The sequence below is a fragment of the Sinorhizobium saheli genome (assembly GCF_001651875.1).
Classification (GTDB): Bacteria; Pseudomonadota; Alphaproteobacteria; order Rhizobiales; family Rhizobiaceae; genus Sinorhizobium; species Sinorhizobium saheli.
Genome location: NZ_LNQB01000065.1, coordinates 1 through 110,858, shown reverse-complemented (window position 1 = coordinate 110,858; position 110,858 = coordinate 1). Strand labels below are relative to the sequence as shown.

The window sequence follows — 110,858 nt, the reverse complement described above, 5'->3', positions numbered from 1 at the left end:
TTGCAAACGCAGTAATCAGGAATAGGATGATGTCGCATTTCTAAGTTGACTACTTTGTCTCATCTTTAAATAGCTGTGACAGAGCGTGTAGCGGGGTGGGTTCAAGGATGAAGTGCGACTTGCGATAGATACCAATGGGTTATCACTCGCAAGGAATGGCTGATGAGACGCACCTACTCCCAGATTGATATGGATGAACGTCGCAGGATCGCTCGCTGGCGAGCAGCCGGCCTCAGCGCCACCGTCAGCGTCACACGCGCAAGTCGCAGTTCGGCATGAACTCACACGGGGTACATTCTATTTCCAAGTTGATGAAGCCCCCTGCGTCGGGCTCGGGTGGATGTTATCGATAACATAGAAAATATCCTGTTGCCGGCAAGCGCAAAAAAGAAACCTCCAATCGAGCGTTGACAGAATTGTTATCGATAACATAAGCTCCTCCTCAATCTACGCTTTTGGGAGGAGCGCATGGATGGTCAGAAGCTCTTGGAATTCCGTTCGATCACCAAGGAGTTCGGCGGCACCCGGGCCCTGTCGCAGGTCTCGCTCGACCTCGAGGCCGGGGAAATCCTGGCACTTCTCGGAGAGAATGGCGCCGGCAAATCGACGCTGATCAAGACGCTTGCGGGCATCTACCGGCCGGATGGCGGCGAGATCCGGTTCCGCGGCGAGCCCTATGTCAACCAGCCGCCGAAGCCGAACAAGCGCCAGCCGGTCGCCTTCATCCACCAGGATCTCGGCCTCATCGAATGGATGACGGTTGCCGAGAATGTCGGCCTGGCGCAGGGCTTCTCGATGCGAAGCCGGCTGATCGACTGGCGGCGCACGGAGGAGCGGGCGCGCGCGGCCCTGCGTCTCGTCGGCTGCGATTTCGATCCCTCGACCCGCGTCCAGGCGCTGACCCGCACGGAAAAGTCGCTGGTGGCGATCGCCCGCGCCCTGGCCGTCGAGGCCGATGTGCTGGTGCTCGACGAGCCGACGGCAAGCCTGCCGGCAGACGAGGTGGAGCGGCTCTTCAATGCCATACGGCCGCTGAAGGAGCGCGGCGTCGCCATGATCTACGTCTCGCATCGGCTCGATGAGATCTTCCGGATCGCCGACCGGGTCGCGGTGCTGCGCGACGGCCGGCTCGTCGGTCAGAAGCCGGTCGCCCGGACGACGCCGGACGAGCTCATCGAAATGATCGTCGGGCGCAAGGCCGACCAGCTCTTCGTCAAGGCGGAGAGCAAGCCCGGCGAAGCGATCGTCAGCGTCCGGCAACTCGCCTGCCAGGGCGTCGGGCCCGTCTCCTTCGACGTGCTCGAGGGCGAGCTCATCGGCCTCGTCGGCCTGCGCGGCGCCGGCCAGGAACTGGTCGGGCGCGCCCTCTTCGGCTGCCAGCCGTTTTCCGGAACGGTGACGATCGGCGGTGAGCAACCGGACCTGTCGAGCCCCGAGGCGGCGATGCGCTCCGGCGTCGGCCTGATCGCCCGCGACCGCACGGAAGAATCGGTCGCCATGTCGCTGTCGCTGCGCGAGAACACCTTCCTCAATCCACAAGCCTCGGGCCGTGGCCTGTTTTCGGTCCTTGCACCCTCGAAGGAGGCGGCGCTCGCGGAGGCGATCGGCGAAAGCGTCGGCCTGAGGCCGAACGACCAGAGTCTGCCGATCGAGGCGCTTTCCGGCGGCAACCAGCAGAAGGTCGTGGTCGGCCGCTGGCTCGCGACCGGCCGCAGGCTCCTCGTCGCCGAGGATCCGACCGCCGGCGTCGACGTCGGCGCCAAGGCCGACATTTACCGGCTGATCGCCCGCGCGCTCGAGGCGGGTCTCGCCGTCATCGTCGTCTCGACCGATTTCGAGGAAATCGCCCATATCTGCCATCGCGCCCTGGTCTTTTCGCGCGGACGCATCGTCCGCGAGCTCAAGGGCGAAGAACTGACGACCTCGGCGGTGATCGCCGCCGCCTCGGCCTCCGAAGCGGCTTAAGTTCCGGGAGAAGAAAATGCAGTCGATCGAATCCACCGCGCTTGAACCGACCCGCGGCGAGCTTGCCGGCCTCAATCCGGCGCAGAAGCTCATCCGCTTCCTGCCGGTTTACGGCCTCGTCATCCTGACGCTCTTGCTGATTGTCCTGTTCTCGCTGCTCCTGCCGCAGACCTTTCCGACGGTCCTCAACGTCCGCTCGATCATCTCCGACAAGGCGATCATCGCCATCCTGTCGCTGGCGGCGATGATCCCGATGGCCGCGGGACGCATCGACCTGACGGTCGGCTACGGCATCGTGCTCTGGCACATCCTGGCGATCAGCCTGCAGACGATGTTCGGCGTGCCCTGGCCGCTCGCCGTGCTGATCGTGCTCGTGCTCGGCGCCCTCACCGGCTTCCTGAACGGGCTGCTCGTCGAGGTGGCGCGGATCGACTCCTTCATCGCCACGCTCGGCACTGGAACCATCCTCTATGCGCTGGCGCTCTGGCACACCGGCGGCCGGCAGGTGGTCGGCGTCCTGCCGGATGGTTTCTATGCGTTGAACGGCACCATGGTGCTCGGCCTGCCGATCACCGGCTTCTATGTCCTGGTGCTGGCATTGGCGATGTGGCTCGTCCTCGAATATCTGCCGATCGGCCGCTATGTCTACGCGATCGGTGCCAACCCCAAGGCGGCGGCCCTGAACGGTATTCCGGTGCGCCGCTTCGTCATCGGTGCCTTCGTCTCCTCGGGCACGCTGGCGGCGCTTGCCGGCGTGCTGCTCGCCTCGAAGCTCCGGATCGGCCAGGCGAGTGTCGGCCTCGAATATCTGCTTCCCGCCCTCGTCGGCGCCTTCCTCGGCTCGACCACAATCAAGCCAGGTCGCGTCAATGTCTGGGGCACGATGATCGGCGTGATCATCCTGGCGGTCGGCATCTCCGGCATCCAGCAATTCGGCGGGTCGTTCTTCGTGGAACCGCTGTTCAACGGCGTCACGCTGCTCGTCGCGATCGGCATTGCCGGCTACGCACAGCGGAGGAAAGGCACGGTCACGCGCAAAGCAGCCCCCGCGCTGCAGCCGGCCGGAACGAAGTGAATTCCAGGAATCTGCATCCATAACGAACCCAAGGGAGGAAGGGTATATGAAGCGCAGGACTTTCATGACAGGCACGGCGGCGGCAATCGCGCTGATGAGCGCCAATGTTGCGCTTGCCGATCCGATGGCCGATGCCGAGGCGATCGTCACGAAATACGCCAACAAGGTTAGCACCTGGGACGGCCCGACATCGGGCCCGAAGGCCCAGGAGGGCAAGACCATCGTGGTGCTCGCCGGCGACCTGAAGAACGGCGGCATCCTCGGCGTCACCACCGGCGTCGAAGAGGCCGCCGCGGCGATCGGCTGGGAGGTGAAGGTGATCGACGGCGCCGGCTCGATCGGCGGCCGCACGGCGGCCTTCGGACAGGCGATGGCGCTGAAGCCGGCCGGCATCATCATCAACGGCTTCGACGCCGTCGAACAGGCGCCGGCGCTGGAACAGGCCAGGGCGGCCGGCATCCCGCTCGTTGCCTGGCATGCCGGGCCGGTGATCGGCCCGGACGAGAAGACCGGGCTCTTCGCCAATGTCAGCACCGACGCGATGGAAGTGTCGAAGGCGGCCGCAAACTGGGCCTTCGTCGACGCCAAGGGCAAGCCGGGCGTGGTGATCTTCACCGACTCGACCTATGCGATCGCGATCGCCAAGGCCGACAAGATGAAGGCGGAGATCGAGGCGCTCGGCGGCAAGGTGCTCGAATATGTCGACACGCCGATCGCCGAGACGTCGCAGCGCATGCCGCAGCTGACGACATCGCTGCTGCAGAAATACGGCGACCAGTGGACCCATTCGCTGGCGATCAACGACCTCTATTTCGACTTCATGGGACCGTCGCTCGCCGCCGCCGGCAAGGGCGGCACCGATGCACCGATCAACGTCGCGGCCGGCGACGGTTCGGAATCGGCCTATCAGCGCATCCGCGCCGGCCAGTTCCAGAAGGTGACGGTCGCCGAGCCCTTGAACCTGCAGGGCTGGCAGCTGGTCGACGAGCTGAACCGCGCCTTCGCCGGCGAAAAGTGGTCGGGCTACCTGTCGCCGCTGCACGTTGTGACCGCTGACAATGTCGAGTTCGACGGCGGCCCCAAGAACACATTCGATCCCGATAACGGCTATCGCGATCAGTACAGGAAGCTCTGGGGCAAGATGTAATCTCCCGGGACTGGGGCACCGCGAATGGTGCCCCATTTTTTGTGAGCCCCGCCGACCCGCCATCCTTCTGCAGGCAATTTCGGTGCCCATCACGCAGGATTTTTGGGCGATTGCTTGCCCCCTTCGACCGGCCGGCCCTGCAAATCGACAAGTTCGACCACTGGAACCTCGGCACCTACAATTCGGCGCTACAGGCGGGGATCGCGCCCGCCATCGCATTCCACAAACTGATCGGCGCGGAGAAGATGCACGCGCGGTTGCGCGAACTGACCCGCTACTGGATATCGCTCGCGCGTGACATTCCGGGTTTCAGGCTGCACACGGCCACCGATACCGATAGTCTCGGCGCAATCGCCCTGTTCGCGATCGACGGTCGGGACATGGAGAAGCTCGAGCGCGATCTTCGCGAGAAGCACCAGGTCCATGTGAAGTACCGCAAGGTCGAGCACATGGAGGGCCTGCGGGTGTCGCCGCATGTCTACATGCGGAAGGGTGAGCTCGACGGTTTCGTCGGAGCGCTGCGAAATGCCTTGAGTGATTGACGGAGGTCAGGCGCCTTGCGGGCGGCCCAGCGCTATCGTCGTATTGCCTTGCACCAGCTTCAACCTCGCCTGCCAGGCGTCGGGCACCCCCTCCCCTCCAATCATCCGCAACAGCGCCTGTGCGGCCTTCTCGCCAATCTCCGCCCGCGGTACGTCGATAGTGGTGAGCCGCGTCCGGACCGCGTTGGCGAGCGACGTGCCGTTGAAGCCGACGACGGAGATGCGTTCGGGGACCGGAAAACCGGCTTCGTGCAGATGGGAGAGACCGCCGAGCGCCATGGCGTCGTTGAGAAAGTGCACGGCTTCGATCCCGGGATGGTCCCGCAGCAGCTGCTCCGTCAGGTAACGCCCGGTGACCGCCTGTCGCGGCCTCTCTTCGCAGGTCACGGTGATGAGATCGATGCCCGCGGCGGCCAGCGACGACTTCAGCGCCAGATAACGGCGGCGGGCGCAGAGGTCCTTGTCTAGCTCGGCGCCGACATAGGCGATGCGCCGCATCCCGCGCTCGAGGAAGTGGTTGGCAACCAGCCGACCGGCTTCCTCGTGCGATGGACCGGCGCTGAAATCCAGCGCGCGCCTGTCGCAATCCCAGAGCTGGATCGCCGGGCAGTTCCGCCGGGCCAACAGCTTCGCCGCGTCGGCGCTGCGGGCGATGCCGCCGTTCAGCAGGATCCCGGCCGGCCGGAACGACAGCATGGCGCGGATCAGTTCGGTTTCGGTCGCCGGGTCGAAGAGCGATTCGCCGATGAAGGTCTGCAATCCCTGCGGCCGCAGCGTTGAATTGATGCCGCTCAGCACTTCGGAAAACACGATGTCGCTGATCGATGGAATGATCACCGCGACCATCCGGCTCTTGCGGGAACTCAGCGACCCGGCAAGATTGTTCGGCAGATAGCCGAGTTCCTCGGCGGCTTGCTTCACCCTCCGGCGGGTTTCCTCCGAAATCGTCCCCGCGCCGCGCAGGACCTTGGAAACGGTCATCGTGCTCACACCGGCCCTGATTGCCACATCTCGCAGCGTCGTCACCTTTCCGCGCAGACTCACCCTGCTCTCCTTTACCGTCACCGTTCGTTTACGGATTGACGAGCTTCGCTGTTATCGATAACATCCCTTTAAGTTAACGATAACCTTCGGCGTCTTTCAAGAGAAATAGCCGGCTGATCGAGATGATTTGGTTTGCGGGCCCGGCGCGCGGCGCATGCCCGCGAGAACGCGCATCTGCGCTCGGCGAACGAGAGGCGGCAAGGGCAAGGTTCGGTCAAAAACCCGCGAGGAGCGGGCGGAGGCCGGAAATGACGATCTATCAGGTGGAGGAGAAAACATGACGATTTCAAGCTTTGTGCGCTACATGGTGGCAGCCATCGCTATCGCGGCGGCCAGTCTCACTTCGGCGGTCGGAGCCCAGGCGGCCACGCTGAACGACATCATCTCACGCGGTACCGTCCGCATCGGCGTTCTCACCGGCGCGCCGCCGATGGGGATGGTCGACGAGCAGGGCAATCCGACCGGCTACGACGTCGACGTCGCCAACCTGATCGCCGGCTATCTGTCGTTGCCGGTCGAGCTGGTGCCGCTGACGCCACCGGCGCGCATCCCCGCGCTTCAGACCGGCAAGGTCGATTTCCTCGTCGCCACCCTGGCGCCGACCGGCGAGCGGGCCAAGACGGTGATGTTCACCCAGCCCTACAGCGCCTTCAACATGGACATCATCTCCGGGCCTGACCAGAAATTCGCGAAGCTCACCGATCTCGAAGGCAAGCGTGTCGCCGTCAATCGCGGCTCGTCGCAGGAGACGGCGCTCCGCAAGGCAGCGGTACCGGGCCTCGAAATCGTCGTCTACGAGGATGATTCCACGAGCGCTCAGGCGCTGATCGCCGGACAGGTGGATGCGGTCGCCCTGCCCTCCACGGTCGGCGAGGCGATCATCAAGCAGCGGCCGGATGCCGGCCTGCAGGTCGGCTTCACCTTCTTCCAGCAGGGCAATTCGATGGCGACGCGGATGGAGGACTACGAGATCCGTCAGTGGCTCAACACCGCCATCTACCTGATGAAGATCTCCGGCGATCTCGACAAGATCGCGATGAAGTGGACCGGCCGTCCGATGCCGGCGCTCCCGACGTTCTGATTGCGTTGAACAGGGGCACGCCGGCAATCTTCTGCCGGCGGCCCGCGCAACCGCGACGGAGTTCCCATGACCTACACGTTTCAATTCGGCGTGCTGGCCCAGTACCAGGACCAGATCCTGCACGGCATCTGGCTGACGATCAGGATTTCGGTGCTGTCGATCATCCTCGGCTGCGCCGCTGGCATCCTGCTTGCCTCGGTTCGCTCCATCTGGGGCGGTGCGGTCCGCCTTCTCGTCGATGCCTATGTCGAGATCATCCGCAACACGCCCTTCCTCGTCCAGTTGTTCATCGTCTATTTCGGCCTGCCGGGCCTCGGCATGCGCGTCGGCGCCGATACGGCCGCGCTGATCGGCATGACGATCAACCTCGCCGCCTATTCGACGGAGATCATCCGGGCGGGCATCGAAGCGGTGCACAAGTCGCAGATCGAGGCTGGCGAAGCACTCGGCTTCACCCGCTTCCAGATCTATCGCCACGTCATCATCGTGCCGGCGATCGCCAAGGTCTATCCTGCGCTCTGCAGCCAGTTCGTGCTAATGATGCTGGCCTCCAGCATCTGCTCGGCGATCTCCACCCAGGAACTCGCCGCCTCGGCCGCCTTCATCGAATCGCAGACCTACCGGTCCTTCGAGATCTACATTGCGGTGACGCTGATTTATCTCGCATTGGCGCTGGCGCTGCGGGCAGCCCTTGCGCTCGTCGGCATGTGGCTCTTCGGCCGCCGCGTCGCCCGCCGAACGATGGCGGCCTTGCCGGAGGTGCAGGCATGACCCTCAAGACCTTCGGCCTCGATCAATTCGGCTTTCTCGTTTTCTCGCTGCAATGGACGATCCTGCTGACGGTGATCGCGCTGGTCGGCGGCGGCCTCCTCGGCTTCGCCGTTGCGCTCGCGCGCACCGCGCATCTGAAGCCGGTGCGGATTGCCGCCGCCACCTATATCCAGGTCATCCAGGGCATCCCGGTGCTGATGATCCTGTTTCTCTCCTATTACGGCCTGAGCCTTGCCGGCTTCGAGCTGCCGCCGCTCTGTGCCGCCGGGGCCTCGATGACGATCTACGCGTCCGGCTATCTTGCGGAAATCTGGCGCGGCTGCATCCAGGCGGTGCCGAAGCAGCAATGGGAGGCGTCGGAATCGCTCGCCATGACCCGTCTGCAGCAATACCGCTACGTGATCCTGCCGCAGGCGATGCGCATTTCGCTGCCGCCGACCGTCGGCTTTGCCGTCCAGGTGGTGAAGAACACCTCGATCACCTCGATCATCGGCTTCGTCGAACTCGCCCGGGCCGGGCAGCTCATCAACAACGCGACGTTTCAGCCCTTCCGCGTCTTCCTCGCCGTCGCCGTCCTTTATTTCGTCGTCTGTTACCCGCTGTCCCAGCTATCTCGCCTGCTGGAAAGGAGGCTCCATGCCGGAAGTAGTCGTTGAAAACGTCCACAAGAGCTTCGGCGCTCTCGAAGTCCTCAAGGGCGTGTCGCTTTCGGTCGGGCGCGGCGAGGTCTTCGCGCTGATCGGCCGGTCGGGCTCGGGAAAGAGCACGCTGCTGCGTTGCATGAACGGGCTCGAAAAGATCAATGCGGGCAGGATCGAGATCGCCGGCCACGCGCTCGGCGGCGACGCCAGGGCGCTGCGCAAGCTGCGCACCGATGTCGGCATTGTCTTCCAGAGCTACAATCTCTTTCCGCACCTGACGGTCGGCGAGAACATCATGCTGGCGCCGCGGATCGTCAAGGACGTGGCGAAGGCGAAGGCGCGGGACGTTGCCCGCGAGGTGCTGCAACTCGTCGGGCTGTCGGAAAAGTTCGATTCCTATCCGGACCAGCTTTCCGGCGGCCAGCAGCAGCGCGTCGCGATCGCCCGCTCGCTTGCCATGCGGCCGAAGGTCATGCTCTTCGACGAGGTGACCTCCGCGCTCGACCCGGAACTCACCGAGGAAGTGCTGACGGTCATGGAGAACCTCGCCCGCGACGGCATGACGATGATCCTGGTGACGCACGAAATGGGCTTTGCCCGCCGCGTCGCCACCCAGACGATCTTCATGCACAAGGGTAAGATCTGGGAACAGGGCCCGTCCGCGGCGCTCTTCGCCGATCCTCAGACGCCGGAACTGCGCCAGTTCGTGAAATCCGACGTCAAGTGACGGCCGAGGCTCACTTGAAGGTGCTGAAATGACTGGATGAGGAAGCTGGCGCCGAGGCCAGCCTCCTTTGCTCCGCTCACGATGAACTCTGAGAGCCGGATGCGCTCAAATGCGTTCGCGTCACCGCTCTATCTTTTCGCTTTTGCCATTTCTGCAACGACTAGGCACCATCCCAGGTGACCTGAACGATGCCCGGCGCGTCCGAGTTGAATTGAACATAGTGCCAGGCAGGTTCCGACCTGAAGAGCTTCAATTTATAGGTGTCTCCCGTCTGGTCGGTGAAATACAGATAAAAATACCAGGATCCCGCGCCCGAAGGTCCCTGGCCATATACATTAACTTGGTATTGGTAGAAAGAAAATCGGGGCATATTGACGAGATATATTGAGGAAACGTTTGCGCCATCTTTTCCGACGATGCAGCTGGATAAATCCGTATTGCCGTTAATCGCAAGCAGACCTTGACCAGCCATCAGGGGTGGCCCCGATGCCGTACCTTGATACGAGCCGCAGTCCGGGGACGTGAAATTCGTTGCAGCGTTCTGCGGGATTTCCCCTTCCGGAACGTAGTTGTCGGACGAAACGTATTTTCGAGCTTGCTGCATAGCTGCCTTCCTTCAGTTTCGCGGTTGAAGTGATCTACCCCCGGTTGCGAACATTACACCGAATTTCCCGGGCTTCCATACTAAGAACTAATGGTGAAATCTGCCCATGGGACGGGGGCCGCAAGGACCGGCAACCGACGACGCAGGTGCCAAGCCGGGCACGCCCTCGGAACTGGTGCTCCCGATTGCGTATTCCTGCGTATTTCTGCAGCGTCTCGCTACCGGCTGGTTTGCCGCAGGATCAGGTCGGGGCGGATCGTCACGCGCCCCGGCTGGTCGAGCTTGCCGTTGAGCACGTCGAGGATCAGTTCCGCCGTTTTCGCGCCGATCTCGCTGGCAAAGGCGTTGATCGTCGTGAGGCTCGGCACGCAGATCGCGCCGATCTCGTAATCGCCGAAGCCGGCGATCGCGATTCTGTCGGGCACGGCGATGCCGCGCCGCTGGCATTCGGTGAGCGCCCCGAAGGCGGAAAGGTCGGAGACGCAGATGACCGCCTCCGTGTCGGGGAAGCGCTCGAGCAACTGCCTCATCGCATCGGCCCCCTCGCGCATGGAGATCGGCGGCGGCCCGGCGGCGATCAGGCGTGAAGTATCCAAACCATGGTGGACAAGGGCGGCGATGAAGCCCGCCCGGCGATCGGTACCGCGCGTATCGCGATCGGCGTCACCGCCGATGAAGGCGATCTTGCGATAGCCGACGCTGACGAAGTGATCCACCATCTCGCGCACCGCCAGCGCGTTCGAGAAGCCGACGACATGGCCGATCGGCTCCTCCGGCAGGTCCCAGGTCTCGATGACCGGAATGCCGGCATTCGACAAGAGCTTTCGGGCCCGCGGCGTGTGCTTGCCGCCCGTCACCACGATCGCTTCGGGCTTGCGCCGCAGAAGCTGCTCGATCAGCCGTTCCTCTTCCGCGACATCGTAGTTGGTGTAGCCGAGCAGGATCTGCAGGCCCCGTTCCGAGACTCCGTCCGAAAGCGCCCGCACCGTATCGGCGAAGTTGGCATTGTTGATCGACGGGATCGTCACCGCGATGAAATCGGTGCGCTGGGAGCGGAGATTGGAGGCAGTGCTGTCGAAGACATAGCCGAGCTCCTCGGCAGCCCGCAGCACTGCCTCGCGGGTCTCCTGGCTGACGGAACTGTCACGCTTGAAGGCGCGCGAAACGGTCATCGGCGAAACGCCGGTTCGCCGCGCCACGTCGGCCATCGTCGGGGGCTTGCGGATCGTATCCATTTGCATCCATGTTATCGATATCAATCCAAGTACACCCGGATTGTCGTCGGAATGCAAGCCTCACGCTGCCTCGGCGAGGAAATTCTCCGGCGGAGGGTGCGGCACCCGGACGCGTGCCGCACCGGATCACAACTCAAAGGCGGAATTCGTTCGCCTGGGTGACGTGATGATGGATGCGGCCTTCGAAGAAGCGCGCCAGCACCGCTTCGGTTGCCGCTTTCGCCGCCGCCCGCGCCGGGCTCGCCAGCGCCTTTTCGACCGTGTCGAGATCCGGGTAGTTGATCGCCAGGATCATCGGGATCTCCGGCGCTCCGTCGTCGCGGAAATCCGCGAAGGTGACGCGCACGTCGAGCGCACCGGGAAAGGCCTTCCACTTCGGCAGGATGTCCTCGAGGACCGCGGCCCGGAAGGCCTCGGTCTCGCCATCCTTTACCTTTCCCTCGAACAGCGCGTAGCGGGTAATCATTCGGCAATCTCCTTGTTGGGTCCCTTGAAAAATTCCATCAGCGCCGCCTGGTCCTCGCCGCCGAGGCCGGCGGCCGTCAGCATGCGGTGTATTTCCGCGCAGGTCGCGGTCAGCGGCATGGCGGTGTTGGTGCGGCGGGCAAGGTCCTGCGCGCCGTTCAGGTCCTTGACCATGTTGTCGATCCGGCCGGTGCGGCGATAATCCCTGGCGACGAAGCGCGGCATGTATTCCTGCAGGATGGCGCTATCGGCGCGGCCGCCCTTCAAGGCCTGCGGGACCTTCGCCGCGTCGACGCCGGCGTCGAGCGCCAGCTGCGTCGCCTCGGCGACGGCGAGGAAATTCAGGCCGCAGAGAACCTGGTTGATCAGCTTGGTCGTCTGCCCGGCGCCGGACGGCCCCATATGCGTATAGTTCGAGGCGACGTGCTTCAGCACCTCATAGGCGTCGGCGACGTCCTCCTCCTTGCCGCCGGCCATCAGCGTCAACTCACCGATGAGCGCCTTCGGCGCGCCGCCCGAAAGCGGACTGTCGACCCAGCGCAGCCCGGTTTCCTCGGCCTCCTTCGCCAGCGCCCTGGTGGCTTCCGGATCGATCGACGACATGTCGATGATGAGGGTTCCGGGTTTGGCGCCCTTGGCGACGCCGGTCTCGCCGAAGACGGCGATATGCACGATTCTTGCCGAGTTGAGGCTGAGGATGACGGTGTCGGATGCCGCCGCCGCTTCCGCTGCACTCGCCGCCGCCTTTGCTCCCTTGTCGACCAGCTCCTGCACCTTGGCCCGGTCGAGGTCGAAGACCGTCAGCAGATTGCCGGTTTCGACGAGCCTCGTCCCGATGGCGCCGCCCATGGCGCCGGCACCGATCAACGCGACCTTGTTCGTCATTTATGCAGTCCTCCCAGTTGGGCAGCGATCGCCTCGACGACCGCCTCGAGCGGCTGGTCGATGTCGACGCTGATGGCGTTTTCGTCCGGTCCCGGCGGCTCGAGCGCCGCGAACTGGCTGTCCAGCAGCGCAGGCGGCATGAAATGCCCCTGCCGCTCCTCCATGCGCTTCTCGATGACGGCTCTGGTGCCTGCCAGATGGATGAAGGTGACAGGCTCGCCTGCCGTGCGGACAATATGCGTGCGGTAGGCGCGCTTCAGCGCCGAGCAGCCGATGATCGTCGGTCCGGTGCCGGCCGCAAGCGCCTCGCCGACGCGGGTCAGCCAAGGCCAGCGGTCGGCGTCGTCAAGCGGGATGCCCTTGCTCATCTTGGCGATGTTTTCCGCCGGATGCAGGTCGTCGCCGTCGAAATAGACGGCGCCGATGCGCGTGGCCAGCGCCGCGCCGACCGAGGACTTGCCGCAGCCGGCAACGCCCATCAGCACCATGCGCGGCGGGATTTCAGAGAGAAGCTGTGATGCCGCCGTCGACATAGAGCACGTGTCCGTTCACGAAAGAGGAAGCATTGGAGGCGAGGAAGATGCAGGCGCCGACAAGCTCCTCCACCCTGCCCCAGCGGCCGGCCGGGGTGCGCTTTTCGAGCCAGGCCGAAAAGTCCGGATCGGCAACGAGGGCGGCGTTGAGCGGCGTGTCGAAGTAACCCGGCGCGATGGCGTTGCATTGCAACCCGTATTTCGCCCAGTCGGTCGCCATGCCCTTGGTGAGATTGCCGACCGCGCCCTTGGTGGCGGTGTAGGGGGCGATGCCCGGACGGGCGAGCGCCGTCTGGACGCTGGCGATGTTGATGATCTTGCCGGCACGGCGCTTGATCATGTGCCGGGCTACCGCCTGGCCGACGTTGAAGACCGTCGAGATGTTGGTCCTCAGCAGCTTCTCGAAGGCGTCGGCGGGGAAGTCCTCGAGCGGCGTGCGGTGCTGCATGCCGGCATTGTTGACGAGGATGTCGATCGGCCCGACTTCCGCCTCGAAGCCGTCGACGGCGCCGCGCACCGCCTCATGGTCGGTCGCGTCGAAGGCGAGCTTTTTCGCGCCGGGGACGCGTCCGGCCGCTTCGGCGAGCTTTGCCTGATCGCGCCCGTTGAGGACGACTTCCGCCCCGGCATCGGCGAGGCCACGGGCGAGCGCAAGGCCGATGCCCTGCGACGAGCCGGTGACGAGCGCCCGCCGGCCTTTGAGATCGAACAGTTCGAGGGTCATCTTTCCTCCCGCATTTCATCTCGACATCCGGATTTGATCTGTTTATGTTATCGATAACATTCAATGTCAAGGGACGGAGTTTCTGAATTGACCAAGCCGCATATTCTCCAGGTCGGGCCCTATCCGGAGTGGGACGAGGTGCCGTTGAACGAAGCCTTTACGGTGCACCGCTACTTCGATGCCGCCGACAAGGCGGGGTTCCTCGCCGAGGTCGGGCCAAGCGTCAGAGGGATCGCCACGCGCGGCGAACTCGGCGCAACCCGCGCGATGATCGAGGCGTGCCCGGGGCTCGAAGTCATCTCCGTCTATGGCGTCGGCTTCGACGCGGTCGATCTTGCCGCCTGCCGTGAACGCGGCGTGCGCGTCACCAACACGCCGGACGTTCTGACCAACGACGTCGCCGATCTCGGCGTGGCGATGATGCTCTGCCTGTCGCGCGGCATGATCGGCGCGGAAAGCTGGGTGAAGGACGGCAGTTGGGCGACACGAGGCCTCTATCCGCTGAAGCGCCGCGTCTGGGGCCGGCGTGCCGGCGTGCTCGGCCTCGGCCGTATCGGCTACGAGGTCGCCAAGCGCCTCAACGGCTTCGACATGGACATCGCCTATTCCGACGTCGAGGCGAAGCCCTATGCATCCGAATGGGAATTCGTCGCCGATCCGGTGGCGCTTGCCGAACGGTCGGACTTCCTGTTCGTCACGCTCGCGGCTTCCGCCGCGACGCGCCATATCGTCGGCCGCGAAGTGATCGCGGCACTCGGGCCGGAAGGCATGCTGGTCAACATTTCCCGCGCCTCCAACATCGACGAGGAGGCGCTGCTCGAGGCGCTGGAAAACAGGACGCTCGGCTCCGCGGCGCTCGACGTCTTCGAGGGCGAGCCGGCCCTCAACCCGCGCTTCCTGGCGCTCGACAACGTGCTGCTCCAGCCGCACCATGCCTCGGGCACGATCGAGACGCGCAAGGCCATGGGCCAGTTGGTGCGCGACAATCTCGCCGCGCATTTTGCCGGCAAGCCGCTGCTGACGCCTGTTTTGTAAGGAGGCCCCGATGAAAGCCATTGTCGTTCACGGCGCAAAGGATCTGCGCATCGAGGAGCGGGCGGTCGAGGAACCGGGCCCAGGCGGAGTTCGCCTGCGCCTCGCCGTCGGCGGCGTCTGCGGCAGCGACCTGCATTACTACAATCACGGCGGCTTCGGCACGGTGCGGCTGCGCGAGCCGATGATCCTCGGCCACGAGGTCTCGGCCTACGTGGAAGCGCTGGGATCGGGTGTCGAGGGGCTGAAGATAGGCCAGCTCGTTGCGGTTTCACCGTCCCGCCCCTGCCGGACCTGCCGCTATTGCCAGGAAGGGCTGCACAACCAGTGCCTCAACATGCGCTTCTACGGCAGCGCCATGCCTTTTCCGCATATCCAAGGCGCCTTCCGCGAGGTGCTTGTCGCCGATGCCATCCAATGCGTGCCGGCCGATGGCCTCGCGCCCGGCGAGGCGGCGCTCGGCGAACCGCTGGCGGTGACGCTGCATGCGACCCGCCGGGCGGGTGATATGCTCGGCAAGCGGGTTCTCGTCACCGGCTGCGGGCCGATCGGGGTCCTTTCGATTCTCGCGGCGCGCCGCGCCGGCGCGGCCGAGATCGTTGCGGTCGATCTTTCCGATTTCACCCTGGCACTCGCCAAAAAAGCCGGCGCCGATCGGGTCATCAACACGAAGAGCGAACCGGATGCGCTCGCCCCCTTTGGCGCCGACAAGGGCAGCTTCGACGTTCTCTACGAGTGCTCGGGCGCAGCCCCTGCTCTTGCCGCCGGCATCGCCGCGCTGCGCCCGCGCGGCATCATCATCCAGCTTGGGCTCGGCGGCGACATGAGCCTGCCGATGATGGCGATCACCGCCAAGGAACTCGAACTGCGCGGCTCCTTCCGCTTCCACGAGGAATTCGCCACCGGCGTCGGGCTGATGCAGAAGGGGCTGATCGACGTCAAGCCGCTAATCACCCACACGTTGCCGCTCGCCGAAGCGGTCACCGCCTTCGAACTGGCAAGCGACCGCAGCCAGGCGATGAAGGCGCAGATCGCCTTTTCCTGATCGTCGGCAATGGCCTTGCAGCCATAAAGAACAGGCGGCGCGGCCAAGGTCCGCGCCGCCGCTGTTGTTGAGCGTTAGAGCGGATGCACTCACATGCGTGCGACGTCAGGTGATTCCACCTGACTGCAAAATGCTCTCCCGCGATCTTGTCAGGCCATGTCGGCGCCAATCGCACTCAGTGCGGCCCGGGCGACCGTGACATCCTGTTCGCCGGTGCCGGAACCAACGCCTATGCCGCCGACGAGCACGCCGGCGATCCTGATCGGGAGTCCGCCGGCAAGGCCGGTCACGGCCCCCCCTGTCGCTGCGGCGATGAGAAGCCGTACCTCTTCGGGAATCGTTTTGGTTTCGGCGCCGATCGAGGCTGCGGTCCGCGCCTTCGCTTCGGCGCTGGCAAGCGACAAGAATCGCGCACCACGCATGCGCAACTGGGCAAGCGTGACACCGCTGGCATCGACGATGACAATGCATTGCGGCTGGTGCAATTGTTGCGCCCGGTCCCGGGCCGCCGACAGCATTTTCAACACCGCGTCATCGGTCAGGACTTGCGTGCTCTCGGTGGCAACCATCGTAATTCGCTCTCGTCTCAAGGAATTCGGTGTGGTATCGATAACATCTTCTAATGCAAGGGGAAAGCAATGTCGTTCTTTGAAGTCATCGATCCTGAATTTGGCACCTTTGTTCTCGGCAACGCGCCGGTGAAGCAGATCGCGACGGGCTTCGATTGGGTGGAGGGCCCGGTCTGGTTCGGTGACGCTGGATGCCTTCTGTTTTCAGACATTCCCAACAATCGCATCCACCGGTGGACTCCGGGTGCCGGGGTCTCGGTCTTCAGAGAGCCGTCGAACTTTGCCAATGGTAACACACGGGATCGACAGGGGAGACTAGTGACCTGTGAACATGGCACGAGGCGGGTCACCCGGACGGAGTTCGACGGGTCGATCACCGTCATTGCCGACAGCTTCCGGGGCAAGCGGTTGAACTCGCCCAACGACGTGGTCGTCAGTTCCGATGGCTCGATCTGGTTCTCCGATCCGCACTATGGGATCATGACCGACTACGAGGGTTATCGCTCGGAGCAGGAACTGCCTTGCTGCGTCTATCGCGTCGACCCCGCAGGCCGCATCGAGGCGGTCGTGACCGATATGCACTGCCCGAACGGACTGGCCTTCAGCCCTGACGAGAAGCGGCTTTATGTGGCCGATACCGGGCGGATGTTCCACTCTGACCCGCAGCATATCCGCGTCTTCGACGTCGGGTCGAACGGCCGGTTGTCGGACGGAGAGGTCTTCCACGCCATCAATCCTGGCTGCGCCGACGGCTTTCGCATCGACAGCGACGGGAACCTATGGTCCTCGGCGGCCGACGGCGTCCATTGCATCGCCCCCGATGGTCACCTGATGGGCAAGATCCTCGTCCCCGAACTTGTCTCCAATCTCTGCTTCGGAGGACGGGCAAAGCATCAGCTCTTCATCACCGCGACAACGAGCATCTACACGATCTCGCTCAATCGTCGGGGCGTGCAGCACCCCTGACAAAGGTGCCTGCCCGTCTTCGCGGCCGGACCGCACGTCAATCCTCGACGACGAGGCCCTTTGCCTTCAGCACGGCTTCCAGCTTGCTGACCTCGACGACCGATTTGCCCGCCTTGTAGGCGGCGATGTATTCGGCCTCGGCGTCCTCCCTCGCCTGCGCCAGCTTCGCCACGTCGCGTGCCTCGGTCCGCCGCACGACGACCAAGCCGTCCGCGTCGCCGACGATGATATCGCCGGGATGCACGATCTCGTCGCCGATGAGTATCGGCGCGTTGGTGGCGCCGAGCGTCTCCTTGACCGTGCCCTTGATGCAGACGCTCAAGGAGAAGACGGGGAAGCCGAGTTCGCGCAACTGCAAGGTGTCCCTGACGCCGGTATCGGTGACGAGACCGCCGATGCCCTTCGCGAGACAGGCATTGGCGAGGACGTCGCCGAAGGACCCGGCCTCCTCGTACTCGCCGGCGGAAACGACGATGATGTCGCCGGGCTCAGCGTAGTTGATCGCGACCTGCAGCATGATGTTGTCGCGGGGCGCGCATTTGACCGTGAAGGCCGGGCCGCAGAGTTTCATGCGGTAGTCGATCGGCTTCAACCGCGAAGACAGCGCGCCTCTGCGGCCCTGTGCCTCGTGGAGGGTCGCCGGCGAGAACCGGGCGATGGCCTCGATCTCGTCCTTGCTCGGGCGTTCAAACCGTTGTTTGAGCTTGATCATTTGACGTCTCCTGGGCCGTGGACGGCTGCCGGAATTGTGTTGATCCTGGCGTGCAGCTCCCGCGTCCGGGCGCACGGCTGCTCGAATGCGACCCGGGGCCGGGCCGCATCCTGGGAAAGCGATGTTTCATCGCCGTTCGGTGACTACGGAATCGGCTCGAACTTCAGCTCGGTGATCGGAACGACCTTGTCCGTGCGGGTCATGTTGTACTCGGTGTTCGGTCCGAGCCATTTGTCCCAGATCTTGTTGATCTCGCCGGACGTGTCGAGCGCGACCAGGATTTCGTTGATCTTCGCCGTCAATGCCGGCTCGTCCTTCTTCATGCCGATGCCGATCGGCTGGTAGAGCATGGGCTCTTCGATCATGCGCATCTCGGCACCCTTGGTCTTCGACTCGTGAACGATCTTGGTCGTCGTCATCGTATTGGCGACGAGCCCACGGGCCTTGCCCTGCTGAACGGCGAGATAGGCGGAACCCGTATCCTGGAACGTCAGCGGCTTCGATTCGTTCTTGCGGATGGCGAGCTCCGAGGTCGAGCCCTTCGTCGAGGCAAGCCGGACACCGGCGAAATCGGCCTTCTTCTGGCCGGGGTCATCGGCCTTCACGATCAGCATTTCCTTGGCGAGATAATAGGGATGGCTGAACTCGATCTGTTCGGCGCGGCTCAGCGTATAGGCAAGGTTGGCCACCGCGATGTCGACGTGCCCAAGCTTCACCTCGGGAACGCGCGCCTCGACCGACAACGGCTTGATCTCGGCCTTGACGCCGAGCTCGCGGGCGATCGCGTTGCAGAGATCGACGTCGAAACCCGCCATCTCGCGCGTTTTCGGATCGGGGGCCGCGAAGGGCGGCACGTCGGCAAAGGTTCCGCAGCGGATCACCTTGGCCGAAATGATATCGGCAAGCTTGTCCGCCTTTGCCGGACCGGCAACCGCGGTCACCACGAGCGCGACGCCCAGGGTCCATGATTTCACTTTCATTGCGTGTTCTCCTCTGGAGTTTGGTTTTGGTTAGTGCCGCAGATCGCTCAGGAAGCGCTGCGCTCGCGTCGTTTGGGGGCGAGAGAAGAATTCGTCGGGCGGGGCGGACTCGATGATCTGCCCCTGGTCGATGAACCAGACGCGATCCGCGACATCACGGGCAAAGCCCATCTCGTGCGTGACGCACATCATCGTCATGCCGTCGGCCGCGAGCCCTTTCATAACGGCGAGAACCTCGCCGACCATTTCCGGGTCGAGTGCGCTCGTCGGCTCGTCGAAGAGCATCACCGGGGGTTCCATCGCCAGCGCCCGTGCTATGGCGACTCGCTGCTGCTGGCCGCCCGACAGTTGACCGGGATAGGCATGGGCCTTGTCGGCGAGGCCCACGCGTTCCAGGAGCTGCGTGGCCTTGGCGTAGGCCGCCTCGCGCGGGACGCCCTTCACCCGGATCGGCGATATCGCGATGTTGTCGATGGCCGACAGGTGAGGAAACAGGTTGAAGCTCTGGAAGACGAAGCCGATGCGGCTGCGCAACAGGTTGAGTTCCCTGGCAGGCATCGGCTGATGGATGTTGTTGCCGTCGCAGACGATCGAGCCGCTCCCGATTTCCTCCAGCCGGTTGACGGTCCGGATCAATGTCGACTTGCCCGAGCCGGACGGGCCGCAGATCACCACGACCTCGCCGCGAGCCACTTCGGCATCGATCCCCTTGAGCACCTCATAGAGGCCGTAGCTCTTGCGGACGCCTTTCAGCTGAATCATGGGCGAATTGTTCGAGGGCACGGTCGTGTTCATGATGGCTGATCCGTGAGAGCTGCGAGTTTGAGGGATTTCGCGGTTGGCTGCGGCGCGGTGCCGGCCCGCCTGCGGGTGATCCGGCGCTCCGTGAGCACGGCCACCCGGCTCAACGACCAGCAGATCACGTAGTAGACGGCCGCGAGGATGAAGAAGACCTGGAACGGCTGGGTGAGCAGCTGGTTGTTGATCTGGCTGGCGGCGAAGGTCAGGTCGGGCACGTTGATCACGTAGCCGAGGGTCGTGTCCTTGATCGTCGCGACGAAGACCGAAATGATGCTCGGAATCACATTGTAGAGTGCCTGCGGCAGGATGACGTAGCGCATCGCGCCGAGATAGCTGTGGCCGAGCGCCCGGGCTGCCTCCATCTGGCCGTGTCCGAGTGCGACGATCCCGCCGCGCACCACCTCGCTCAGGAACGCACCCTGGTAGACGACGAGCGTTACCAGCATCGTGAGGAAGGCCGGGACATTGGCTCCTGTGACGAGCGGCACGAGGAAATATCCCCACAGGATCAACATCAGCAGCGGCACGCCGCGCGTGAAGTAGACGAGCGCGGTCACCGGCCAGTTCAGGAACGGCGACTTCGAAAGCCGGGCAAGCGCGAGCGCAATGCTCACCGGAAAGGCAAAGGCGATCGCCAGGACCGAGAGCATCAGCGTCGCCGCAAGTCCCCCGAGCGGACCGTTCGGATACTGCCCGATGAGCAGCAGCAGCCAGTAATCGCGGATGATGGCAACGATATCGCTGATCATGCCCGCCCGCTCCTCATCGGGTCCGCCTTCCGGGCGATGTAGGCGCCACCCGCCATGATCATCAGCGAGAAGACGAGGTAGAGCACGGTGACCAGCAGATAGCTCTCGAACGTGCGGAAGCTCAGGTTTTCGATCTCCTTCACCGCATAGGTGAGTTCGGCGACGCCGATCGCGACCGCGAGGCTGCTGTTCTTGAACAGGGAGACGCTGTGATTGATGAGCGCGGGCAGCGCGTTCCTCACCCCTTGCGGCAGCATGACGTAGCGCATCGCCGAGACATATCCGTGGCCGAGCGCGCGGGCTGCCTCCATCTGGCCGGGGCTCACCGCCCGCATGCCGGAGCGCAGGTCCTCGCTGAAATAGGCCGCCTGGCAGAGCCCCAGTCCGATCACCGCGAAAGTGGCCTCGGCATTATGGTCGTTCAACCAGAACGTGAGCCCCTCCGGCATCAGCGTGAAGATGCCGAAGTACCACAGCATGAGCTGCACCAGGGTCGGGACGTTGCGGTGATAGGAAACGTAGGCCGTTACGAAGGCATTGCCGGCCGGGCCGGGTGCGTAGCGCAGGCCGAGCAGAAGCAATGCCAGCGTCATTGCGAGAAGCCAGGAACCGATCGCCACGATGAACGTCATCTCGATGCCGAGGACGAGCATCGACACGTATTCCGGATTACCCAGGATCTCAGAGAGGTCGAAGCTCGTCACGGCTTACCCCTCGTTCCTTGGAGACTGAGGCTTTGCCGTCTGCAGGCCACCCATGACCTGCAGCGTCGGCGTAATCTCCATGTGTCCTATGTTGACGGCAACGGGGGCGGCGATCGCAAAGGCGATGGCATCGGCGATGTCCCTGGCTTCCGGCAGTTCGTAGCCGTCGATGAAGCGTTCGCGGATTTCCGGGCTGTCACCATGAACATGCGCGAAGATGTCGGTCGCCACCCGCCCCGGGCAGATTTCCGTGACGCGCACGCGCTTGCCGAAGGCGTCGATGCGCAGCTGGTTCGACAGCATGCGAACGCCCGCCTTGGTCGCGTGATAGGTGGAATTTCCACCGAAATTATAGGCACCCGCGATGGAAGAGATGTTGACGACATGGCCGCGATCGCGCGCAACCATTCCGGGGACGACCATGCGGCAAAGGTGAAGAACCGCGCGAAGATTGACATCGATGAGGAGATCGATGTCGCCCTCCTCCGCTTCCAGGAATTTCTTGGGGCGGTCGACGCCGGCATTGTTGACGAGGATATCGAACTCGACGCTGCTCGTGAGCTCCGCGAGGGCTGCGCGGTCGGTGACATCGATCGCGTGTGCCACGCAGCCGGTGCGCTCCGCGAGCTTGCGCAGCGGCTCGGCACTGCGCGCGATCGCGTGCACTTCAAGCCCTTCGGCGCAAATGCGCTCGACGATTGCCGCTCCGATCCCGGAGGAGGCGCCGGTGACAAGGGCGGTTCTGTAGTCCGAAAACGGCATGAGCGATCCCCTTTGTTTCAAGAACTTTAGCGGACCTGTCGAGCGCGCGATAATTCCGATTATCTTTGGAGGGATAAGCCTAGCTTATGAAGGCGCCGATCACCATCTAACCGCTTGATATCGCGCGACTAACATGTATGGCCGCCGCTCGGCGCGCCTGCCCCCCGCGGCCCCGGCCTCCCGTATATCGCCCAAGTTTGGCTTGGGAAAGAAGGCGTTACAAGCTAACAGCCAGGCTGTACTATTCGGATCGGATGCAGCAACAGCGGGCGCGAATTCATCGATGGATACCAGGCGTTTCAAATCGTTCGTCGTGATTGTCGATACGGGCAGCATCACGAGAGCCGCGGATATCCTCCACATCGCCCAGCCTGCGCTCAGCCAGCAGCTTGCCGCGCTCGAGGAGCACTTCGGGACGAAGCTGCTCACAAGAAGCCAGCAGGGCGTCGTCATGACCGACGCGGGCGCGGAGGTCTATCGCCACGCCCAGATCATCCTGCGACAGATGGATCAGGCGCGTGCCGACGTCGCCGCCGCGGGGAAACACCTTGCCGGCCGCGTTTCCGTCGGGCTGACGCCATTCAGCAGCGCGGCAACCCTGTCGTTCGAACTGCTTGCGGAAACAAGGCGGCGGCACCCCGGCATCGTGCTACACCTCACCGAGAGCGTAGGGCAGACCTATAGCCAGATGCTGATGAACAATCGGCTGGAAATCGCGCTCATACACGGTGCAGGTCCGATGAAGGGGCTGCGCTTCGAAACCCTTCTCAGGGAGGATTTCTACCTCGTCGCGCATGAGAAATTCGGCATCGAGCCGGGCGATGCACCGGTCCCGGTATCGACGCTGGAGCCGCTGCCCTTCCTGATGCCGCCCGCCTATAATTTCGTGCGGCGCGCGGTCGAATCCGTCTTCGCGAGGAGCCGGGCGAATTTGACCGTGATCGGGGAAGTCGAGGTTATCCGGACATTGACGCGCGCCGTCAGCAGCGGTCTCGGAGCAACGATCATGCCGAAGGCCGTGGCAGACCGCATCGTTTCGGAAGGGGCAGGTCCCACAATTTGCCGGAGCATCTCTCCGAAGATCGAGGAAACGCTCTCGCTCTGCGTGTCCGAATACGCTCCGCTGTCGGAGCCCGCCATAGCCGTGCAGACGCTGCTGCGCGAACTGACCGAGCGGCTGAAGCAGTAAAGCGGGGGATGCGGCACCGCTGTCGTTTCGGGAGAGAAAGCCGAGCCTGATCGGCAGGGTTGCGAGCAGCGCGTCGCTTGCGCTCGGCCAATCTGCACGGCGGGCTTTCCTGGAGCGGGATGCACTGACATGCGTTCGCGCCACCGCTCGCATCCGCTTGGAAATTAAGGTGCTAACCGGCCATTTCCGCGCTATATTCGTCGCGCAACGGTCAGAGGGAAAGGTGAAGCCAATGAAGAGGCTAGCAATGGTTGCCCTCTCGCTGGCGACGGCGCTAACCAGCGTTTCGCCGGCCATGGCGTTTCCGATATTTGCCGTGCCGAAGGTCGAGGCAGCGCAGGTGCAACCGGTTCAGTACAGGCGCCACTATGGCGGCTATCGCGGCGGATACCGCCGGCATCACCACAACGGTGGCGACGATTTGGCCTGGGCGCTCGGCGGGTTCGCCACTGGCGCGATCATCGGCGGGCTGCTGGCGCAACCGAGGTATTACGGCCCGGGCTACTATGGTGGCGGCTATTACGGCCAGGCCTACTACGGCCCGACCTATTACCGCCCGCGCTACTATGCGCCCCGCTACTACGCGCCACGCTATTATCGCCAAACCTATTATGGCGGTAATGCGCATGCGCGCTGGTGCTACGCGCGATACAGGTCCTACAGGGCTTACGACAATACGTTCCAGCCCTATGTCGGTCCGCGGCAGCCGTGCATTTCGCCTTACTCGTGATGGCGCGGCGCCTGAGCCCTGGTCCCTGAACAGAGCGCGGCGATCGCCTCGAGCGGGATAAATCTGTGCGTTTCCGCGCGCATCCCGCTCGCCGGTCGTTTCGACCCGTGATCTGACTTGCGCCTACTTCAAATCGCTGCAGAACTCAGCGATCCGGTCGCAGCCGTCTGCGAGCTTCTCCATGCTGGTGGCGTAGGAGATGCGGAAGAACGGGCTCATGCCGTAAGCCGCGCCCTGCACGGTCGCCACGTGCTGCTCGTCGAGCAATGCCATGACGAAGTCCGTGTCCGTTTCGATCCGGCGCCCCGACTTGCTCACCTTGCCGATCAGACCCGCAATGCCCGGAAACAAATAGAAGGCGCCTTCCGGCCTGTGGCAGGTCAGGCCGTCTATGCCGGCGAGCCTGTCGAGCACGAAGTCGCGCCGCCTGCGATAGATCGCGGCGCGCTCCTTCAAGAGGTCCTGCGGCCCGTCGAGCACCGCCACCGCCGCCGCCTGGGTGATCGTCGAGGTGCCGCCGCTGTTCTGGCCGTTAACATTGCTGATGGCGGCGATGAGGTTCTTCGGCCCGCCGCAGAAGCCCAGTCGCCAGCCGGTCATCGCATAGGCCTTGGAGGCGCCGTTGACGGTCAGGACGCGGTCGTAGAGCCGCGGCTCCACCTCGGCGATCGTGCAGAACTCGAAGTCGTCATAGACGAGATGCTCGTACATGTCGTCGGTCATGATCCAGACATCGGGATGGCGCAGCATGACCTCGGCGATCGCCGCCATCTCCCTGCGCGAGCAGGCAGCACCGGTCGGATTGTTGGGGAAATTGAGGAACAGCCATTTCGTCCGCGGGGTGATCGCCGCCGCCAGATCTCCCGCACTGAGCTTGAAGCCGTTTTCCTGGCTGCAGGCTACCGGAACCGGCACTCCGCCGGCGAAGCGAACGATGTCGGCGTAGCTGATCCATGCCGGGGACGGGATGACGACCTCGTCTCCCGGATTGCAAGTTGCAAGCACCGCATTGAAGATCACCTGCTTGCCGCCGCCGGAGACGAGGATCTGGCCGGGCTCGTAATCGAGATTGTTGTCCCGCTTGAATTTGCGCGCGATGGCCGCCTTGAGCGCGGGCGTGCCGTCGAGCGGCGGATATTTGGTGTCTCCCGCGAGCGCCGCGGCATGGCCAGCTTCGATTGCATGCGGCGGCGTCGGGAAATCCGGCTCCCCGGAGGAGAGGGAAACGACATCGATGTCCCGCGACGCGAGGTCACGGGCACGTTGCGTCATCGCGGCAGACGCGGATACGGAAACATTCTTGAGACGGTCGGCGAGGGTCGGCATGGGATTTCTCGTCTTTCACTTTCGTTGACGCTAACGGATGTCCTCACGCCGAACGCCGGCGTGCGGATTTGCGGCGAGGACTTCGCGGGCGGGCGCGATCGTTGCCCCCGTCGCCTCGATCTCGCTGCGGACGATGCGGGCAAGTTCGAGCGAACCGGGTGTGTCGCTGTGGACGAGGATCGAACGGGCGCGAACCGCAATCACCTGGTTGTCGATCGTCGTCACCGTCCCGCTTTCGAGGAATTGCCGAACCCGGGCACGCACCGCCGCCTCGTCCTTGAGGACCGCGTTCGGCAATTTGCGCGAAACAAGCTGACCGCTTGCATCATAGGCCCGGTCGGCGAGGAAGAGCGTGAGACTTTTCAGGCCGGCACGGATGGCGGCCCGTTCTATTTCCGTATCGGGCATCGCGAAAACGATGAGCTCCGGGTCCACCGATCTGATCGCCTGCATGGTCATGTCGGCGAGCGCGGGGTCGCGGTTGATCATGCTGCCCATCGCGGCGTGAAAGCCGATATGGGCGACCGGGACGCCTTCCGCCCTCGCGATCGCGGTCAACGCCCCCAGCTGGTAAAGGACCTGCTGGCGCAGCTCATCCGCCTCCACAGGCATTTCCCGGCGCCCGAAGCCGAGACGGTCGGGGAAGCCCGGATGAGCTCCGACGCCGACGCCGCGGGCCTTTGCGAGCCTCACCATCCGCGCCATAGTGTCCGGATCGCCGGCGTGAAAGCCGCAGGCGATGTTCGCCGACGACACCACTTCCATGAGCGCCGCGTCGTCGCAGAGCCGATAGGGTCCGAAGCCCTCCCCCATGTCCGAATTGAGATCGATCTTCATCCTTGCCTCCTCTGTCTTGCAACGGCCGGCACGAACTATCGGCGTGACATGGCCGCCAGCGCCTGGGCGAGCATGGGCACCGTGCAACGGACGTCGTCGAGATAGGCCCGCACCGCACGCTCTGCCTCGCGCGCCTCGGCGATGCTCGATCGGACAAACCGGATGCGGCTGCCGATGCGCGCCTGACCCAGCCGCCACAGGTCGACGTCGATCACACCCGCCATCTTGGGATAGCCGCCGGCGGTGTTGGCATCGCTCATCTGGATGATCGGCTCGCCGGACGGCGGCATCTGCACGACGCCGGGGACGACGCCATGCGAGCGCAGTTCAACGGGAGACGCAAGCCGGATCGGCTCGCCCGAGAGCCGGTAGCCGGTGCGGTCGCTATGGGAGGAGATCTTCCAGGTCTGCGTCCAGAAGCGCTCGGCCTCGGCACCGAAGAGAGCGTATTCCCCGGCGGGCACGGCCCGGACGAGGAGCGTGCCATCCTCCGGAGCCGGAAAATGCGCGGCAAGCGCGGTTTCCGGCGGCATGACGCCGAAGCCGCCCTGCGGCACCGCAGGTCCAGCCGCGCCGGCGACGGGCAACCGATCGTTCGCCGCCAGGAAACGGCCCTCGAGCCCGCCGAACCCGCCTCGAAGCGACGTGCTGCGCGATCCCATCACCGGCTCGACCTCGATCCCGCCGGCAAGGCAAAGATAGGCGCGGGCGGCACGGCGGGGCGTGTCGAGCTCCAGTACCTGCCCGCTCAAAACCGGCATCGCCCACCAGGGCGGAAGCCGCCGCCCGTCCAGGCGCGCCTCGCAATCCGCGCCGGTGACCGCGACTGCCATGTCTCGTTCGAACCGAAGCCGAAAGGGAAAGGTCTGAATTTCGAGAGCGGCCTCCCCTTCGGCGTTGCCGACAAGCAGGTTGCCCACCATCAGGGCGAGCCGGTCCATCGCGCCGCTCGAGGTCACGCCTGCGTTGCGGAAACCGAAACGGCCGAGGTCCTGCACCGTGTTCAGCGGACCGGTCTGGAGAACTTCGATCACAGTTCGATCCTCTCGGGACGGAAGCGGACCCGATCACCGGGAGCGAGCAGCGCCGGCGGCGTCTTCGTAGGCTCGAACATCTGCATTTCGGCGAAACCGATCGAATTCCAGCCGTTTGGTCCCGTCAGGACCGACACCCCCGTCTGCATGCCGCCGATCGTCACGGTGCCCTTGAGCATACGGAGGGACGGCACGGTCTTGCGCGGCATATAGATGCGCGGATCGAGCCCGTGCAGGTATCCGAAGCCGGGCGCGCTGCCGAGTGCGACAACCGTGTAGTCGCCCTGCCAGTGCAGACGCACGACCTCGCGATCGCTCAGTCCCGAATAGTCGCAAATGGCCGCGAGGTCGGTTGCATTATCGCCGCCGTAGGTGACCGGGATTTCGACCGTCTTTCCGCTCAGGTCGATACTGCGCGCGCAATCCCATTCGTGGCCCAGGCGAAGGTGCAATTGCTCCGGCTCCTCAGGCGTCTGCTTGAGGATCACGAGGAGGTTCGTGACGCCGGGAACGACTTCGCGAACCTCGGGCCAGTCCTCGACCGCATGGGCCAGGGCCCAGATGCGCCGCTGTGTCGGCAGGTCGAACGCGCCCGGCGCCTCGATGAGATAGGCGCCCGTGCCGATCATGGAGATTTTCGGCTCGTCGGCGGTTGCCGTCGCGACGATTGCCGGTGTCGAGAGAACGTTGCCTTGCATGACGCTCATTGTGCTGGCTCGATCAGAAAAACGGTGTCGCCATATCCGACGAGGTCGCCCGGTCCGACCGTGCAGGCGCGGAGCGTCCCCGCCTCTTCGGCGCGGATTGGCATGATGAGCGGCCCGATACCGACGAAGCCGACGATCTGCTCTGGAAAGACGGAGGCGCCTATGGCCGCTTCTGCGGCATCGCGTGCCGGATGCACGGGAAGGAAGTGCCCTGCGATCTGTGATTTCGCGGGCCTCACACTATGAGGCTCCACCGGAGCCGCCGCGACCGGATCCACGCCGGCGTCCCGCAAGGCGGCATCCTCACCGGTGACGATCCGGACGAGCCGGCCGTCTTCCGTCTCGATCTCGATCGAAGCGACCCCGGCCCCTTCGAGCCAGAGCGCAATCTGCTCGAGCGTTGCCGGATCCAGCATCTGCGCGGTGAGCGATCCGCTCTTTCGCTTACGTCCCTTCATCATTTCTTGCGCTCGCCCAACCACGTCTCGAGGTAATGGATGTCCGTCTGGCCGGCGCAGAACGCAGGCTCCGCGAAAAGCTCCCGATGAAGCGGAAGATTGGTCGCAATCCCGTCGATCGCCGTGTCCGCCAATGCGACCCGCATGCGGCGAATGGCCTCTTCTCGCGTCGGCGCGTGGACGATTAGCTTGGCGATCAGCGAGTCGTAGTGCGGCGACACCCTGTAACCCGTCGTCACATGGGTATCGACGCGGACACCGGGGCCTCCCGGGAACTGCGCTGCGGTGATCGTGCCGGGCGACGCGGCGAAGGTGAATGGATCTTCCGCATTGATCCGGCATTCGAAGGAATGGCCATAAGTTCGCACATCGGCCTGGGAAATCGTCAATGGCAGCCCCTGCGCGACGCGAAGCTGCTCGCGCACGATATCAATCCCTGAGGTCATCTCCGTGACCGGGTGCTCGACCTGAAGGCGCGTGTTCATTTCGATGAAGTAGAACGCGCCGTCCTCATAGAGAAACTCGAAGGTCCCAGCTCCCCGATAGCCGATCTTCCGGCACGCGTTGGCGCAGCGTTCCCCCACCGCGGCGACGATATCAGCCGGAATGGCGGGCGCCGGCGCCTCCTCGACCACTTTCTGGTGGCGTCGCTGCATCGAGCAGTCCCTATGGCCGAGCCAAACGGCATTGTCGTGCTCGTCGCAAAGCACCTGAAATTCGATGTGGCGGGGATGCGCGAGGAATTTCTCGATGTAGAGGTCCGGCCTGCCGAAAGCCCTTCGAGCCTCCTCGCGGGTGACCGACACCGCATCGCCGAGCGCCGAGGGATCGTGCACGACGCGCATGCCCCTGCCGCCACCGCCGCCCGCCGCCTTGATGATCACCGGATAGCCGATGCCCTCGGCAATGGCCGCGATCGACGCCAAGTCTTCGGGAAGCGCCGCATCGGGCCCGGGCACGCAGGGAACGCCCGCCTCGATCATCGCGCGTTTGGCGGCGATCTTGTCGCCCATCGTGCGGATCGCCGAAGCAGGCGGCCCTATGAAGATGAGCCCAGCGCGCTCGACGGCTTCCGCGAAAGCCGCGTTCTCCGACAGAAAACCGTAGCCCGGGTGAATGGCGCCGGCGCCGGTCGCCCGCGCGGCAAGCAGGACCGCGGCCTGGTTGAGGTAACTCTGGCGCGGGGATGCCGGCCCGATGCAGACAAATTCATCGCCCGCCTGTCGGTAAGGCGCATCCCGGTCGGCCTCGGAGCAGATCATGACGGTCCGCAGGCCCATCTCACGGGTTGCCCGTTGCACACGCAATGCGATCTCGCCACGGTTGGCTATCAACACCTTCTCGAACCGGGGCGCGCTCTCCGACGGCACGGGCGACATCATCCGATCTCCATCAGCGGCTCACCCGCTTCCACGTCCTCACCATCCTTCGCGAGGATGCGGGTAATCGGCCCCGCCTTGTGCGCAGTTACGGTGTTGAAGACCTTCATGGCCTCGACGATGCAGAGGCTTTGACCTGCCTCTACGAAATCCCCCACCTCGACGAAGGGGCGAGCGCCGGGTTTGGGGGAGCGATGCAGCACGCCAAACACCGGCGCCACCACAACGCGGCCGTCGGCGGCCTGGCTCCTATCGTCCTGGACAGCAGCGGTCGCCGCTTCCGGGCGGCTAGCCTTTGGGACTGGATTTGATGCGTGCCGTTCGAACGAAGCATTCGATACCCGAATGGTGACACCGTCGTCGCTCACCATCAGTTCGGAAACGCGCGAACGGCCGACAAACTCAATAAGCGTTCTGATCGTTTCGAGATCCATCGCGTTTCCACCCACTCGTCGCTTTCGGGCCATCTTGCGATGACCGGATGATCGGCCGCCGACAGGGCCGAGTGATCAAACGAAGCGATTGGGATAGTTACACGACGGCTCCATTGATGGGGGCACACAAAGTTTCTATGGCCGGTCGGACGACGCCGGTCAGACGGACCCGCTTCACGTAAGCTTAGATGCTGAGGCAGAGATATTTGATCTCCACATAGTCATCGATGCCTTGGAACCCTCGCGCCCCTGCGGTGTTTCCGAAATCGGCATTCACAGGCCTCATCGCGCGATTGGACCACGGGTTCGTTGCCCCGCGACCAAGTTCGGCATCTGCCCGGCACGCCTCGGCCGGGGCGGTTCCGTTCACTGGCTGAAGACGTGCGCCGATCCGGCATCGAATCGAAGCCAGACGGCATCGCCGCGGTTCAGCCCCGAAATCGCTTCGTGGCCGAATGGAAGGCGGACGGACAGGCCGTTGCCCTTGCTGGTCCTGGTGACCACGTGGACGTTGTTGCCGAGGAAGGTGATGTCGCTGACCGTGACGGGCAGCCCGCTTTCCGTCCGCGTCTTCGACAGGAGCAGGCGTTCGGGCCGCAGCATCAGTGCCGCCTTGCTGCCGGAGGATGCTGTCCCGTGAAGGGGGACATCGGCCACGGTCATGCTGTCGCCGATCGCGATCTCGGCCCGGCCGTTGGCCGCGGAGACAACGTTGCACGGCAGGAAGTCGCTGTCGCCGATGAATTCGGCGACGAAGCGGGTTGCCGGGTTGGCGTAGAGCTCCGGTCCCGTGCCGATCTGGTCGATCACGCCTTTCGAGAAGACGGCAATGCGGTCGGAAAGGCGAAGCGCCTCCTCCTGGTCATGGGTGACGTAGAGGATGGTCACTTCCGTCTGCTGGTGGATCCGGCGGATTTCGTACTGGATCTCCTCGCGCAGCTTCTTGTCGAGGGCGGAGAGCGGCTCGTCCATCAAGAGCACCGGCGGATCATAGGCGAGCGCGCGGGCCAGGGCGACGCGCTGCTGCTGGCCGCCGGACATCTGTGCAGGCTTGCGGTCCTCGAAGCCTTCGAGCCGGACGAGTTTCAGCATCTCGCGCACCTTGGCATCGATCTCCGCCTTCGGCCGCCGGCGGACCGTCAGCGGAAAGGCGATGTTCTCACCGACGGAAAGGTGCGGGAAGAGCGTGTAGCGCTGGAACACCATGCCGATGTTGCGCTTGTGCGATGGCGTCGCCAGCAGCGTCTCACCGTTGAGCAGGATGTCGCCGCGCGTCGGGTTTTCAAAGCCGGCGAGAATGTAGAGCGTCGTGCTCTTTCCCGACCCCGACGGCCCGAGGAAGGTCAGGAACTCCCCCTGCGCCACGTCGAGATTGACGTCCTGGACGGCCGTCACCGGTCCGTATTCCTTGCGGATGCCCCGGATTTGCAGGAAGGGTTTGCTCATGATTTCAATCCTTTGCGAACGACGGCGACGAGCACCATCAAGAGCACGGTCAAGAGGATGAGAAGGGTGGAGGCGGCGGCGACAACCGGCGTCAGATCCTGCCGCAGCGTCGCCCAGATCTTGACCGGAAGCGTCTGGAGCGTCGGGCTCGACATGAAGATTGCGACGACCACCTCATCCCAGGAGGTGAGGAAGGAGAAGACCGCCGCGGAGAAGATGCCGTGGCTGATCGCCGGCAAAGTCACCCGGAGCCTCGCTTCGAGCGGCGAGGCGCCGCAAAGCACGGCCGCATCCTCGATCGACTTGTCGAATCCTTCGAGGGCATTGGTGATCGACAGGATCGAGAAGGGAAGCGCCAGCACCAGATGCGAGATGACGAAGCCGGTCAACGTCCCGCTGAGGCCGATCTGCAGGAAGAATGCGTAGAGCGCGACCGCGAGCACCACGACCGGCAGGATCATCGGCGTCAGGAACAGCGCCTTCAAGGCTTCGCGGAACATGAAACGCCCGCGGGTCAGGCCGAAGGATGTCACGAGACCCAGCAGCACCGAGAGCACGGTGACGATGATCGCGATCTGGAAACTCGTCCAGGTGGACTCCAGCCAGCGCGGGTCGGCGAGAAGCTCCTGGTACCATTTGAGCGTCCAGCCGGGCGGCGGAAAGATCAGCCATTGCGACGAGCCGAAGGAAAGCGCCGCGATGAAAAGAACCGGCAGCAGCAGGAATGCCGCCGTCGTGAGCGTGATGCCGATGAGAGCGAGCCTCCACCAGCCGAGGCGATCGAAGTTCAAGAGCATCTCAGCGCCCTCCCATCCGGTCGGTGCCGAAGAAGCGGAGCTGGACGGCATAGAGCGCCAGCGTGACGACCAGCAGCACCAGGGCCGCGGCCCCGCCCATGCCCCAGTTCACGAGCGACTGGACGAATTGCGCGATGAGTTCGGCAAGCATCATGTTCGCCGTGCCGCCAAGCAGCGCCGGCGTGACGAAGTAGCCGAGCGACATGACGAAGACCATCAGCGCACCGGCCGCCATACCCGGCATCGCCAGCGGCAGGAGAACGCGCACGAGCGACTGCCAGCGCGTGGCGCCGCAGAGTGCGGCCGCCTGCAGGATGGCCGGATCGATCTTCCGGATGACGCCGTAGAGCGGCAGGATGATGAAGGGCAGCATGATGTAGGTCATGCCGATCGTCACACCCGTCAGGTTGTTGACGAGCGGAAGCGGCTTGTCGATGAGCCCGATCCCGATCAGCACCTTGTTGATGACGCCGGTGCGCTGCAGCAGCACCATCCATGCATAGGTGCGAGCCAAAAGATTGGTCCACATCGACAGGAGCAGAATGGCGAAGACGATTGAGGCGATGCGGCTCGGCATGATGGCGAGCGCCCAGGCGACCGGAAAACCGATCAGCAACGATACGAACGTCACCAGCCCGGATACGATGAACGTGTTTGCGAATATCCGCAAATAGGTGGAAGAGCCCAGCAGTTCGGCATAGTTTCCGAGACCCGGCTGCGGCTCCGTGACGCTGCGCGTCAACAGGATGGCGACCGGCAGCACGAAGAACAGGATCAGCAGGCCGAGCGCCGGCAGTGTCAGATCAAAGTCGGTCGGCCGCCGGGCCCTGAGGGGCGCATAGGCCGCCCCGCTTTCAGTTTCGGTCTGCGATGCCATCGTTGTCTCTCCTCCCGTAAAGAGGCAAAGCGCCGTCAGCGGGCTCCGCCGCCTTCAGGCGGCCGGACGAACGCCGCAACGTTCCCCCGGCCTTTTCCAGTGCTTATTGCGCCTGCCAGGCGTACCAGCGCTCGCCGATCGCGTCGCGGTTTTCCGCCCAGTAGTTCATGTCGGCATTCACCTGGTTCGCCGTCTGTGCGTCCGGCAGCGTCTTGGCCAGTTCCGGGTCCATCAGCTCGGGCGAGTCGACATTGGTCGGCGCGTAACCGGTGACCTTGGCGAGGTCGGCCTGGGCCTGGGCGGATGTGGCAAGCGCGATGAACTTCATCGCTGCTTCCTTGTTCTTCGCGCCCTTGGGTACGACGAGCGAATCGGCGGCGGTGATGTTCTGCTCCCAGGAGGTCTCGACATTGATGCCGCTCTGGGCGAGCGCCGTCATGCGGCCGTTCCAGACGCTGCCGAAGGGCGCCTCGGCGGAGGCGAGGAGCTGCTGCGACTGCGCGCCGCCCGACCACCAGATGATGTCCTCCTTGATCGTGTCGAGCTTCTTGAAGGCGCGGTCGAGGTCAAGCGGATAGAGCTTGTCGGCCGGCACCCCGTCGGCAAGCAGCGCCGCCTCGATCACGCCGGGCGCCGACCACTTGTAGAAGGCGCGCTTGCCAGGGAATTTCTCGGTGTCGAAAAGGTCCGCCCAGGTCTTCGGGCAGGCATCCACGGCGTCCTTGTTGCAGCCGATCACGAAGGAATAATAGAAGCTGCCGACCGAATAGTCGGTGACGAAACGGGGATCGAGCTTCGACTTGTCGATGACGGAGAAGTCGAGCTTTTCGAGCATGCCGTTCTTGCCGGCCTGGGCGGCGTAATCGCCCTCGACGTCGACGACGTCCCAGGTGACCGAGTTCGCCTCGACCATGGCCTTGAGCTTGCCGTAGTCGGTCGGCCCGTCCTGAAGGACGTTGATGCCGGTCTCTTCGGTGAACTTCTCGGCCCAGGCGATCTTCTGCGCGTCCTGGGTCGTGCCGCCCCAGCTCGTGAAGACGAGGTCCGCGGCAGCCGCCGGCATGGATGTTGCGATCGTCGCGGCGGCCGCCGCCAATGCGAATAGTTTCTTCATGTTCCCTTGCTCCGTGTTTCCGGTCATGCCTGGTTGTTCTATGGCGCGATGCTGCCGATCGGCGAAAAGCGCGCCGCCTTCATGATTTTGTTTTCCGCGACTTCTATCAGGTCGCGTGTCTTGGGAAGGAAGGCTCGCCAGTCCGGGTCGTCCATGAGGGCGGCCCGGCGCCGCTCACGGTCGTCGAGGCTCGAAAAGGCCCAGATGTGGACGATCTCGTTGATCGGGCCGATCTCGGAGAAGAAGTAGGCGACGAGTTCGCCGAGATGCTTCCTCTGGATGGCGATCCCCTCTTCCTCCACCACCTTCAGGTAGGCGGGGACCGCGCCGTTCTTCAGCCGGTAGGTGCGAATCTCGTAGAACATCGCCGTCACCGCATCACGAAAGGATCGGGAATCGGGTCGTCCGACGTCCTGAGCCAGACTGTCTTGGTCCGCGTATAGTCGAGCGCCGCCGCCAGGCCGCCCTCGCGCCCGTGGCCGGAAAGCCCGAAGCCGCCGAAGGGCGCGATCGGCGACACCGCCCGATAGGTATTGACCCAGACGATCCCGGCGCGGATGCCCTTCATCAGCCGGTGGGCCCGCGTGAGATTCTGCGTGAAAACGCCGGCCGCAAGGCCATAGCGCGTGTCGTTGGCAAGCCGGAGGGCCTCGGCCTCCGTCTCGAAGGACAGAACCGAGAGCACCGGACCGAAGAATTCGTTGTCGAGGGAGGGCGATGGGCTGCCGTCGCAGTCGAGGATAGTCGGCCGATAATAGAAGCCGGCCCCTTCCGGCGCCGTGCCGCCGGTGACCAGCCTGACGCCGGCGGCGAGCGAGCGGGCCACCAGGTCCTGGACATGCTCGCATTGGCGCCGCGTCGCGAGCGGCCCGACCTCGGTCGCCATGTCGAGCGGACTGCCGATCCGGATCGCTTCCGCCTTGGCCTTGAGGATCTCAAGGAAGCGGTCCTTGACGGTACTTTCGACGATCAACCGCGACCCCGCGACACAGCTCTGGCCGGTCGCCGCAAAGATTCCCGCCACTTGCGCATTGGCCGCACTTTCGAGGTCGGCATCGGCAAAGACGATGAAGGGCGACTTGCCGCCGAGCTCCAGCGAGGTCGAGGCAAGATTCTCCGCCGAATTGCGCACAATGTGGCGCGCGGTCTCCGGCCCGCCGGTGAAGGCGATGTGGTCCACCCGCGGATGGCGGCTGAGTGCGGCGCCGCAGGACGGACCGAAGCCGGTGATGATATTGACGACACCGGCTGGAAAGCCCGCCTCGTGCACCAGCCGGGCGAATTCCAGCAACGGCGCGGGTCCGTCCTCCGAGGCCTTGACCACCATGGTGCAGCCGGCCGCGAGCGCCGGGCCGATCTTCACCGCAGAGAGGAAAAGCTGGCTGTTCCAGGGCACGACCATCGCCACGACGCCGATCGGTTCGCGCCGCAGCCAGACATCCATGTCCGGCTTGTCGATCGGCAGGTGGGCCCCCTCGATCTTGTCGGCGATCCCGGCGTAATAGCGATAATAGTCGGCGACATAGGCGATCTGCGCCGAGGTCTCGCGAATGATCTTGCCGGTGTCCCGCGTCTCCAGTTCGGCGAGCTTCCCGGCATTCTCGGCAACGAGGTCGGCCAGTCGATAAAGGAGCTTGCCGCGCGCGGTGGCAGTCATCTTCGGCCAGGCGCCCTCCTGAAGCGCGTTGTGCGCCGCCTCGACTGCCCGGTCGACATCGGCCTCCCGCGCCTCCGGCATTTCCGCCCAGGCAAGGCCGGTCGCCGGATCGATGCTCTCGAACCGGGCTTCGCCGTCCGTGAATTCACCGTTGATGTAGCACTGGAAGCGCTGCATGTGCCCTACTCCGCAAAAGCCGGCATGACCTCGGCGATGAAGCGCTCCAGCGAAGCCTTCTTCCGCGCGAAGCTCATGCCCGTGTCGATCCAGAAGGAATATTCGTCGTAGCCCATCGCCTCGTAGCCCTTGATGCGGGCAATGACCTCGTCCGCCGCGCCGACCACGTTGTTGCGTCGCATCGCCTCGCCCGAAAGCATGGCGTTGGCGGCGATTTCCTCATCCGGGATCCGCTCGATAAGCCCCTGGCTGATCGGCCTCTCGTTCTTGAACCAGGCAAAGAAGTAATTGTAGTAGACGCTCATCTCATTGGCGGCCTGCGCGATGTCGGCCTCGTCGGACCCGACATAGGTGTGGCGCAGCAGCATGATCTTCGGCCGCTCGACCTCCGGGTGTTTGGCGCAGGCGTCGTCGAACCGCGCCATCAGGCTCCGCACCTCCTCGTCGTCCTGCCAGAGCGGCGTCACCTGCACATTGCAGCCGTTCGCAACGGCGAATTCGTGCGAGTTGGGATCGCGGGCGGCAACCCATATCGGCGGGTGGGGCTTCTGCACCGGCTTCGGCGACGAGGTCGTGGCCGGGAACTTCCAGAACTCGCCCTCATGGGCGTAGTCACCCGCCCAGATTCCCTTCACCGCCGGAATGAGCTCGCGCAGGCGCTGCCCGGCACCCCATGCGTCGAGGCCCGGCAGCAGCCGCTCGTATTCGAACGAATAGGCGCCGCGGGCAATCCCGACATCGAGGCGGCCGTCGCAGATGAGGTCCGTCATCGCGGCCTCGCCGGCGAGCTTGATCGGGTGCCAGAACGGGGCGATCACCGTGCCGGTGCCAAGTCGCACGGTCCTGGTGCGGCGGGAAAGGTCGGCGATCGTCACGAAGGGGTTCGGTGCGATGGTGAACTCCATTCCGTGATGCTCACCGGTCCAGATCGCGTGCATGCCGCCCCTGTCGGCGATCTCGCAAAGCGTGACGAATTCTTCGTAAAGCGTCCTGTGGTCCTGCGAGGCGTCCAGGCGCTCCATATGAACGAAGAGCGAGAATTTCATGAGCGTGCGTCCTTCTTCGCGATCGGATGAACCGTGCCGCCGGTCTCATCGCCGAAATACATGCCGAAATTGCCGATCGAGCTTTCGAGCACGAAGCGATTGACGATGTCGGTGGTCGCCGTGCTGCTGAACCTCGCCGCACCGACCTCCCCCGGTTTCAGGAACCGGCCTTTCCGCGGGAGCCCGTCGCCGGCGAGAGCGTGATAGACGATGTGCTGGCGACCGTCGCCCTTGTCCTCGTAGACCGAATAGAGAAAGCCGATGGTAACGGTGAGCCCGGTCAGTTGCTCGAGATGGGCGGCAAGCGTGCGGGCAGGATCGTCGCCTTCCACGGCGCAACTCGGGAGCGAAAGGGTTTCATCTCCGAGCAGGTACACCGAGCCGTGCTGCTCGAGGACTGCGCCGAGCCGGATTTCGCCCTCGACGGCGGCGGAAACCGCCTTGCCGGCCAGCCTCGGCGTGAAATAGCCGCCGCGGGCATAGCCGAGGCCGTTCAAACCGCTGTTTTCGAAGGCAGTGACGCGCCCGATCATGATGACGTGATCGCCAGCATCGATGAGGTCGTGCATCGAACATTCGAACCAGGCGGCCACCTGGGAGAAAACCGGAGAGCCATTCGGCGCCCTCCTCCAATCGACGGCGGCGAAGCGATCCTCCACCGGCCGGGCGAAGGTGTTCGAGACGTCCTTCTGCGCCTCGGACAAGATGTTGACGGCGAAGCGCTCGGCCCCGGTCATCGTCGCGTAATTGCGCGAGGTCTTGGCGAGGCAGACGAGCAGCAGCGGCGGGTCCAGCGATACGGATGTGAAGGAATTGGCGGTGAAGCCGATGGGCCTGCCCGCCGCATCGTTTGCCGTCACCACCGTCACTCCGGTCGCGAACGCACCGAACGCGTCGCGCAAGGCTCTTGGATCGAAAACCTCCGCATTCATACCGGTTCCTCCCTGCATGTCAGCCATTCCGCCATCAGCGCATTGACGGTTTCCGGCGCCGTCAGATTGACCATGTGCCTGTGGCCATCGACGATCCGGGCCCAGCCGTTCGGCGCAAGGGACGCCATCCGCTCGGCCATTTCCGGCGTCGAGTTCGGGTCGCCCGAGCCCGTGAGAAAAAGAGCCGGGCACGTGACGGAGGGCCAGCAATCGGCATAGGTCTCGTCGCCGCCGGCAAAGGCCGTATAGGCGACGGCATAACCTTCCGGATCGACCGCCTCCAGCCATGCGCGGGTGAGTTCGCGTGCCCGCTGGCTCTGCGGATCGTCGCCGAACCACCTGAGCAAGGGGCCCTCCTTGTCGACGCCGCTCGTGCGGATTGCCGCTGCGCGCGCCTGAACGGCTGCCTTCGCCGCCGGATCGCGGCGATAGACGCCGTTGAGATAGGCGACGCGCAAGACCCGATCGGCAAAGGTCGCGGCCGCTCCGCCGGAAATCAGGGCGCCCATCGAGTGCCCCGCGACATTCGCACGCGCGATGCCCATGTCGTCGAGAAAGCGGTGGAACCAGGCGACGAAATCCCGCACCGTGCTGCCCGCGGGGAGCTTTTCGCTCGCGCCATGCCCGGGCATGTCCACCGCGACGACGCGGTGGCTTTTCGCAAAGGCCTCGATCTGCGGCGCCCAGGCCTCGAGACGCATGCCGACGCCATGAACGAGGACCAAGGTCTCGCCTTCGCCTGCTTCGAAATAGGCGGCGCCCCGCGCCGTTGTCCTGCGCGGGAACGACGTGCCACTTCCCCCGGCAGCGCTCGATGTGGCCGGCTGCATCGCAGTCTCCACGCTCAGACGCCGGCCGGATTGGCGACGTCCTGGCCGAGGTCCCTCAGATCCTGGTAGCGATCGCCGATGCGATGGTGTGGACGCCCGCCGATCGAGGCGCCGAGGGCGACGACGATTTCGTCTGCCGCCGGCGCGTCGGGGATCGCGGTCTGGATCGTCAGGTAGTGCGAACGGCGGCCCTCGTCGTTCTTGTCCATCAGCGGGATCATCACCGGGGCGTTGGCGGGGCCGCGCGTATTGCAGAAGGCAAGATACGACTTGGCGCCGACCGCCTGGCGATAGTGATTGCCGAAGCGCAGCGTGTGGATGAGTGCCGAGGCATGCTCGATCTCGCCGTCAAGCCCGACGACGGCGGCCTTGCCATAGGCCTCGACCGCCTCGCCGGAACCGACGGCATCGATGATCATTCTCGTCAGGAGCTCCCCGAGCACCGGAGCCGCCGCATGGATCTCCGGCTTGAGGTCTTCGACGAAGCCTCGCCCCGCCCACGGATTTTTCACAACCGCGAGCGCCGCAAACAGCTTCAACGGCTGCGGAGCGGCTTTGCCTCCCTCGATCATGGTCGTTTCGATCTGGAGCAGCGTTTTGCGGATCTGAATGGGCATGGAGCATCCTTCCTGCGATCTATTAGGTCTTATGGTATGCCATAATATCAGAGTGTCAAGGCTCCCCGGTCGAGCCCGGCCGGGGCGTCGACAAGCGTGTGTTTCCATTGGACAAAAATTGCCGGATGGGCGGCGCGGGCCGCGAGGATGGCTCCGCTGGCCGTGCATTAACTCAGGCGGTGATTAGCTGGGTTGGGTCTTAAACCGCGTCGGTCGCCGACGGCCGCCGCCAGGCGTTCAGCCGTGAACGCGCGTCGGTTCGCTCACGACGGCGTCACACGGCATGGGCGGGTCCGCTGTGCGGAAGAGGTTTCAGTCCAAGAGCTTGGGTTGTCGGGATTCCCGTGACAAGCACAGGAAGCATCGCCGTACCACGACCGCCGAGGTGGGCATGGCAGGATACTCCAACGATCTCATCCTCCCGCCTGCTGGGCGGCGAGAAGCGTCTCGGCGATGGCGGCGGCGCGGGCGACATGGTCAAGGGCGGCCCTGCACGCCGCTTCGCCATCACCTTTTCTGATTGCCTCGACGATCAATTCCATCTGGGCCGGTCCTTCGACGTCGCGATTCTTCGTCTTGATGGTCATGGAGCGCAGGTGGTTGATCCGGACGGTCAGAAGGTTGACGACGCCCCAGGCGACGTGGCGGCCGACGCTGGTGAACAATGTCTGATAGAAGGCGGAGGTCTGGTTGAGGACGCCCGGCATGTCCCTCGCGGCATAACATTCGCGTATACCCCTCAGCGACTTATCGAGCGCTGCGACGATGGCCGGATCGCGTCGCTCCGCACACAGCCGTGCAGCCATTCCTTCGAGCGCACCGCGGATTTCATAGATCTGCTTTGCCTCCTCCAGGTCCAATCGCGCGACGATCGGCCCCTTGTTCGGCAGGCTCGCGACGAGCCCCTCGGATTCGAGATGCCGCAGCACTTCGCGGACGATCGTCCGGCTCACTCCCAATTGCGCGCAGAGATCACGTTCCACCAGGCGTTCGCCTGGTTTGAAATAGCCGTCTACAATGGCATCTCGAACCTTCTCGAGCGCGAGTTCCCTCAGCGTCTTGGCTGGACGCTCAACGCGTATGGCAGTCTCCCGCAAATCAGCGTTCATATCATCTCACCTCGATAACGGTTCGCAGCAAATGCAAGGCTCCGCACTCATATTACGGTGTGCCATAATACTCGTATGCCTGAAATCTTCAATCTCCGGATCGATACCGAGCGGGTCGGAGGCCCTGATTGGCCGCAACCGGCCGCGAATCGGCTCGGGCGCCTGTCGCCCAGTCGGGCGACATCTCGCGTCTGCGCGCCAAAAAGCGTATAAGTTTCCGGATGACACATCCCGGAGCGCCGAACAGCCCGGAGCGTTTCTGAGAACCTTCACGCCTGGGCCTCCGGGAATGGTCCTGGAGCAGAGCCATGGAACAGACCTACGCGCGTAAACTGGCAGATGAATATCTGCGTCTTGGCGGCCACCGTCGCGTGGTCATCGACGATAACCACACCTCCATCAGGAACTGGGAGCCGGAACCGGCCGAGGCCGAGGCGTTCTGGAGGGCGTATGTTGAAACGCTGACGCCGGAACGGCAGCGCGAAGTTCAGCTCTTCCTGCCGACCATCAATCGCGCGTGACGATCCGCAACGCCGCACCAGGCCGATGTAAGCTTTGAACCGGTACGACCTCCTATAATGGCCGCGCTGTTTTCACGCCGCGTCGGCGAATGCGGTGGATGACCGAGTTTGATTTCAAATAGGAGTTTACAAAAGTAATATAATATGATTTTTTTCCCTCAGCTGCACGGAGAGCAGCTTTCTTTGGGAGGAACTCATGAAATTCGTGAAAGCACTTGCGAGTGCAACGATCCTTGCTGCCTGCACCTTCGGCACCGCATCGGCGGCCGATCTCGTCGTCGGCTTTTCTCAGATCGGCTCGGAGTCCGGCTGGCGCGCGGCCGAAACGACGCTGACGAAGCAGCAAGCCGAACAGCGCGGCATCGACCTGAAATTCGCCGATGCCCAGCAGAAGCAGGAAAACCAGATCAAGGCGATCCGCTCCTTCATCGCCCAGGGCGTGAACGCCATTCTGCTCGCGCCGGTCGTCGCAACCGGTTGGGACGAGGTGCTGCAAGAGGCCAAGGATGCGGAAATCCCGGTCATCCTGCTCGACCGCACGGTCGACGCCAACAAGGACCTCTACATGACGGCGGTCACCTCCGACCTCGTCCACGAAGGCAGCGTCGCCGGCAAGTGGCTCGTCGACACGGTTGCCGGCAAGCCCTGCAACGTCGTCGAACTCCAGGGCACGACCGGCTCCTCGCCCGCGATCGACCGCAAGAAGGGCTTCGAGCAGGCGCTCTCCGGCCACGACAACCTGAAGATCGTCCGCAGCCAGACCGGCGACTTCACCCGCACGAAGGGCAAGGAAGTCATGGAAAGCTTCCTAAAGGCCGAGGACGGCGGCAAGAACATCTGCGCCCTCTATGCCCACAACGACGACATGGCCGTCGGCGCGATCCAGGCGATCAAGGAAGCCGGCCTGAAGCCGGGCAAGGACATCCTCGTCGTCTCGATCGACGCAGTTCCGGATATCTTCCAGGCCATGGCCGCCGGCGAAGCGAATGCGACCGTCGAGCTCACGCCGAACATGGCCGGCCCCGCCTTCGATGCGCTTGCCGCCTATCTGAAGGACGGCAAGGAGCCGCCGAAGTGGATCCAGACGGAATCGAAGCTCTATACCCAGGCCGACGATCCGATGAAGGTCTATGAGGAAAAGAAGGGCCTCGGCTACTGATCTCCCCTGCGGCTCGCGACTTGCGTCGCGGGCCGTCCCCTGCCCCCGGGCGCCCGTCTCCTGATGCATGTCGCCCAGAAGCGCGGCAGCGGCTTTGGGCCAGCGACACGCATGAAAACGAGAACCCTGAAGCGCGCCGCAGGACTGCGGCCGGGTGCGGCGCGGGTCAGGGAGCGGGTCACACTCCAGAGGCGGTATCCATGCAGACCAGCAGCGAAAACATCCTATCTGCGACCCGGATCGAAAAAGGCTTTCCCGGTACGAAGGCCCTCGACAAGGTCGATTTCCACCTGCGGCGCGGCGAGGTGCACGCGCTCCTCGGAGAAAACGGCGCCGGCAAGTCGACGCTCATCAAATGCCTGACCGGCGCCTACCGGCGCGACGGCGGCAGCATCCTGCTCGACGGCACCGAGGTGGACCCGCGCGATACCTTCGACGCCCAGCGGCTGGGGATCGGCACGGTCTACCAAGAGGTCAACCTGCTGCCGAACCTGACGGTCGCCGAAAACCTCTTCCTCGGACGCCAGCCGCGTCGTTTCGGCATGGTCGATATCCGCGCCATGAACCGCAGGGCGCGCGAGCTGCTTGCGGAATACGAGCTGGATCTCGATGTCACGCGCGATCTCGCCAGCTATTCGGTGGCGATCCAGCAGGTCGTGGCGATCGCCCGCGCCGTCGATCTTTCCGGCAAGGTGCTGATCCTCGACGAGCCGACGGCGAGCCTCGATGCGCACGAGGTCGCGATGCTCTTCCGCATCGTCCGGCGTCTCAAGGCGCGCGGGCTCGGCATCATCTTCATCACCCATTTCCTCGAACAGGTCTACGAGATTTCCGACCGCATCACGGTGCTGAGAAACGGTCAGATCGTCGGGACCCGCGATACCGCCGAGCTCGACCGGCGCGACCTGATCGCGATGATGATCGGCCGGGAACTGGCGGCCGAGATCCAGTCAGCGCACGCCGAACCGGTCCAAGGCCGGCCGCGCTACACGTTCAGGAACTATGGCCGCCGCGGCCGCATCAAGCCCTTCGACCTCGATGTCCGCGCCGGCGAGGTCGTCGGCATGGCCGGACTGCTCGGCTCCGGACGCACGGAAACCGCCGAAATCCTTTTTGGCGCCCATCGCGCCGACAGCGGCACGGCCGAGATCGACGGCCGCAAGGTCGATCTCGCTTCGCCCCGCGCCGCCATTCGCGAGAAATTCGGTTTCTGCCCGGAGGACCGCAAGACTGACGGCATCGTCGGCGACCTCTCGGTGCGCGAGAACATCGTGCTGGCGCTGCAGGCGCGGCGCGGCTGGACGCGGCCGATCTCGCGTGCGGAACAGAACCGGCTGGCGGACCACTACATCCGCGCGCTCGACATCCGCACCGCCGACCGCGAGAAGCCGATCAAGCTGCTTTCCGGCGGCAACCAGCAGAAGGCCATCCTCGCCCGCTGGCTCGCAACCGAGCCGGAACTCCTGATCCTCGACGAGCCGACGCGCGGCATCGACGTCGGCGCCCATGCGGAGATCGTGCGACTGATCGAGAGCCTGCGCGAGAAGGGCATGTCGCTGATCGTCATCTCGTCGGAGATCGAGGAACTGGTCGCTTACAGCACGCGCGTCATCGTCCTTCGCGACCGCGCCCATGTCGCCGAACTCGACGGACAACGAATTTCCGCGGGCCAGATCGTCGAAGCGATCGCCGCGGCCAATGAACGAGGCGCAGCGTGACATCGACCGTCAGGACCTATCTTGCCAGGCTCTTGCCGCAGCTCATCGCTCTGACGATGATTCTTGCAGCGGTTTCAATCGTCTTTCCCGGTTTCCTCAGCCTGGAGATCCAGAACGGCCGCCTCTATGGCAGCCTCATCGACATCCTCAATCGCGGCGCGCCCGTCGTGCTGCTGGCGATCGGCATGACGGTCGTCATCGCCACCAAGGGCATCGACCTTTCCGTCGGTGCCGTCATGGCCATCTGCGGCGCGACCGCCGCCTCGCTCATCACCTCCGGCCATTCGCTCGCCGAGACGCTGCTCGTGACGATTGCCGTCGGCATCCTGTGCGGCATCTGGAACGGGCTGCTGGTCGCGGTCCTCGATATCCAGCCGATCATCGCGACGCTCGTGCTGATGGTCGCCGGGCGCGGCATCGCCCAGCTCATCACCGAGGGCGCGATCCTGACCTTCAACGATCCCGGCCTCAGCTTCATCGGCAGCGGCTCCTTCGCCGGTCTGCCGATGCCGGTCGTGATCTGGCTCGCCTTCGGTATCATCGTCGCCCTCCTCGTCCGCCAGACGGCGCTCGGCATGCTTATCGAAGCGATCGGCGTCAACCGCCAGGCGAGCACTTTGTCGGGCGTGCTGACTCCCGTGCTTCTGATCGCCGCCTATGTGCTTTCGGGCCTCTGTGCCGCGATCGCCGGCGTCATCGCGGCGGCCGACATCAAGGGAGCCGACGCCAACAATGCCGGGCTGTGGCTGGAACTCGACGCGATCCTGGCGGTCGTCGTCGGCGGCACCTCGCTGCTCGGTGGCCGCTTCAGCATTGCCGCGTCGGTTCTCGGCGCGATTATCATCCAGGCGATCAATACCGGCATTCTTCTTTCCGGCTTCCCGCCCGAGTTCAACCTCATCATCAAGGCGGCGATCATCGTCTTCATCCTGGTGCTCCAATCGCCGCGCTTCCACACGGCCTTCGCCTTCCTGAAGATGCCGCGGGCAACCGCCAAACCGACCGAGCGAGAAGCGAAATGAAGCAGAAATATCTTCCGCTTGCGGCGACGATCTTGATCTTCGTCTTGAGCTACGCGCTTTGCGTCGCCCAGTATCCGAACATGCTTTCGACCCGGGTGATCGGAAACCTGCTGACGGACAACGCCTTCCTCGGGATTGCCGCCGTCGGCATGACCTTCGTCATCCTGTCGGGCGGCATCGACCTCTCGGTCGGCGCGGTGATCGCCTTCACCGGCGTGTTCCTTGCCGTCGTGCTGGAGCATGGCGGCATCCATCCGCTCGTCGCCTTCGCGCTGGTGCTCGCCATCACGACCGCCTTCGGGGCACTGATGGGGGCGATCATCCACTATCTGGAAATGCCTGCCTTCATCGTCACGCTTGCCGGCATGTTCCTCGCGCGCGGCATGGCTTTCGTATTGTCGATCGATTCCATCCCGATCAAGCATCCGTTCTACGCCAGCCTGAAGGGGCTTTATTACAAGCTGCCGGGCGGTGGCCGGATCACGCTGATCGGCGGCCTGATGCTCGCCGTCTTTGCCCTCGGTATCCTCATCGCCCATCGCAGCCGCTTCGGAACCAATGTCTACGCCCTTGGCGGCGGCACCGCGACGGCGAAGCTCATGGGCGTGCCGGTCGCCGCCACCACGGTCCGCATCTACGCCCTGTCGGGTCTGCTTGCCGGGCTCTCCGGGATTGTCTTCTCGCTCTATACCTCGGCCGGCTATTCGCTCGCGGCGGTCGGCGTCGAGCTCGATGCGATCACCGCCGTGGTCATCGGCGGCACGCTCTTGACCGGCGGCTCCGGCTTCGTCGCGGGAACGTTCGTCGGCATCCTCATCCAGGGGCTGATCCAGACCTACATCACCTTCGACGGATCGCTCTCGAGCTGGTGGACGAAGATCCTGATAGGCCTCCTGCTCTTTGCCTTCATCCTCCTGCAGAAGGGAATCATCCGGGTGTCGCGCCGCGAGCGGCAACGAGCGTGACGCGGAGGGCTCTGCGAGATGCCGCCGGCAATCTTCGGCCATCGACCGGGCAAGAGAACGAGCCACAAGCTCGTCGTCGATGAGCTCGGCCAGGCGGTCGTCAGCGGCGAGTTCGCCGTCGGCGACACGCTTCCGGGCGATGCCGAGCTTGCGGCGCGCTTCAACGTCTCGCGCACGGTGCTCCGCGAGGCGATGAAGACGCTCGCGGCCAAGGGGCTCGTCGTCGCCCGCGCGAGGATCGGCACACGCGTGCTGCCGCACGCGAATTGGAATCTCTTCGACAGCGACGTTCTCTCATGGCGTTTCAATGCCGGCGTCGACGAGAAATTCCTCAACCAGGTGAGCGAGGTGCGCCTCGCACTCGAACCCTACGCCGCAAGTCTCGCCGCCCGCCGGGCAACGGATGCGGACATCGCCCGGATGATGCGGCTCGCCGTCGCCATGGGCGATGGCGGCCATAGCGCCCAGACGCTGGCGAAAGCCGACCTCGAATTCCATCTGCGCCTGCTCGAAGCCTCGCTCAACCCGTTCATGCGCACGGTCGGAAGCCTTATCGAGGCAGCGCTGGTGGGCGTCTTCCGCCTGACCAGCCCCACGGCCGACGAAGCCGAGATCGACCGCGTCGCAATGGCCCATATCCGTATCGTAGAGGAGATCGGCCGCCGCAACGAGGATGGTGCGCGCGAGGCGATGGAACATGTGATCCGGGTGGGGCAGGAACGGCTGATCCAGAACCTCAGGGCGCAGGAGATCGCGCGGTAACGGGGGCAGGATACTTCAACTGTTTCGAGGATTAGGGCGTGGGATTGGCCCCTCATCCGGCCTGCCGGCTACCCTCGCCCCGCGAGCGGGGCGAAGGAGACTCGCGGCAACGTTCCGGCGCCAACTCCAGCGCTCGCGGAGGGGGACGGGGACGCAGGCGGCGCCGCGGGTCCCCTTCTCCCCGTCAGGACGGGGAGAAGGTCGCGGCAGCGGGATGAGCGGCGGCCCGGGGCGCAAAACGCATCACGCCGGCTGCCCTCGCGACCTCGAGCCGCTTGCCCGTGTCGGCGTCGAAGAGATGGAGCTGCGTCGGCTCGATCGCGAGCCCGACGCGTTCGCCGCTTGCAATGTCCGGACGCCCGGTTTCGACGACCGTCAGTTCCGGTCGCGTCGCCGAGGTGACGTAGGTGGCGGAGCCGGTCGACTCGACGAAGCCGACGGGGACATCGAAGGCACCCTCTCCGCTCGCGACGATGCGGATGTGTTCCGGGCGGATGCCGACGGTCACCGCGACGCCGGCGGCGAGTGGCGCGGCAAGGGCGAGCCGCGCCCGCGTCGCCCCGAGGTCGAGAACCGCATGCATGCCGTCCTCGCCGACGATCGCCGGGATGAAGTTCATGGCCGGCGAGCCGATAAAGCCCGCGACGAAGCGGTTGGCCGGCCGGTCGTAGAGGTCGAGCGGGCGGCCCTGCTGCTCGATGACGCCGTCGCGCATGACGACGACGTGATCGGCCATGGTCATCGCCTCGATCTGATCGTGCGTGACGTAGACCGAGGTCGCGTGCAGCCGGTCGTGCAGCGCCCGGATCTCCTTGCGCATGTGCACGCGCAGCGCCGCATCGAGGTTCGACAGCGGCTCGTCGAAGAGGAACGCCTTCGGGTGGCGGATGATGGCGCGGCTCATCGCCACGCGCTGGCGCTGGCCGCCGGAGAGTTCGCGCGGATAGCGCTTCATGAGGTGCGTGAGACCGGTGGTCGCCGCCACGTCCGCCGCCGCCTTCAGGGCCTCGGCCTTCTTCACGCCACGGATGCGCAGGCTGTAGGTCAGGTTCTCCTCGACCGTCATGTGCGGATAGAGCGCGTAGGACTGGAACACCATGGCGACGTCGCGCTTGCGCGGCGGGACGTTGTTCATCAGCGCGCCGGCGATCTTCATCTCGCCCGTCGAGATCTTCTCGAGCCCGGCAAGCGACCTGAGCAGCGTGGACTTGCCGCAGCCGGAAGGCCCGACGAGCGCGACGAAGGTCCCCTCCTCTATCGCGAGGTTGATGTCCTTCAAGGCATGAAAGGCACCGTAGAACTTGTTGACGCCGTTGAGCTCGATCTGAAGGGTCATTTGAGGGCTCCCGAGGTGAGGCCGGAAACGATGCGGCGCTGCAAGAGGATGAAGACGGCGAGAACGGGCGTCACATAGATCGTGGCATAGGCCATGATGTTGTTCCATTCATTGGTGTTCGGCCCCATGAAGGAGTTGAGCCCGACGCTTGCCGGCTGCAGTTCGACGGCCTGGATCATCGACTTCGAATAGACGAACTCGCCGAAGGCCTGCATGAAGATCAGGATCGCGCTCACGAGAATGCCGTTCCTGGCCAGCGGCAGCACGATGTTGAAGAAGGCGCCGAAGCGCGAATTGCCGTCGACGAGCGCGGCCTCTTCGAGCTCCATCGGCACGCTCATGAAGGTCGCCCTGACAAGGACGACGAAGAAGGGCATGCTTTTCGCGGCGATCGCCAGGATGACCGCAAGCCGCGGTGTGTCGAGCAGGCCGAACTGCGAGAAGCCGACGAAGATCGGCGTCACCATCAGCGACGCCGGCAGCACCTGCAGCATCAGGATCAGGAACAGCCCGATATCGACCCAGACGCTGCGATAACGGGCGAGGACATAGGCGCAGCCGACGCCGAGCACCGCGATGAGTGAAACGGCACCGAGCGCGATCACCAGCGAGTTCCAGAGGTAGCGCCCCATGTTCCGGCTTTCCCAGACATGGGCGTAGATGCTCCATTGCGGCTCGCTGGGCAGGAATTTCGGCGGCGTCGCGAACATCGCCGAGCCGGTCTTCAGCGCGGTGATGTACATCCAGTAGAGCGGAAAGAGATAGATCGCCGCCAGCACCAGCGCGACGGCGAGCATCAGGCGGTTGCGCATTTGATCGCTCATCCCCGGACCTCATGGCGTGTGGAGCGCACATAGACGACGGAAGCGAGCATCACGAAGACGATCATGATCACCGAGATCGTCGCCCCCTTGGCGAAGTCGTATTGCCGGAACGAAAGGTCCCAGGCCCAATATTGCGTCACGTTGGACGAGTTGTTCGGCCCGCCGGAGGTGATCCCGGCGAAAAGGTCGAACTGCTGCAGCGTGAATATCAAGCCGAGCGCGATAATCGCGCCGATCGTCGAGCGCATCATCGGCAGGGTGATCGTGAAGAAGCGCTGCAGGGCATTGGCGCCGTCAAGCTCGGCCGCCTCATAAAGATCCTTCGGTATCCCCGACAGCCCCACCGAAAGCAGGATCATGTTGAAGGATGTGCCAAGCCAGATATTGGCGATGATCACCGCCCAGAGCGAATAATGCGGATCGGAGCGCCAGAAGATATTGCCGTCTATGATCCCCGTCTCCCGCAGGAAGAAGTTGAGGACGCCGAAATCGCCCGAGAGAATCCAGTTCCAGATCGCGCCGACGACGAGGCCGGGCATGACCCAGGAGACGAGAAAAAGCCCGCGAAGCCAGGATGCGCCCGGAAAGTTCATCGAGAAGAACAGGGCAAGACCGAAGCCAATGAGGAACTGGCCGGCGATCGAGGCGCTGACGAAGAGCGCGGTGTTGAGGAGAATGGGCCGGGTTTCGGGCTGCGAGAACAGGTCGACATAGTTCTTGAAGCCGACGAAGGGGCGCGCGAAGGTTCCGAGGCTGAACATGTCGACCTCCTGGAAGCTCATCACGACGTTGTAGACGAGCGGCAGTCCGGAAAGGACGAGCAGGAAGGCGAGCGGCAACAGGACGAGGCCGATATCGAAGCCCTTCCCGTCCGTCACACTGGCTAGAATTCTCTTCATTGGCTATCCCCCTTCCCGCAGGCGATCCCGGCCGGAGCCGGAGATCGCCTTTCTCGGGAGGAAACGAGGACGGATACCGGGCGTGGGCTCCGCCGGTGAACGATCAGCCCAGGACCGCCTTGATCTTCTCGGCCGCCTGGTCGAGCGCCTCCTTGGAGCTCATCTGGCCGGTCAAGGCAGCCTGGATCGCGTCCTGGATCGCCTTGGAGATCTTCGGCCATTCCGGGTGCGGGCCGCGCGGCTTGGCATATTTCAACTGCTCCAGGAAAACCTTGAGCGCCGCATCCTTCAAGGGCTCGCCGGTCGCCGGGATGGATATGTCGGAACGCGCCGGCAACTGACCGAAATCCTTGAACATCCTGTCGTCCTGCGAGACGAAATACTCGAGAACCTTGAAAGCCTCCTGCGGATGCTCGGTGCTGGAAAAGATCGCCCAGTTAAAATCGCCCATGGCCGAGGAACGCTCGGCGCCGAGCGCCGGCACCGGCAGCAGCGCGACACCCCAGTCGAACTTCGCCTCCTTGATCATGCGATCGAGTTCCCATGGACCGGAAATCGCCATGGCTGCATTGCCGGAATTGAACGTGCCGGTCGAATCCCACTGGCCGCGCGTCAGCGTGTCGGGCGACGCGAGCTTCTCGTCCAGGATCGTCTTCCAGAGGTCGAGCGCCTTCACCGCGCCCTCGGAATTGATCTTGTCGTAACCGCCGCCCGCCATCTGCGCCCAGGGCAGGAACTGGAACGTCCCCTCCTCGTTCGCCTTGGCGGAGAAGGCAAGGCCGTACACGTTTGCGGCCGGGTCCGTCAGCTTGCGCGCGGCCTCGACGAGTTCGTCCCAGGTCTGCGGCGGCTTGTCCGGGTCGAGGCCCTTCGCCTTGAACATATCCTTGTTGTAGAAGAGGGCGATGGTGTTGGTCGCCTTGGGGATGCCGTAATATTTCCCGTCCCACGTCACCGAAGCGAGCGGCCCGGGAAAATAGTTCTCGGTCTTCACCACCGAGGATTTCGCGATCATGTCGGTGAGGTCGAGAAAGGCGCCGCGCGAAGAAAAGAGCGCGTGCTCGGGATTGTCGACGGCGATGATGTCCGGCGCCTGTCCGGTCGAGTAGGCGCGCATCGCCTCGCTGACGACGTCGTCGAACTGGATCTGCCGATATTCGACTTTAATTCCCGTATTGAGCTTGTTGAAATCATTGATCAGGTTCGGCGCCGGCTGAATGTCGCGGTCAAGCGACCAGACGCTGATCGTCACGTCCTCGGCGCTTGCCGACAGGGCCGATAACGAGACACTGGCAAGGGCGAACACGCCCAGCATTGCATATCTGCGGATACCCATAGACTCCTCCTCTTGGTTATCCCGCAGCCGGCGCCCTCCACGCCGGCCATCAGGCATGTGTCAGGCCGCGATGAAATCGCCGCCGCGGCATCGTTTCAGGTAATTCAAGGCGTGCACCTGGCCGGTCATTTCCAGCGCGTCGCGGTAGACCGGGTCGTGCCAGCCCTCGATGTCGATCGACCCGGACCAGCCGGCGAGCCGGAGTTCGGAGATGATGTCGGTCCAGTTGCTGTCGCCGAAGCCGGGGGTGCGCATGAAGACGAATTGCTCCTTGCCGAAGATGCCATGCTCGCGGATGACGTCCCAGCGGATGGTCGCGTCCTTGCCGTGCACATGGAAAATCTTTTGGGCCCATTTGCGGATCTGCGGCAACGGATCGATAAGGTAGACCATCTGGTGGCAGGGCTCCCATTCGAGGCCGAGATGGTCGTCCGGCGTCTCGTTGAAGATCAGCTCCCAGGCATCCGGATTGTGCGCGATGTTCCAGTCGCCGGTTGCCCAATTGCCGTCCATGGCGCAGTTCTCAAAGGCGATCTTCACGCCCTTGTCGGCGGCGCGTGCGGCAAGCTCGCGCCAGACCTTGCGGTATCGCGGCAGGCTGTCGGTGAGCGGCCGCCCGCGGACACGACCGGTGAAACCCGCGACGCAGGTCGCGCCGAAATGGTGGGCGTTGTCGATGCAGGCTTGCCAGCCTTCGAGCGTCTCGAGATCGATCTGGGTTTCCTCGAGCGGATTGCCGAACATGCCGATGGTCGAGATGGTGATGTCGCGGTCGCCGATCGCCTCAAGGCAGCGTTTGCCGAGCTCGGCGAGGTCCTGGCCGTTGGTGGTCTGCCAGAAGAACGGCTCGAAGCTCTCGAAGCCGAGGTCGGCGATCTCGCCGATGCGCTTTGCGGCTTCGCCCTTGGTGGCGCTGACCATGGTGCCGATGCGGATGGACTTGGCTGGATTGCTCACCGGATACCTCTTCAGATTGTCACGCGCTGCCGGGTGCGGGCGCTCTCGATCGCCGCAAACACCATGGCAAGGCTGTTGATGTTGTCGTCGCCCGCCGTTTCCGGCTTCGTTCCGCTGCGGATCGCCGCGACGAAATCGGCGATCACGCTGGCGTGGCCATGCGTCTGACGCGGATCGGCGGGCCCCGGAATCTCGATCGGCGCAAGCTCGCGCAGGAACCCCTCGCTGCCGACGACCGCATTGGCCTGGAGATCGTCGGCGCCGTCCCAGGTAAGCGTGCCCCTGGTGCCGATGATCCGCCACGCGCTTTCCCAGCTCGTATTGGCGCCCTCGGCGCACCAGGAGCCGCGATAAGTGAAGGTCACGCCGTCCGACAGTTCGAAGATCGCCGTCGCGGCCGCCCCGTGCGCGTACCAGGAGCCGCGCGGGTTTTCTTCGTGGCAGTAGGCGGCGAGCGGCGTCTTGCCGGCAATGAAGCGGGCGGCGTCGAAGGTGTGGATCGCCATGTCGAGAAGCAGCACATGCTCCATCTCCTCGCGAAAGCCGCCGAAATGCGCGCCGATGAAGAAATCGCAATGAAGTGCCGTCACCTCGCCGAGCGCCCCGCTTTCGACGAGGCGGCGGATGCGGCGGACGCCCGTGATGAAGCGGCGGTTCTGGACGACCGCATGAAGCCTGCCCGCCTCCTCCGCGAGCCGGATCAATTCGTGCCCGGCTTCGAGCGACGCGGCCATCGGCTTCTCGCTGAGAACGTGGCAGCCGTGCCGGAGCGCCGTGGCGACCACATCGCGACGGGCGGCGGGAACGACGATGTCGAAGAGAATGTCCGGCTTCGTTTCGCCGAGCACCGCATCGAGATCCGAACCGATGACGGCACCCTGAACGTCAAACTCTGCGGCAAGCGCGCGAGCGGCATCGGGGTTCACGTCGACAAGCCCGACGATGCGGATTGCGGACCGGAGCTCGGGGTCTGCGGCAATCGCCTTGACCCAGCCTTTGGCCATAGCTCCGCACCCGCACAGAACTGCGCGCAAAATCACTGTTCTCCTCCCACAAACCTACGATTTCGCCTTGTTACGGCTACCGTAAACGTTTACGGTACTATGCGGCCTTTCTGAAACATGTCAATAGGGATTCGGAGGAGTCGGCGGATTGTGAAGGAGGAAGCGCTCCGCATGAAGGGAATTCGGCGCCTGGCGCAGCATCTCGACATCTCAATCGGAACGGTCTCGCGGGCGCTGAACGGCCGCCCCGACGTCAATGAGGAGACGCGCAGGCGCGTGCTGGAGGCGGCCACGGAGCTCGGCTACGTGCCCAACCAGTCGGGCCGCAGCCTGCGGCAGGGCACCACCAACATCATCGGCTTCATGATGCAGACGGGGACGGAGATCACCGGCCAGGGCGACACCTTCTTCATGAGCGTCTTCGACGGCGTGCAGGCGGTTTTCTCCAGGCACCAGCTCGACCTGGTTGCCCTGCTCTGCTCCTCCGAGGAGGATCCGAGCGACTATCTGAGGCGCGTCGTGGCGCGCGGCTTCGCCGACGGTCTCATCCTCTCGGCGACGCAGCGGCACGATCCCCGCATCGAGTTCCTGGCCGAGCGCAACATTCCCTTCGTAACCCTCGGACGAAGCCTGACGGACGCGGGCCGGCCATGGCTCGATCTCGATTTCGAGGGGATGGCCCAGGCCGCCATCGACCGGCTTGTCGCCCGCGGGCATCGCCGCATCGCCGTCACGCGCCCGCATGACGACGTCAATCTCGGCTACATCTTCGTCGACCGCTGCCGCGAAGCCCTGGCCGCGCATGGCCTGGCGCTGGACGAGGAGTTGATCTTCCGCTCGACGCCGAACGAGGCCGGCGGGTACCAGATCGCGCGCGACCTGCTGGCGCTCGAAGATCGGCCGACGGCCATCCTGCTCGTCAACGAAACGATCGCGGTCGGCTTCTACCAGGCGCTCTCCGAAGCGGGCGTCCGGCCGGGCCGTGACATCGCGGTGATCGGGCGCTACAGCCCGCAGGCGCATTTCCTCTCGCCGCCGCTCACCTGCTTCCGCCTGAAGCTGCGCGAACTCGGCATCGCGCTTGCCGAGACGCTGCTGTCGACGATGCCGGCCTTCAAGCACCATTATCCGCAGGCCCTGGTGAACGCCGTCTGGCCGATGGAGCTCGTCGAGGGCGAAAGCGACGCGCTTACGCTCGACGCCGCCGGTTGAAGGCCGGCATCGCGCGCTGGATCATTTCCGCAATCCGCATGTTTGTAGGTTAGCCGCGGCTTCCTTAAATCGGCTCCGATTCAAGGACACAGTCATGCGGCATTCAACGGCCGGCCGCCTCGCGCGCCGATGAGAGGTGCTGGCCGCCCGCAGACACTTTCGGCTGCAGTCCCGGACAGACTTGGCGGCTGCTCCTGCAAGGAGATTGCAATGCGCCTTTTTTTCCTTTTTTTCGCGGGGCTCTCGACCACCGCCTTCGCCCATGACGCTCCGAGCGGATGGCAATATCCGACTGCCTGTTGCTCGAACCTGGATTGCCGCCAGGTTGCCGGGACGGCAATCAGCGAGCGCCCGCAGGGCTACATTGTCAACGCCACCGGCGAGGTGCTCCCCTATGCCGACAGCCGCGTCCGCATTTCGCCGGACGGCGCGTATCATTGGTGCTCGGCTGCGGGCAAGGCTTACGGGAAAACAATCTGTCTCTTCGTGCCGCCCCGGGCCTACTGAGGGTCGCCCGCCAGCCGACAAGCGGTTCGACGCTCAGAAATAGATCGTCATGACGATATCCTGATCGAAATCGCCGAAGCCCTTGCCGAAGATGTTGAGCCCGCCGGGGTTCTCAGCCTTCTCGTCGATGCCGATGCGGAAGCGGATGGAATGATGGTCCGGAATGCCGAGCGAGGTTATCGTCTGGGTCGACACCATCGCGCCGTCGATCCAGGTGCCCCGTTCGTCGATGCTCCAGGTCTTGAGCTTGCCGTATTGCGACCCGCTGAGTTTCCACCAGGATGGGGAATACATGCCCCGGCGATCGCCGAAGTCGCCGGGGGAGGTCCAGTAGCCGGCCTTGATGCCGTTGATCCAGATGGAAATGTCGGAAGGCCAGTTGGCGTTCGTCGCCGGCGTTTCGGAGCTGAGTTCCGCGGAGAACTCGATCTTGCGGATCGGCCGGCCGCTGACCTTGGCATTGTTCGGGAACTTGTATTCGACATAGCCGCGCGTGAACCAGAGGAGCGCCGCCTGCATGCGCTGCGGGTCGAGGAAGACCTCCTGGACGTCCAGCATGCCGATGACGTTGTTGACCGAGCATAGTCCGCACGGCGCCTCCACCTCGAACTCGGTGAAGAGGCCGATCGGCATGCTGACGCTCACGACGTCGTTCGAAAGGTTGGTGCGGTCATCGAAGCGGATCAGGATCTCGCCGTAGATGCTGGAACAGATCTTCTGATTGCCCTTGGACGCCTTCATCGTATGCGTCTGGATGAGGCCGGCCTTTTCGAGCGACTTCAGGTTCGTCGCGGTCGTCGACTGCGGCAGCCCCATATGGGCGGCAATCTCGTTGACGTTCAGCGGTCCCTTGAGGCGCAGGAGATTGAGGATTTCGATCCGCGTGGCGGAGCCCAATGCCTGCACGACCTCGACATCCTTGATCGGGTCCACCGTAAGAAGCTTCGTCTCCATGCTCTGGTACTGACACTCCGGCTAGAGCATTTTGCGGTCAGGTGAAATCACCGGACGTCGCATAAATGCGGCAAAAACAAACAGAAGAGCGGTGGCGCGAACGCGTGTGAGCGCATTCCGCTCTGAAGCATCGGCTTATCTGCGCTGATACCACGCGCGCCCGCCATTTGTCGCATTGTTTCAAGGTCGCGCCCGGCCCACGGCTTGGGAGAGTTCGCCGTGGGCCGGGCAAGGATGGCGCGCGGGCTCATCCTTTGATCCCCGATGACAGCATCAGCGCCTGCGTCACCCGCTTCTGGAAGAGCAGGTAGGCCAGCGCCACCGGCATCGCCGCGAGAATGGCGACCGCCATGTCGCGGGCGTATTTGACGCCGAAGGCGTCGTCGACCTGCGTGATGCCCACGGTGACCGTCATCATGTCTTCCGAATTCGTCACCAGGAAGGGCCAGAGAAACGCGTTCCAGGCCATGATGTAGGTGATGATCGCGAGCGCGGTGGTGATCCCCCAATTGAGCGGCAGATAGAGCCGGAACAGGATCTGGAAATCGCCGCAACCATCGAGCTTCGCCGCCTCGCGCAGCTCATTCGGCACCGAGTCGAAGAACTGCTTGTAGACGATCACCACCACCGGAACGATGAGCTGCGGCAGGATGATGCCGCCCCAGGTGTTGATCAGTCCGAAGCGGTACATCAGCACGAACTGCGAAACGACGAGCGCCTGGGACGGAACCATGAAGCTCGCGAGAATGATGCCGTAAAGCAGCCTTCGGCCCGGAAAGACGATCTGCGACAGCGCATAGGCGCACATCACGCTGATCAGGATGACGACCACGGTGACGGTGATCGAGGTAACCAGCGAGTTCACATACCAGGCGGAAAGGTTGGTCTCGAACAGGGCGAAATAATAGGCCGAGAAGTTGAAGACGTCCGGGATGAAGGTCGTTTTGGTGACGACCTCCTGCTCCGGCTTGATCGAGGTCACCACCGCCCAATAGAGGGGAAAGGTCCACATGCAGGCGATGCACAGCGTCAGGACCAGAAGAAGGATGTTGCCGACGGATTTCCGTTGCATCGGTCAGCGCCCCCTTACGCGCAAGAGCTGATATTGCAGCACCGAAACGGTGACGATGATCAGGAACAGGAAGACCGCCACGGCCGAGCCCAGCCCGCCGTGGTTCAGACGGAATGCCTCGCGGTAGACGAGCTGCAAGAGCACATAGGTCGAGTTGAAGGGACCGCCCTCCGTCATCAGGTAGACCTGATCGAAGATCTTGAGCTGAAGGATGAGCTGCAGCGTCAGGACGAGCGCGGTGACCGGCCAGATGAGCGGCCAGGTGATGCGCTGGAAGCATTGCCAGCGCGTGGCGCCGTCGAGCGTTGCCGCCTCGTAATAGTCTGCCGGAATGTTCCGCAGTCCGGCGATGAAGAGCAGAAGATTAAAGCCGTTCGTCCACCAGACGGTCACGAGCGCCACCATCGGCATCGCCCAGATCGGATCGCGGAAGACGCTGATGCGCTTGCCGGTGAAGAGCTCGATGACATATTGGGCGATGCCGAATTGCTGATCGAGCACCCACTCCCAGATCTGCGTCACGACCGAAACAGGCAGGATATAGGGCAGGAAGAACAGGACCAGCACGAGGCTCTGCAGCCAGCCCCTCAACCGCACGACCATCAGCGCCAGGCCGAGGCCGATCAGCGTGTTCGGCACGACGGTGAGCACGACGAAATAGCCGGTGTTCCACGCCGACGTGAAGAAGAGCTTCTGATTGATGAGCTTCAGATAATTGTCGAAGCCGACCCACCGGCCCTCGCCGATCAGCGGCGCGTCGGTGAAGCTCAGGGCGAACATCTTGTAGACCGGATAGGCGAAAACCGTGAGATACGTGATCACGAATGGCGCGATCATCAAAGCCGCGGTCAGCGCCTTGCCTCGTCTGTCGCTCGTCATCACCGTATTACTCCTCCCTCGCCCCATGTCGTCCGGACGGACCGGCCGCTCGGCCGGTCCTTCTTTTCAGTCGCTTACATCTGGCCCTTCAGTTCCTCGCGCATCTGCTCGATCGCCTCCTCGGGGTCGAGCTGGCCGTTCAAGGCCGGGACGATGAAGTTCTGTGTCGCCTCGTAGATCGCTCCGCCGACGCCGGCGAGCGGCGAGACGGGGTGGAAGACGGCGGTATCGGCGAGCTTGACGTAGGTCGCATTCGGCTGCATCGCCTTGAACTCGGCGCTGTCGGTCACCGGCTTGTAGGCGGGAATGTGACCGGCACCCGCCCAGGAGAGGCTGTGCTCGTTCATCCAGGCGATGATCTGAAGCACCGCCTTAAGCTTCTCCGGCGTAATCGGTTTTGCCTCGCTGTTCGGCACGGCAAAGGCGTGAGAGTCGGCCCAGCTTGCCTGCTCGCCCATCAATACGGGAACCTGGATCGCGCCCCATTCGAAGCCGAGATTGCCGTTCTTCTCGAGATCGACCATCGTCGGCACTTCCCAGACGCCGTTGATGTGCATGGCCGCCTTGCCGGAGGTGAAGAGGGCGATCGAGGCCTCATAGGAGATGAGCTGCGGCGAATAGCCGGACGACACCCAATTCGCCATGGTCGTCAGCGCCTTGACGCCGGCGTCTCCGGGCAGGATCTCCTCGCCCTCCATGAACTTGCCGCCCTGTTGGGCAATCAGCGTGTAGAACACGCGCCACATGGAGCCGCCTTCGTCGGTATGGAGCGAAAGCGGGTACTGGACCTTGCCCGTCGCCTTGATCTTCTCGAGCGCCGCATTGAAATTGTCGAGTCCGTCAAGGCCCTTGGGCAGCCCGTCATCGCCAAGCAGCCCCGCCTCCTTCAGGATGTTCTTGTTGTAATAGAGGACGATCGAATGAACGTCGAAGGGAACGCCGTAGGCCGTGCCCTCCGACGAGGCCGAGTTCCAGCTCGCCTCGACATAGTTTTCCTTCTTGATGCCGGCGGCGGCGAGTTCTTCCGGCGCCAGCGGGCGCAGCGCCTTCATGCGAACGCCGTCGCCGCCGCTCAGGAAATCCCACCAGGTGATGTCGGTCTGGGCATGGGCGACTGCCGAAGGCAGCACCGCCAGCGCCCCCGCGAGGGCAAGTCTCAGTAGCTTCCTCATGTCTTCCTCCTCCTTGTCATGACGCTCTAAGTCCAACGGCTTCGGGCCGCATCGTTTCCTGTCCGGGCGTCCTCTCCTCGGACGCCAGGCCATGCCTTAATTCTGCTCCGTATCCGATTTGCGGATATCAACGCAGCCGCGCACCCTGCCGGTCAAAGGCGAACACGTCCCCGGACGACAGTGTGAGACGGATCGGCTGCTTCGGCTGCGGCCGTTCCTGGCCGCGGCATTCGAGCGTTATCTCTTCGCCTGAGGCCGTCAGCGCGTGCAGGTAGCCGGTGCCGCCCAGTTCCTCGATGAATTCCGCCGTCGCTCTGAGCGGGATGCCGCCTTCCCGCTCGCCGAGCGCGATGTGCTCCGGCCTGGCGCCGACGAAAATTTCCTCGCCTGCCGCAAGACCGGCCTTTGCCCGGATTGCGAACGGAACCCCCGGGGCGTCGTCGAGCTCGACCGTGAGCCCGTCGCCGCTACCGGGCACGACGCGCGCTTTTAGGAAATTCATGGCCGGCGAGCCGATGAAGCCCGCGACGAACATGTTGTCCGGGTCGCGATAGAGCGCGAGCGGAGCGCCGATCTGCTGGACCACGCCGCCCTTCAGGACGACGATCTTGTCGGCAAGCGTCATCGCCTCGACCTGGTCGTGGGTGACATAGACCATCGTCGCGCCGATCTGCCGGTGCAGGCGGGCGATTTCCATGCGCATCTTGACCCGGAGCTCGGCGTCGAGATTGGAGAGCGGCTCGTCGAACAGGAAGACGCGCGGCTCGCGCACGATCGCCCGGCCGATCGCCACGCGCTGGCGCTGGCCGCCGGAAAGCTGGCTCGGCTTGTGGTTCAGGTAGTCGGAAAGGCGCAAGACCTCGGCGGCTGCCCGCACCTTCTTTTCGATCTCCGCCTTCGGCCGCCTGGCGATCGAGAGGCTGAAGGCCATGTTGTCGAACACCGAGAGGTGCGGATAGAGGGCGTAGGACTGGAAGACCATCGCGACGCCGCGCTTCGAAGCCTCCCGGCGGGTGACATCCTCGGCATCGATCCGGATCTCGCCGCCGGTCGTGTCCTCGAGCCCGGCGATCATCCGCAGCAGCGTGGACTTGCCGCAGCCCGACGGCCCGACGAAGACGGCGAACTCGCCCTGCTCGATTTCGATGTCGACGTCGTTGATCACCTTCACGACGCCGAACGACTTGCTGACGCCGGTCAACTTGATTCCGGACATTGGACCTCCCGATCGTGGCGTGAAATCCGGGGGCGATCCTCCATCGCCCCGGAACGGACAGGCTCAGGCCGAAGCCACGGACAAGAGGACGAAATGGTAGGATTTCGGCGGCAGCGAGCCGACGAGCGCGCCCGCGTCGTCGACGGCGAGCTCCCTGCCCGCCTTCGGCACGATCCGGTTTTGATCCTCGACCGAGTTGCGCGCCTTCAGGTCGTCGCCCGCGAGCATGCGGTGTTCAACGATCTTCGCCCCCTTGAAGCCCTGGAGGTCGATCGTGACGCCGAGCGGCTCGTCGAGGCTGCGGTTGATGGCGAAGACCGCGATCGACCTGCCGTCGTCGCTGAGCACCGCCGAGAGATCGAGATAGGGAACGTCCTGGGCGACGTCGCAATCATAGGTCGGACCCGCCTGCGCCACGGCGAGCGCCGTGCCGCGCCCGTATTTCGAGGCATATTGCAGCGGATAATAGATCGATTGGCGCCAGGCGGGCCCGCCGGCCTTGGTGAGGATCGGCGCGATGACGTTGACGAGCTGCGCCATGCAGGCGATCTTGATCCGGTCGGACCGGCGCATGAAGACGTTGAGCAGCGAGCCGACGAAGATCGCGTCCTCGAGATTGTAAAGCTCTTCGAGCAGCGGCGGCGCTTCCGGCCAGTCCCAGCTGGTGATGCGCTCGCCGTCCTCCTTGCGATCGTGATACCAGACGTTCCACTCGTCGAAGCAGATCTTCACGTCGCGCCTGGAGCGCTTCTTCGCCTTGATATAGTCGATGACGCCGCCGATCGTGACGATGTAGCGGTCGAGATCGATCGCCTTGGCGTAGTAGTTGAGCGTATCCTGCTCCTCGTTGCCGAAATACTTGTGCAGCGAGATGTAGTCGACGCTGTCGTAGCTGGCGTCGAGAACCGTCGCCTCCCATTCCGGATAGGTCTTCATCTTGTCGTTCGACGAGCCGCAGACCACCGTTTCCAGGGTCTTGTCGAAATATTTGAAGGCCTTGCTCACCTCGTTGGCGAGGTGCCCGTATTCGGCGGCACTCTTGTGCCCGACCTGCCAGGGCCCGTCCATCTCGTTGCCGAGGCACCAGACGCGCACGTTGTGCGGCTCCTTGTAGCCGTGCCTGGCGCGCAGGTCGCTCCAGTAGGTGCCGCCCGGATGGTTGCAGTATTCGAGGAAATTGCGGGCGTCATCGAGACCGCGCGAGCCAAGATTCATCGCCAGCATCATCTCGGTGCCGGCGAGCCTGGCCCAGTCGGAGAATTCGTTGACGCCGATCTGGTTGGTTTCGCGCGTGCGCCATGCAAGATCCAGCCGCACCGGCCGTTCGCTCCGCGGCCCGATCCCGTCCTCCCAGCGATAGGCGGAAACGAAGTTGCCGCCGGGATAACGCACGATCGGCATTTCGAGGTCGCGCACCATGTCGAGCACATCGGTGCGAAAGCCGTTCTCGTCCGCCGTCTCGTGGCCGGGCTCGTAGATGCCGGTATAGACCGCACGACCCATATGCTCCAGGAAAGAACCATAAACCCGCTTGTCGACGGACGAGATCGTGTATTCCCGGTTAAGGGTCGCTTTGGCTCGCATGGGCTTCCTCGTTTGTTGAATTCGATTTTGGGCAAAGCTAAACTGTATGATTTTTTATTTCAACTATTTTGTTTTATATCGAAAAATACGATATATACACTTCACCCACCTCGCTGCAAAGCAGGTGATCGCGCCGCACACGGCAAACGGCGGGGGCGGGATATCCCTCTTTACAGGGGTTAGCGGAACGATCCCCGTCCATGCCGATTAGATGACTGGCCGCCTTGCGATGGATTGACCGGATTGTCTATCCGGTCCGGCGCTGTCATCATGAATGCGCCCTGTCGGCCAGGATGGCGACGACGACCTCCTGCGCAGCCGCGGGGACGGAGTCGCGACGCGACGGGAGCGTATCGCCCATGGGCTGGTCCATCAAACTTGGAACGATTGCCGGCACGGCCATCCGCGTGCATGTGACCTTCGCGCTGCTTCTCGTCTGGATATGGCTGATGCATTACCGGATCGGCGGTACGCCGGCCGCCGTGGAAGGCATCGCCTTCGTCATCGCGGTTTTCGTCTGCGTCGTGCTGCATGAATTCGGCCATATCGCCGCGGCGCGCCGTTTCGGCATCAACACGCCGGACATCACATTGTTGCCGATCGGCGGTGTCGCCCGGCTCGAGCGCATGCCGGAGGAACCCGGCCAGGAGTTCGTCATCGCCATCGCCGGCCCGCTGGTCAACGTCGCGATCGCAGCGGTGCTCATCGCCATGCTCGGCACCACGGTCGGAATGGACCAGATGGCAGACGTCGAAGATCCGCAGGGGGGCTTTCTCGCACGTCTTGCCGGGGTCAACGTCTTCCTCGTGCTGTTCAACATGATCCCGGCCTTCCCGATGGACGGCGGCCGGGTGCTGAGAGCGGCGCTCGCCTCGCGGCTGAGCTGGTCGCGCGCAACGCAGATTGCCGCGATGATCGGCCAGGGGCTTGCTTTCGTCTTCGGCTTCGTCGGCCTGTTCTACAATCCGCTGCTGATCTTCATCGGCATCTTCGTTTATCTGGCGGCGACGGCCGAGGCGCAGAACGCCCAGATCCGGGAAATCTCGGGTAGCGTCCTGATCGCCGATGTCATGATCACCGAGTTCGCAAGCCTCGACCGCTCGGCAACCATCGACGATGCGATCGACACCCTGCTTGCGACGACGCAGCGCGAGTTCCCGGTGGTCGATGCCGCCGGCCGCTTCGAGGGCCTGCTGACGCGCGACGACATGATCCGTACGCTGAAGGAAAGAGGTCCGGCGACGCCGGTGGTCGCCGCAATGCGCCGCGACATACCGACGGTCCATCACCGCAAGCGTCTCGAAGAGAGCCTCAAGCTCATGCAGAGCGCGAATTCGCCGGCGGTCGCCGTGCTCGACGGTGCGGACCGCCTGGTCGGGCTGATGACGCATGAGACCATCGGAGAAATGATGATGGTGCGTGCCGCCGCGGCGGGCGGCTTCCGCTTCGGCCATCTGCGTCAGAGCGGATCGAAGAGCCGCGGCTGATCGCAAGCATGTTGCCCTGAAATCGGGAGGGGTCTGCTGGGTATTGCCACTAGGATGACTCGCCCGGCGCCAGGAGCGCGGCCGAGATCGCCGCGAAGCCGAGCAACTTCGCGGCGGCAACGGCCATGTGGCCGGTCTCCCATCTCAACCGCACCGCCTCGAAGTCCGGCGGGATCGGCCCCGGTCTCCAGGATGCCAGGATCGCGTTTGCCGGCGCGACGAGCGTGAACCAGGCCGCAAGCCCTGCGGCCAAAAGAACGGCGCCCCCCAGGGCGAACCAGAAGGCCGGCCTCTCGCTCGCGAGCAGGTAGGCAAGCAAGGACGCGCTGAGTATGGCGGCCACGTCGACCGGACCGCCGACCTTCGCGAAAAGCGCGAACTGGCCATTGAAGACCGTGGTTTCCCGCCATAGCTCGGGAGACCAGACGACGAGCCTCGGCGGCGCCTCCAGCACGTGGGCATAGGAAGGGCCGAGGCTGAGAGCGGCGAGCAGCAGCGATGCCAGGCTTGTCAGATAGAGGACCATTGCTCGGTCTTTGAACCGATTTTCCATAGCGATGCCTTCAACCACGGTGACCGGCGGTTGTTCCGGAGGAAGATCCGTGAGCATCCGCTACGGTCACGGATGCTCACGGAATCTTGTTGATCGCAGGCTCGCTGCAGCCGTGGTTCTGCCGGTATGATCTTCAAGGAACGGAGGTCCGTCCATGCACGCGACGATGCCAAGGGTCCTGCTGACAGCGCTCCTGCTTCTCATCATTCCCGGCCAAAGCCTTGGCCTCGATTTGCCGCGGTCCGGCCACCCGGTGTTCGACCGCGTCGTCGCCCTCGTGGTCGAGAATTTCCATGATGCTTCCGCGCTCGATCGTTTTGGCGGCGCGGTGCGGCGGGAACTCTCCAAGGCGGACCAGCCGCTGACGGCGAAAAGCGAGGCGCCCGACGTCGATGCGGCGATCGAACGGGTGCTCGCCAGTCTCGAGGCGTCGCATACGGGCCGCTTCAAGCCGGACACGATCGCCTATTACGAACTCGCCGACATCTTCCGCTTTGCCATCCGCAATGATGCCAAGCGGCTGTTTCCGCCGGACGGCGAGGTCCGCTATGACGGCATCGGCATGGTCACGCGGCTCGAAAACGGCCGGCGCTTCGTCAGCGACGTCTATGACGGCCTGGCGGCCGACCGCGCCGGCATCCGGGTCGGCGACGAGGTCCTGTCGGTGGACGGTGCCCCCTATCACGAAATCGGGTCCTTCCGAAACAAGAGCGGCCAGGCGGTGGAGATCAGCCTCAGGCGTCACCGGGACGCGCCCCCCTTCACCGTCACCGCCAAGGTCGATCGAGCGAGGCCGCTCGCTGCATTCGAGCGGGCGATCGAGAACAGCATGACGATCGATGAAAGCGAAGGCCGTCGCGTCGGTTATCTGCGCCTGTGGACGCTTTCCACCCGGGACGGCCTCGATATCGTTGCCCGCGAGCTGGCGGTCGGACGCCTCAAGGATGCCGATGGCGTCATCGTCGACCTGCGGGGCCGCTGGGGCGGCGGTCCGCCAGACGCCGCCGAGCTCTTCGTCGGCGATACGCCGACCTTCCGGCTGGTGCCGCGCAGCGGAAAGGACATCCTCGCCAATGTCCGCTGGCGCCGACCGGTCGTCGCCATCATCGACGAAGGCGCCAGAAGCGGTCTCGAACTCTTCGCCTATGCGCTGAAGGCGAACGGAATTCCGCTCGTCGGAACGCGCACGGCGGGCGCGCTTCTCGCCGGACGCGCCTATCTGCTCCCCGACGACAGTTTGCTCGAGCTTGCCGTCTCGGACGCCATCATCGACGAGGGCGTGCGGCTGGAGGGCCGCGGTGTCGGGCCCGATATCGCCGTTCCGTTCACGCTTCCCTATGCGGACGGCCGCGATCCGCAGCTCGACGCCGCGATGAAGGAGATGCGCCGCATCCTCGCGAAAGGCTGAGACCGCAGGCGTTTTCCTGAATCTTTAGGACCATGTGCGGCCGCAAGTTCACCTTCCGCCTTGCCTCCCTGCCGCCACGTCATTCGCTCTGCCGCACATTGCGGATGCGGTCGAAGAGGACGGCGAAGACGATGGCGCCGCCGATGAAGGTTCCCTGCCAGAAGGCGTTGATGCCGAGAAGCCCGAGGCTGTTGCGGATCACTTCGATGAGCGCCGCGCCGATCAAGGCGCCGGACGCGGTGCCGACGCCGCCCGCCAGGTTGGCGCCGCCGATGACGGCGGCGGCGATGACCTGAAGCTCCATCCCCGCGCCGATATTGGTGGTGACGGCGCCGAGCCAGCCGGTCTGGATGATGCCGGCGATCCCCGCCGAAAGCGCCGAGATCATGTAGACGATGACCTTGATCCGCCTGACCGGCACGCCCGTCAGCGTTGCCGCATGCTCGTTGCCGCCGATCGCGAAGACGTAGCGGCCGAACTTGGTCCAGCGCAGCACGAAGCCGGTGAGCAGGGCGAGGACGATCATGTAGAGCACCGGATTGGCAATGCCGAGGAACCAGGCGCCGCCGCCGAGCGCCAGCAGAGTGTCGTGATCCGGTCCGAACTGGAAGACGACGGTGTTGTTGGAGGCGACCATTGCCAGGCTTCGCGCGATCGACAGCATGCCGAGCGTGATCACGAAGGGCGGGAAGCCGAGATAGGCGATCATCAGGCCGTTGAACGCGCCGATGATCAGCGCGGTCGCGACCGAGGCGGCAATCCCGACCTCGATGCTGTAGCCGGCATTCATCACCACTGCGAGGATCATGCTGCAGAGACAGAGGACCGAGCCGACGGAAAGATCGATGCCGCCGGTGATGATCACCAGCGTCATGCCGAGCGCGATGATCGCAACGAAGGTGAAGTTGCGCGTGATGTTGTAGAGGTTCTTCGGCGTCGCGAAAGAATCGGTGGCAAAGGACAGGAATATGCAGGCGAGAATCACGGCGAGCAGAACCCAGAACGCCTGGCTCCCCAGCATCGACGCCAGCCAGCCCCGCTGCCTCTCTCCGATCGCCCGATCGAGCGTAATTGCCATGGTTGCCCTTCGCTTCCTGTCGCGGGAGGGAGGTGCGTGCGGCTGCCTCGGATCCCGCGTCTCACCCCGTTAAAAGCGTTCACACCTGTTCTATGGCGCCGGTGATCAGCCCGGTCACCTCTTCCGGCGACGTTGCCGCGATCGGCTTGTCGGCGACCTTCCTGCCCCGCCGCATCACGACGACGCGGGTTGCAACGTCGAAGACGTCCGGCATGCGATGGCTGATGAGCACGACGGCGATGCCCCGCTCCCGCAACTCGCGGATCAGATTGAGGACCTCCGCCACCTGCCGCACCGAGATCGCCGCCGTCGGCTCGTCCATCAGCACGATCTTGGCCTCGGAAAGCATGGTGCGGGCGATGGCGACCGCTTGCCGCTGGCCGCCCGACATCTGCTTGACGAGGTCGCGGGCCCGCGTTTCCGACTTCAGCTCCTTGAAGATCTCACCGGCGCGCCGGTACATGGCCTTGTAGTCAAGGATGCGCAGCGGCCCGACGCCGCGCCTGAGCTCCCGCCCGAGAAAGACGTTCGCCGCCGCCGTCAGGTTGTCGCAGAGCGCGAGATCCTGGTAGACGATCTCGATGCCGTGCTGGCGTGCCTCCACCGGACGATGCAGGACGAGTTCGGTGCCCTCGAGGAGCATCTTTCCATGGCTCGGCCGGAAATTGCCGGCAATCATCTTGACCAGCGTCGACTTGCCGGCGCCGTTGTCGCCCATGAGGCCGACGACTTCGCCGGCGTGAAGCGACAGAGAGACGTCGCTTACCGCCTGTATGGCGCCGAAATGCTTGGAAATATTGGCGAGTTCGAGGACCGCCACAGCCATCTAGCCTCCCGAAACCAGAACCCTCGCCGCCGCCGCGATCGCTTTCCCGTTCTCCTCCCCGGGAACGGGTTCGCCCATTTACGCAAAAGCGCGCGATAGCGTCAATCAATTGTCCTACGAATCGGGCCGCACATACGGGCTAATTCATATTGTATGACAAATAGCCGTTGACGTTCGCGCCAAGCAGATATTAGCTAGTGGCAGGAGGAGAGCATGCTGATCCTTGTCACCGGTGCAACGGGCAAGGTCGGGCGGCACTTCATCGCGGGGCTGCTTGACGATCCGCGTTTTTCCAAGGCGCGCATCCGCGCGCTTTGCCATAATCGTTTGTGCGCCGAAACCGACCGGACCGAGGTGATGCGCGGTTCGATCGCCGAACGGGAGGTCGTCGAGCGGGCGCTGTCCGGTGTCACGCATGTCGTGCATCTCGCCACCTGCAAGGAGACCCCCGACAGCGTCGTGGACGTGACGGTCAAGGGCCTGTTCTGGCTGCTTGAAGCATTTCGCGTCAGCACCACCGCGCGGCAGTTCATCCTCATCGGCGGCGACGCCGGGATCGGCCATTTCTACCATCGCCACGCCGGGCCGCTCACCGAGGCGACCCCGCACCGCGCCTATCCCGGATGCTACGCGCTGTCGAAGGTGCTGGAAGAGGTGATACTCACGCAATACGGCATCCAGTACGGACTGAACGGCTGCTGCCTGCGCGCCCCATGGATCATGGAGAAGGACGATTTCAAATACACGCTGTCCTTCGGTAACGACGTGTTCGGCGGGCCGGACTGGAAGACGCTCGTTCCCGAAGCGGATGCGAAGCGCTATGCGAGCGAGGGCACCGTGCCGCTGCTGCGCGACGCCGACGGGCGCCCGCTGAAGCGTAACTTCGTGCATGTCGACGACCTCGTATCCGCGATCCTGGCGGCACTCGACAATCCGCGTGCGTCCGGCGAGCTCTTCAACATCGCGATGGACCAACCGGTCGATTACGGCGAGGTCGCCGCCTACCTCGCCCGCACGCGCGGTCTTGGTTCCGTCGACATACAAAGCCGGTTCCACTCCAACTGGATGGACAACACGAAGGCCAGGTACCTCCTGGAGTGGCGGCCATCCTACGATCTGGAGAAGCTCATCGAATCGGCCTGGCGCTATCGGCGCTCCCCGGATGATCCGCGCATCGTCTGGTATCCGGGTTGAATTGCATGGCGGGCACATGGGTGTCCGTTTTTTCAAGGGAGGAAGGAATGAGGAAGGCACTATTGCTTGCCGTCGCCGCATTGGCACTCAGCGCCGGAACGGCCATGGCCCAGAAGAAGCAGCTCGTCATCGTCGTCAAGGGCCTCGACAACCCGTTCTTCGAAGCGATCAACCAGGGTTGCCAGAAGTGGAACAAGGAGAATCCGGATTCGGAATATGAGTGCTTCTACACCGGCCCCGCGTCGACATCGGACGAGGCCGGCGAGGCGCAGATCGTCCAGGACATGCTCGGAAAGGCAGAGACCGCCGCCATCGCCATCTCGCCCTCCAACGCCAAGCTCATCGCGCAGACGCTCAGAACCGCCAATCCGACGATCCCGGTGATGACGGTCGACGCCGATCTCGCCGCCGAGGATTCGGCGCTTCGCAAGACCTACCTCGGAACCGACAATTATCTGATGGGCTACCGCATCGGCGAATATATCAAGAAGGCCAAGCCGAACGGCGGCAAGATCTGCACGATCGAGGGCAATCCTGGCGCCGACAACATCCTGCGCCGCGCCCAGGGCATGCGCGACGCGCTTACCGGCCAGAAGGATCTGGCGGAGCTCAAGGGTGAAGGCGGCTGGACCGAAGTTGCCGGCTGCCCGGTCTTCACCAATGACGACGGCGCCAAGGGTGTCCAGGCGATGACCGATATCCTTGCCGCCAATCCCGACCTCGATGCGTTCGGCATCATGGGCGGATGGCCGCTCTTCGGGGCGCCGCAGCCCTACCGCGACCTGGTCAAGCCCATGGCCGACAAGCTCGCCAAGAACGAATTCGTCATCGGCGCGGCCGACACGATCGGCGAGGAGGTAGCGATCGCAAAGGAAGGACTGGTAACGGCGCTTGTCGGGCAGCGGCCCTTCGAAATGGGCTACAAGGCGCCTTCGGTGATGCTCGACCTGATCGCCGGCAAGCCCGTCGAGGACCCGGTCTTCACCGGCCTCGACGAATGCACCAAGGACACGGCCGACACCTGCATTCAGAAGTGAGCCGCCGCGCTCCTCGGGTCTTGCCCCTCTCCTCGGGTTCGACCCGAGGACCAGCCCTCTCCCCGCGCGCTGCCGCCTGCGGGGCGAAGGTGGGCGGCAGGCCGGATGAGGAGCGGACGCGGACGGCGCATTTCATGAGCTCATGCTCGAGCTCGGGGGCCGGCAGGCGCCGATCGGCAGAAAAACGCCGCGCGGTCAGACCATCCAGTCGTCGAGCGAATAGGCCTTGATGTAATCGATCTTCATTTCGGACCCGTCGACCAGCCCGTCGGTGGGCGCGCCGGCGATGCCGCCGACCGCGAGGTTGACGAGCATATACATCGGGTCATGCATGTCCGAGGGCGTATCGGCGCGTGCGACCGCGGCATCATCGAAGTACCAGACGATCTCGTCTTCCGTCCAAAGCACGCCGTATTTGTGGAATCCGCTGGTGTCGGCGACTTTCACGGAATTTATGACACTGGTCTGGGAGCCGGTTTCATTGGAATGCACGGTGGCGATAACGGTATTCGGGTCCTGCCCGCGCATTTCCACGACGTCGAGCTCCGGAGGCCAGGAGCCGTCGGCGGGAAGCAGCCAGAAAGCAGGCCAGGCACCCTGATCGTTGGGCATGTCGGCCCGCATTTCGAAATAGCCGTAGGTCTGGGAAAAGGACGAATAGGTCGTCAGCAGCCCGGACGTGTAATCATAGCCGTTGATCTCGGCCTGGATGGCCTCCGACGCCGGCGCGGCGGTGATCGTCAGCACGCCGTCCTTGACCGAAAACGGGTTGGCGGAGGCGGTCGGCTCATAGCTCGGATTGATGTACCATTGCAGTTCGCCATTTCCGGAAAGGCTGCTGCCCTTTTCCGGCGCCCACCAGAATTTGGCGTCCCAAACCCCGCTCGTGCCGCTGCGCAGTTGAAGGGTGTTGAAATCGTCCGAGAAGGTTTGCGTCAGGGCGGTGCGGTCCAGGGTCAACCGGAACTGGCTCGCCTGCAATTCGTCCGCAGTAGTGTTGGCGAAGACGAGACTTTCGCCATCAGCAAGGGAGAGCCTGAGGTTATCGCCCTCCTGGGCGACATTGGCCAAGACCTGCTGGAACGAGGTGAAGCCGTAGCCGTCGAGGCGAACGATGTCATCGAAGTTGAAATCGGTGATCAGGTCGCTTCCGTTGCCTCGCGCAAAGACGAAGGTATCGGACCCGCCCGCCCCGATCAGGACATCGTTGCCGCCGCGACCATCGATCGTCTGACTGCCCGAGCCGCCGGTGATGATGTTGTCGCCGCTGTTGCCGAAGGCATGGCGCCCGTTGCCGGTGACCGTCAGGTTCTCGAAATTCTCCGGCAGGGTATAGCTCATCCAGGTGTTTATGGTGTCGACGCCCTCACCCGGCGCTTCGGAGGCCCGGTTGATCCCCGAATAGAGATAGTAGATGTCGTCGCCCTTGCCGCCGATCATGGTGACGTTGACGGAACTGTCGCCGTACATGGAGTCGTTGCCGGCAGTCCCGTAGAGCGTTGGCCCGGATCCGGTGGCGGAAAACCACGCCTTCGAACTTCCGCTGTAGTAAAGCGGCGTTCCCAAGGCGTTCAGCACAGTTCTGCTCATGAGATTGTCTCCAGTTTGGTAATCGATCTCCCCCACAACCCCGAAGTCAGAAAGCCTTTCACCTGGACAACCTAGCATCGACGATGGGCGGGGGTCTACAGTCGAGCTGTGTCGTTGCTGTGACAGCCCGGCGCCTGATCGATCCTGGCTTGGTGGAAAATGCTGCATAGTTTCAAGGTGTTACAGCCGGACGATGCCGCAATCGGCGGCCGTCGCGTGCAGGACCGGAACAAACGCGCAGCAGTCGCGTTTTCCCGCGTTACGGTGGCTGCGGAGGGAACGATGGGCAGCGCGGAGGCTCGACCCAACAGTTCGACCGAAAAGATCGGTGCAGGAAGAGCGTTGGGGGCGCTTGCGGTGCTCGATGCGCTTCCGGTCGCGGTCTACGCCACAAACGCCGAGGGAATTATCGTCTATTGCAACCGTGCCGCCGCCGAGCTCGCCGGGCGCCAGCCTCAGATCGGGCAGGACCGGTGGTGCGTCTCCTGGCGGCTGCTCTGGCCGGACGGGTCGCCGCTTCCGCACGACGAGTGTCCGATGGCGCGGACCCTCAAGGAAGGCAGACCGATCAGGGGAATGGAAGTGGTCGCGGTGCGGCCGGATGAATCGACCGTCCTGCTTATGCCCCATCCGACGCCGATCTTCGATGAGTCGGGGGCGCTCGCCGGTGGGGTCAACGTCCTCGTCGACTTCAGCGGCCGCCGGAGCGCCGCGCCGACTTCCGATTATCTTGCCGCGGTCGCCGAGGCCTCCGACGACGCGATCGTGGCGAGGCATGCCAACGGCATCATTACGGGCTGGAACCCCGGTGCCGAGCGCCTGTTCGGCTATCCCGCCGATGAGGCCATGGGGCGGTCGATCACCATTCTGACGCCGGCGGGCTATGAGAACGAGGAGCCTGAAATCCGCGAGCGCTCCCGGGGCGGCGAGCGGATCGAGCGCTATGAGACGAAGCGCCGGCGCAAGGACGGTACGCTCATCGACGTCGCGCTCACGGTTTGCCCCGTGCGCGATGCTGAGGGCCAGGTCATCGGCGCCTCCGAGATCATCCGGGACATCACCGAAAGCAAACGGGCCGGGGAGACGCTCGCGACCCGCTTGCGCGAGCAGGCTGCGCTCCACGTGCTCACCGAAAGGCTGCAGCGGGTCACGGACATCGTGGCGATTTACGAGGCGGCGCTTGACGCCATCCAAACCGCATTGAACTGCAGCCGCGCCTCCATATTGCTGTTCGACGCGGCGGCGATGATGCGGTTCGTCGCCTGGCGCGGCCTTTCGGAGCGCTACCGGCAGGCCGTCGACGGGCATTCCCCCTGGACGGCGGATGCGAGGGATCCGGAACCGATCTTCGTCGAAGACATCGCAAGTGCCGAGATTTCCGATGCGCTTCGGCAGGCCATCGTGGCGGAGGGCATCGGTGCGGTCGGCTTCATCCCGCTGGTTGCGGAAGGCAAGCTGATCGGCAAGTTCATGACCTATTACGACGCGCCGCACGGCTTCGCGGACACCGAGATCAGCGTGGCCCTGACCATCGCACGGCAGCTCGGCTTCAGCATCCAGCGCATGCGGACCGAGCAGGCGAAGCGGCAGGCGGAAGAACAGCTGCGTCGCAACGAAGCCAGCGAAAGGGCGCGGGCCGCCGAGTTGGTGGCGATCATGGAGGCGGCGCCGGCCCTGATCTGGATCGCACGAACGCCCGACTGCCGGGTCATCGGCGGCAACCGGTGCTCCTATGAGATGTTGAGGCTGCCGCCCGACAGCAATCTTTCACTCTCCGCTCCGCCCGGCGAACGGCCAGGCAATTTCCGTGTCTTCGTCGCAGGGAGAGAGCTCCCGCCGGAGGAACTGCCCTTGCAGCGTGCCGCGCGCGGCGAGGAGGTGAAGAATTTCGAGGAAGAGATCCGTTTCGACGATGGGACGTCCCGCTATGTCTTCGGCAATGCGACGCCCTTGCGCGATGCCGCCGGCGAAGTGATCGGCGCGGTCGCGGCCTCCGTAGACATCACCGAACGCAAGCAGACGGAGGAAGCGCTGCAGAACAGCGAGCGGCGGCTGCAGATCGCGCTCGGCGCCGGACGGATGGGAGCCTGGGAGTGGAACCTCGACAGCGGCCAGGTGATCTGGTCGCCCGGCCTCGAGGCCCTTCACCACCGCGAGCCCGGAACGTTCGGAGGAACGCTCGCCGATTTCAAGCAAGACGTCCATCCCGAGGATCTTGCCCTTATCGAGCGGGAGCTCGCCAGCGCTATCGAGACCCGCGGAGACTATCATTGCATCTATCGGATCACGACCCCCGATGGGGCGATCCGCTGGATGGAAGCATTCGGACAGTTTTCGCCGCGCAGCGGCTCCAGCATGGGACGCCTGACCGGCGTCTGCATGGACATCACGGAACGCAAGGAGGCCGAGGCGCAGCGCAACATGCTCGTCGCGGAGCTCAGCCATCGCGTGAAGAACACCTTGGCGATCGTGAGCTCGATTTCGAGGCAGACCTATTCGACCAATCCCGACGCCCATGACGCGCACCGGTCCTTCGACGCCCGCATCCGGGCGCTGGCACAGACGCATACGCGCCTGGCAGAGGCAAGCTGGTCCGGGGTCTCGCTGGAAACCGTGCTGTCGGATGAACTGGCGCCCTATCACAACAACACGAAGAACAACGTGGCGCTTGCGGGCCCACCCACGAAGCTGCCGCCCAAGCATGCTCTGACCCTCGGCATGGCGGCGCATGAGCTTGCCACCAATGCGGCAAAGCACGGGGCGTTGTCGGTCAAGAGCGGCAATGTCGAGGTGGGGTGGACGATCGCCGCAGGCGATCGCCTGCAGATCCGCTGGAGCGAGGCGGGCGGACCGCCTGTCCTGGCGCCGACACACAACGGCTTCGGCCGCCTCCTCCTGGAGCGTGTCGTCGCCTCCGACCTCGGGGGCGAAGTTCATCTCGAATTCGCACCGCAAGGGCTGATCTGCACGATTGACGTTCCCTACCCGCTGGAAACGCCCCGATGACGCTAACCGGACGATGCCGGGTTCTCGTCGTTGAAGACGAGTTTCTCGTGGCGCTGCAGATCGAGAACGATCTTGCCGCCGCCGGCTACACGGTGGTCGGGCCGTTCACGAGCCTCAGCGCATCGATTGCAGCCTCCCGTGCGGAGCACTTCGAAATCGCGACCCTCGACCTCAATCTGCGCGGCGAGTTCGTCTATCCCCTCATCGACGAACTCGTCGCACGATGCATACCGATCCTGCTGTTGACGGGCTATGCCGATTCGGACCTGCCGGAACGGTTCCGCGCGCTTCCCCGGCTGGGGAAGCCGTTCGACGGATCGCTACTGGTCAGGAAGATCGCGGAGCTGCTTCCTGCCGAATGACGCCACGGCTCGCGCGTCTGCGAAGCGACACGAAGCGCATGCTTGCGCGGGAAAGCCAGCTGTTACCGGGAATTGGCAGTGGCACGCCGGCGCGAAAAAGCGCCGGCCGCTCTTGTCATTGCATATCGGTGGGCAGAAAATCCGAAAGCGGCACCTGCAGGGCGCCGGCAATGCGTTTCAATTTGGCTGGAGTGAAGTCCCGGCCGCTTTCAATGTCGCTGATTTCGATATTGGCAAGGCCGCAGGTGACGGCAAGGTCCTCGATACTGTAGCCGACGGCCTCCCGCGCGGCCTTGACGCGGGCAGCAATGTCGCCCTGGCTCATGAGAGAGGCTTGGTTATCGCTAATATTGGTGGGTGAAATAGACATAAATGTCTCCTCTCTTGGCATGAAATTCTTGCGAATTTGCTGTTGAGTGCGGGCGACACGCGCCTGATGATGGCGGTAACGTTTTATGTCATTGCTGTAACATGAACAAGCCGAAATTACGCCTGTGCACCGTTACCCGCGCTCGAATGCTTGAGCGGCAACTGCCGGTGGCGCAGAGCCGCGGCATTGCAATCTGCAGACAGGTCCGGCGAATCGTGATCGCGGACCCCCTCGACGCCATCCCGGTCGCGAATCGAGCGGGGCCCACGCGCGGCGGAAGAAACTTCCCTCCGGCTCGAGGCGTTGTGCGGTGAGAACTTGTCCGGTAGCACTTAACATAAGCATCGGTACCGGTTATGCCGCCGCCGATGCGCCAGGGGGAACCGATGACGACGTCCATGGACCACGCGCCCGCACAGGCGAAGAACCTGCGCCAGTTTCTGGTCCTTACCCTTGGATCGATCGGCGTCGTCTACGGCGACATCGGGACGAGCCCGCTCTACGCCTTTCGCGAGGCGCTCCGCCCCTTTGCGGCGGAGGGGGTCGATCGCGCTGAGGTCATCGGCCTCATTTCGCTGATGATCTGGACGCTGACGATGATCGTCACCTGCAAATACGTGCTGTTCCTGCTTCGCGCCGACAACGACGGCGAGGGTGGCACGCTCTCGCTCCTGGCGCTGCTCATGAGACGGGCGCCGCGCTATACGACGGGCATGTTCGTGGCGGGCATACTGGGCGCCGCCCTCTTTATCGGCGATGCCATGATCACGCCGGCGCTGTCGGTGCTTTCTGCCGTCGAGGGATTGCGGCTCGTCACGCCCGGGCTTGACGATTACGTCCTGCCGATCTCGGCCGCGATCATGGTGATGCTGTTTGCCGTGCAGTCCCGCGGCACTGGCGCCGTCTCGAGCTTCTTCGGGCCGATCACGCTCATCTGGTTCGTGGTCATGGGGGCGGCGGGCGTTGCCCATGTCGGCGATGACCTGGCCATTCTCGCGGCCTTCAATCCGGTTCATGCGGTCACCTTTTTATGGAACGCAGGTCTCGTGGGATTCATCGTGCTCGGCGCCGTCTTCCTTACCGTGACCGGCGCCGAAGCGCTCTATGCCGATCTCGGCCACTTTGGGCGCCAACCGATCCAGGCAGCCTGGTTCGCCGTCGTGTTTCCAGCGCTCGCCCTGAACTATCTCGGACAGGGCGCGATGGTGCTGTCGCATCCGGAAGCCATGTCCGATCCATTTTTCCTGATGTTCCCGAAGTGGGCTCTCCTGCCGGTGGTGATTCTCGCCACCGCCGCAACGATAATCGCCAGCCAGTCGGTGATCACGGGAGCGTTTTCGCTGGTGCGGCAGGCGATCCATCTCGGCTTCCTGCCGAGATTCGAGATCTGCTACACGTCGGAGACGCAGACGGGCCAGATCTACCTGCCCCTGGTCAACAGTGCGCTGCTGATCGGGGTGCTCGTCCTCATGTTCGTGTTCGGCAGTTCCGAATCTCTTGCCCCGGCCTACGGCATATCGATCACCGGCGCGATGATCATCGACACGATCCTCGCCTTTGCGTTCGTCCGCTATTTGTGGAGCTGGTCCTTGCCGGCCGCGACCGCGTTCCTGCTTCCCCTGTTCCTGCTCGAACTGGTCTTTCTCGGCGCCAACCTGTTCAAGGTCCACCACGGCGGCTACGTGCCCATCCTTTTCGCCGGCCTGATGATGACGCTGATGTGGACCTGGCGAAGGGGCGTCAGGATCCTGCGCGAAAAGACGGCCCGCCAGGATGTGCCGCTCGGCACCTTCATAGCGGCGGTCGAGCGAAAGTCCGAACACGCTCCCGTGGTGGTGCCGGGCACCGCAATCTTCCTGACCGCAACGCCCGACATGACCCCGGCGGTCCTGTTGCACAACATCAAGCACAATCACGTGCTGCACGAGCACAACGTCATCCTGACGATCAAGACCGCCAGGGTGCCTTATGTTCCGGAGAAGGACCGCTACACGCTGACGAGACTCTCCGAACGGTTCAGCAGGCTTGAACTGCGCTTCGGCTTCATGGACGACCCGAACGTCTCGCGGGCGCTCGCGCGGTGTCGCAAGGAGGGCTTCAAGTTCGAGATCATGACGACGTCGTTCTACCTCGGCAGACGCAAGCTCGTTCCAGACCCGAAGTCGAACATGCCCCACTGGCAGGACAGGCTGTTCATTGCGCTGGCGGACTCGGCGATCGACCCGACCGACTATTTCCATCTGCCGGCAAATCGGGTCGTCGAACTGGGCGAGCAAGTGATCGTCTGACGCACGCAGCAGCCCGACAACTCGAATCCGCACTCGGGTGAGTCGCTGCCGCCGGCAAGCCGGCCGCGCCCGAAAGGCCGTCACAGGCCTTCAAAAGCTGGGGAATACTTCTCGTTCGCGGAAACAGCGCGCAGAGGATCGACGGGTCGGCAGGCGTCCGTTCCGCAGCCGAAATCGTGAATGCAATCAAGGCTTCACACGCCGCAGCGGCACCCCGGCCAGGGCCTATCCTCCGGGTGCGCGATTGAGAACGCCACGCGCCACGCGTCAAAATCTATTTCCAGTGGGCGCCATTGGCCATACACTACATCTCATGGATGTTTTTAAATTGGCTGCATTTCAGCACCTATTCCTTTTCAGTGGCATGTTTGCTTTGGACGGGCTGCTGCTCGGCACTGAATCGGGTATGGCGACGGCAGTCCTGAAATCGGATGAATTTCCGCATCGAAGATTGCCATCTTTCCTGAAGCCGTGCATCGCCCAGTCAGTCTCGGAATTGCTGCGCGACTGTTTCAGCCGCGTGGCCGAGCGAGCTCACAAAATCCCTGGAGCCTTTTGCAGTCCGGCGGAAACGCCCGACGTCGCAGAAATGCAGCAAGAACAAACGGGTAGAGCGGTAGCGCAAACGCATGTGCGCGCATTCCGCTCCCGTCCTTCTGTTCGTGCGCCGTGCTCACCGATCGGCCCGGCGTACCGGCTGTCGGGATAGGGCTGGCGGGGGCGCCAGGCAATGGAAGGGGGACCAGCGATGGGAAAGCAATCCGGCAAGAGAGCCGCGCCACGGCCACCGGCGGGGACACCGGAAGGCAGCACTCTCTGGCAGCAGTTCGAGATGATGCGCCGCGCCTTTGTCGCCTCGCCGGTTCTGAAGCCGATACTGTGGCTGACAGCCGGCAGTCTCACCGTCATCGTCGCGACCGCGGTCGGCCAGATCGTCCTCAACCGCTGGTACAGGCCTTTCTTCGACGCGATCGAACGCCGCGATCTCAACAGCTTCTTCTATCAGCTCATGTTGTTCGTGGTCATCGCCGGCGTTCTCCTGGTGTTCAACGTCACCCAGCAATGGCTCAACCAGATGGTGCGGCTGAAACTGCGCGAAGGTCTGACGCTCGACCTGATCGGTGAGTGGATGCGGCCGCGGCGTGCCTTCCGGCTCGCCAATGGAAGCGCGATCGGCAACAACCCCGACCAGCGGATGCAGGAGGATGCCGGTCACCTCGCCGACCTCACCACCGGTCTCGGGTTCGGGCTGGTGCAATCGTCGATCTTGCTCGCCTCCTTCGTCGGCGTGCTCTGGTCGCTTTCGTCCGACTTCGCCTTCCAGATCGGCGGCAGGTCGCTGGAGATACCGGGCTACATGGTCTGGGCGGCGATTCTCTACGCCGGCTCGGCGTCCTGGCTGAGCTGGCTCGTCGGACGGCCGCTGATCGTCCTCAACGGCGAGCGCTACGCCCGGGAGGCCGATCTGCGCTTCTCGATGATGCACGCCAACGAGCATATCGACGGCATCTCGCTTGCGGGCGGCGAGGCCGGAGAGCGCCGGAGACTGGAACTTGATCTCTCATCCGTGCTTGGCGCCATGCGCAACATCTTCAGGACCGAGATCAACCTTGCCTGGGTCCAGGACGGCTACGGCTGGGTCACCGTGGTCGCGCCGATCCTCGTCGCAGCACCGGTCTATTTCGCCGGGAACATCAGCTTCGGCGGCCTGATGATGGCGGTCGGCGCCTTCAACCAGGTGCATGCGTCGCTCAAGTGGTTCGTCGCCAATGTCAGTGCCATCACCGACTGGCGGGCGACGCTCCTGCGCGTCGCTGCATTCCGCCGTGCCCTGGTCATGGCCGATGCCCTGAACGACGAGGAGAAGCGAATAGAATTCGTCGAGAACGCCAGCAACAAGCTGACGTTCGACAATCTCGAGGTGGCCTCCGCGTCGGGAGGCACCAGGCTTGCCGAAGGTCACGTCGAGATCGGCCCCGGCCAGCGGGTCATCATCAGTGGCGGATCGCGCGCCGACAAGACGTTGCTCTTCCGGGCACTGGCCGGGCTCTGGCCCTGGGGAAGCGGACGCGTGGGCATACCCGCCGACGACGGGGTGGCCTTCATCCCGCGCGCACCCTATTTCCCCCGCGGTCGGTTGCGCGACGCCCTCGCCTATCCGCACCCCGACACCTTCCCGGATACGGCCCTCGCCAGCGCTCTGTACAAGGTCGGGCTCGACCACCTCTCATCATCGCTCGATCGCCAGGCCCGCTGGGAACGCGAGCTCGGTGATGACGACCAGCGCCTGCTCGCCTTCGCCCGGCTGCTTCTGCAGAAGCCGCGCTGGGTGATCATCGATGAAGCGCTCGAGACGATGGAAAGTGAGGCGCTGAAGCGGGCGCTTGCGATCTTCGAGACCGACCTGCGGGAAACGGCGGTCATCAAGATCGGCCGCACGCCGCGGCACGGGGCGCTGTTCTCACGCGTGATCCACCTGATCAAGGATGGTGAAACCCCGCTTCTGCAACCGGTCAGACTCGGCGGCGGCATCGCTGAGATGGAAGTGGCCGTGCGCGGCGCGCCTTGAAAGAAGGAGTGAGGCCGAGCTTTCAGAGCACCGGAGCGGATGTGCTCACATGCGTTCGCGCCACCGCTCCATCTGTTTGTTTTGCCGCATTTTTGCGACGTCGGGTGGTTCCACCCGAAATGCTCTAGACGCCTCGCTTGTTGCCCCAGATGAGGACGTGCAGTTGCGGCAGCACGCGCGCTTCGAGCCATCTGTCTTCGGCGGCCTTGTCGACCAGCCAGCGCATCCGCTCCAATATGCCCTCGACGTCGATCGGCGCGTCATCCGCATCGGGTGGCGGGGGCGTGTGGTTGCAGGGCTGCAGGTATACCGGCAAGTGCGGATAGCGGGCGGCAGCCGCCCTGGCATAGGCGTAGTCCGCCTCGTCGAGGACGACGATCTTCAGGACAGTCTGCGGCCTGCCTTTGGACAGGCGAAGACAGGCGTCGAAAGCCTCCCAGTCCGTTTCCATACCGCTCGAGGGCGGCTTCGGGCTGAGGACGAGAACGTCGAGTTCGGCGAACCAGTCGCGGGCAACCGAGCCTTGCGTCTCGAGCGCGAAGCGATAGCCCTCTTCGTGGCCGCGATCGATCAGTCCGCCGAGCGGCTGGATCGCCGGGTTGCCGCCCGAAAGCGTCACCATCACCGGGCTGCCGCCGGAAAGCCGCACGACCTCCTGCCACACGTCCTCGGTCGACATGGCGCGCCAGTCTTCGCGGTATTCGCTGTCGACGGCATGGAGGCTGTCACACCAGGAACAGCGATAGTCGCAGCCGCCCGTCCGGACGAACACCGTCGGCAGGCCGATCAAGATCCCCTCGCCCTGAATCGTCGGTCCGAAGATCTCGCTGACGCGGATTTCCGCCGGTCGCACGCTGGTCATGGCCGATATTCCGCCCAGGTCTTCGCCGTCTCGCTGACGCGGACTGCGGTCGTCTCGGGAAGCCGAGCCTTGCACCATTCGTAGAAATGCCGCGCCAGGCATTCCGCCGTCACCCGGTCGTGGCCGAGCACCTCGTTCAGGTGGCGGTGGTCGAAGGTCTCGTCGATATAGTGCTTCAGCGGAGCGAGCTCGTGGTAATCGCGCACGAAACCATGCTCGTTCAGCGTTTCCGCCGAAAGCTCGACTTCGACGACGTAGTTGTGCCCATGCAGCCGCGCGCATTGATGCTCCGGCGGCAGGCTCTTGAGCTGATGCGAGGCGGAGAAGTGGAATTCCTTGGTGATGCGGAACATCAGCGCACCTCCTCGGCGGCAAACGCGCCGGTGGCCGCGACCCAGAAGTCCGGATCCTCATAGTCGGTCGGATCGGCCACGCCCGCGAGATGAAAGGCCTCGCGCCGCTCGACGCAGGTGCCGCAGCGGCCGCAATGGCGGGCGCCGCCCTTGTAGCAGGACCAGGTCTCGGCAAAGGGCGTGCCGTGCTTCGCCCCGTCGGCAACGATGTCGGCTTTCGAGACATTCACGTACGGCGCATGGAGGGTGACGTCCGCATATCCCTCGAGCGCATGGTCTTGCATCGCTTGGAAGGCATTGATAAAGCCCGGCCGACAGTCCGGATAGATGAAGTGGTCGCCGCCGTGTACTGCGGTTGCGACCGCATCGGCCTTGCGGGCCGCGGCGACGCCGAAGGCGATCGCCAGCATAATGGCGTTGCGGTTCGGCACCACCGTCGCCTTCATCGTCTCTTCCGCATAGTGGCCGTCCGGCACGTCGACGTCGTCGGTCAGCGCCGAGCCGGTGAGATGACGGCCGATCTCGCGGATGTCGATGACCTCGTGCGGAACGCCGAGGCGCTTGGCGCAGGCGGCTGCAGAATCCAGCTCCTTGCGGTGCCGCTGGCCGTAGTCGAACGACAGGAGCCCGACGAGCTCGCGTTCCGCCGCCACCCTGTGTGCGAGCGAAACGGAATCCAATCCGCCGGAGCAGATTACGATTGTCTTCATGATAGGTGTCCTTGTTTTGACCGGGTAGGCTGCGACCGGAGTGTTACCTGCCGGCCTTTTAGGTCAAAGAGGACCATTTGTGAATGGCCGGCCGGTTGAGGACGCGAAAATCTGCTCGCCCGGCCGACGCATGCTCCAAGTTCGGACGCGGGATGCGCTTTTCCTGATCCCGCACCCGGCTTCCGTCCTCAGCCTTGACTGAGGACGAGGCCCTTGGTCAGTTCCAGCGCCTGCCGCTCGAACAGGCTGCGGTAGATGCCGCTCTGCATCCGGATGAGCGTTGCATGGTCGCCCTCTTCCGCGATCCGGCCGCGGTCGAAGACCAGGAGCCTGTCGAGCGCGCGCACGGTCGACAGCCGGTGGGCGATCACCAGCGTCGTGCGGCCGGTCATCAGCCGTTCCATCGCTCTCTGGATCAGCACCTCGGATTCGGAATCGAGGCTGGACGTCGCCTCGTCGAGAATGAGAATCGGCGCGTCCGCCAGGAAAGCTCGGGCAATCGCGACGCGCTGGCGCTCGCCGCCGGAAAGCTTGACGCCCCGCTCGCCAACCATGGTTGCATAGCCTTTCGGCAGGCCCGTGATGAAGTCGTGCGCGCTCGCCAGACGCGCGGCCTCCTCGATCTCGTGCTGCGTCGCGCCGGGACGCCCGTAGGCGATGTTCTCGGCAAGCGAGCGGTGGAACAGGATCGGTTCCTGCTGGACGATGGCGATCTGCTGGCGAAGCGACGCCTGCATGCTGCCGGCGATGTCCTGCCCGTCGATGAGAATCTGGCCCGATTTGACGTCATGCAGCCGCTGGATCAACTTCACGAAGGTCGTCTTTCCCGAGCCCGAATGTCCGACGAGGCCGACGCGCTCCCCGGCGCGGATCGTGACCGAGAATCCGTCATAGAGCGGCGCCCGATGGGCTCCATAGTGAAAGGTCACGTTGCGGAACTCGATCCTGCCGTCCGTGATCTGGATCGGCCGCGCTCCCGGACGATCTTCGACGCCGAGCGGCTGGGCATGGATGGCGACGAGTTCCTCCATGTCGTTGACCGAGCGCTGCAGGTGCCGGATATCCATGCCGATCTCCCGCAGATAACCCTGCAGGATGAAGAAGGAGGTGAGCACGAAGGTGATGTCGCCGGCGCTCGCCTCGCCCTTTGTCCAGAGCAGCAAGGCAAAACCGATGATCGCTGCACGGACCAAGAGCAACATCGCACCTTGCGTGGTGCCGTTCAGCGTCCCGCGCGACCAGGTACGTCGGGTGCGGTTCTCCCACTTGCGGAGCACCTTCGCCAGTCGCGCCTCCTCGCGCTTCTCCGCGCCGAACCCCTTGACCAAGGCATTGCAGCTCACCGCGTCGGCGAGCGCGCCGCCAAGCCGCGTGTCCCAGCGGTTGGCGAGGCTCGCCATCGGCGCCACATAGCCGAGCGACAGCAGGACGGTGACCGCTATGAAGAGGACCGACCCAAGGCCGACGATCGCGCCCATGATCGGCCAGTGCCAGGCCATCAGCGCCGTCGAGCCGATGAGCATCACGACCGAGGGGAACAGGGCGACGAGCAGCGTGTCGTTGAAGAGGTCCATTGCCCACATGCCACGCGTCACCTTGCGCACGGTCGAGCCGGCGAAGCTGTTGGCGTGCCATTCGCTGGAAAAGCGCTGAATGTGGTGGAAGGCAGCAGTCGCGATATCGGACATCATCCTCAATGTCAGGCTGACGATGATCATGATGGCGGCATGCTTGAAGACGATGGCGCCAAGTGAAAGGGCCATCATGATCAGGAAGGCCGTGAGCGCGGCATTCCATGCGATCGCATCGCTCGCCGCACCCGAGACGATGGCATCCACCAGACGGCCGGCATAGAGCGGCGTCAGCACATCGGCAAGTGTGGCCAGGAGCACTGCACCAAGGATGCCGGCAAGTCGCACCGGCTGTCTCTTCCAGTGCGCCCAGGAAAAGCGAAAAACATTGCGGAAGGCGCGATCGCGCGCCGCAAAACGAGTAAACGCCATAGGATTTGCCCGGTGGCAAAGCACCGGCCTCAATATCTGATCAGCAAGGGAATGCCGCCCGGAAGAATGCGCGTGCGGCATTGATGAAACGGCGCCGTCTCCAAGAAAGGACGGGCCAGACGGTGCGGGATCCGTCGGCAATCAGGAAGCGCAGGCGCTCCCGGTCACGAAGTCAGGATCGTGGACCGCCCACCAGGGAGAAGGAAAAGCCTGTCATCGTAACCTCCCTGATCTGATTGCCGGAAAGCTGCTTATAGTTGAATCGATCCCACACGCCAAGCGTGTTTCTTGCATTCTTCGCGTTGCCGACCATGAGGTGCTGCATGTTTGCCACAGTTGCCGGCACTCGCAGTGACTGCCAGTGTGCTCTGACCTGACTGCAAAATGCTCCAACGACTCCGGCGAAATTTTGACGAATTCCTGCGAAGCTGTTGAAAAGGCCGGGACCTTGCGGAAACCTCATACGGCGTTGGAAATTTCGCCGCTATTCCTTGCGAGGCCTATGCCGTTCCTGTCGAAGTTCAGTTGTCAGTCCCAAGAGGTTGCCCGTGCAGAACAACAACATCCTTGTCGTCGGCGGTGCCGGCTATATCGGCTCCCATACCTGCCTCCAGCTCGCCGCGAAGGGTTACCAGCCCATCGTCTACGACAACCTCTCGAACGGCCACGAGGAATTCGTCAAATGGGGCGTTTTGGAAAAGGGCGACATTCGCGACCGGCAACGGCTCGACGAGGTCCTCGCGCGTCATAAGCCGCGCGCGATCCTGCATTTCGCGGCGATGATCGAGGTCGGCGAATCGGTCAAGGACCCGGCCGCCTTCTACGACAACAACGTCATCGGCACGCTGACTCTGCTGTCGGCGACGCTTGCCGCCGGCATCGACGCCTTCGTCTTCTCGTCCACCTGCGCGACCTACGGCCTGCCCGACAGCGTGCCCATGGACGAAAGCCACAAGCAGGCGCCGATCAACCCCTATGGCCGCACCAAGTGGATCTGCGAGCAGGCGCTGAAGGACTACGACCTCTACAAGGGCCTGCGCTCCGTCATCCTGCGTTACTTCAACGCCGCAGGCGCCGATTTCGAAGGCCGCATCGGCGAATGGCACGAGCCGGAGACCCATGCGATCCCGCTCGCGATCGAAGCTGCGCTCGGGCGGCGCGAGGGCTTCAAGGTCTTCGGGACCGACTACGACACCCGCGACGGGACTTGCGTGCGCGACTATATCCACGTGCTCGACCTGGCGGACGCGCATGTGCGCGCCGTCGACTATCTGCTCCAGGGCGGCGAGAGCGTCGCGCTCAACCTTGGAACCGGCACGGGGACGACCGTGAAGGAACTGCTGAGCGCGATCGAGAAAGTGGCAAGGCGGCCGTTCAATGTCGGCTATGCCGAGCGCCGCGCGGGCGATTCGACGACGCTGGTCGCCAACAACGACAAGGCGCGGCAGGTGCTCGGCTGGGAGCCGCAATACGACCTCGCCGCGATCACCGAATCGGCCTGGAACTGGCACTCGCGTCAGAACCACGGCTGATTTCCGCGCCGGCCGCTCTTCGCCCCGTCGCGTATCTCTTCATGCGGCGGGTGCTGCCCGGGCACGGCCGAGGGCGACGAGCGGGCGTTCGAGCATCGCATAGGCGACGAGGCCAAGAAGCGTCCCGGCGATGACGGCCGCGGCCATGACCAGCAAGGGATCGAGACCGATCGCCGCGCCCGCCTTGGCAACCACCGAGATCGCAAAGGTGTGCCAGAGGTAGATCGAATAGGAAGCGTTGCCGAGGAGATGCGGCAGCCTCATCACCGGCACGCAGCCATGCGCTTCGAGCGTCAGCACGCCGAGGACGAGGGCAATGGCCAGCGGCCCGATCGTCAGCTCGTCAAAGGGGAGCCGCAGCAGCGCAATGAGGCTGAAGCCGCCGAGCGCGCAGCCAATGAGCCCCGAACCGGCGCCGAGCAACGGCACCCTGCCCTTCAGCCACAGCTCGCCAAGGATCATGCCTGCGACGAACTCCAGGATGACGGGCCGCGTATAGGTCAGCAGGATCGCGTCGTCGAAGCTGGCGGCAAGACCCGCGGCGACCAGCGCGACGAACAGGCCGGCGACGACCGGCAGCCGCCAGTGGCGCGGCATGAAGAGCGAGGCCGCGAACACCGCGTAGAAAAGCATTTCGTAAACGAGCGTCCAGCCCTGCACGAGCACGGGCCAGATTTCGCCATTGCTCGGGGAACGTGCCGGAACGAAGAACAGCGATGCGAGAACATGCTCCAGCGTCAGGACCAGGTTGGGGAAAAGGCCCGCCAGCGCTCCGGCGACCATCACTCCCGTCGCGAGCCAGTAGACGGGGACGATACGGCGGATGCGATCGGCGATGAAGCGGGCGGGGGTCAAGGGCCGGCGATCGCTGATGACCCACATGATGAAGCCGCTGATGACGAAGAAGACGTCGACGCCCGCCGCGCCGATCGTGAAGCGATGGCCGGTCTTCTCAGCGGCGTGAAAGATCACCACGGCGAGCGCCGCCGCGGCCCGCAGATATTGAATTCCGTGGATCGTGTTCATCGACAGCCTCTGCCTGTGGCATCACGCTTTGAATCGGGGCCTGTATGGGATGAGGCGCTGCTCTTCCGGCCAGGGCCAGGTGGTGGCCGGCGCGCGGCGCGCAATCGTCAGCTTGCCCGCGATGAAATACAGCAGGAAGGAGCCGACGTGGTAGGGGTTCATGATGTCGATCTCGACGAAGGCGCGAATGAGAAGCAGCGTCGCGACGCCGAAGAGCACCATGGATTCCGGATCGCGATCTTCCGACAGCACGCGTTTCAGCTGCCCGAGAACGGCCGTGACCAGTACCATGGTCAGGAGAACCAGGCCGATCAGGCCTGTCTCGACGGCGGCCTCGATGAAGGTGTTGTGGAAATGGAAGCCGCCGCGCGCGGTGATGTAGAATTCTTCCCACAAGCGCTCGGCCTCGGAGAAGCCCTGCACCCAATAGGCCTGGTAGCCGATGCCGATGATGGGCGACGCTGCCGCCGCCTCCATCCCCTGCTGCCAGAGATAGGTGCGGCCTGTGAGCGTCGAATCCTTGCCGAATGCGCCGAGGATCAGATCGACGCCGCCCCCATAGACCATCGCGACGCTGGCAACGGCGCCGAAGGCGGCGACGCCGAGGAAGAGGCCTTTGCGGCTCGAGGGCCGGAGGGCGATTATCGCCCGCATACCGACGCAAAGACCGATGACCGCGCCGCCCGTGATCACCGAGGTCGCCGATTGCGAGGCGAGAAGGGAATAGGCGGAGAGTGCTCCGGCCACCCCCGTCACGCCGGTCCACAGGCCCCGCTCCCCCAGGATGAAGAGGGCGGCGAAGGCGAAATAGATGCCGAGGGAGGCATAGAAGCCCAACTGGTTCTTCGACGCGAAGGCGCCGACGAAGCTGAACGTCCCGTCCAGCGGATCGTAATGGTAGACGCCGAAGAGGAGCGAATAGACGAGCACGATGGTGACGCCGGCGATCATCCCGCGCGTGAGCGTGCGGATGTCGATCGTCCGCATCGCGATCAGCGCGCAGACGACGTGGCTGAAATATTGAATGCCGGTCCTGAGCGTCACGCCGGGCGCGGCCGACCAGAACATGGAGAGGCAGGCGAAGACGGTGAAGGCGAGGATCCAGAGATACCTGGCGTAGCTGCCGAGGACCCTTTTATAATCGACGAGAACCAGCGGCAGCCACAGGCCGTAATAGGCGAGGATAGAAACCTGCCCGAAGCGGGTCGAATAGGCGAAGACGAAAAGCGACAAGGCCACGGCTGCGGTGCCGTAGACCTCATTCGCTCCCGGGCTGACCAGGCTCGCCTTCGCTATTCTCATGCCGGCCTCACCGCATCGCCACCGCGGCATTCACCTTGATCACGTCTCCGGGCAGCACCGGGGTGTTCTCGTCCGCCGGGATTTCCGCCGGCTTGCCGTCCTTGTCGCGGATGATCGAATAGCTGATGGTCGCGGCCTGTTGCTCGAGTTGGGCCGCTTCCGCCGATTGCATCAGCGCCTCGGTCATCAGATCCCGGCTGGTGCCGAGCTTCAGGGTGAGCGTGTCGAGCTCGGCCTCGGTGTTCTGCAGCTCCTGGGCGAGCTGCGCATCCCAATCGTTGCGGATGTTCGTCTCGTCCTGCGCAGCCTTGGTCAGGTCCTGCTTGGCCTTGAGCGACTGGGAGTCGATGTCGAGCAGCTGCGACTGCACGTCCGCGACGCGCTGTTCGAGCGAAAGCTTGCGCTGGCTCAGCGCCAGGCCCTTTTCGGCGAGGCCGTCGACCTTTTCGAGGTCTTCCGTGGCGAGATCGAGCTGGCGCTGCTGGGTTTCGGATTTCTTGCCGAGCGATTCGATCTCGCTTTGCAGGAGAGACTTCAGATCCGCCAGCGCGGCGAGTTGCAGCTTCTGGCGCCTGTCGCGCGATTCCATCAGGGCCGCCTCGCTTTTGAGCAGCTTGTCCGCACCGGGGACGTTCTTCAGCTCCTCGGGCAGCGTGATCGCATCGCGCCTGGCGATTTCGGCCTGGAGGCGGGCGCGGCGAATGAGCAGCCGGCTGCGCTCGGCGGCCTGTACGGCGGAGTCGCCGCTGGCATTGATGAAGTCGCGCGCGAAGCGCTGGCCTTCGGCGCGCCGCAACCCTCCGCCGAGGCTGACTGCCTTCAGCACGGTCATATTGGGCGCATAGGGGTACTCACCGGGGGTCTGCACCTCGCCGGAGATATAGATCGGGCGGTACTGCGCCATCTCGACCGACGCGGAGGGGCGGTCCCTGAGGCCGAAGAGCTTTTGCAGCTTGACGCCGATCTCGTCGGCGACTTCCGTCGTCGTGCGGCCGGACGCGGCGAGGTCGCCGACGAAAGGCAGGGAAACATTGCCGGAGGGTCCGACCGTATATTCGCCGCTGACGGCCGACCAGTCGCGGACCGAGCCTTCGGCGGTCTGCCATTCGGCCACACGGACCCTGAGCTTGTCCATGACGCCGAGACGATAGTCTTCGGCCAGAGCCATGGTCGCCGCCGAGGCGGTCAACGCCGCGACGAGCGCAAGGCGGGCAAAACAGGAGAGCGTGCGGGAACCAGCGGTTGTCCCTGAAATTCTGAAGAAGCGCATTTGGGGATTTTCCCGTTGCTTGACGTCGTCCCGGTCCGGGTCGGCGTCAAGGTTTCAATAGCTGCCGCGGGAGAAGCAGACGGCGGGGATGGTCTTGAAGACGATGACAAGGTCGGCGAGGAGCGACCAGTTCTGGACATATTGCGTATCGAAGGCCACGCGGGTGGCATAGGATACGTCGTTGCGGCCGCTGATTTGCCAGAGGCCCGTCAGGCCCGGACGCGAACGCAGATAGAAGACGGCTGCCGAATCATAAAGCTCGAGCTCGTCTTCGACCACCGGACGGGGGCCAACGACGCTCATTTCACCGCGAATGATGTTGAGGAGCTGCGGCAGCTCGTCGAGGCTGAGCTTGCGCAAAACGCTTCCGACGACGGTCACGCGCGGATCGTTCTGCAATTTGCGGGTGGTGCGCCACTCCTCGTAGGCGGTGGGATTGGCGTTGAAATAATCCTTCAGCACCCGGTCGCCGTTTTCCACCATGGTGCGGAACTTGAGGCACTTGAAGGTCTGGCCGTTGTGGCCGATTCGGCGATGCCCATAGAAGACGCTTCCGCCGTCGGAAAACTTCACGAGGGCCATGACAAGCAGGAAGATCGGGCTGAAGAGGATGAGTGCCAGGGAGGCTGCAAGGACGTCGAAGCTCCGTTTTGCCATGCCCCCGATCGGCGACCGGATTGCTCCGGTATCCTCGGGAATGAAAAACGGCGAACTGGCCGAGCGAGTCGCGGACTTCATAGAGGTGACTCCATTTTAGTTTGGCGATTGTCGGTCCCGTGGGACGGGGCTCGTCTAGCGCGAGTGTATGGTGAGAATTTGATTTTTGAAGGCGGAATGATGGCAGCCTCCGTGAGGCCCGAACGCAAGCCGCCCCGGCGCCGTCTCGTGCGTGAATATTACCAACCGTTAATTATGGCGGTTGCAAATCATACCCAGGATAAGTCGTTACGGGATTGCGACGTCGAAATAACCATTCGGATTAGTTATTTCGGACTATCAAGTATATTGAATGGTATGATTTTTTTGCACTGACCAAGGCGGCGGCGACTGGCGCACGGAATTGACGGGGAGCATTTTTCCGCCGGATTTTTGCACCGCATCATTATGTTGCGCTGCACATATTCTCGAATGAAAGCGGCAGGATTTGTAACAAAAGTTGATCGGCGAAGACGCTCATGGCGGAAGCCAAAAGATGCAGCATTCAGAACCACTTCGCGTTTTCCCGGCAAATTTTGGGGGATTGCAGCCCGAGTCACCCAGACACGCGGGATTCGCGGAGAAATTTCATACCAAGGATATAGGGCTTACCGCCGATTGCATCCATGCGAGTCGTTCGCAATCGAACAAATGCCTAAAGATCACCGAAAGGTTTTCCGGGCTATGATCGGCAGTGACAAAGTACGGTTTTGCATGTTGAAGCGAAAAGCCTCGACTAATATACTGGTTGACGGCAGGAGGAGCGACGGAGGGGTCCAATGACGGTCGCAACCGAAAACGGAAGGGCGGCGTAGCGCTATGTTCGCACCGCGCGTTTTTGCAAGCATGATTGGCGCCCTGGCGGCTTTCGCCGTGGCGACCTACTTCCTGACCGGTTCGCTCGCCTCGACGGCCTATCAGACTCTGATCTGCGCCGTGCTCATGCAGGTTGGCTATTTCGTCGCCATTCTGTTCCTCGTCTGGAAAGAGTCGCGCGAGCGACGCAAGCTCTCTCCGAGCAAGGTGCCCGTCGCTTCGGAGCAGGCAAATGACGAGAAGAAGCCGGGCAAGGTTTCCCTGCGTCCGCTGGACCGCCCTCACCTCAATCCATGACGCCGCCGGCTTAAGCGCTTTGCGCTTTCTTCGCAACCGCAAAAAAAATTTCACCTTTGACGTGTTTGCGACATGATCGCGCGCCATGGTCCTGCCGCGCTCCGCGTCACCCCGGGTATGCGGCGCCGCAGAACCTTGATTCGCTGCATGATTCCCGTCCGTAGACCGGTTCGTACAGACGGGTTCATGCAGGACGTCCGGCGGAGCCTGCTCCACGCCGGCGCATCCGTTGACACGCTGGAGGCCTCATGACCGCAGCCGCAAACATCTGCATCATCATCGCGGCGAAGAATGCCGCCGACACGATTGCCAGGGCGATCCGCTCGGCGCTTGCCGAACCGGAAGCGGCGGAAATCGTCGTTATCGACGACGGCTCGACCGACGGTACCGCCGCTGCGGCACGCGCTTGCGACGATGGGACGGGGCGGCTGAACGTCGTTCGGTTCGATGAGAACCGCGGGCCCGCCGCGGCACGCAATCACGCGATCTCGATCTCGCAGTCCCCGCTTCTCGGCGTGCTCGACGCGGACGATTTCTTCCTCCCCGGCCGTCTGCGGCAACTTCTAGCCCACGGAGACTGGGATTTCATCGCCGACAACATCGCCTTCATCGATGCCGCCCAGGCGGCAAGCGCGCATGGCAGGGTCGACCGCTTCGCCCCAAGCCCGCGGCTCATCGATCTTGTCGGCTTCGTCGAAGGCAATATCTCGCGGCGCGGCGTCCGGCGCGGCGAGATCGGTTTCTTAAAGCCGCTGATGCGGCGCGCCTTCCTCGACCAGCACGGACTTCGCTATGACGAGAGCCTGCGTCTCGGAGAAGATTACAACCTTTATACGCACGCGCTCGCGCGGGGGGCGCGCTACAAGATCATCCACAGTTGCGGCTACGCCGCCGTCGTGCGCGGCAATTCGCTGAGCGGCAGCCACAGAACGGACGACCTAAAGCGCCTCTACGAGGCCGACCGCGCAATCCTCGCCGAAACCCCGTTGAACCGCGAGGCCGAGGCAGCGTTGTGGCGGCACGAACGCCATATTCGCGACCGTTACGAATTGCGCCATTTCCTGGATCTCAAGAACGAGCAGGGTTTCGGCAGCGCGCTCGGCTATGCCTTGACCCACCCGGCCGCGCTGCCCGCCATCATCGGCGGCATTTTCGCCGACAAGACCGAACGCTTTCGCCGCCCGCGCTCACCGGCCCCCTTCGCCCTCGGCGGCAAGGGCGACGTCCGCTATCTGTTCGAGGCGTTCGCGAGCGACGGCCCGAAATAGTGGCCTTCACCTCGGCGGCTGCGACGGCGACCTTGCAATTACCTCCACCGATAACCACTTATGCCAGGATGGATTTCCGGGTTCGTGTTGGCGCAGCGCCGACCGGCCGGGCGGAATTCTCGGGCCCGCGCGACCACGGATGTACTGGCAGGGCGGGCGAGCGAGATGAAAAAGGTCGGCTTAGCCCGGCCTTTTTTGTTGCCGAAATGGACGCGGCAGGAACGGTTTCCCCTACCCCGCGTTTACCGCATCGATGGCAGCAATATGGAGTTGCGCGATGAAAGGTATCATTCTCTGGCTGATGGGCGTCCCCCTGATCGTTATTATCCTGCTTTACATGTTTGTGTTCGACTGAACCCGTGAGCGGCAGCCGTTTTCCCGTGGCTGTCAAAGGTGCTGCATGTCTCCCCGGTTCGGCCTCGATTTAACGACAATGACATGCGGCAATTGAAGCGCTGCGGCCCCTTCCGCCTCCGACAAGACGCGCGGCGCCGCAGCGCAAAAATCTGCGACCGCAATGTCTTCCGCCCATAGTTTTGCCCATAGTTTTGAAGGATGCGAAGGCAGTCCCTTCTGAGTTAGCCTGATCGGCGACGAGGGCATGAGGAACGGGGCATGACCGGCGCTGAGATCGCTCCCGATGACGAGGGAGCGCGTGCTAATTCATCCGGGTCGACCGGAGAAGCAATGCGCATCGCCATGGCGGTGCTCACCTGCCTCGTGCTCCCCCACGGCGCCACCGCGGCGGAGCCCGTCGTTGGCACCGCCTCCGTGATCGACGGCGATACCATTGAAATCGGTGGCCAACGCATCCAACTTAATGGCGTCGATGCGCCGGAAAAGTGGCATGTCTGCCTCGACGAATCGGGCGCAGACTACCGGTGCGGAGCGGAGTCGGCTTCGGCGCTTGCCGCATTTCTGTCGGCCTCCCGTCCGACCCGTTGTGAGTTCGTCGGACGCGACCGCCATGGCCGCCCGAAGGGAACGTGCTTTCGGGCCGACGGCATGGACGTAAACCGCTGGCTGGTCGAGACCGGTAACGCCGTCGACCGGGAGACTCATGGCAACGGCCTTTACGCCTCTGCCCAGGAGATCGCGCGCTCGGCCGGTGCGGGAATCTGGCGCGGACAAATCGACTCCGGGTCACGATGATTTTAGACCGAATCGACCTAAGATCATTGCAATCGATTTCTATACGTCCGACCGGTATGCGATTGGCAATGTTGGCGGGCGAACCGGCGAAAAGCAGCAACGAGGCCCAATGATAATCGAACTCTGGATCCTGTGCGCCATTGTTACCGCCGTGATCGCCACGGTCAGGGGCGGTCATAGCCTGCGTTGGCTGCTGATCGGTTGCATCCTCGGGCCAATCGGGGTTCTCGCGGCGGTCCTGATGCCGTCGCTGAAATCGAAGGAGCCCGAGGTGGCGGCCCGGCGCCAGAGCGAAGTCGACGAGATGACGAAGCCGCTCCGCGAAAGCGACACCAAGACGATCTCGGCAAAGCCGAACGACCAATAACGACCATGAAGCGCGCCACCTTGAATGGTTTCGCGCGCAAGGGCAGCAAAAGGCCCGCCGGTTGAGGGCGGGCCGGACTGGTTCTGAAAGCAATAAAATATAAGAACCACTTTCGCGCTTTCCCGATGCGTTTTCCAGAGACATTTTAGGGGTAATCGGGGGCGGTGCGGTCGTCCACGCTTCAGCGCCGCGCATCTTAACAAGCTTCCGGTTCTTCCTTGTGACGGGCGTGGTTCGCGCAAGCATGTGTCGCGAATCGCTTGCGCGTTCGGGCACGTTCGACGGCCCAAGCACCGCCCTATCCTTGCCGTATTCTGCGCGCCGGCGATCGCCAAATCGCCATGTCTCGCGCGAAAAAATCGGGTGCGCTGAAAAATTCACGGACCTGACATTCAACTGCGGATTGCCCCAGGATTTTGATGGGGACAACTTTTCCAACATGCGGCGAAACCGGGCTTTTTCGCTGGCGGCGCGGTGCGGCGAAGCGGCGCCGTCTTTCCATGAGTTCGCCGGCCGAATGCACTGCAGCATGGCTTTGGTCATTTTGCTGCTGCTGCTGCCATATTTTTTCTTAGAGGATGCTCTAGCTTATCTCCCGCGGGCCCAAGTCTCTTCGGAAACGGCTGACGTCGCGGCGCTGCCCGATAGGGAGTGACTGAATCGTGAGTATGGACGCGAATGTCTCCTTGCGCATCAAACCGGCTTCGCACCCCGCCCGGCATTCCCGCCGCCGGTCGACACGAATTGCCGTGCAGCGCCCTCGAGGTGCGCAGCCAGGCCGTTCGCCACAGCAAAGGTAACAGACCATGATATCCGATCGCTTCTGGCGCCTTAGCCAACGCGCCCTCTTCACAGCGCTTCCCCTTGCCTGTGCTGCAGCCGCCGCCATGGCGCAGGAGGGAGCCAACGGCAAATCCTTCCTGGACGATTTCGATGAGCTCGACGGCCGTGTCTGGTACGTTTCCGATGGATGGAACAACGGCGCACACCAGAACTGCACCTGGTCAAAGAAGCAGGTGAAGCCCGTCAACGGCATTCTGGAGCTGACCTTCGAGGAGCGGAAGGAAGGCAAGCGCAATTTTGCCTGCGGCGAAATCCAGACACGCAAGCGCTTCGGCTACGGCACCTACGAGGCGCGGATCAGGACGGCCGACGGCTCCGGGCTCAACTCCGCCTTCTTCACCTACATCGGGCCTGCCGACAAGAAGCCGCATGACGAGATCGATTTCGAGGTGCTCGGCAAGAACACCGCGAAGGTACAGATCAACCAGTACGTCTCGGCTAAGGGGGGCAACGAATTTTTGGCCGACGTGCCCGGCGGCGCCAACCAGGGCTTCAACGACTATGCCTTCGTCTGGGAGAAGGACCGGATCCGCTACTACGTCAATGGCGAGATGGTCCACGAGGTCACGGACCCCGCCAAGATTCCGGTGAACGCCCAGAAGATCTTCTTCAGCCTTTGGGGGACGGACACGCTCACCGACTGGATGGGCACCTTCTCCTACAAGGAACCGGCAAAGCTTCAGGTCGACCGCGTCGCGTTTACGGCACTTGGCGACGAGTGCCAGTTCGCCGAGTCGGTCGCCTGCCACCTGGAGCGGGCGGAAGCCGAGCAAATGCGCAATTGAGGCGCATTTAATCCGACTTATTGCAGTGCACAAGAAATCGAACTATGCTCGGCCGGGGCTGGGCAGGGAAACGGATGTTTTCATGCTGCAGATACTCTACTTGGCGCAGGATCTCGCCGATCCTGCGGTGCGACGCAGGACCCTTACGCTCGTTTCGGGTGGCGCGAGCGTAACCTTGGCCGGCTTCCGCCGGGGCGCCAATCCGCTCGCCGCCGTCCACGGCGTCGAGCCGATCGAGCTCGGAACCACGGCTGATGGCCGTTTCGCCCAGCGGCTCGGTGCCGTCGCCGGCGCATGCGTGTCGTTGAAAAACAGGCTTCGCGACGTCCGAAAGCCCGATGTCATCATCGCCCGCAATCTCGAAATGCTGGCGGTCGCGAAAAGGGCCGTGGCGCTCTTCGGCGGCGAGGTTCCGATCGTCTACGAATGCCTGGACATTCACCGGCTCATGTTGCGCAAGGATCTCATCGGCCGTGCCTTGCGGGCGGCTGAAGCCCAGCTCGGCCGGAACGCACGCTGGCTGGTCACCAGTTCGCCCGCCTTCATCGAGCACTATTTCCGTCCCCTCTCCGGCATCGACGCGCCGCCGGTGCTCCTGGAGAACAAGGTGCTCGACATCGACGGCGCGTCGGAAGGCCCGGCGCCGCCGGCCGAACCCCCACTGCCCGGCGCACCGTGGAAGATCGGCTGGTTCGGCGCCTTGCGCTGCCGCAAGTCGCTTGCCCTGCTCGCCGATTTTTCCCGCCGGATGGAGGGCCGCTTCGAGGTCGTCCTGCGCGGCCGGCCCGCCTATTCCGAGTTCGAGGATTTCGACGGTTTCGTGCGCGGTGAACCGTTCATCCGCTTCGAGGGCGCCTATCGCAATCCGGAGGACCTCGCCGGCATTTACGGCGACGTGCATTTCACCTGGGCGATCGACTTCTTCGAGGAGGGCCAGAATTCCGCCTGGCTGCTGCCCAACCGGCTCTATGAAGGCTGCCGGCACGGACGCGTTCCGATCGCCATGAAGGGCACCGAGACGGCACGGTTCCTGTCCGTGCGGGGGATCGGCCTCGTGCTCGAAGAGCCCGACGCCGACAGCCTTGCCACGCTCCTCGGTCCGATGACGCCGGAGAGCTACGCCGAAGCCGCGGGCCGCATCAATCGCTGCAGCGCCGGGACGTGGGTGTTCGACCGTGGCGATTGCGAAGCGCTTGTCCGACGGCTGGCGGCGCTTGCCCATGAAACGCCATGCAGGATCCCGAGTGCGGCGATAACGGAACCCCGTCACAACGAAGGTGGCCTTTTATGAGTTCAGATGCCGTGACGTCCACGTCCAGCCTCATCGTCATACCCTGCCTCAACGAGGCCTCCCATATCGAGGCGCTGGTCGAAAAGCTGCGTCCGTCGCTCGACCCGCTCAACGCCGCGATCGTCATCGCCGATGGCGGCAGCGTCGATGGGACGCGCGAGATCGCCCGGCGCCTTGCCGACGAAGACCCGCGGGTGCTCTTCCTCGACAACCCGAAGCGCATCCAGAGCGCCGCGGTCAATCGCGCCGTCGGCGAGTTGGGCACGGACCATGACTTCCTGATCCGCATCGACGCCCACGGCTCCTATCCGGACGATTATTGCGCGCGGCTCGTCGAGGAAGCGCTCGAGACCGGCGCCGACTCCGTCGTCGTCGCGATGCAGACCATCGGCTTCAGCACCTTCCAGAAGGCGACGGCCGTCGCACAGAACTCCACGCTCGGCAACGGCGGCTCGAAACACCGCAGCGGTGCCGTCGGCCATTGGGTTGAGCATGGCCATCACGCGCTGATGCGGGTGGCGGCCTTCACGGCGGTCGGCGGCTATGACGAGAGCTTCAGCCACAACGAAGACGCGGAACTCGACTACCGCCTCGGAAAGGCCGGCTATCGGATCTGGATGACCGACAAGACGAGCATGGTCTACTATCCGCGGGCCAAGCCCCTTCCCCTCTTCCGGCAATATTTCGGCTACGGCCGCGGCCGCGCAAGGAACATCCTCAAGCACCGTGCCATGCCCGGCCTCCGGCAGATGCTGCCGCTCGCGGTGGCACCCGTCGCCTTCGGGGCGCTGCTTGCCGTCGTCAACTGGATGGCGGTGCTGCCCGTCGGCCTCTGGGCGGCCGCCTGCCTCGGCTATGGCGTCTGGATGGCGCTCGGGCAGCGCAATCCCTACGGCCCGCTCGCCGCGGTCTCCGCCATGGTCATGCATCTCGCCTGGTCCGCCGGCTTCTGGCGCGAACTTCTCGATTTCCGTCGCCGGGTGACCGAATGATGGCCGCGCCGCTCCAGATCGACATCGGCGTCTGCACCTTTCGCCGGCCGGAACTTGCCGACACGCTTCGCTCGCTCGCGGCCATGACGGTGCCCGAACGCGCAACCATCCGTGTCATCGTCGCGGACAACGACGTCCAGCCGAGCGCCAAGCCCCTGGTTGAGGGCCTGCGGGCGGAAATTCCGTTCGACATCCTCTACGTCCATTGCCCGGCCTCGAATATCTCCATCGCGCGCAATTGCTGCCTCGACAACGGCAAGGGCGATTTCCTCGCCTTTATCGACGATGACGAGACCGCTTCGAAGGATTGGTTGATACGGCTCCTGGAAACCGCGCGTGAGACCGGCGCCGACGCCGTTCTCGGTCCCGTCAGGGCGCATTACGCACCTTCGGCGCCCGCGTGGATGCGCAGCGGCGATTTCCATTCGACGCTGCCGGTCTGGGTCAAGGGCGAGATCCGCACCGGTTACACCTGCAATACGCTGCTCAGGCGCCAGGCGCCGTCGCTTTCCGGCTGCCGCTTCAAGCTCGCCCTCGGCAAGAGCGGCGGCGAGGACACGGACTTCTTCACCGGGATGCACCGCGCCGGCGGAACCATCGCCTTTGCGACGGAAGCCTGGGTGCATGAACCGGTGCCGGAGAAGAGAGCCACCCTCGCCTGGCTCGCGAAGCGCCGCTTCCGCTCCGGCCAGACGCACGGCCGACTCCTCGCGGAAAGGGCGAACGGCCTGCGGCGGCCTCTGAACGTCGCCCTTGCCGCGGCAAAAGCCGGCTATTGCGCGCTCGGCGCGGCGCTCTCGTTCCCCTCGACCGTCCGGCGGCACCGCTATGCGCTGCGCGCGCTTCTCCATGCGGGCGTCCTCAGCGGCCTGCTGGGGCACAAGGCGATCGAGCAATACGGCATCCGGGAGGCGACCTCGCCATGAGCGTGCATCCCGACGTCACCTTCGTCATCGCCGCCTACAACGCGGCAGATACGATCATGCGGGCGATCGACAGCGCGCTTTCGCAGCAAGGCGTAGAGGTAGAGGTCATCGTCGTCGACGATTGCTCGACGGACGCCACCCCGGCCCTCGTCACGGCAATGGCCGATCCCCGCGTCCGGCTGATCGCGCTGGAACGGAACCGCGGACCGGGCGGCGCGCGCAATGCCGGGCTGGACGCGGCGCGGGGCACCTGGGTCGCGGTCCTCGATTCGGACGATACGGTGCGGCCGGACCGGCTCAAACGGATGATCGGGCGGGCCAGGACGGCCGCCGCGCAGATCGTCGTCGACAATCTCGACGTCGTTTCGATCGACGGGCGCAGCGTCAGAATGTTTGGCGAGGCGGAACTCGCCCGGCGGCCGCTGCTTACCCTTCCCGCCTTCATCGAGTCGAATGTGCTTTTTCGCTCGGAACACAATTTCGGCTACATGAAGCCGGTCTTCGAGCGGCGCTTCCTCGAAGCGAACGGCCTCCGTTTCGACGAGACGTTGCGCATCGGCGAGGACTATATCCTGCTCGCGTCCGCCCTTGCCTGCGGCGGCCGATGCGCGATCGAGCCTTCTGCCGGCTACATCTATCATATCCGCGACGGCTCCATATCGCGGGTGCTGAGGCTCGACCACATCGACGCGATGATGGCCGCGGACGAGGTGTTCCTGCAGCGCTATCCGCTCGATCCCCCTTCCACGAAGATGCAGCGCCGGCGCGCGCGCGGCTTTCGTCAGGCGCGCTCCTTCCTCGTCCTCGTCGAACAGTTGAAGGAGAAGTCCTTCCTGGGCGCGCTCAGGACCGCGCTCGCCGACCCTGTCGCGCTTCGGCACCTGCGCATGCCGATCGCCGCCCGATTGCGCCGCCTCGCAGCGCCGCCGGCGATTGTCGCACCCCTTCCTTCCGCCGCCGTCACGGTGGCGGCCGAACCGGCCCCGCTGGGCAACGATCCCAATACAAGCAAAGGATAAAACGGATGAATCCTATCAGGACCGTCAGGAAAGCAGTCATTCCGGTTGCCGGAAACGGAACGCGGTTCCTTCCCGCGACGAAGGCCGTGCCCAAGGAGATGCTGACGATCGTCGACCGGCCCGTCGTCCAATATGCGGTGGACGAAGCCCGCCAGGCGGGCATCGAGCACATCGTCTTCGTCACCAGCCGCAACAAGCAGGCGATCGAGGACCATTTCGACGACACGCCAGAGCTCATCTCGTCGCTGTCTCGCTCGGGCAAGAACGCGCAGATCTCCGAACTCGAAGCCATGCTGCCGAAGGCCGGCTCCGTCAGCTTCACGCGCCAGCAGGCCCCGCTCGGGCTCGGCCACGCGGTCTGGTGTGCCCGCGATCTGATCGGCGACGAGCCCTTCGCGCTGCTGCTGCCGGACATGGTCTCCTTCGGCGCGCGCGGCTGCATGGCCGGCCTCATGGATCTCTACCGCGAAGTCGGTGGCAACGTGGTCGCCGTGGAGCAGTGCGCTCCGGAGGAGGCATCGAAATACGGGATCGTCGGCAAGGGCATGAGCGTGCAGCACGGCTTCGCCGTGACCGAGATGGTCGAAAAGCCTGCGGCCGGACAGGCGCCCTCCAATTTTTATCTCAACGGGCGCTACATCCTGCAGCCGGAGATATTCTCGATCCTCGCCCATCAGCCGCGCGGCGCCGGCAACGAGATCCAGTTGACCGACGGCATGCTGGCACTGTCGCAAAGCCAGCCCTTCCATGCCCATCCCTATGAAGGCCGCACCTTCGATTGCGGTTCCAAGCAGGGCTTCATCGAGGCCAATGTCGCCTTTGCCCTGGACCGGGCGGACATCGGCGACATCGTTTTCGAGTCGGTGCGCGAAATCGTCCTGTCGCACGAAAGCCGCATCCGGGCGGCATAAGCGAAGGCCTCCGGCGGTCCGAGAGGACCGCCGCGCCAAGGACCGGAGAACAAAATGAACAGAACGGCCCCCATGAAACAGAGAAGCGCCCCCTTGAGCAGCATCATGCCCCGCGAAGAACAGTCAGACGGTTTCATCGATCTCGATCGGCTGCTGGCTGTCGTCCTCCGCCGGGCGAGGCTCGTGGCGGCCTTCATTGTGCTCTTCATCATGCTGGGGGTCGTCTATCTCCTGTTCGCGACGTCCTATTACACGGCGATGACGCAGGTTCTGCTTGACGAAAACCTGTCGAAATACGCCGAGGAAGAGCCAACGCCGGTGAACAGCCAGTTGCTGGACACGCAGATTGCCAGCGCCGTCGAGATCCTGAAATCCGGCGAGCTTGCGCTGCGCGTCGTCGACAAGCTCAACCTGGCCGAGAACGACACCATCCTCAACCCGCCCCGCTCGCCGGTCGAAGTCGTCAAAGGCTGGGTGAAGACCACCACCGGCCTCTTCTCCGACGGTCCGGAGCTCACCGAAGACCAGGTGCGCAACGGCAAGCGAAAGAAGGCGGCGGCGCTTCTCCAGAGATCGCTGACCGTCGAGCGCGTCGGGCGAAGCTCGGTCGTTGCCCTGACGTTCACCTCGAGCGATCCCGGGCTCGCTGCGACGGTGGCGCAGGGCTATGCCGACGCCTATCTCACCGATCAGCTGAACGCCAATTTCGAAGCCACCGAGCGCGCCTCCGTCTGGCTGCAGGAGCGGCTTACCGATCTGCAGCAGCGATCGCAGGCGGCAGCGCTCGAGGTCGAGCGGTTCAGGAGCGAAAACGGCCTGACCGCCGCTCGAGGCGAACTGATGTCGGAGCAGCAACTGGCCGATCTCAACAGCCAGCTCATCGTCGCCCAGGCCGACACGGCCAGCGCCTCGGCACGCTACGACCAGTTCAAGTCGATCATCGACCAGGGGCCCGAGGGTGCGGTCAACAATGCAACCATCTCCCCCAAGGAAGGCGACAACTCGGTGATCCGCGAGCTGAGGACGCGCTACCTCAACATCAGCAAGCGCGAGCGGGAAATCACGCAGAATTTCGGCGAGGATCACCCTCAGGCGGTATCGCTCCGGGCCGAACAGGCCGATGTCGGCCGGCAGATCTATCAGGAACTGAAGCAGCTGACGGCAAGCTACAAGAACGAATTCGAGGTCGCCCGCTCGCGCGAAGCCTCGCTCCGCAAGAGCATCCAGCATGTCGCCGGCAAGAACTCGGACTCCAGCAAGTCGCTCGTGCGGCTGAGAGAGCTCGAGCAGCAGGCTGCGGCGCTGAAGACGCTCTATGAAACCTATCTCGGCCGCTACGAACAGGCGACGCAGCAGCGTTCCTTCCCGATCGCCAAGGCGCGCGTCATCTCCGAGGCGGGCGTCCCCGTTTCACCGTCGAGCCCGAAGAAGACCCTGACCCTCGCGCTTTCCGCGGTGCTCGGCTTGATGGCCGGCGGCGCCTGCGCGGCCTTCCTCGAATTCCGCGAACGGACCTTCCGCCTCGAGGACGACGTGCGCTCGATCCTCGGCCATCGCTCGCTCGGCTACGTGCCGCTCGTCGGTACGCGAACGAAGAAGAAGGCGGAGCTCGTGCGCGCGCATTTCGGTTCGGAGCGACGGCCGGACAACCCGGCGGACGCCATGCCGCTGCAACGCCTGTCCCGCATCGTCCTCGATGCGCCGCGGTCGACCTTCGCGGAAACCTTCAGGAACGCCAAGCTCGCCTGCGACCAGGTGCTGCCCGGCAACGAATGCCGCGTGATCGCCATCGTCTCGGCGGTGCCGGATGAGGGGAAATCGGTCGTCGCGGCAAATTTCGCCGCCCTTCTGGCGGCAAGCGGCAAACGGACGCTCCTGATCGACGCCGACATCCGCAAGCCCGGCCTCACCCACATGATCACCCCTGCCCCGCGCTCCGGGCTCGTGGAAGCCTTGACCGGCGAGGCGACCTGGCCCGCCGGCATCAAGGTCGACCAGCGCACCAAGCTCGCCATCCTTCCGGCCGGCGGCGGCGCCTCGGATCATCGCCATCAGAGCAACGAGTTGCTTGCCTCGCCGGCCATGGCGAACCTCATGGCCAACGCGCGCAGTTCCTTCGACTATGTCGTGGTCGATCTCGCCGCGCTCGCGCCGGTCGTCGATGCGAAGGCCTTTGCCCCGCTTGCCGACGGCGTCCTCTTCTGTGTCGAATGGGGAAGAACGCCGAGGCGGCTCGTGCGCGACCTGCTCAACTCCGAGCCGCAGATCGACGCGAAGGTCGTCGGCGTCATCCTCAACAAGACCGACATGAACGAACTCGACAAATACAGCGACTTCGGCGGCGCGGAAAAATACCGGCATCGCTACGGCAAGTACTATGTCGAGCATGACGTTCCGGAAAACCGGACGACGGCCGCCTGAACCGGCTACCGGCCAATACCGTCGCGCCACCGGCGCGGCGCAAGGATGGGCAGCAGCACCGGGCCTATCCCGCGCCCGGTCATGACGTCACCGCAAAGGAAGAGCCGCATCGCTCCGGCCGGCCTTCTTGCGGCGATCGACGCCGACGATCCAGGCAGCAATCATCAGCAGAACGACGACTGCAAGCGCAACGAGCGCCAGCGCATAGAAGAGGATGTACTCGGCGAGGCGTGGCAGGATCAGAAGCCGCCGCCATGCGCCCGGCGACCGCCGCCAATCCGGCAGCGCGTCACTGTTGAAAGCCTCCAGTCGACGGATAAAGAAGCGCATATCGCCAAAACCGATCGCCGTTCGTTAGCCAGCAGGTTCATGCTGCGGCGCAACCGTGGCAGGAGCGAGGCATCGCGCCTTTCACAGCGCCGCGCGTCTTATCGGACGTGCTCATTGTAGCAGTTCGTACTATTTCCTGTCTTCGTCCTGAGGTAGAGGGGTGATCTAAGGAGAAGTGGGGACGGCCTGTATCAGGAGCGGCGCGGGCCTACCACCAGCGATGAAAGTGGTGCACCGGCCCCCGCCCCTCTCCCACCGTCAAGTCGTCGGCGGCGGAAATGGCGGCGTGCAGATAGGCCTTGGCATCGCGGACTGCATCGACAAGCGGCTTTCCGAGCGCGAGGCCGGCGGCGATCGCGGCAGAGAGCGTGCAACCGGTGCCGTGGTCGTTCACGGTATTGATGCGCGGCGCGGGAAAGCTCAGAAGGCGGTCGCCGTCGAGGAAGAGGTCGGTCGCATCGCCGTTCTCCAGGTGCCCGCCCTTGACGAGCACCGCCTGTGCACCGCTTTTCATGATCGCTTCCGCCTGGCGAGCCATCTCCCGTTCATCCTCCGCCACCGCGCGCCCGGTCATGAGCGCGGCTTCGGCGAGGTTGGGTGTTGCGATCACGGAAAGCGGCAACAATTCGTCCATCAGCGCGGCGACGGCATCCGGCCGAAGCAGGCGGTCGCCGGAGGTCGCGACCATCACCGGATCGACGACGGCCCGCTTGCCGAACCGGCGCAGCCCCTCGGCAATGACGCTGATCGTCTCCCGGCGGGACACCATGCCGATCTTGACCGCGCCCACCTCGAGGTCGGAAAAGACCGCATCGATCTGTGCCGCGACGACCTGCGGGGAAACGTCCTCGACTGCGGTGACGCCCCTCGTGTTCTGGGCGGTGATCGCGGTAATGACGCTCGCGCCATAGACGCCGAGTGCCGAAAAGGTCTTGAGGTCCGCCTGGATGCCGGCGCCGCCGCCGGAGTCCGATCCGGCGATGGTGAGAGCGATCGCCGTCATGCCCGCTCCTGCGGTGCTCGATCGCAGCGGACGTTGACAGCAGGCAACAAGAGAAGGCACATCATCTATCTCCCGGCGGGGCGTGGAGATCCAGGCAATGACGACGAAGTGGCTGGCCGGCCGCGGAGCGCGACCTTCTTTCCGTTCCTACGCCGGCATGATCCGGATCAGGTTCAAGGGTCCGGCTCACCGCCGTCTCAGCACCGTTTGGTGCTCCCCTCGGAATGTGGAACACATCTATGGAACGGCAGTGCGGGGATGTCAACGCGCGGACCCGCCCGCCCCATCGACTCGCCTGGAGATTGCAGCCTCGCGCCCTGTTGAGGATGTTTTTCTCGCAATTCGATATGCGGCGAAGCGGCTATTCCCTTTACCGCTAAGGACTGCGCGTTTCCTCCTCGAAAACCGCTGCGATTAGGCTATTCTTAGCAAAATTTGACCGACCAGAAAGGAGCAAACCATGGGCCTCCGCATCAACGATACCGCCCCGGATTTCACCGCCGAGACAACGCAGGGAACGATCAACTTCCATGACTGGATCGGCAACGGCTGGGCCGTGCTCTTCTCCCATCCAAAGAACTTCACGCCCGTCTGCACCACCGAGCTCGGTGCGATGGCCGGGATCGAGGGCGAGTTCCGCAAACGCGGCGTCAAGATCATCGGCATCTCGGTCGATCCGGTCGAAAGCCATGCCAAGTGGAAGAACGACATCAAGGTCGCGACCGGCTTCGATGTGGAATATCCGCTGATCGGCGACCGCGATCTGAAGGTCGCCAAGCTCTACGACATGCTGCCCGCCGGCGCCGGCGACAGCTCCGAGGGCCGGACACCGGCCGACAACGCCACGGTCCGTTCGGTCTACGTCATAGGACCCGACAAGAAGATCAAGCTGATCCTCACCTATCCGATGACCACCGGCCGCAACTTCAACGAAATCCTGCGCGCCATCGACTCGATCCAGCTCACCGCCAAGCATCAGGTGGCGACGCCGGCGAACTGGCAGCAGGGCGAGGACGTCATCATCACCGCCGCCGTTTCGAACGAGGATGCGATCCAGCGCTTCGGTTCGTTCGACACCGTTCTTCCCTATCTGAGGAAGACCAAACAGCCGACAGCATGAGCCTTGCCGCTCATATGACGCCGCTTGCGAAATAGAAGAATTTGCCAAGGGCAACGCGAAGAGGCCCATCGCCTTCGCGTTGCCGCAATATCGCGGGAAGCCGTCAGTCCGCCGCGGTCGCCTCGATGATCTCCGCCAGCACGGCGTGGAGCGCGTCCCGGTATCCGTTGCGCGCCGAAGGCCCGCTTTCGTCCGAGGTCATCACGACCGTCAATTGCCGCGACGGCACGATATAGAGCATCTGGCCGCCATAGCCCCAGGCATAGTGGACATCCTCGCCGCCGATCCGGCGCGTGAACCAGCCGTAGCCATAGCCGTCACCGGTAAAGCGGGAGGCGGTGCGCACCTGAAAGGAAAGGTCGACCCAATCGGCCGGGACGACCTGCCGGCCGTCGGCCGTGCGGCCGCGGTTGCGGTAAAGCTCGCCGAAGGCCAGCAGCGAGCGAGCGCTCATCGCCATCTGGTTGCCGCCGAGATAGATGCCCTGCGGATCACGCTCCCAGGCATCGATCCGAAATCCGTCGACCGGGCCGAGCCAGTCGCGCGCGAGGGCCAGCGTCGACTTGCCGCCGACCTTCGTCAGGATCGCCGAAAGCAGATGTGTGGATGCGGTGGAATAGAGCATTCGCCCGCCCGGCTCGTCATCGAAGGGCTGCGCCAGCGCGAAGCGGACCCAGTTGCTGCTCGAAACCCAGCGGCCGTAGTTCGGGCCCGACATCCGGCCCAATCCGGCCTGCATCGAGAGCAGGTGGCCGATGGTGATGTCGTTGATGCGCGGATCGGCCGGGGAAGGGAGATCCTTCTTCAGAATGGGAGCGATCTTCTGCTCCGGACCTTCGAGCAGGCCCTTGCCGATCGCCACGCCGACGAGCGCGGAAACGATCGCTTTCGATGCCGATTTGATATTGGTCGATTCCGATGGCGTGTGTCCGCGATAGCCCTGTTCGGCAATCGTTTCGCCGTCACGGGCGACGACGACGGTTTTCAGCGGCTTCAGCTCGGCTCGTTCGGCGAGGTCGTTCAGCAGGGCAGTGACGGAGGACGGCTCCTGCGCGGCAGCGGGCGACAGGAACGCGAGGACCGAGAGGATAACGAAGATCAGCCTGGTCATGCATTCGACCTAGGGCAAGGGGGCGGCCGAGTCATCATGCGCGTGCGGGGCTCACAGCGATGTGACTTTTGGGAGCCGGTTGGTCACAAGCGTGGGAGCGGGCGCTCCATGAATGCCCCTCATCCCGCTGCCGCGACCTTCTCCCGGTTTGACGGGGAGAAGGGACTCGCGGCACGTCCTTAAGCCCTCTCCCCGGCTTAACCCGAGGAGAGGGGCAATTTTGACTGAGCTCAACCATTGAAAGTATAGTCAGCGATCGACTGCGCCTTCATCTCGATCGAGAAGCCCGGGCGCTCGGGCGGCATGTAGGCGGCGTTGCGGATGACGCAGGGGTCGACGAAATGCTCGTGCAGATGATCGACATATTCGATGACGCGGCCGTCCTTGGTGCCCGACACGGCGACATAGTCGATCATCGACAGGTGCTGCACATATTCGCAGAGGCCGACGCCGCCGGCGTGCGGCCAGACCGGCACGCCGTATTTGGCGGCGATCAGCAGCACGGCCAGCACCTCGTTCAGCCCGCCCATGCGGCAGGAGTCGATCTGAGCGATATCGATCGCGCCCTCGGCGATGAACTGCTTGAACATGATGCGGTTCTGGCACATCTCGCCGGTCGCGACCTTGACCGGGCAAATTGCCGCCCGGATCTTGCGATGGCCCGCGACGTCGTCCGGGCTCGTCGGCTCCTCGATGAAAAAGGGCTTGGCGGCGCTCAGCTTCCTCACCCATTCGATCGCCTGGTCGACCTCCCAGACCTGGTTGGCATCGATCATCAGGTAACGGTCGGGGCCGATCACCTCGCGGGCGATCGTCAGCCGGCGGATGTCGTCGGCGAGATCGCGGCCAACCTTCATCTTGATGTGGTTGAAGCCCGCGTCCACCGCTTCCTGCGCCAGACGCCGCAGCTTGTCGTCGTCATAGCCGAGCCAGCCGGCGGAGGTGGTGTAGCAGGGGTATCCTTCCCGCTCGAGGATGGATATCCGCTCGGCCTTGCCGGGTTCGGCGCGCCGCAGTATCTCGACCGCCTCGTCGCGGCTGAGCGCGTCGGTGATGTAGCGGTAGTCGACGATGTCGGCGATTTCTTCCGCCGACATGTCGCTGACGAGACGCCAGACCGGCTTGCCGGCTTCCTTGGCGAGAAGGTCCCATACGGCATTGACGATGGCGCCGGTCGCCAGATGGATCGCCCCCTTCTCGGGGCCGATCCAGCGCAACTGGCTGTCGCTCGTCAGGTGCCGCCAGAAGCGGCCCGGGTGTTCGAGGATTTGGCCGATCTCCTGGCCGACGACCAGGTGTCGCATCGCCTCGATCGCCATGCAGCAGATGTCGTTGCCGCGGCCGATGGTGAAGGTTAGACCATGACCCGCCAGCCCCGGCCGGTCGGTGTCGAGAATGACATAGGCGGCCGAGTAGTCCGGATCCGGATTCATGGCGTCCGAACCGTCTAGGCTCGCCGAGGTCGGGAAGCGCAGGTCGAAGACGCGAAGATCGGTGATGCGGGTCATGGTTGCTCCGCTCATACGGGTTCAGGCATCGGCGCGGACGCGCTGTTTCTGATTGCCGAGGCCCTCGATGCCGAGTTCGACGACGTCGCCGGCCTTCAGGTAGCGCGGCGGCTTCATGCCCATGCCGACGCCCGGCGGCGTTCCGGTCGAGATGATATCACCGGGCCTCAGCGACATGAACTGCGAGAGGTAGGAGACGAGATAGGCAACACCATAGACCATCGTCCGGGTCGACCCGTCCTGCATCGTCTCGCCATTGACCTTGAGCCACATTGCCAGGTTATGCGGGTCCGCCACCTCGTCCTTGGTGACGAGCCAGGGGCCCGTCGGGCCGAAGGTGTCGCAGGATTTGCCCTTCGTCCATTGGCCGTGGCGCTCGATCTGGAAAGCGCGTTCGGAGACGTCGTGGATCGTGCAATAGCCCGCGACGTAATCGAGCGCCTCCGCCTCGCTCACATATTTCGCCGTCCGCCCGATGACGACGCCAAGCTCCACCTCCCAGTCGGTCTTTTGCGAGCCGCGCGGCAGGACGAGGTCGTCGTTCGGGCCGGTGATGGCCGAGGTCGCCTTCATGAAGATGATCGGCTCCGGCGGCACGGTCGCGCCGGTCTCGGCGGCGTGGTCGGAATAGTTGAGGCCGATGCAGATGAACTTGCCCGTCCCCGCCACGCAGGGGCCGAGCCGAGGATTGCCGTCGACCACCGGCAAGGTCTCGACATCCAATCCGCCGAGCTTGGTGAGCCGCTCGGGGTCGAGGGCGTCCCCGGCCAGATCCGTCACGTGCCCGGAAAGATCACGGAGCACACCCTTGGAATCGATAAGACCCGGCTTTTCGCGGCCCGGCTCGCCATAACGAAGAAATTTCATGCCTGTTTTCCTTGTGAAATGTCAGATGGTCCAGCCGCCGTCGATGGCATAGGCCTGTCCGGAGGTGTAGGTCGCGCCGGCGAGATAGACGGCAAGCTCGGCGATCTCCTCTGGCGTGCCGAGGCGCCCCATCGGTTGACGGGCGATGAAGGCGGCGCGGGCGTTTTCGTAGTCGCCCTGCGCGCGCATTCGGCTTTCGAGCGACGGGCTTTCAACCGTGCCCGGGCAGATGGCGTTGCAGCGGATGCCCTCTCCGACATAATCCGCGGCGATCGACTTCGTCAGGCCGATGACGGCCGCTTTCGTCACGCCGTAGGCAAAGCGGTTCGGCACGCCCTTGATGCTGGAGGCGACCGAGGCCATGTTGATGATCGCCCCGTCCTTCTGCGCGAGCATGCCGGGGAGCACCGCCCGGATGGTCCGGATCATCGACTTGACGTTGAGGTCGAAGGCGAACTCGAGATCCTCGTCCTTCATCGTCAGCACCGAGCCGGAATGCACGAAGCCGGCGCAATTGAAGAGCACGTCGACGGCGCCGATGTCCGCCACCAGCGCCTCGACCGCTCGGGTGTCGCGAACGTCGAGGCGATGGGTCCTGATGCCCTCGCCCTCCAGCGACCCAAGCGCCTCCATGTTGATGTCGGTCGCGTGGACCGTGGCGCCTTCCCTTGCGAAGGCGAGTGCGGTTGCACGTCCTATCCCCTGCGCAGCGGCGGTGACGAGGACGACCTTTCCGGCAAGGTTCGCTGTCATTGCATGGTTCCCTGTGATTTGCGTTCGACGACCAAGATCGGATCAGCCGCCGGGTCGGCAGCATCGACCGCGGGTGCCGCAAAGGCAAGCAGCCTGTTCATTCAAGTCTCCTTCCGCTGAATTAGCTTCTCATTGGTGAGAAAATCATTCATATACAAACAGCAAATTCACAGGAGATCAATGGCACTTCCTTCGGGTGAGTGCACATTCTGCCCAACTTCATCGGGAAAAATGCGAAATGGACAGCGACGAGCCCGACAGATATCGCGCTCCGGCCCTCGACAAGGGCCTCGACATTCTGGAGCTCCTGGCCGGCGTCGACGGCGGACTGACGCAGGCCGAGATCTCCAAAAGACTGAACCGCAGCCCCAACGAGTTCTACCGCATGCTCGACCGGCTCGTGCGCCGCGGCTACGTGACGAGAAGCGACGGCGATCTCTATTCGCTGACGCTGAAGCTCTTCGGGCTCGCGCACCTGCATGCGCCGGTGCGCCGGCTCGTCTCCTTCGCGACGCCGCTGATGCGCGATCTCGCCCAGCGATCGAAGCAGGCCAATCACCTTGCCGTGTTCGATCGCGGATCGGCCGTCGTCATCGCGCAGCAGGAAGCGCCGGACTACTGGGGCATATCGATCCGTGTCGGCTCGCATATCAGCTTGTTCGATACGGGCTCGGGCCATGTGCTCCTGGCATTCCGATCGTCGGAGGAGCGGGATATGATGATTTCCGAGCATGTGCGCAGCCGGGAGGAGATCGAGCTTGCGCCGGAATTCTTCGTCCGCCTCGATGAAACCCGCGAGCGTGGCTATGTGAAGATGGCAAGCGCCCAGACCGCCGGCGTCTACAACCTCTCCGCCCCGATCCTTGGACCGGACGGACGCAGCATCGCGGCGCTGACGTGCCCCTATATCCCGCTGGTCAATGCCTCTTCCGCCCCCGACATTGCCGAGACCATCTCGCTGCTGCTCAAGACCGCGGCGCAACTTTCGGCGCTTGCGGGAGCGGATGTTGCGCAAGGATGATCGCGGCACCTGTGGCGCCGCGCGCGCAAACGGAATTTGAACGACCTGTTCTTGTCTCGAAGGAGGGGCAGCCTTGATAATCGACACGCATCTGCATCTGATCAACAAGTCCGCGCTGAGCTATCCCTGGCTCGCGGGCGTTCCGGCACTTGATCGCGATTTCCTCTATGCGACCTATGCGGAGGAGGCGAAGCGCGTCGGCATTGCCGGCTCGCTGCACATGGAGGTGGACGTCGACCCCGTCCAGATGGAGTGCGAAACGGACGAGGTCTTGCGCCTCGCGGGCGAACCGCAGAGCCTCCTCCAGGGTGCGATCGCTGCCTGCCGGCCGGAGGACCAGGGCTTTGCCGCCTATCTCGAGCGGCAATGGCACAATCCGTTCGTCAAGGGATTCCGGCGCGTGCTGCACGTGGTCCAGGACGATCTTTCGGAGAGCGCCCTCTTCCGCGAGAACCTGAAGCGGCTTTCGGGCAGCCGCTTCACCTTCGATCTCTGCGTGCTGCCGCGCCAGATCCCCACGGCCATCGAACTTGTCGATCTGTTGCCCGACGTCCGCTTCGTTCTCGACCATTGCGGCGTCCCGGACGTCCGCGGGCGCGGCGAGCAGCCGTGGCGGGAGCGCGTGTCGGAGATCGCCCGCCGGCCGAACGTCGTCGCCAAGATCTCCGGCGTCATCGCCTATGCCGAGGAAGACTGGACGCTCGCCTCGATCCGACCTTATGTCGAGCACACGATTGCCGCCTACGGCTGGGATCGGGTCGTCTGGGGCAGCGATTGGCCGGTCTGCACGCTCGGCGGCAGCCTGTCGACCTGGGTGGCGGCGACCCACGCGCTGCTTGAGGGCTGCAGCAACGACGAGCGCGAAAAACTCCTGTCGGCAAATGCGCGGCGGATCTGGAAACTAGGCTCAGGACCTATTGATTAACAGGCTTCCGCTTTCGGTCGGATTCTGATTCAACATGGCAGGAGGTGCTGCCATGA

Annotated in this window: 108 protein-coding genes, 1 pseudogene and 1 riboswitch; of the genes and pseudogenes, 46 read left to right on the top strand and 63 right to left on the bottom strand. The window is 63.9% G+C overall.

Features of this window, described 5'->3' with window-relative positions; all coding sequences use genetic code 11:
• Positions 1–162 precede the first annotated feature (162 nt).
• The 5 genes and pseudogenes from ATB98_RS30635 to ATB98_RS08290 form a co-directional block, all read left to right on the top strand.
• Positions 163–267, top strand: a pseudogene (locus ATB98_RS30635) (IS30 family transposase); the annotation flags it as partial.
• A 201-nt stretch (positions 268–468) separates the two neighbouring features.
• Positions 469–1,965 (top strand): sugar ABC transporter ATP-binding protein, encoded by a 1,497-nt coding sequence (locus tag ATB98_RS08305; RefSeq protein WP_066871808.1) that lies wholly within the window; start codon positions 469–471, stop codon positions 1,963–1,965.
• Positions 1,966–1,981: 16 nt separating this feature from the next.
• Positions 1,982–3,040 (top strand): ABC transporter permease, encoded by a 1,059-nt coding sequence (locus ATB98_RS08300; RefSeq protein WP_066871804.1) that lies wholly within the window; start codon positions 1,982–1,984, stop codon positions 3,038–3,040.
• A 46-nt stretch (positions 3,041–3,086) separates the two neighbouring features.
• Complete coding sequence (locus ATB98_RS08295; protein ID WP_066871801.1) at positions 3,087–4,187, top strand: ABC transporter substrate-binding protein; 1,101 nt, start codon at positions 3,087–3,089, stop codon at positions 4,185–4,187.
• Between the two features lie 110 nt (positions 4,188–4,297).
• A complete protein-coding gene (locus ATB98_RS08290) occupies positions 4,298–4,729 on the top strand; it encodes an aminotransferase class V-fold PLP-dependent enzyme (RefSeq protein ID WP_234781890.1) in 432 nt (143 codons plus the stop codon).
• 6 nt (positions 4,730–4,735) lie between these two features.
• On the opposite strand, the gene ATB98_RS08285 is transcribed toward ATB98_RS08290, so the two are convergent.
• The gene (locus ATB98_RS08285) at positions 4,736–5,773 is read right to left on the bottom strand and encodes a LacI family DNA-binding transcriptional regulator (protein ID WP_066871797.1); all 1,038 of its coding nucleotides are present in this window, start codon (positions 5,771–5,773) and stop codon (positions 4,736–4,738) included.
• Between the two features lie 277 nt (positions 5,774–6,050).
• On the opposite strand from ATB98_RS08285, the gene ATB98_RS08280 reads away from it, so the two are divergent.
• From ATB98_RS08280 to ATB98_RS08265, 4 genes are all read left to right on the top strand, one after another.
• Entirely contained in the window at positions 6,051–6,854 is an 804-nt protein-coding gene (locus ATB98_RS08280; protein WP_066871795.1) for a transporter substrate-binding domain-containing protein, read from the top strand.
• A 66-nt stretch (positions 6,855–6,920) separates the two neighbouring features.
• Positions 6,921–7,625 (top strand): amino acid ABC transporter permease, encoded by a 705-nt coding sequence (locus tag ATB98_RS08275; protein WP_066871792.1) that lies wholly within the window; start codon positions 6,921–6,923, stop codon positions 7,623–7,625.
• The gene (locus tag ATB98_RS08270) at positions 7,622–8,281 is read left to right on the top strand and encodes an amino acid ABC transporter permease (protein WP_066871789.1); all 660 of its coding nucleotides are present in this window, start codon (positions 7,622–7,624) and stop codon (positions 8,279–8,281) included. The genes ATB98_RS08275 and ATB98_RS08270 overlap by 4 nt, the downstream gene beginning before the upstream one ends.
• Complete coding sequence (locus ATB98_RS08265; protein ID WP_066871786.1) at positions 8,262–8,993, top strand: amino acid ABC transporter ATP-binding protein; 732 nt, start codon at positions 8,262–8,264, stop codon at positions 8,991–8,993. The genes ATB98_RS08270 and ATB98_RS08265 overlap by 20 nt, the downstream gene beginning before the upstream one ends.
• Positions 8,994–9,153: 160 nt before the next feature.
• Here ATB98_RS08265 and ATB98_RS08260 read toward each other — a convergent pair whose 3' ends face one another.
• From ATB98_RS08260 to ATB98_RS08235, 6 genes are all read right to left on the bottom strand, one after another.
• On the bottom strand, positions 9,154–9,597 hold the full coding sequence (locus ATB98_RS08260; protein ID WP_066871783.1) for a hypothetical protein: 444 nt from the start codon (positions 9,595–9,597) through the stop codon (positions 9,154–9,156).
• Between the two features lie 218 nt (positions 9,598–9,815).
• Positions 9,816–10,832, bottom strand: a complete 1,017-nt coding sequence (locus ATB98_RS08255; protein WP_066871780.1) for a LacI family DNA-binding transcriptional regulator — start codon at positions 10,830–10,832, stop codon at positions 9,816–9,818.
• Positions 10,833–10,965: 133 nt separating this feature from the next.
• Complete coding sequence (locus tag ATB98_RS08250) at positions 10,966–11,298, bottom strand: hypothetical protein (RefSeq protein WP_066871777.1); 333 nt, start codon at positions 11,296–11,298, stop codon at positions 10,966–10,968.
• Positions 11,295–12,182 carry an NAD(P)-dependent oxidoreductase gene (locus ATB98_RS08245; RefSeq protein ID WP_066871774.1) on the bottom strand — a complete coding sequence of 296 codons (888 nt, stop codon included), beginning with the start codon at positions 12,180–12,182 and terminating at the stop codon, positions 11,295–11,297. Before ATB98_RS08245 ends, ATB98_RS08250 begins: the two co-directional genes overlap by 4 nt.
• A complete protein-coding gene (locus tag ATB98_RS08240) occupies positions 12,179–12,715 on the bottom strand; it encodes a gluconokinase (RefSeq protein WP_153435891.1) in 537 nt (178 codons plus the stop codon). The genes ATB98_RS08245 and ATB98_RS08240 overlap by 4 nt, the downstream gene beginning before the upstream one ends.
• Positions 12,684–13,439: an SDR family oxidoreductase gene (locus tag ATB98_RS08235; RefSeq protein WP_066871768.1), complete on the bottom strand. Its 756-nt coding sequence runs from the start codon at positions 13,437–13,439 to the stop codon at positions 12,684–12,686. Before ATB98_RS08235 ends, ATB98_RS08240 begins: the two co-directional genes overlap by 32 nt.
• A gap of 87 nt (positions 13,440–13,526) precedes the next feature.
• On the opposite strand from ATB98_RS08235, the gene ATB98_RS08230 reads away from it, so the two are divergent.
• Positions 13,527–14,474 (top strand): 2-hydroxyacid dehydrogenase, encoded by a 948-nt coding sequence (locus ATB98_RS08230; RefSeq protein WP_066871765.1) that lies wholly within the window; start codon positions 13,527–13,529, stop codon positions 14,472–14,474.
• 10 nt (positions 14,475–14,484) lie between these two features.
• The gene (locus ATB98_RS08225; protein ID WP_066871762.1) at positions 14,485–15,516 is read left to right on the top strand and encodes an L-idonate 5-dehydrogenase; all 1,032 of its coding nucleotides are present in this window, start codon (positions 14,485–14,487) and stop codon (positions 15,514–15,516) included.
• 149 nt (positions 15,517–15,665) lie between these two features.
• On the opposite strand, the gene ATB98_RS08220 is transcribed toward ATB98_RS08225, so the two are convergent.
• Positions 15,666–16,085 carry a GlcG/HbpS family heme-binding protein gene (locus tag ATB98_RS08220; protein ID WP_066871759.1) on the bottom strand — a complete coding sequence of 140 codons (420 nt, stop codon included), beginning with the start codon at positions 16,083–16,085 and terminating at the stop codon, positions 15,666–15,668.
• 69 nt (positions 16,086–16,154) lie between these two features.
• Here ATB98_RS08220 and ATB98_RS08215 point away from each other — a divergent pair, with 69 nt between their 5' ends.
• Positions 16,155–17,051, top strand: coding sequence for an SMP-30/gluconolactonase/LRE family protein (locus ATB98_RS08215; protein WP_066871756.1), 897 nt, complete (start codon positions 16,155–16,157; stop codon positions 17,049–17,051).
• Between the two features lie 37 nt (positions 17,052–17,088).
• On the opposite strand, the gene ATB98_RS08210 is transcribed toward ATB98_RS08215, so the two are convergent.
• The 6 genes from ATB98_RS08210 to ATB98_RS08185 all read right to left on the bottom strand — a co-directional run bounded on the left by ATB98_RS08210 (position 17,089) and on the right by ATB98_RS08185 (position 21,759).
• Entirely contained in the window at positions 17,089–17,763 is a 675-nt protein-coding gene (locus ATB98_RS08210) for a 4-carboxy-4-hydroxy-2-oxoadipate aldolase/oxaloacetate decarboxylase (protein ID WP_066871753.1), read from the bottom strand.
• A gap of 143 nt (positions 17,764–17,906) precedes the next feature.
• Positions 17,907–18,743 carry an ABC transporter substrate-binding protein gene (locus ATB98_RS08205; RefSeq protein ID WP_066871750.1) on the bottom strand — a complete coding sequence of 279 codons (837 nt, stop codon included), beginning with the start codon at positions 18,741–18,743 and terminating at the stop codon, positions 17,907–17,909.
• 30 nt (positions 18,744–18,773) lie between these two features.
• Positions 18,774–19,538, bottom strand: coding sequence for an amino acid ABC transporter ATP-binding protein (locus tag ATB98_RS08200; protein WP_066871748.1), 765 nt, complete (start codon positions 19,536–19,538; stop codon positions 18,774–18,776).
• On the bottom strand, positions 19,535–20,293 hold the full coding sequence (locus ATB98_RS08195; RefSeq protein WP_066871745.1) for an amino acid ABC transporter permease: 759 nt from the start codon (positions 20,291–20,293) through the stop codon (positions 19,535–19,537). The genes ATB98_RS08200 and ATB98_RS08195 overlap by 4 nt, the downstream gene beginning before the upstream one ends.
• The gene (locus ATB98_RS08190) at positions 20,290–20,997 is read right to left on the bottom strand and encodes an amino acid ABC transporter permease (protein WP_066871741.1); all 708 of its coding nucleotides are present in this window, start codon (positions 20,995–20,997) and stop codon (positions 20,290–20,292) included. The genes ATB98_RS08195 and ATB98_RS08190 overlap by 4 nt, the downstream gene beginning before the upstream one ends.
• 3 nt (positions 20,998–21,000) lie before the next feature.
• On the bottom strand, positions 21,001–21,759 hold the full coding sequence (locus ATB98_RS08185; protein ID WP_066871738.1) for an SDR family oxidoreductase: 759 nt from the start codon (positions 21,757–21,759) through the stop codon (positions 21,001–21,003).
• A 283-nt stretch (positions 21,760–22,042) separates the two neighbouring features.
• Here ATB98_RS08185 and ATB98_RS08180 point away from each other — a divergent pair, with 283 nt between their 5' ends.
• Both ATB98_RS08180 and ATB98_RS08175 read left to right on the top strand, forming a co-directional pair.
• Positions 22,043–22,948 carry a LysR substrate-binding domain-containing protein gene (locus ATB98_RS08180; RefSeq protein ID WP_066871736.1) on the top strand — a complete coding sequence of 302 codons (906 nt, stop codon included), beginning with the start codon at positions 22,043–22,045 and terminating at the stop codon, positions 22,946–22,948.
• 232 nt (positions 22,949–23,180) lie between these two features.
• Positions 23,181–23,678, top strand: a complete 498-nt coding sequence (locus tag ATB98_RS08175) for a BA14K family protein (protein ID WP_066871733.1) — start codon at positions 23,181–23,183, stop codon at positions 23,676–23,678.
• Positions 23,679–23,801: 123 nt separating this feature from the next.
• Here ATB98_RS08175 and ATB98_RS08170 read toward each other — a convergent pair whose 3' ends face one another.
• From ATB98_RS08170 to ATB98_RS08085, 18 genes are all read right to left on the bottom strand, one after another.
• A complete protein-coding gene (locus ATB98_RS08170) occupies positions 23,802–25,004 on the bottom strand; it encodes a pyridoxal phosphate-dependent aminotransferase (protein WP_066871730.1) in 1,203 nt (400 codons plus the stop codon).
• Between the two features lie 30 nt (positions 25,005–25,034).
• Positions 25,035–25,841: a 5-oxoprolinase subunit PxpA gene (locus tag ATB98_RS08165; RefSeq protein ID WP_066871727.1), complete on the bottom strand. Its 807-nt coding sequence runs from the start codon at positions 25,839–25,841 to the stop codon at positions 25,035–25,037.
• Between the two features lie 35 nt (positions 25,842–25,876).
• Positions 25,877–26,875: a 5-oxoprolinase subunit C family protein gene (locus ATB98_RS08160; RefSeq protein WP_066871725.1), complete on the bottom strand. Its 999-nt coding sequence runs from the start codon at positions 26,873–26,875 to the stop codon at positions 25,877–25,879.
• Positions 26,872–27,573 carry a 5-oxoprolinase subunit PxpB gene (gene pxpB, locus ATB98_RS08155; RefSeq protein ID WP_234781891.1) on the bottom strand — a complete coding sequence of 234 codons (702 nt, stop codon included), beginning with the start codon at positions 27,571–27,573 and terminating at the stop codon, positions 26,872–26,874. The genes ATB98_RS08160 and pxpB overlap by 4 nt, the downstream gene beginning before the upstream one ends.
• Before the next feature lie 5 nt (positions 27,574–27,578).
• Complete coding sequence (locus ATB98_RS08150) at positions 27,579–28,043, bottom strand: hypothetical protein (RefSeq protein WP_066871720.1); 465 nt, start codon at positions 28,041–28,043, stop codon at positions 27,579–27,581.
• A complete protein-coding gene (accC, locus tag ATB98_RS08145) occupies positions 28,040–29,419 on the bottom strand; it encodes an acetyl-CoA carboxylase biotin carboxylase subunit (RefSeq protein ID WP_066871717.1) in 1,380 nt (459 codons plus the stop codon). Before accC ends, ATB98_RS08150 begins: the two co-directional genes overlap by 4 nt.
• Positions 29,419–29,853, bottom strand: a complete 435-nt coding sequence (locus ATB98_RS08140) for an acetyl-CoA carboxylase biotin carboxyl carrier protein (protein WP_066871714.1) — start codon at positions 29,851–29,853, stop codon at positions 29,419–29,421. Before ATB98_RS08140 ends, accC begins: the two co-directional genes overlap by 1 nt.
• Before the next feature lie 366 nt (positions 29,854–30,219).
• Positions 30,220–31,299: an ABC transporter ATP-binding protein gene (locus ATB98_RS08135; protein WP_066871711.1), complete on the bottom strand. Its 1,080-nt coding sequence runs from the start codon at positions 31,297–31,299 to the stop codon at positions 30,220–30,222.
• A complete protein-coding gene (locus ATB98_RS08130; protein WP_066871702.1) occupies positions 31,296–32,096 on the bottom strand; it encodes an ABC transporter permease in 801 nt (266 codons plus the stop codon). Before ATB98_RS08130 ends, ATB98_RS08135 begins: the two co-directional genes overlap by 4 nt.
• Position 32,097: 1 nt before the next feature.
• Complete coding sequence (locus tag ATB98_RS08125) at positions 32,098–32,973, bottom strand: ABC transporter permease (protein WP_066871699.1); 876 nt, start codon at positions 32,971–32,973, stop codon at positions 32,098–32,100.
• Positions 32,974–33,076: 103 nt separating this feature from the next.
• Positions 33,077–34,087: an ABC transporter substrate-binding protein gene (locus tag ATB98_RS08120; protein WP_066871696.1), complete on the bottom strand. Its 1,011-nt coding sequence runs from the start codon at positions 34,085–34,087 to the stop codon at positions 33,077–33,079.
• A 38-nt stretch (positions 34,088–34,125) separates the two neighbouring features.
• Positions 34,126–34,452, bottom strand: coding sequence for an NIPSNAP family protein (locus tag ATB98_RS08115; protein ID WP_066871693.1), 327 nt, complete (start codon positions 34,450–34,452; stop codon positions 34,126–34,128).
• 5 nt (positions 34,453–34,457) lie between these two features.
• A complete protein-coding gene (locus ATB98_RS08110) occupies positions 34,458–35,921 on the bottom strand; it encodes an aldehyde dehydrogenase (protein WP_066871689.1) in 1,464 nt (487 codons plus the stop codon).
• Positions 35,922–35,926: 5 nt separating this feature from the next.
• Positions 35,927–36,967, bottom strand: coding sequence for an LLM class flavin-dependent oxidoreductase (locus ATB98_RS08105; protein ID WP_066871687.1), 1,041 nt, complete (start codon positions 36,965–36,967; stop codon positions 35,927–35,929).
• Positions 36,964–37,899 (bottom strand): flavin reductase family protein, encoded by a 936-nt coding sequence (locus tag ATB98_RS08100; RefSeq protein ID WP_066871684.1) that lies wholly within the window; start codon positions 37,897–37,899, stop codon positions 36,964–36,966. Before ATB98_RS08100 ends, ATB98_RS08105 begins: the two co-directional genes overlap by 4 nt.
• On the bottom strand, positions 37,896–38,729 hold the full coding sequence (locus tag ATB98_RS08095; protein WP_066871681.1) for an alpha/beta fold hydrolase: 834 nt from the start codon (positions 38,727–38,729) through the stop codon (positions 37,896–37,898). The genes ATB98_RS08100 and ATB98_RS08095 overlap by 4 nt, the downstream gene beginning before the upstream one ends.
• 14 nt (positions 38,730–38,743) lie before the next feature.
• Positions 38,744–39,346: an amino acid synthesis family protein gene (locus ATB98_RS08090; protein WP_066871678.1), complete on the bottom strand. Its 603-nt coding sequence runs from the start codon at positions 39,344–39,346 to the stop codon at positions 38,744–38,746.
• A 413-nt stretch (positions 39,347–39,759) separates the two neighbouring features.
• A complete protein-coding gene (locus ATB98_RS08085; RefSeq protein WP_066871675.1) occupies positions 39,760–40,455 on the bottom strand; it encodes a GntR family transcriptional regulator in 696 nt (231 codons plus the stop codon).
• A 308-nt stretch (positions 40,456–40,763) separates the two neighbouring features.
• On the opposite strand from ATB98_RS08085, the gene ATB98_RS08080 reads away from it, so the two are divergent.
• The 6 genes from ATB98_RS08080 to ATB98_RS08055 all read left to right on the top strand — a co-directional run bounded on the left by ATB98_RS08080 (position 40,764) and on the right by ATB98_RS08055 (position 46,602).
• A complete protein-coding gene (locus ATB98_RS08080; RefSeq protein ID WP_066871672.1) occupies positions 40,764–40,976 on the top strand; it encodes a hypothetical protein in 213 nt (70 codons plus the stop codon).
• A 196-nt stretch (positions 40,977–41,172) separates the two neighbouring features.
• Complete coding sequence (gene ytfQ, locus ATB98_RS08075) at positions 41,173–42,135, top strand: galactofuranose ABC transporter, galactofuranose-binding protein YtfQ (RefSeq protein WP_066871669.1); 963 nt, start codon at positions 41,173–41,175, stop codon at positions 42,133–42,135.
• Positions 42,136–42,335: 200 nt separating this feature from the next.
• Positions 42,336–43,853 carry a galactofuranose ABC transporter, ATP-binding protein YtfR gene (gene ytfR / locus ATB98_RS08070; protein WP_066871666.1) on the top strand — a complete coding sequence of 506 codons (1,518 nt, stop codon included), beginning with the start codon at positions 42,336–42,338 and terminating at the stop codon, positions 43,851–43,853.
• Complete coding sequence (locus ATB98_RS08065) at positions 43,850–44,875, top strand: ABC transporter permease (protein WP_066871663.1); 1,026 nt, start codon at positions 43,850–43,852, stop codon at positions 44,873–44,875. The genes ytfR and ATB98_RS08065 overlap by 4 nt, the downstream gene beginning before the upstream one ends.
• Positions 44,872–45,840: a galactofuranose ABC transporter, permease protein YjfF gene (gene yjfF / locus ATB98_RS08060; RefSeq protein WP_066871660.1), complete on the top strand. Its 969-nt coding sequence runs from the start codon at positions 44,872–44,874 to the stop codon at positions 45,838–45,840. The genes ATB98_RS08065 and yjfF overlap by 4 nt, the downstream gene beginning before the upstream one ends.
• An 18-nt stretch (positions 45,841–45,858) precedes the next feature.
• Positions 45,859–46,602, top strand: coding sequence for a FadR/GntR family transcriptional regulator (locus tag ATB98_RS08055; RefSeq protein ID WP_066871657.1), 744 nt, complete (start codon positions 45,859–45,861; stop codon positions 46,600–46,602).
• Between the two features lie 184 nt (positions 46,603–46,786).
• On the opposite strand, the gene ATB98_RS08050 is transcribed toward ATB98_RS08055, so the two are convergent.
• The 6 genes from ATB98_RS08050 to ATB98_RS08025 all read right to left on the bottom strand — a co-directional run bounded on the left by ATB98_RS08050 (position 46,787) and on the right by ATB98_RS08025 (position 52,994).
• A complete protein-coding gene (locus ATB98_RS08050) occupies positions 46,787–47,938 on the bottom strand; it encodes an ABC transporter ATP-binding protein (protein ID WP_066871654.1) in 1,152 nt (383 codons plus the stop codon).
• Positions 47,935–48,762, bottom strand: coding sequence for a carbohydrate ABC transporter permease (locus tag ATB98_RS08045; protein ID WP_066871651.1), 828 nt, complete (start codon positions 48,760–48,762; stop codon positions 47,935–47,937). The genes ATB98_RS08050 and ATB98_RS08045 overlap by 4 nt, the downstream gene beginning before the upstream one ends.
• Positions 48,759–49,661: a carbohydrate ABC transporter permease gene (locus tag ATB98_RS08040; protein ID WP_066871648.1), complete on the bottom strand. Its 903-nt coding sequence runs from the start codon at positions 49,659–49,661 to the stop codon at positions 48,759–48,761. The genes ATB98_RS08045 and ATB98_RS08040 overlap by 4 nt, the downstream gene beginning before the upstream one ends.
• Before the next feature lie 103 nt (positions 49,662–49,764).
• Positions 49,765–50,997 (bottom strand): ABC transporter substrate-binding protein, encoded by a 1,233-nt coding sequence (locus tag ATB98_RS08035; RefSeq protein ID WP_066871645.1) that lies wholly within the window; start codon positions 50,995–50,997, stop codon positions 49,765–49,767.
• 60 nt (positions 50,998–51,057) lie between these two features.
• Positions 51,058–51,954 (bottom strand): sugar phosphate isomerase/epimerase family protein, encoded by an 897-nt coding sequence (locus tag ATB98_RS08030; RefSeq protein WP_066871642.1) that lies wholly within the window; start codon positions 51,952–51,954, stop codon positions 51,058–51,060.
• Between the two features lie 11 nt (positions 51,955–51,965).
• Complete coding sequence (locus tag ATB98_RS08025) at positions 51,966–52,994, bottom strand: Gfo/Idh/MocA family protein (protein WP_084435374.1); 1,029 nt, start codon at positions 52,992–52,994, stop codon at positions 51,966–51,968.
• A gap of 135 nt (positions 52,995–53,129) precedes the next feature.
• On the opposite strand from ATB98_RS08025, the gene ATB98_RS08020 reads away from it, so the two are divergent.
• Both ATB98_RS08020 and ATB98_RS08015 read left to right on the top strand, forming a co-directional pair.
• Positions 53,130–54,170: a LacI family DNA-binding transcriptional regulator gene (locus ATB98_RS08020; RefSeq protein WP_066871820.1), complete on the top strand. Its 1,041-nt coding sequence runs from the start codon at positions 53,130–53,132 to the stop codon at positions 54,168–54,170.
• Between the two features lie 210 nt (positions 54,171–54,380).
• Entirely contained in the window at positions 54,381–54,677 is a 297-nt protein-coding gene (locus ATB98_RS08015) for a hypothetical protein (RefSeq protein WP_066871636.1), read from the top strand.
• 33 nt (positions 54,678–54,710) lie between these two features.
• Here ATB98_RS08015 and ATB98_RS08010 read toward each other — a convergent pair whose 3' ends face one another.
• The 6 genes from ATB98_RS08010 to arfA all read right to left on the bottom strand — a co-directional run bounded on the left by ATB98_RS08010 (position 54,711) and on the right by arfA (position 61,554).
• Positions 54,711–55,631 carry an ArsR/SmtB family transcription factor gene (locus ATB98_RS08010; RefSeq protein WP_066871634.1) on the bottom strand — a complete coding sequence of 307 codons (921 nt, stop codon included), beginning with the start codon at positions 55,629–55,631 and terminating at the stop codon, positions 54,711–54,713.
• A gap of 247 nt (positions 55,632–55,878) precedes the next feature.
• Entirely contained in the window at positions 55,879–56,703 is an 825-nt protein-coding gene (locus tag ATB98_RS08005) for a carbohydrate ABC transporter permease (protein WP_066871631.1), read from the bottom strand.
• Between the two features lie 3 nt (positions 56,704–56,706).
• Positions 56,707–57,582 carry a carbohydrate ABC transporter permease gene (locus tag ATB98_RS08000; RefSeq protein ID WP_066871628.1) on the bottom strand — a complete coding sequence of 292 codons (876 nt, stop codon included), beginning with the start codon at positions 57,580–57,582 and terminating at the stop codon, positions 56,707–56,709.
• Positions 57,583–57,656: 74 nt separating this feature from the next.
• The gene (locus tag ATB98_RS07995; protein WP_066871625.1) at positions 57,657–58,754 is read right to left on the bottom strand and encodes an extracellular solute-binding protein; all 1,098 of its coding nucleotides are present in this window, start codon (positions 58,752–58,754) and stop codon (positions 57,657–57,659) included.
• A 127-nt stretch (positions 58,755–58,881) separates the two neighbouring features.
• Positions 58,882–59,970, bottom strand: a complete 1,089-nt coding sequence (locus tag ATB98_RS07990) for an ABC transporter ATP-binding protein (RefSeq protein ID WP_066871622.1) — start codon at positions 59,968–59,970, stop codon at positions 58,882–58,884.
• 63 nt (positions 59,971–60,033) lie between these two features.
• Positions 60,034–61,554: an arabinosylfuranosidase ArfA gene (gene arfA, locus ATB98_RS07985; RefSeq protein WP_066871619.1), complete on the bottom strand. Its 1,521-nt coding sequence runs from the start codon at positions 61,552–61,554 to the stop codon at positions 60,034–60,036.
• Between the two features lie 359 nt (positions 61,555–61,913).
• On the opposite strand from arfA, the gene ATB98_RS07980 reads away from it, so the two are divergent.
• The gene (locus tag ATB98_RS07980; protein ID WP_066871616.1) at positions 61,914–63,041 is read left to right on the top strand and encodes a site-2 protease family protein; all 1,128 of its coding nucleotides are present in this window, start codon (positions 61,914–61,916) and stop codon (positions 63,039–63,041) included.
• Positions 63,042–63,090: 49 nt separating this feature from the next.
• On the opposite strand, the gene ATB98_RS07975 is transcribed toward ATB98_RS07980, so the two are convergent.
• Complete coding sequence (locus tag ATB98_RS07975) at positions 63,091–63,567, bottom strand: hypothetical protein (RefSeq protein ID WP_066871613.1); 477 nt, start codon at positions 63,565–63,567, stop codon at positions 63,091–63,093.
• A gap of 181 nt (positions 63,568–63,748) precedes the next feature.
• On the opposite strand from ATB98_RS07975, the gene ATB98_RS07970 reads away from it, so the two are divergent.
• The gene (locus ATB98_RS07970) at positions 63,749–65,002 is read left to right on the top strand and encodes a S41 family peptidase (protein WP_066871610.1); all 1,254 of its coding nucleotides are present in this window, start codon (positions 63,749–63,751) and stop codon (positions 65,000–65,002) included.
• 79 nt (positions 65,003–65,081) lie between these two features.
• Here ATB98_RS07970 and ATB98_RS07965 read toward each other — a convergent pair whose 3' ends face one another.
• Positions 65,082–66,080: an ABC transporter permease gene (locus ATB98_RS07965; RefSeq protein WP_066871607.1), complete on the bottom strand. Its 999-nt coding sequence runs from the start codon at positions 66,078–66,080 to the stop codon at positions 65,082–65,084.
• A 79-nt stretch (positions 66,081–66,159) separates the two neighbouring features.
• Positions 66,160–66,906: an ATP-binding cassette domain-containing protein gene (locus ATB98_RS07960; RefSeq protein WP_153435888.1), complete on the bottom strand. Its 747-nt coding sequence runs from the start codon at positions 66,904–66,906 to the stop codon at positions 66,160–66,162.
• A gap of 213 nt (positions 66,907–67,119) precedes the next feature.
• Between ATB98_RS07960 and ATB98_RS07955 the strand changes: the two genes are divergently transcribed.
• Both ATB98_RS07955 and ATB98_RS07950 read left to right on the top strand, forming a co-directional pair.
• On the top strand, positions 67,120–68,100 hold the full coding sequence (locus ATB98_RS07955; RefSeq protein ID WP_066871603.1) for an NAD-dependent epimerase/dehydratase family protein: 981 nt from the start codon (positions 67,120–67,122) through the stop codon (positions 68,098–68,100).
• A 47-nt stretch (positions 68,101–68,147) separates the two neighbouring features.
• Positions 68,148–69,137 (top strand): sugar-binding protein, encoded by a 990-nt coding sequence (locus ATB98_RS07950; RefSeq protein WP_066871600.1) that lies wholly within the window; start codon positions 68,148–68,150, stop codon positions 69,135–69,137.
• 195 nt (positions 69,138–69,332) lie between these two features.
• On the opposite strand, the gene eglC is transcribed toward ATB98_RS07950, so the two are convergent.
• A complete protein-coding gene (gene eglC / locus ATB98_RS07945; protein ID WP_066871597.1) occupies positions 69,333–70,727 on the bottom strand; it encodes an endo-1,3-1,4-beta-glycanase EglC in 1,395 nt (464 codons plus the stop codon).
• Positions 70,728–71,009: 282 nt separating this feature from the next.
• Here eglC and ATB98_RS07940 point away from each other — a divergent pair, with 282 nt between their 5' ends.
• Together ATB98_RS07940 and ATB98_RS07935 are read left to right on the top strand one after the other, a co-directional pair.
• Positions 71,010–73,733 (top strand): PAS domain S-box protein, encoded by a 2,724-nt coding sequence (locus tag ATB98_RS07940; protein WP_066871817.1) that lies wholly within the window; start codon positions 71,010–71,012, stop codon positions 73,731–73,733.
• Positions 73,730–74,095, top strand: coding sequence for a response regulator (locus ATB98_RS07935; RefSeq protein WP_066871595.1), 366 nt, complete (start codon positions 73,730–73,732; stop codon positions 74,093–74,095). The genes ATB98_RS07940 and ATB98_RS07935 overlap by 4 nt, the downstream gene beginning before the upstream one ends.
• A gap of 115 nt (positions 74,096–74,210) precedes the next feature.
• Here the strand turns inward: ATB98_RS07935 and ATB98_RS07930 are convergent, their stop codons facing one another.
• Positions 74,211–74,465: a helix-turn-helix domain-containing protein gene (locus ATB98_RS07930; RefSeq protein WP_066871593.1), complete on the bottom strand. Its 255-nt coding sequence runs from the start codon at positions 74,463–74,465 to the stop codon at positions 74,211–74,213.
• A gap of 386 nt (positions 74,466–74,851) precedes the next feature.
• Between ATB98_RS07930 and ATB98_RS07925 the strand changes: the two genes are divergently transcribed.
• From ATB98_RS07925 to ATB98_RS07920, 3 genes are all read left to right on the top strand, one after another.
• Positions 74,852–76,753, top strand: coding sequence for a potassium transporter Kup (locus ATB98_RS07925; protein ID WP_066871588.1), 1,902 nt, complete (start codon positions 74,852–74,854; stop codon positions 76,751–76,753).
• 328 nt (positions 76,754–77,081) lie between these two features.
• Entirely contained in the window at positions 77,082–77,462 is a 381-nt protein-coding gene (locus tag ATB98_RS29455) for a hypothetical protein (RefSeq protein ID WP_167354066.1), read from the top strand.
• Positions 77,463–77,501: 39 nt separating this feature from the next.
• Positions 77,502–79,322, top strand: a complete 1,821-nt coding sequence (locus ATB98_RS07920; protein WP_066871585.1) for an ABC transporter ATP-binding protein/permease — start codon at positions 77,502–77,504, stop codon at positions 79,320–79,322.
• Positions 79,323–79,446: 124 nt separating this feature from the next.
• Here the strand turns inward: ATB98_RS07920 and queE are convergent, their stop codons facing one another.
• The 4 genes from queE to ATB98_RS07900 form a co-directional block, all read right to left on the bottom strand.
• Positions 79,447–80,184 (bottom strand): 7-carboxy-7-deazaguanine synthase QueE, encoded by a 738-nt coding sequence (gene queE / locus ATB98_RS07915; RefSeq protein ID WP_066871582.1) that lies wholly within the window; start codon positions 80,182–80,184, stop codon positions 79,447–79,449.
• Positions 80,181–80,537: a 6-carboxytetrahydropterin synthase QueD gene (gene queD / locus ATB98_RS07910; protein ID WP_066871579.1), complete on the bottom strand. Its 357-nt coding sequence runs from the start codon at positions 80,535–80,537 to the stop codon at positions 80,181–80,183. The genes queE and queD overlap by 4 nt, the downstream gene beginning before the upstream one ends.
• Positions 80,537–81,247, bottom strand: a complete 711-nt coding sequence (gene queC / locus ATB98_RS07905; RefSeq protein WP_066871576.1) for a 7-cyano-7-deazaguanine synthase QueC — start codon at positions 81,245–81,247, stop codon at positions 80,537–80,539. Before queC ends, queD begins: the two co-directional genes overlap by 1 nt.
• Positions 81,248–81,435: 188 nt before the next feature.
• Positions 81,436–83,250 (bottom strand): ABC transporter ATP-binding protein, encoded by a 1,815-nt coding sequence (locus ATB98_RS07900; RefSeq protein ID WP_066871572.1) that lies wholly within the window; start codon positions 83,248–83,250, stop codon positions 81,436–81,438.
• 548 nt (positions 83,251–83,798) lie between these two features.
• Between ATB98_RS07900 and galE the strand changes: the two genes are divergently transcribed.
• Positions 83,799–84,782: a UDP-glucose 4-epimerase GalE gene (gene galE / locus ATB98_RS07895; RefSeq protein ID WP_066871814.1), complete on the top strand. Its 984-nt coding sequence runs from the start codon at positions 83,799–83,801 to the stop codon at positions 84,780–84,782.
• Between the two features lie 39 nt (positions 84,783–84,821).
• On the opposite strand, the gene ATB98_RS07890 is transcribed toward galE, so the two are convergent.
• From ATB98_RS07890 to ATB98_RS07875, 4 genes are read right to left on the bottom strand one after another with little or no spacing between them, the layout of a single operon-like run.
• Entirely contained in the window at positions 84,822–85,808 is a 987-nt protein-coding gene (locus tag ATB98_RS07890; protein WP_066871569.1) for an acyltransferase family protein, read from the bottom strand.
• 21 nt (positions 85,809–85,829) lie between these two features.
• Complete coding sequence (locus tag ATB98_RS07885; RefSeq protein ID WP_066871811.1) at positions 85,830–87,110, bottom strand: O-antigen ligase family protein; 1,281 nt, start codon at positions 87,108–87,110, stop codon at positions 85,830–85,832.
• Positions 87,111–87,117: 7 nt separating this feature from the next.
• A complete protein-coding gene (locus ATB98_RS07880) occupies positions 87,118–88,380 on the bottom strand; it encodes a polysaccharide biosynthesis/export family protein (protein WP_066871566.1) in 1,263 nt (420 codons plus the stop codon).
• A 54-nt stretch (positions 88,381–88,434) separates the two neighbouring features.
• Entirely contained in the window at positions 88,435–89,118 is a 684-nt protein-coding gene (locus ATB98_RS07875; protein WP_066871563.1) for a sugar transferase, read from the bottom strand.
• A 777-nt stretch (positions 89,119–89,895) separates the two neighbouring features.
• Here ATB98_RS07875 and exoX point away from each other — a divergent pair.
• The 11 genes from exoX to ATB98_RS07815 all read left to right on the top strand — a co-directional run bounded on the left by exoX (position 89,896) and on the right by ATB98_RS07815 (position 102,164).
• Positions 89,896–90,189, top strand: coding sequence for an exopolysaccharide production repressor ExoX (gene exoX, locus ATB98_RS07870; protein ID WP_066871560.1), 294 nt, complete (start codon positions 89,896–89,898; stop codon positions 90,187–90,189).
• A gap of 248 nt (positions 90,190–90,437) precedes the next feature.
• A complete protein-coding gene (locus ATB98_RS07865) occupies positions 90,438–91,457 on the top strand; it encodes a glycosyltransferase family 2 protein (RefSeq protein WP_066871557.1) in 1,020 nt (339 codons plus the stop codon).
• A gap of 687 nt (positions 91,458–92,144) precedes the next feature.
• Positions 92,145–92,609, top strand: a complete 465-nt coding sequence (locus tag ATB98_RS07860; protein ID WP_066871554.1) for a thermonuclease family protein — start codon at positions 92,145–92,147, stop codon at positions 92,607–92,609.
• 109 nt (positions 92,610–92,718) lie between these two features.
• The gene (locus ATB98_RS07855) at positions 92,719–92,976 is read left to right on the top strand and encodes a hypothetical protein (RefSeq protein ID WP_066871551.1); all 258 of its coding nucleotides are present in this window, start codon (positions 92,719–92,721) and stop codon (positions 92,974–92,976) included.
• A gap of 806 nt (positions 92,977–93,782) precedes the next feature.
• Positions 93,783–94,604 carry an endo-1,3-1,4-beta-glycanase ExoK gene (gene exoK / locus ATB98_RS07845; protein ID WP_066871545.1) on the top strand — a complete coding sequence of 274 codons (822 nt, stop codon included), beginning with the start codon at positions 93,783–93,785 and terminating at the stop codon, positions 94,602–94,604.
• Between the two features lie 82 nt (positions 94,605–94,686).
• Positions 94,687–95,895 (top strand): glycosyltransferase family protein, encoded by a 1,209-nt coding sequence (locus ATB98_RS07840; protein WP_066871542.1) that lies wholly within the window; start codon positions 94,687–94,689, stop codon positions 95,893–95,895.
• A complete protein-coding gene (locus ATB98_RS07835) occupies positions 95,892–96,887 on the top strand; it encodes a glycosyltransferase family 2 protein (RefSeq protein WP_066871539.1) in 996 nt (331 codons plus the stop codon). The genes ATB98_RS07840 and ATB98_RS07835 overlap by 4 nt, the downstream gene beginning before the upstream one ends.
• Positions 96,887–97,813 (top strand): glycosyltransferase family 2 protein, encoded by a 927-nt coding sequence (locus ATB98_RS07830; RefSeq protein WP_407695288.1) that lies wholly within the window; start codon positions 96,887–96,889, stop codon positions 97,811–97,813. Before ATB98_RS07835 ends, ATB98_RS07830 begins: the two co-directional genes overlap by 1 nt.
• Positions 97,810–98,832, top strand: coding sequence for a glycosyltransferase family 2 protein (locus tag ATB98_RS07825; protein ID WP_066871533.1), 1,023 nt, complete (start codon positions 97,810–97,812; stop codon positions 98,830–98,832). The genes ATB98_RS07830 and ATB98_RS07825 overlap by 4 nt, the downstream gene beginning before the upstream one ends.
• Positions 98,833–98,837: 5 nt before the next feature.
• Positions 98,838–99,743, top strand: coding sequence for a UTP--glucose-1-phosphate uridylyltransferase (locus ATB98_RS07820; protein WP_066871530.1), 906 nt, complete (start codon positions 98,838–98,840; stop codon positions 99,741–99,743).
• A gap of 54 nt (positions 99,744–99,797) precedes the next feature.
• The gene (locus ATB98_RS07815; RefSeq protein ID WP_066871527.1) at positions 99,798–102,164 is read left to right on the top strand and encodes a polysaccharide biosynthesis tyrosine autokinase; all 2,367 of its coding nucleotides are present in this window, start codon (positions 99,798–99,800) and stop codon (positions 102,162–102,164) included.
• A gap of 87 nt (positions 102,165–102,251) precedes the next feature.
• Here the strand turns inward: ATB98_RS07815 and ATB98_RS07810 are convergent, their stop codons facing one another.
• Together ATB98_RS07810 and thiD are read right to left on the bottom strand one after the other, a co-directional pair.
• Positions 102,252–102,494: a hypothetical protein gene (locus ATB98_RS07810; protein ID WP_066871524.1), complete on the bottom strand. Its 243-nt coding sequence runs from the start codon at positions 102,492–102,494 to the stop codon at positions 102,252–102,254.
• Between the two features lie 208 nt (positions 102,495–102,702).
• Positions 102,703–103,497, bottom strand: a complete 795-nt coding sequence (thiD, locus tag ATB98_RS07805) for a bifunctional hydroxymethylpyrimidine kinase/phosphomethylpyrimidine kinase (protein ID WP_066871521.1) — start codon at positions 103,495–103,497, stop codon at positions 102,703–102,705.
• 127 nt (positions 103,498–103,624) lie between these two features.
• Positions 103,625–103,727: riboswitch (TPP riboswitch) on the bottom strand.
• A 230-nt stretch (positions 103,728–103,957) separates the two neighbouring features.
• Here thiD and ATB98_RS07800 point away from each other — a divergent pair.
• The gene (locus ATB98_RS07800) at positions 103,958–104,617 is read left to right on the top strand and encodes a peroxiredoxin (protein WP_066871518.1); all 660 of its coding nucleotides are present in this window, start codon (positions 103,958–103,960) and stop codon (positions 104,615–104,617) included.
• Positions 104,618–104,720: 103 nt separating this feature from the next.
• Here the strand turns inward: ATB98_RS07800 and ATB98_RS07795 are convergent, their stop codons facing one another.
• From ATB98_RS07795 to ATB98_RS07780, 4 genes are all read right to left on the bottom strand, one after another.
• The gene (locus ATB98_RS07795; RefSeq protein ID WP_066871515.1) at positions 104,721–105,728 is read right to left on the bottom strand and encodes a serine hydrolase domain-containing protein; all 1,008 of its coding nucleotides are present in this window, start codon (positions 105,726–105,728) and stop codon (positions 104,721–104,723) included.
• Between the two features lie 230 nt (positions 105,729–105,958).
• Positions 105,959–107,236, bottom strand: coding sequence for an L-fuconate dehydratase (locus ATB98_RS07790; RefSeq protein WP_066871512.1), 1,278 nt, complete (start codon positions 107,234–107,236; stop codon positions 105,959–105,961).
• A gap of 21 nt (positions 107,237–107,257) precedes the next feature.
• Positions 107,258–108,103, bottom strand: a complete 846-nt coding sequence (locus ATB98_RS07785; protein WP_066871509.1) for a fumarylacetoacetate hydrolase family protein — start codon at positions 108,101–108,103, stop codon at positions 107,258–107,260.
• Positions 108,104–108,124: 21 nt separating this feature from the next.
• Positions 108,125–108,856, bottom strand: coding sequence for an SDR family oxidoreductase (locus ATB98_RS07780; RefSeq protein ID WP_066871506.1), 732 nt, complete (start codon positions 108,854–108,856; stop codon positions 108,125–108,127).
• Positions 108,857–109,094: 238 nt separating this feature from the next.
• Between ATB98_RS07780 and ATB98_RS07775 the strand changes: the two genes are divergently transcribed.
• Positions 109,095–109,877, top strand: a complete 783-nt coding sequence (locus tag ATB98_RS07775; RefSeq protein ID WP_066871503.1) for an IclR family transcriptional regulator — start codon at positions 109,095–109,097, stop codon at positions 109,875–109,877.
• A 73-nt stretch (positions 109,878–109,950) separates the two neighbouring features.
• Positions 109,951–110,802 carry an amidohydrolase family protein gene (locus tag ATB98_RS07770; protein ID WP_066871500.1) on the top strand — a complete coding sequence of 284 codons (852 nt, stop codon included), beginning with the start codon at positions 109,951–109,953 and terminating at the stop codon, positions 110,800–110,802.
• Positions 110,803–110,858: the final 56 nt, after the last annotated feature.

Bases quoted from the DNA above. Each gene is read 5' to 3' on its own strand.
- ATB98_RS08305 (WP_066871808.1), top strand. From the start codon at position 469: ATGGATGGTCAGAAGCTCTTGGAATTCCGTTCGATCACCAAGGAGTTC.
- ATB98_RS08300 (WP_066871804.1), top strand. From the start codon at position 1,982: ATGCAGTCGATCGAATCCACCGCGCTTGAACCGACCCGCGGCGAGCTT.
- ATB98_RS08295 (WP_066871801.1), top strand. From the start codon at position 3,087: ATGAAGCGCAGGACTTTCATGACAGGCACGGCGGCGGCAATCGCGCTG.
- ATB98_RS08280 (WP_066871795.1), top strand. From the start codon at position 6,051: ATGACGATTTCAAGCTTTGTGCGCTACATGGTGGCAGCCATCGCTATC.
- ATB98_RS08275 (WP_066871792.1), top strand. From the start codon at position 6,921: ATGACCTACACGTTTCAATTCGGCGTGCTGGCCCAGTACCAGGACCAG.
- ATB98_RS08270 (WP_066871789.1), top strand. From the start codon at position 7,622: ATGACCCTCAAGACCTTCGGCCTCGATCAATTCGGCTTTCTCGTTTTC.
- ATB98_RS08265 (WP_066871786.1), top strand. From the start codon at position 8,262: ATGCCGGAAGTAGTCGTTGAAAACGTCCACAAGAGCTTCGGCGCTCTC.
- ATB98_RS08260 (WP_066871783.1), bottom strand. From the start codon at position 9,597: ATGCAGCAAGCTCGAAAATACGTTTCGTCCGACAACTACGTTCCGGAA.
- ATB98_RS08255 (WP_066871780.1), bottom strand. From the start codon at position 10,832: ATGGATACGATCCGCAAGCCCCCGACGATGGCCGACGTGGCGCGGCGA.
- ATB98_RS08250 (WP_066871777.1), bottom strand. From the start codon at position 11,298: ATGATTACCCGCTACGCGCTGTTCGAGGGAAAGGTAAAGGATGGCGAG.
- ATB98_RS08245 (WP_066871774.1), bottom strand. From the start codon at position 12,182: ATGACGAACAAGGTCGCGTTGATCGGTGCCGGCGCCATGGGCGGCGCC.
- ATB98_RS08240 (WP_153435891.1), bottom strand. From the start codon at position 12,715: ATGTCGACGGCGGCATCACAGCTTCTCTCTGAAATCCCGCCGCGCATG.
- ATB98_RS08235 (WP_066871768.1), bottom strand. From the start codon at position 13,439: ATGACCCTCGAACTGTTCGATCTCAAAGGCCGGCGGGCGCTCGTCACC.
- ATB98_RS08225 (WP_066871762.1), top strand. From the start codon at position 14,485: ATGAAAGCCATTGTCGTTCACGGCGCAAAGGATCTGCGCATCGAGGAG.
- ATB98_RS08220 (WP_066871759.1), bottom strand. From the start codon at position 16,085: ATGGTTGCCACCGAGAGCACGCAAGTCCTGACCGATGACGCGGTGTTG.
- ATB98_RS08215 (WP_066871756.1), top strand. From the start codon at position 16,155: ATGTCGTTCTTTGAAGTCATCGATCCTGAATTTGGCACCTTTGTTCTC.
- ATB98_RS08210 (WP_066871753.1), bottom strand. From the start codon at position 17,763: ATGATCAAGCTCAAACAACGGTTTGAACGCCCGAGCAAGGACGAGATC.
- ATB98_RS08205 (WP_066871750.1), bottom strand. From the start codon at position 18,743: ATGAAAGTGAAATCATGGACCCTGGGCGTCGCGCTCGTGGTGACCGCG.
- ATB98_RS08200 (WP_066871748.1), bottom strand. From the start codon at position 19,538: ATGAACACGACCGTGCCCTCGAACAATTCGCCCATGATTCAGCTGAAA.
- ATB98_RS08195 (WP_066871745.1), bottom strand. From the start codon at position 20,293: ATGATCAGCGATATCGTTGCCATCATCCGCGATTACTGGCTGCTGCTG.
- ATB98_RS08185 (WP_066871738.1), bottom strand. From the start codon at position 21,759: ATGCCGTTTTCGGACTACAGAACCGCCCTTGTCACCGGCGCCTCCTCC.
- ATB98_RS08180 (WP_066871736.1), top strand. From the start codon at position 22,043: ATGGATACCAGGCGTTTCAAATCGTTCGTCGTGATTGTCGATACGGGC.
- ATB98_RS08175 (WP_066871733.1), top strand. From the start codon at position 23,181: ATGAAGAGGCTAGCAATGGTTGCCCTCTCGCTGGCGACGGCGCTAACC.
- ATB98_RS08170 (WP_066871730.1), bottom strand. From the start codon at position 25,004: ATGCCGACCCTCGCCGACCGTCTCAAGAATGTTTCCGTATCCGCGTCT.
- ATB98_RS08165 (WP_066871727.1), bottom strand. From the start codon at position 25,841: ATGAAGATCGATCTCAATTCGGACATGGGGGAGGGCTTCGGACCCTAT.
- pxpB (WP_234781891.1), bottom strand. From the start codon at position 27,573: ATGCAAGGCAACGTTCTCTCGACACCGGCAATCGTCGCGACGGCAACC.
- ATB98_RS08150 (WP_066871720.1), bottom strand. From the start codon at position 28,043: ATGATGAAGGGACGTAAGCGAAAGAGCGGATCGCTCACCGCGCAGATG.
- accC (WP_066871717.1), bottom strand. From the start codon at position 29,419: ATGTCGCCCGTGCCGTCGGAGAGCGCGCCCCGGTTCGAGAAGGTGTTG.
- ATB98_RS08140 (WP_066871714.1), bottom strand. From the start codon at position 29,853: ATGGATCTCGAAACGATCAGAACGCTTATTGAGTTTGTCGGCCGTTCG.
- ATB98_RS08135 (WP_066871711.1), bottom strand. From the start codon at position 31,299: ATGAGCAAACCCTTCCTGCAAATCCGGGGCATCCGCAAGGAATACGGA.
- ATB98_RS08130 (WP_066871702.1), bottom strand. From the start codon at position 32,096: ATGCTCTTGAACTTCGATCGCCTCGGCTGGTGGAGGCTCGCTCTCATC.
- ATB98_RS08125 (WP_066871699.1), bottom strand. From the start codon at position 32,973: ATGGCATCGCAGACCGAAACTGAAAGCGGGGCGGCCTATGCGCCCCTC.
- ATB98_RS08120 (WP_066871696.1), bottom strand. From the start codon at position 34,087: ATGAAGAAACTATTCGCATTGGCGGCGGCCGCCGCGACGATCGCAACA.
- ATB98_RS08115 (WP_066871693.1), bottom strand. From the start codon at position 34,452: ATGTTCTACGAGATTCGCACCTACCGGCTGAAGAACGGCGCGGTCCCC.
- ATB98_RS08110 (WP_066871689.1), bottom strand. From the start codon at position 35,921: ATGCAGCGCTTCCAGTGCTACATCAACGGTGAATTCACGGACGGCGAA.
- ATB98_RS08105 (WP_066871687.1), bottom strand. From the start codon at position 36,967: ATGAAATTCTCGCTCTTCGTTCATATGGAGCGCCTGGACGCCTCGCAG.
- ATB98_RS08100 (WP_066871684.1), bottom strand. From the start codon at position 37,899: ATGAATGCGGAGGTTTTCGATCCAAGAGCCTTGCGCGACGCGTTCGGT.
- ATB98_RS08095 (WP_066871681.1), bottom strand. From the start codon at position 38,729: ATGCAGCCGGCCACATCGAGCGCTGCCGGGGGAAGTGGCACGTCGTTC.
- ATB98_RS08090 (WP_066871678.1), bottom strand. From the start codon at position 39,346: ATGCCCATTCAGATCCGCAAAACGCTGCTCCAGATCGAAACGACCATG.
- ATB98_RS08085 (WP_066871675.1), bottom strand. From the start codon at position 40,455: ATGAACGCTGATTTGCGGGAGACTGCCATACGCGTTGAGCGTCCAGCC.
- ATB98_RS08080 (WP_066871672.1), top strand. From the start codon at position 40,764: ATGGAACAGACCTACGCGCGTAAACTGGCAGATGAATATCTGCGTCTT.
- ytfQ (WP_066871669.1), top strand. From the start codon at position 41,173: ATGAAATTCGTGAAAGCACTTGCGAGTGCAACGATCCTTGCTGCCTGC.
- ytfR (WP_066871666.1), top strand. From the start codon at position 42,336: ATGCAGACCAGCAGCGAAAACATCCTATCTGCGACCCGGATCGAAAAA.
- yjfF (WP_066871660.1), top strand. From the start codon at position 44,872: ATGAAGCAGAAATATCTTCCGCTTGCGGCGACGATCTTGATCTTCGTC.
- ATB98_RS08055 (WP_066871657.1), top strand. From the start codon at position 45,859: ATGCCGCCGGCAATCTTCGGCCATCGACCGGGCAAGAGAACGAGCCAC.
- ATB98_RS08050 (WP_066871654.1), bottom strand. From the start codon at position 47,938: ATGACCCTTCAGATCGAGCTCAACGGCGTCAACAAGTTCTACGGTGCC.
- ATB98_RS08045 (WP_066871651.1), bottom strand. From the start codon at position 48,762: ATGAGCGATCAAATGCGCAACCGCCTGATGCTCGCCGTCGCGCTGGTG.
- ATB98_RS08040 (WP_066871648.1), bottom strand. From the start codon at position 49,661: ATGAAGAGAATTCTAGCCAGTGTGACGGACGGGAAGGGCTTCGATATC.
- ATB98_RS08035 (WP_066871645.1), bottom strand. From the start codon at position 50,997: ATGGGTATCCGCAGATATGCAATGCTGGGCGTGTTCGCCCTTGCCAGT.
- ATB98_RS08020 (WP_066871820.1), top strand. From the start codon at position 53,130: ATGAAGGGAATTCGGCGCCTGGCGCAGCATCTCGACATCTCAATCGGA.
- ATB98_RS08015 (WP_066871636.1), top strand. From the start codon at position 54,381: ATGCGCCTTTTTTTCCTTTTTTTCGCGGGGCTCTCGACCACCGCCTTC.
- ATB98_RS08010 (WP_066871634.1), bottom strand. From the start codon at position 55,631: ATGGAGACGAAGCTTCTTACGGTGGACCCGATCAAGGATGTCGAGGTC.
- ATB98_RS08005 (WP_066871631.1), bottom strand. From the start codon at position 56,703: ATGCAACGGAAATCCGTCGGCAACATCCTTCTTCTGGTCCTGACGCTG.
- ATB98_RS08000 (WP_066871628.1), bottom strand. From the start codon at position 57,582: ATGACGAGCGACAGACGAGGCAAGGCGCTGACCGCGGCTTTGATGATC.
- ATB98_RS07995 (WP_066871625.1), bottom strand. From the start codon at position 58,754: ATGAGGAAGCTACTGAGACTTGCCCTCGCGGGGGCGCTGGCGGTGCTG.
- ATB98_RS07990 (WP_066871622.1), bottom strand. From the start codon at position 59,970: ATGTCCGGAATCAAGTTGACCGGCGTCAGCAAGTCGTTCGGCGTCGTG.
- arfA (WP_066871619.1), bottom strand. From the start codon at position 61,554: ATGCGAGCCAAAGCGACCCTTAACCGGGAATACACGATCTCGTCCGTC.
- ATB98_RS07980 (WP_066871616.1), top strand. From the start codon at position 61,914: ATGGGCTGGTCCATCAAACTTGGAACGATTGCCGGCACGGCCATCCGC.
- ATB98_RS07975 (WP_066871613.1), bottom strand. From the start codon at position 63,567: ATGGTCCTCTATCTGACAAGCCTGGCATCGCTGCTGCTCGCCGCTCTC.
- ATB98_RS07970 (WP_066871610.1), top strand. From the start codon at position 63,749: ATGCACGCGACGATGCCAAGGGTCCTGCTGACAGCGCTCCTGCTTCTC.
- ATB98_RS07965 (WP_066871607.1), bottom strand. From the start codon at position 66,080: ATGGCAATTACGCTCGATCGGGCGATCGGAGAGAGGCAGCGGGGCTGG.
- ATB98_RS07960 (WP_153435888.1), bottom strand. From the start codon at position 66,906: ATGGCTGTGGCGGTCCTCGAACTCGCCAATATTTCCAAGCATTTCGGC.
- ATB98_RS07955 (WP_066871603.1), top strand. From the start codon at position 67,120: ATGCTGATCCTTGTCACCGGTGCAACGGGCAAGGTCGGGCGGCACTTC.
- ATB98_RS07950 (WP_066871600.1), top strand. From the start codon at position 68,148: ATGAGGAAGGCACTATTGCTTGCCGTCGCCGCATTGGCACTCAGCGCC.
- eglC (WP_066871597.1), bottom strand. From the start codon at position 70,727: ATGAGCAGAACTGTGCTGAACGCCTTGGGAACGCCGCTTTACTACAGC.
- ATB98_RS07940 (WP_066871817.1), top strand. From the start codon at position 71,010: ATGGGCAGCGCGGAGGCTCGACCCAACAGTTCGACCGAAAAGATCGGT.
- ATB98_RS07935 (WP_066871595.1), top strand. From the start codon at position 73,730: ATGACGCTAACCGGACGATGCCGGGTTCTCGTCGTTGAAGACGAGTTT.
- ATB98_RS07930 (WP_066871593.1), bottom strand. From the start codon at position 74,465: ATGTCTATTTCACCCACCAATATTAGCGATAACCAAGCCTCTCTCATG.
- ATB98_RS07925 (WP_066871588.1), top strand. From the start codon at position 74,852: ATGACGACGTCCATGGACCACGCGCCCGCACAGGCGAAGAACCTGCGC.
- ATB98_RS07920 (WP_066871585.1), top strand. From the start codon at position 77,502: ATGGGAAAGCAATCCGGCAAGAGAGCCGCGCCACGGCCACCGGCGGGG.
- queE (WP_066871582.1), bottom strand. From the start codon at position 80,184: ATGACCAGCGTGCGACCGGCGGAAATCCGCGTCAGCGAGATCTTCGGA.
- queD (WP_066871579.1), bottom strand. From the start codon at position 80,537: ATGTTCCGCATCACCAAGGAATTCCACTTCTCCGCCTCGCATCAGCTC.
- queC (WP_066871576.1), bottom strand. From the start codon at position 81,247: ATGAAGACAATCGTAATCTGCTCCGGCGGATTGGATTCCGTTTCGCTC.
- ATB98_RS07900 (WP_066871572.1), bottom strand. From the start codon at position 83,250: ATGGCGTTTACTCGTTTTGCGGCGCGCGATCGCGCCTTCCGCAATGTT.
- ATB98_RS07890 (WP_066871569.1), bottom strand. From the start codon at position 85,808: ATGAACACGATCCACGGAATTCAATATCTGCGGGCCGCGGCGGCGCTC.
- ATB98_RS07885 (WP_066871811.1), bottom strand. From the start codon at position 87,110: ATGAGAATAGCGAAGGCGAGCCTGGTCAGCCCGGGAGCGAATGAGGTC.
- ATB98_RS07880 (WP_066871566.1), bottom strand. From the start codon at position 88,380: ATGCGCTTCTTCAGAATTTCAGGGACAACCGCTGGTTCCCGCACGCTC.
- ATB98_RS07875 (WP_066871563.1), bottom strand. From the start codon at position 89,118: ATGAAGTCCGCGACTCGCTCGGCCAGTTCGCCGTTTTTCATTCCCGAG.
- exoX (WP_066871560.1), top strand. From the start codon at position 89,896: ATGTTCGCACCGCGCGTTTTTGCAAGCATGATTGGCGCCCTGGCGGCT.
- ATB98_RS07865 (WP_066871557.1), top strand. From the start codon at position 90,438: ATGACCGCAGCCGCAAACATCTGCATCATCATCGCGGCGAAGAATGCC.
- ATB98_RS07860 (WP_066871554.1), top strand. From the start codon at position 92,145: ATGCGCATCGCCATGGCGGTGCTCACCTGCCTCGTGCTCCCCCACGGC.
- ATB98_RS07855 (WP_066871551.1), top strand. From the start codon at position 92,719: ATGATAATCGAACTCTGGATCCTGTGCGCCATTGTTACCGCCGTGATC.
- exoK (WP_066871545.1), top strand. From the start codon at position 93,783: ATGATATCCGATCGCTTCTGGCGCCTTAGCCAACGCGCCCTCTTCACA.
- ATB98_RS07840 (WP_066871542.1), top strand. From the start codon at position 94,687: ATGCTGCAGATACTCTACTTGGCGCAGGATCTCGCCGATCCTGCGGTG.
- ATB98_RS07835 (WP_066871539.1), top strand. From the start codon at position 95,892: ATGAGTTCAGATGCCGTGACGTCCACGTCCAGCCTCATCGTCATACCC.
- ATB98_RS07830 (WP_407695288.1), top strand. From the start codon at position 96,887: ATGGCCGCGCCGCTCCAGATCGACATCGGCGTCTGCACCTTTCGCCGG.
- ATB98_RS07825 (WP_066871533.1), top strand. From the start codon at position 97,810: ATGAGCGTGCATCCCGACGTCACCTTCGTCATCGCCGCCTACAACGCG.
- ATB98_RS07820 (WP_066871530.1), top strand. From the start codon at position 98,838: ATGAATCCTATCAGGACCGTCAGGAAAGCAGTCATTCCGGTTGCCGGA.
- ATB98_RS07815 (WP_066871527.1), top strand. From the start codon at position 99,798: ATGAACAGAACGGCCCCCATGAAACAGAGAAGCGCCCCCTTGAGCAGC.
- ATB98_RS07810 (WP_066871524.1), bottom strand. From the start codon at position 102,494: ATGCGCTTCTTTATCCGTCGACTGGAGGCTTTCAACAGTGACGCGCTG.
- thiD (WP_066871521.1), bottom strand. From the start codon at position 103,497: ATGACGGCGATCGCTCTCACCATCGCCGGATCGGACTCCGGCGGCGGC.
- ATB98_RS07800 (WP_066871518.1), top strand. From the start codon at position 103,958: ATGGGCCTCCGCATCAACGATACCGCCCCGGATTTCACCGCCGAGACA.
- ATB98_RS07795 (WP_066871515.1), bottom strand. From the start codon at position 105,728: ATGACCAGGCTGATCTTCGTTATCCTCTCGGTCCTCGCGTTCCTGTCG.
- ATB98_RS07790 (WP_066871512.1), bottom strand. From the start codon at position 107,236: ATGACCCGCATCACCGATCTTCGCGTCTTCGACCTGCGCTTCCCGACC.
- ATB98_RS07785 (WP_066871509.1), bottom strand. From the start codon at position 108,103: ATGAAATTTCTTCGTTATGGCGAGCCGGGCCGCGAAAAGCCGGGTCTT.
- ATB98_RS07780 (WP_066871506.1), bottom strand. From the start codon at position 108,856: ATGACAGCGAACCTTGCCGGAAAGGTCGTCCTCGTCACCGCCGCTGCG.
- ATB98_RS07775 (WP_066871503.1), top strand. From the start codon at position 109,095: ATGGACAGCGACGAGCCCGACAGATATCGCGCTCCGGCCCTCGACAAG.